85 protein-coding genes (2 of these 85 only partly in view) are annotated in these 115,343 nt (G+C 66.6%); 59 read left to right on the plus strand and 26 right to left on the minus strand.

Annotated elements, in window-relative coordinates; translation table 11 throughout:
- From dnaN to ACTT2I_RS18105, 15 genes are all read left to right on the plus strand, one after another.
- Positions 1-568, plus strand: the 3' portion of a protein-coding gene (gene dnaN, locus ACTT2I_RS18035) for a DNA polymerase III subunit beta (RefSeq protein ID WP_421100023.1). It extends 533 nt beyond the left edge of the window; 568 of the gene's 1,101 nt are visible here — the last part of the coding sequence; its start codon lies off the left edge, out of view; its stop codon occupies positions 566-568.
- Between the two features lie 1,156 nt (positions 569-1,724).
- Positions 1,725-2,822, plus strand: coding sequence for a DNA replication/repair protein RecF (recF, locus tag ACTT2I_RS18040; RefSeq protein ID WP_088435264.1), 1,098 nt, complete (start codon positions 1,725-1,727; stop codon positions 2,820-2,822).
- Positions 2,823-2,935: 113 nt separating this feature from the next.
- Positions 2,936-5,395, plus strand: a complete 2,460-nt coding sequence (gene gyrB, locus ACTT2I_RS18045; RefSeq protein ID WP_088435265.1) for a DNA topoisomerase (ATP-hydrolyzing) subunit B — start codon at positions 2,936-2,938, stop codon at positions 5,393-5,395.
- Between the two features lie 73 nt (positions 5,396-5,468).
- Positions 5,469-6,320, plus strand: coding sequence for a CPBP family intramembrane glutamic endopeptidase (locus tag ACTT2I_RS18050; RefSeq protein ID WP_286916984.1), 852 nt, complete (start codon positions 5,469-5,471; stop codon positions 6,318-6,320).
- A 72-nt stretch (positions 6,321-6,392) separates the two neighbouring features.
- Positions 6,393-7,199, plus strand: coding sequence for a M48 family metallopeptidase (locus ACTT2I_RS18055; RefSeq protein ID WP_088435267.1), 807 nt, complete (start codon positions 6,393-6,395; stop codon positions 7,197-7,199).
- A gap of 142 nt (positions 7,200-7,341) precedes the next feature.
- The gene (locus ACTT2I_RS18060) at positions 7,342-8,538 is read left to right on the plus strand and encodes a tetratricopeptide repeat protein (RefSeq protein WP_088435268.1); all 1,197 of its coding nucleotides are present in this window, start codon (positions 7,342-7,344) and stop codon (positions 8,536-8,538) included.
- Positions 8,539-8,684: 146 nt separating this feature from the next.
- Entirely contained in the window at positions 8,685-9,353 is a 669-nt protein-coding gene (locus ACTT2I_RS18065) for an energy transducer TonB (protein WP_088435269.1), read from the plus strand.
- Between the two features lie 86 nt (positions 9,354-9,439).
- Positions 9,440-10,198 carry a TonB-system energizer ExbB gene (exbB, locus tag ACTT2I_RS18070; protein ID WP_019184055.1) on the plus strand — a complete coding sequence of 253 codons (759 nt, stop codon included), beginning with the start codon at positions 9,440-9,442 and terminating at the stop codon, positions 10,196-10,198.
- Between the two features lie 57 nt (positions 10,199-10,255).
- A complete protein-coding gene (locus ACTT2I_RS18075; RefSeq protein ID WP_046272259.1) occupies positions 10,256-10,681 on the plus strand; it encodes an ExbD/TolR family protein in 426 nt (141 codons plus the stop codon).
- A 3-nt stretch (positions 10,682-10,684) separates the two neighbouring features.
- Entirely contained in the window at positions 10,685-11,098 is a 414-nt protein-coding gene (locus ACTT2I_RS18080) for an ExbD/TolR family protein (protein WP_088435270.1), read from the plus strand.
- 115 nt (positions 11,099-11,213) lie between these two features.
- Positions 11,214-12,674 (plus strand): cardiolipin synthase, encoded by a 1,461-nt coding sequence (gene cls / locus ACTT2I_RS18085; RefSeq protein WP_421100024.1) that lies wholly within the window; start codon positions 11,214-11,216, stop codon positions 12,672-12,674.
- Positions 12,675-12,742: 68 nt separating this feature from the next.
- A complete protein-coding gene (locus ACTT2I_RS18090; RefSeq protein WP_421100025.1) occupies positions 12,743-13,003 on the plus strand; it encodes a hypothetical protein in 261 nt (86 codons plus the stop codon).
- A gap of 4 nt (positions 13,004-13,007) precedes the next feature.
- Positions 13,008-13,751, plus strand: coding sequence for a pyridoxine 5'-phosphate synthase (locus ACTT2I_RS18095; RefSeq protein ID WP_421100026.1), 744 nt, complete (start codon positions 13,008-13,010; stop codon positions 13,749-13,751).
- A gap of 261 nt (positions 13,752-14,012) precedes the next feature.
- Positions 14,013-15,104 carry a PA0069 family radical SAM protein gene (locus ACTT2I_RS18100; protein ID WP_088435273.1) on the plus strand — a complete coding sequence of 364 codons (1,092 nt, stop codon included), beginning with the start codon at positions 14,013-14,015 and terminating at the stop codon, positions 15,102-15,104.
- Positions 15,105-15,205: 101 nt separating this feature from the next.
- Positions 15,206-15,568, plus strand: coding sequence for a hypothetical protein (locus ACTT2I_RS18105; protein WP_088435274.1), 363 nt, complete (start codon positions 15,206-15,208; stop codon positions 15,566-15,568).
- 353 nt (positions 15,569-15,921) lie between these two features.
- On the opposite strand, the gene ACTT2I_RS18110 is transcribed toward ACTT2I_RS18105, so the two are convergent.
- The 3 genes from ACTT2I_RS18110 to ACTT2I_RS18120 all read right to left on the minus strand — a co-directional run bounded on the left by ACTT2I_RS18110 (position 15,922) and on the right by ACTT2I_RS18120 (position 19,128).
- Complete coding sequence (locus tag ACTT2I_RS18110) at positions 15,922-16,632, minus strand: 2OG-Fe(II) oxygenase (RefSeq protein WP_293978701.1); 711 nt, start codon at positions 16,630-16,632, stop codon at positions 15,922-15,924.
- Positions 16,633-16,741: 109 nt separating this feature from the next.
- Positions 16,742-17,758, minus strand: a complete 1,017-nt coding sequence (locus tag ACTT2I_RS18115) for a class 1 fructose-bisphosphatase (RefSeq protein WP_088435276.1) — start codon at positions 17,756-17,758, stop codon at positions 16,742-16,744.
- A 167-nt stretch (positions 17,759-17,925) separates the two neighbouring features.
- Positions 17,926-19,128: an amino acid aminotransferase gene (locus ACTT2I_RS18120; protein WP_421100027.1), complete on the minus strand. Its 1,203-nt coding sequence runs from the start codon at positions 19,126-19,128 to the stop codon at positions 17,926-17,928.
- Positions 19,129-19,304: 176 nt separating this feature from the next.
- Between ACTT2I_RS18120 and ACTT2I_RS18125 the strand changes: the two genes are divergently transcribed.
- On the plus strand, positions 19,305-21,431 hold the full coding sequence (locus ACTT2I_RS18125; protein ID WP_443096735.1) for a TonB-dependent receptor family protein: 2,127 nt from the start codon (positions 19,305-19,307) through the stop codon (positions 21,429-21,431).
- Positions 21,432-21,441: 10 nt separating this feature from the next.
- Here ACTT2I_RS18125 and ACTT2I_RS18130 read toward each other — a convergent pair whose 3' ends face one another.
- A complete protein-coding gene (locus ACTT2I_RS18130; protein ID WP_293978693.1) occupies positions 21,442-21,783 on the minus strand; it encodes a hypothetical protein in 342 nt (113 codons plus the stop codon).
- A 144-nt stretch (positions 21,784-21,927) separates the two neighbouring features.
- On the opposite strand from ACTT2I_RS18130, the gene ACTT2I_RS18135 reads away from it, so the two are divergent.
- From ACTT2I_RS18135 to ligD, 3 genes are all read left to right on the plus strand, one after another.
- A complete protein-coding gene (locus tag ACTT2I_RS18135) occupies positions 21,928-22,323 on the plus strand; it encodes a hypothetical protein (RefSeq protein WP_019184068.1) in 396 nt (131 codons plus the stop codon).
- A gap of 99 nt (positions 22,324-22,422) precedes the next feature.
- The gene (gene ku, locus ACTT2I_RS18140) at positions 22,423-23,364 is read left to right on the plus strand and encodes a non-homologous end joining protein Ku (RefSeq protein WP_088435281.1); all 942 of its coding nucleotides are present in this window, start codon (positions 22,423-22,425) and stop codon (positions 23,362-23,364) included.
- A gap of 6 nt (positions 23,365-23,370) precedes the next feature.
- Positions 23,371-25,941 (plus strand): DNA ligase D, encoded by a 2,571-nt coding sequence (gene ligD, locus ACTT2I_RS18145; RefSeq protein WP_421100029.1) that lies wholly within the window; start codon positions 23,371-23,373, stop codon positions 25,939-25,941.
- Here ligD and ACTT2I_RS18150 read toward each other — a convergent pair whose 3' ends face one another.
- The 4 genes from ACTT2I_RS18150 to adh all read right to left on the minus strand — a co-directional run bounded on the left by ACTT2I_RS18150 (position 25,942) and on the right by adh (position 29,525).
- Positions 25,942-26,337 (minus strand): hypothetical protein, encoded by a 396-nt coding sequence (locus ACTT2I_RS18150; RefSeq protein ID WP_421100030.1) that lies wholly within the window; start codon positions 26,335-26,337, stop codon positions 25,942-25,944.
- A gap of 56 nt (positions 26,338-26,393) precedes the next feature.
- On the minus strand, positions 26,394-26,771 hold the full coding sequence (locus tag ACTT2I_RS18155; RefSeq protein ID WP_046272246.1) for a DUF779 domain-containing protein: 378 nt from the start codon (positions 26,769-26,771) through the stop codon (positions 26,394-26,396).
- A gap of 110 nt (positions 26,772-26,881) precedes the next feature.
- The gene (gene adhP, locus ACTT2I_RS18160; RefSeq protein WP_421100031.1) at positions 26,882-27,910 is read right to left on the minus strand and encodes an alcohol dehydrogenase AdhP; all 1,029 of its coding nucleotides are present in this window, start codon (positions 27,908-27,910) and stop codon (positions 26,882-26,884) included.
- 85 nt (positions 27,911-27,995) lie between these two features.
- Positions 27,996-29,525 (minus strand): aldehyde dehydrogenase, encoded by a 1,530-nt coding sequence (gene adh, locus ACTT2I_RS18165; protein WP_293978681.1) that lies wholly within the window; start codon positions 29,523-29,525, stop codon positions 27,996-27,998.
- Positions 29,526-29,763: 238 nt separating this feature from the next.
- Between adh and ACTT2I_RS18170 the strand changes: the two genes are divergently transcribed.
- Complete coding sequence (locus ACTT2I_RS18170) at positions 29,764-31,647, plus strand: sigma-54-dependent Fis family transcriptional regulator (RefSeq protein ID WP_421100032.1); 1,884 nt, start codon at positions 29,764-29,766, stop codon at positions 31,645-31,647.
- A gap of 19 nt (positions 31,648-31,666) precedes the next feature.
- Here ACTT2I_RS18170 and eda read toward each other — a convergent pair whose 3' ends face one another.
- Both eda and ACTT2I_RS18180 read right to left on the minus strand, forming a co-directional pair.
- Complete coding sequence (eda, locus tag ACTT2I_RS18175) at positions 31,667-32,305, minus strand: bifunctional 4-hydroxy-2-oxoglutarate aldolase/2-dehydro-3-deoxy-phosphogluconate aldolase (protein ID WP_421100033.1); 639 nt, start codon at positions 32,303-32,305, stop codon at positions 31,667-31,669.
- Positions 32,292-33,308, minus strand: a complete 1,017-nt coding sequence (locus ACTT2I_RS18180; RefSeq protein WP_421100034.1) for a sugar kinase — start codon at positions 33,306-33,308, stop codon at positions 32,292-32,294. Before ACTT2I_RS18180 ends, eda begins: the two co-directional genes overlap by 14 nt.
- Before the next feature lie 271 nt (positions 33,309-33,579).
- On the opposite strand from ACTT2I_RS18180, the gene ACTT2I_RS18185 reads away from it, so the two are divergent.
- The 3 genes from ACTT2I_RS18185 to ACTT2I_RS18195 all read left to right on the plus strand — a co-directional run bounded on the left by ACTT2I_RS18185 (position 33,580) and on the right by ACTT2I_RS18195 (position 43,771).
- On the plus strand, positions 33,580-36,357 hold the full coding sequence (locus ACTT2I_RS18185) for a TonB-dependent receptor (RefSeq protein WP_088435289.1): 2,778 nt from the start codon (positions 33,580-33,582) through the stop codon (positions 36,355-36,357).
- A gap of 264 nt (positions 36,358-36,621) precedes the next feature.
- Positions 36,622-39,801: a TonB-dependent receptor gene (locus tag ACTT2I_RS18190; RefSeq protein WP_421100035.1), complete on the plus strand. Its 3,180-nt coding sequence runs from the start codon at positions 36,622-36,624 to the stop codon at positions 39,799-39,801.
- A 151-nt stretch (positions 39,802-39,952) separates the two neighbouring features.
- Positions 39,953-43,771 (plus strand): LamG-like jellyroll fold domain-containing protein, encoded by a 3,819-nt coding sequence (locus ACTT2I_RS18195; protein ID WP_421100036.1) that lies wholly within the window; start codon positions 39,953-39,955, stop codon positions 43,769-43,771.
- Between the two features lie 33 nt (positions 43,772-43,804).
- Here ACTT2I_RS18195 and ACTT2I_RS18200 read toward each other — a convergent pair whose 3' ends face one another.
- The 5 genes from ACTT2I_RS18200 to ACTT2I_RS18220 all read right to left on the minus strand — a co-directional run bounded on the left by ACTT2I_RS18200 (position 43,805) and on the right by ACTT2I_RS18220 (position 48,903).
- A complete protein-coding gene (locus ACTT2I_RS18200) occupies positions 43,805-44,644 on the minus strand; it encodes a PhzF family phenazine biosynthesis protein (RefSeq protein ID WP_088435291.1) in 840 nt (279 codons plus the stop codon).
- Positions 44,645-44,725: 81 nt separating this feature from the next.
- A complete protein-coding gene (locus tag ACTT2I_RS18205; protein WP_088435292.1) occupies positions 44,726-45,316 on the minus strand; it encodes a cysteine dioxygenase family protein in 591 nt (196 codons plus the stop codon).
- A gap of 116 nt (positions 45,317-45,432) precedes the next feature.
- Positions 45,433-46,296 (minus strand): rhamnogalacturonan acetylesterase, encoded by an 864-nt coding sequence (locus ACTT2I_RS18210; RefSeq protein ID WP_293983782.1) that lies wholly within the window; start codon positions 46,294-46,296, stop codon positions 45,433-45,435.
- Positions 46,296-47,918: a carboxylesterase/lipase family protein gene (locus tag ACTT2I_RS18215; RefSeq protein WP_293983779.1), complete on the minus strand. Its 1,623-nt coding sequence runs from the start codon at positions 47,916-47,918 to the stop codon at positions 46,296-46,298. The genes ACTT2I_RS18210 and ACTT2I_RS18215 overlap by 1 nt, the downstream gene beginning before the upstream one ends.
- Positions 47,911-48,903 carry an alpha/beta hydrolase gene (locus tag ACTT2I_RS18220; protein WP_443096736.1) on the minus strand — a complete coding sequence of 331 codons (993 nt, stop codon included), beginning with the start codon at positions 48,901-48,903 and terminating at the stop codon, positions 47,911-47,913. Before ACTT2I_RS18220 ends, ACTT2I_RS18215 begins: the two co-directional genes overlap by 8 nt.
- A 152-nt stretch (positions 48,904-49,055) precedes the next feature.
- Here ACTT2I_RS18220 and ACTT2I_RS18225 point away from each other — a divergent pair, with 152 nt between their 5' ends.
- From ACTT2I_RS18225 to ACTT2I_RS18270, 10 genes are all read left to right on the plus strand, one after another.
- Positions 49,056-49,877 carry a 2-keto-4-pentenoate hydratase gene (locus ACTT2I_RS18225; RefSeq protein ID WP_293983773.1) on the plus strand — a complete coding sequence of 274 codons (822 nt, stop codon included), beginning with the start codon at positions 49,056-49,058 and terminating at the stop codon, positions 49,875-49,877.
- A 37-nt stretch (positions 49,878-49,914) separates the two neighbouring features.
- Entirely contained in the window at positions 49,915-50,919 is a 1,005-nt protein-coding gene (locus ACTT2I_RS18230) for a TRAP transporter substrate-binding protein (RefSeq protein ID WP_088435296.1), read from the plus strand.
- A gap of 12 nt (positions 50,920-50,931) precedes the next feature.
- Positions 50,932-51,462 carry a TRAP transporter small permease gene (locus tag ACTT2I_RS18235; protein WP_293983770.1) on the plus strand — a complete coding sequence of 177 codons (531 nt, stop codon included), beginning with the start codon at positions 50,932-50,934 and terminating at the stop codon, positions 51,460-51,462.
- A gap of 3 nt (positions 51,463-51,465) precedes the next feature.
- Positions 51,466-52,749: a TRAP transporter large permease gene (locus tag ACTT2I_RS18240; protein WP_293983767.1), complete on the plus strand. Its 1,284-nt coding sequence runs from the start codon at positions 51,466-51,468 to the stop codon at positions 52,747-52,749.
- Positions 52,722-53,879, plus strand: coding sequence for a pectate lyase (pelA, locus tag ACTT2I_RS18245; RefSeq protein ID WP_293983764.1), 1,158 nt, complete (start codon positions 52,722-52,724; stop codon positions 53,877-53,879). The genes ACTT2I_RS18240 and pelA overlap by 28 nt, the downstream gene beginning before the upstream one ends.
- 38 nt (positions 53,880-53,917) lie before the next feature.
- On the plus strand, positions 53,918-55,498 hold the full coding sequence (locus ACTT2I_RS18250) for a family 43 glycosylhydrolase (protein ID WP_421100038.1): 1,581 nt from the start codon (positions 53,918-53,920) through the stop codon (positions 55,496-55,498).
- Between the two features lie 43 nt (positions 55,499-55,541).
- A complete protein-coding gene (locus ACTT2I_RS18255) occupies positions 55,542-56,600 on the plus strand; it encodes a LacI family DNA-binding transcriptional regulator (RefSeq protein WP_046274231.1) in 1,059 nt (352 codons plus the stop codon).
- Between the two features lie 220 nt (positions 56,601-56,820).
- Positions 56,821-57,669 carry a 5-dehydro-4-deoxy-D-glucuronate isomerase gene (gene kduI, locus ACTT2I_RS18260; protein WP_088435301.1) on the plus strand — a complete coding sequence of 283 codons (849 nt, stop codon included), beginning with the start codon at positions 56,821-56,823 and terminating at the stop codon, positions 57,667-57,669.
- A gap of 66 nt (positions 57,670-57,735) precedes the next feature.
- On the plus strand, positions 57,736-58,491 hold the full coding sequence (gene kduD, locus ACTT2I_RS18265) for a 2-dehydro-3-deoxy-D-gluconate 5-dehydrogenase KduD (RefSeq protein WP_088435302.1): 756 nt from the start codon (positions 57,736-57,738) through the stop codon (positions 58,489-58,491).
- A gap of 177 nt (positions 58,492-58,668) precedes the next feature.
- Positions 58,669-59,772, plus strand: coding sequence for a GDSL-type esterase/lipase family protein (locus tag ACTT2I_RS18270; protein ID WP_443096737.1), 1,104 nt, complete (start codon positions 58,669-58,671; stop codon positions 59,770-59,772).
- Between the two features lie 111 nt (positions 59,773-59,883).
- Here ACTT2I_RS18270 and phhA read toward each other — a convergent pair whose 3' ends face one another.
- The gene (gene phhA, locus ACTT2I_RS18275; RefSeq protein WP_070472727.1) at positions 59,884-60,780 is read right to left on the minus strand and encodes a phenylalanine 4-monooxygenase; all 897 of its coding nucleotides are present in this window, start codon (positions 60,778-60,780) and stop codon (positions 59,884-59,886) included.
- 127 nt (positions 60,781-60,907) lie between these two features.
- Here phhA and ACTT2I_RS18280 point away from each other — a divergent pair, with 127 nt between their 5' ends.
- Positions 60,908-61,390, plus strand: a complete 483-nt coding sequence (locus ACTT2I_RS18280) for an Lrp/AsnC family transcriptional regulator (RefSeq protein WP_019184100.1) — start codon at positions 60,908-60,910, stop codon at positions 61,388-61,390.
- 107 nt (positions 61,391-61,497) lie between these two features.
- On the opposite strand, the gene ACTT2I_RS18285 is transcribed toward ACTT2I_RS18280, so the two are convergent.
- Positions 61,498-62,496, minus strand: coding sequence for a patatin-like phospholipase family protein (locus ACTT2I_RS18285; protein ID WP_293978914.1), 999 nt, complete (start codon positions 62,494-62,496; stop codon positions 61,498-61,500).
- A gap of 241 nt (positions 62,497-62,737) precedes the next feature.
- On the opposite strand from ACTT2I_RS18285, the gene ACTT2I_RS18290 reads away from it, so the two are divergent.
- Positions 62,738-65,005: a TonB-dependent receptor gene (locus ACTT2I_RS18290; RefSeq protein WP_088435311.1), complete on the plus strand. Its 2,268-nt coding sequence runs from the start codon at positions 62,738-62,740 to the stop codon at positions 65,003-65,005.
- A gap of 145 nt (positions 65,006-65,150) precedes the next feature.
- On the opposite strand, the gene ACTT2I_RS18295 is transcribed toward ACTT2I_RS18290, so the two are convergent.
- Positions 65,151-65,999, minus strand: coding sequence for an acid phosphatase (locus tag ACTT2I_RS18295; RefSeq protein WP_293979403.1), 849 nt, complete (start codon positions 65,997-65,999; stop codon positions 65,151-65,153).
- Positions 66,000-66,255: 256 nt separating this feature from the next.
- Here ACTT2I_RS18295 and ACTT2I_RS18300 point away from each other — a divergent pair, with 256 nt between their 5' ends.
- Together ACTT2I_RS18300 and ACTT2I_RS18305 are read left to right on the plus strand one after the other, a co-directional pair.
- Positions 66,256-67,137, plus strand: a complete 882-nt coding sequence (locus tag ACTT2I_RS18300) for a hypothetical protein (protein ID WP_421100040.1) — start codon at positions 66,256-66,258, stop codon at positions 67,135-67,137.
- A gap of 11 nt (positions 67,138-67,148) precedes the next feature.
- Positions 67,149-68,357 carry a DUF4785 domain-containing protein gene (locus tag ACTT2I_RS18305; RefSeq protein ID WP_421588918.1) on the plus strand — a complete coding sequence of 403 codons (1,209 nt, stop codon included), beginning with the start codon at positions 67,149-67,151 and terminating at the stop codon, positions 68,355-68,357.
- A 2-nt stretch (positions 68,358-68,359) separates the two neighbouring features.
- On the opposite strand, the gene ACTT2I_RS18310 is transcribed toward ACTT2I_RS18305, so the two are convergent.
- Entirely contained in the window at positions 68,360-69,190 is an 831-nt protein-coding gene (locus ACTT2I_RS18310; RefSeq protein WP_421100042.1) for an ABC transporter ATP-binding protein, read from the minus strand.
- Between the two features lie 150 nt (positions 69,191-69,340).
- On the opposite strand from ACTT2I_RS18310, the gene ACTT2I_RS18315 reads away from it, so the two are divergent.
- The 12 genes from ACTT2I_RS18315 (at position 69,341) to ACTT2I_RS18370 (ending at position 95,863) form a co-directional block, all read left to right on the plus strand.
- Positions 69,341-70,543, plus strand: coding sequence for a DesA family fatty acid desaturase (locus tag ACTT2I_RS18315; RefSeq protein WP_019184105.1), 1,203 nt, complete (start codon positions 69,341-69,343; stop codon positions 70,541-70,543).
- A gap of 3 nt (positions 70,544-70,546) precedes the next feature.
- Positions 70,547-70,924 carry an EF-hand domain-containing protein gene (locus ACTT2I_RS18320; RefSeq protein ID WP_293979398.1) on the plus strand — a complete coding sequence of 126 codons (378 nt, stop codon included), beginning with the start codon at positions 70,547-70,549 and terminating at the stop codon, positions 70,922-70,924.
- A gap of 609 nt (positions 70,925-71,533) precedes the next feature.
- A complete protein-coding gene (locus ACTT2I_RS18325) occupies positions 71,534-73,237 on the plus strand; it encodes a ShlB/FhaC/HecB family hemolysin secretion/activation protein (RefSeq protein ID WP_421100043.1) in 1,704 nt (567 codons plus the stop codon).
- 37 nt (positions 73,238-73,274) lie between these two features.
- A complete protein-coding gene (locus ACTT2I_RS18330) occupies positions 73,275-85,109 on the plus strand; it encodes a hemagglutinin repeat-containing protein (RefSeq protein ID WP_421100044.1) in 11,835 nt (3,944 codons plus the stop codon).
- A gap of 3 nt (positions 85,110-85,112) precedes the next feature.
- Complete coding sequence (locus ACTT2I_RS18335) at positions 85,113-85,949, plus strand: Imm49 family immunity protein (RefSeq protein WP_293979392.1); 837 nt, start codon at positions 85,113-85,115, stop codon at positions 85,947-85,949.
- A 45-nt stretch (positions 85,950-85,994) separates the two neighbouring features.
- The gene (locus ACTT2I_RS18340; RefSeq protein WP_293979390.1) at positions 85,995-86,285 is read left to right on the plus strand and encodes a hypothetical protein; all 291 of its coding nucleotides are present in this window, start codon (positions 85,995-85,997) and stop codon (positions 86,283-86,285) included.
- Positions 86,286-86,704: 419 nt separating this feature from the next.
- Entirely contained in the window at positions 86,705-87,127 is a 423-nt protein-coding gene (locus ACTT2I_RS18345) for a hypothetical protein (protein ID WP_421100045.1), read from the plus strand.
- Positions 87,128-87,437: 310 nt separating this feature from the next.
- Positions 87,438-88,283 (plus strand): hypothetical protein, encoded by an 846-nt coding sequence (locus ACTT2I_RS18350; protein ID WP_421100046.1) that lies wholly within the window; start codon positions 87,438-87,440, stop codon positions 88,281-88,283.
- Between the two features lie 1,583 nt (positions 88,284-89,866).
- Positions 89,867-90,679, plus strand: coding sequence for a bifunctional DNA-formamidopyrimidine glycosylase/DNA-(apurinic or apyrimidinic site) lyase (gene mutM / locus ACTT2I_RS18355; protein WP_421100047.1), 813 nt, complete (start codon positions 89,867-89,869; stop codon positions 90,677-90,679).
- 65 nt (positions 90,680-90,744) lie between these two features.
- Positions 90,745-91,308 (plus strand): ECF-type sigma factor, encoded by a 564-nt coding sequence (locus tag ACTT2I_RS18360; protein ID WP_088435324.1) that lies wholly within the window; start codon positions 90,745-90,747, stop codon positions 91,306-91,308.
- A 30-nt stretch (positions 91,309-91,338) separates the two neighbouring features.
- A complete protein-coding gene (locus ACTT2I_RS18365) occupies positions 91,339-94,170 on the plus strand; it encodes a serine/threonine-protein kinase (RefSeq protein ID WP_293979380.1) in 2,832 nt (943 codons plus the stop codon).
- 91 nt (positions 94,171-94,261) lie between these two features.
- Complete coding sequence (locus ACTT2I_RS18370; protein WP_421100048.1) at positions 94,262-95,863, plus strand: glucan biosynthesis protein; 1,602 nt, start codon at positions 94,262-94,264, stop codon at positions 95,861-95,863.
- On the opposite strand, the gene ACTT2I_RS18375 is transcribed toward ACTT2I_RS18370, so the two are convergent.
- Positions 95,864-96,484 (minus strand): thymidine kinase, encoded by a 621-nt coding sequence (locus ACTT2I_RS18375; protein WP_088435327.1) that lies wholly within the window; start codon positions 96,482-96,484, stop codon positions 95,864-95,866. It abuts the gene before it with no gap.
- Positions 96,485-96,522: 38 nt separating this feature from the next.
- Positions 96,523-97,248 carry a hypothetical protein gene (locus tag ACTT2I_RS18380; RefSeq protein WP_421100049.1) on the minus strand — a complete coding sequence of 242 codons (726 nt, stop codon included), beginning with the start codon at positions 97,246-97,248 and terminating at the stop codon, positions 96,523-96,525.
- 126 nt (positions 97,249-97,374) lie between these two features.
- Here ACTT2I_RS18380 and ACTT2I_RS18385 point away from each other — a divergent pair, with 126 nt between their 5' ends.
- Together ACTT2I_RS18385 and ACTT2I_RS18390 are read left to right on the plus strand one after the other, a co-directional pair.
- Positions 97,375-99,351, plus strand: coding sequence for a UvrD-helicase domain-containing protein (locus tag ACTT2I_RS18385; RefSeq protein WP_088435328.1), 1,977 nt, complete (start codon positions 97,375-97,377; stop codon positions 99,349-99,351).
- Positions 99,352-99,485: 134 nt separating this feature from the next.
- Positions 99,486-100,022, plus strand: coding sequence for a GNAT family N-acetyltransferase (locus ACTT2I_RS18390; RefSeq protein ID WP_293984987.1), 537 nt, complete (start codon positions 99,486-99,488; stop codon positions 100,020-100,022).
- A 79-nt stretch (positions 100,023-100,101) separates the two neighbouring features.
- Here the strand turns inward: ACTT2I_RS18390 and ACTT2I_RS18395 are convergent, their stop codons facing one another.
- Positions 100,102-100,767, minus strand: coding sequence for a YceH family protein (locus tag ACTT2I_RS18395; RefSeq protein ID WP_088435330.1), 666 nt, complete (start codon positions 100,765-100,767; stop codon positions 100,102-100,104).
- Positions 100,768-100,878: 111 nt separating this feature from the next.
- On the opposite strand from ACTT2I_RS18395, the gene ACTT2I_RS18400 reads away from it, so the two are divergent.
- From ACTT2I_RS18400 to plsB, 4 genes are all read left to right on the plus strand, one after another.
- On the plus strand, positions 100,879-101,802 hold the full coding sequence (locus tag ACTT2I_RS18400; RefSeq protein ID WP_172407614.1) for a 5'-nucleotidase, lipoprotein e(P4) family: 924 nt from the start codon (positions 100,879-100,881) through the stop codon (positions 101,800-101,802).
- Positions 101,799-102,524 carry an orotidine-5'-phosphate decarboxylase gene (gene pyrF / locus ACTT2I_RS18405; RefSeq protein ID WP_421100050.1) on the plus strand — a complete coding sequence of 242 codons (726 nt, stop codon included), beginning with the start codon at positions 101,799-101,801 and terminating at the stop codon, positions 102,522-102,524. Before ACTT2I_RS18400 ends, pyrF begins: the two co-directional genes overlap by 4 nt.
- Positions 102,525-102,674: 150 nt before the next feature.
- Positions 102,675-103,643 (plus strand): hypothetical protein, encoded by a 969-nt coding sequence (locus ACTT2I_RS18410; RefSeq protein ID WP_421100051.1) that lies wholly within the window; start codon positions 102,675-102,677, stop codon positions 103,641-103,643.
- Positions 103,643-106,357, plus strand: a complete 2,715-nt coding sequence (gene plsB / locus ACTT2I_RS18415; protein ID WP_421100052.1) for a glycerol-3-phosphate 1-O-acyltransferase PlsB — start codon at positions 103,643-103,645, stop codon at positions 106,355-106,357. Before ACTT2I_RS18410 ends, plsB begins: the two co-directional genes overlap by 1 nt.
- 285 nt (positions 106,358-106,642) lie before the next feature.
- Here the strand turns inward: plsB and ACTT2I_RS18420 are convergent, their stop codons facing one another.
- Positions 106,643-106,837 carry a YdcH family protein gene (locus ACTT2I_RS18420; protein WP_088435334.1) on the minus strand — a complete coding sequence of 65 codons (195 nt, stop codon included), beginning with the start codon at positions 106,835-106,837 and terminating at the stop codon, positions 106,643-106,645.
- 105 nt (positions 106,838-106,942) lie between these two features.
- Between ACTT2I_RS18420 and ttcA the strand changes: the two genes are divergently transcribed.
- From ttcA to ACTT2I_RS18435, 3 genes are read left to right on the plus strand one after another with little or no spacing between them, the layout of a single operon-like run.
- Positions 106,943-107,854: a tRNA 2-thiocytidine(32) synthetase TtcA gene (gene ttcA, locus ACTT2I_RS18425; protein WP_421100053.1), complete on the plus strand. Its 912-nt coding sequence runs from the start codon at positions 106,943-106,945 to the stop codon at positions 107,852-107,854.
- 50 nt (positions 107,855-107,904) lie between these two features.
- Positions 107,905-108,810, plus strand: a complete 906-nt coding sequence (locus ACTT2I_RS18430; RefSeq protein ID WP_019184123.1) for a recombination-associated protein RdgC — start codon at positions 107,905-107,907, stop codon at positions 108,808-108,810.
- A gap of 57 nt (positions 108,811-108,867) precedes the next feature.
- Entirely contained in the window at positions 108,868-109,656 is a 789-nt protein-coding gene (locus ACTT2I_RS18435; protein WP_088435336.1) for a M48 family metallopeptidase, read from the plus strand.
- A 21-nt stretch (positions 109,657-109,677) separates the two neighbouring features.
- Here ACTT2I_RS18435 and ACTT2I_RS18440 read toward each other — a convergent pair whose 3' ends face one another.
- Entirely contained in the window at positions 109,678-110,550 is an 873-nt protein-coding gene (locus ACTT2I_RS18440; RefSeq protein ID WP_088435337.1) for a methylglyoxal synthase, read from the minus strand.
- A gap of 173 nt (positions 110,551-110,723) precedes the next feature.
- Here ACTT2I_RS18440 and ACTT2I_RS18445 point away from each other — a divergent pair, with 173 nt between their 5' ends.
- Positions 110,724-111,020, plus strand: coding sequence for a hypothetical protein (locus tag ACTT2I_RS18445; protein WP_088435338.1), 297 nt, complete (start codon positions 110,724-110,726; stop codon positions 111,018-111,020).
- Positions 111,021-111,053: 33 nt separating this feature from the next.
- Here the strand turns inward: ACTT2I_RS18445 and ACTT2I_RS18450 are convergent, their stop codons facing one another.
- Both ACTT2I_RS18450 and gltB read right to left on the minus strand, forming a co-directional pair.
- Positions 111,054-112,499 (minus strand): FAD-dependent oxidoreductase, encoded by a 1,446-nt coding sequence (locus ACTT2I_RS18450; protein ID WP_088435339.1) that lies wholly within the window; start codon positions 112,497-112,499, stop codon positions 111,054-111,056.
- Positions 112,500-112,589: 90 nt separating this feature from the next.
- Positions 112,590-115,343 carry the 3' portion of a glutamate synthase large subunit gene (gene gltB / locus ACTT2I_RS18455; protein WP_088435340.1) on the minus strand. It continues 1,701 nt past the right edge of the window, so the window shows 2,754 of its 4,455 coding nt (coding positions 1,702-4,455); its start codon lies beyond the right edge, outside the window — the gene reads right to left on this strand; its stop codon occupies positions 112,590-112,592.

Genomic DNA, 115,343 nt, shown 5'->3' on the forward strand with positions numbered 1-115,343 from the left:
GTGCGAAACCGAGCTCGAAAAGGCCAGTGGCGCCAAGCGCCAGATCATTGTCCCGCGCAAGGGCGTGACCGAACTGCAGCGCCTGCTGGAAAGCGGCGATCGCGAGATCGAACTGGAAGTCGGCCGCAGCCACGTGCGCGTCAAGCGCGACGATGTGACCTTCACCTCCAAGCTGATCGACGGTCGCTTCCCGGATTACGAGGCCGTGATCCCGATCGGTGCCGACCGCGAAGTGAAGGTCGATCGCGAAGCCCTGCGTGCCTCGCTGCAGCGTGCTGCGATTCTGTCCAACGAGAAGTACCGCGGTATCCGCGTGGAAGTCTCGCCGGGCAACCTGAAGATCAGCGCACACAACCCGGAGCAGGAAGAAGCCCAGGAAGAGATCGAGGCCGATACCACGGTCAGCGATCTGGCCATCGGCTTCAACGTGAACTACCTGCTGGACGCGCTGTCGGCTCTGCGCGATGAGCATGTCGTGATCCAGCTGCGCGATTCCAACTCCTCTGCCTTGGTGCGTGAGGCCAACAGCGAGAAATCCCGCCACGTGGTCATGCCGCTTCGTCTCTGACCTGAAGCGAGTAGGTTCCACGTGGAACCGAGTGGTTCCAGAAGCCCGGCATTGCCGGGTTTCTTTTTGGGCAAAAGAGGCGATGTTCCACGTGGAGCATTCCACGTCCTTGCGCCAACGTTTGACTGCAGAGCCCTGCCCGGCTGAGCTTCCGCTGCCTGCTGGCTGCTCTCTGTTCCAAGCCCAAGACCGTGACCTTCGGCAAAGCACAGCGGAACTTCGCTGGACGCGGCGCCCTGCTCGTCAACATCGCGTTGCCACGCCGGCAGCCAGGGGAAAGGCGAACCTGTAAGCCGCGTTGAGCGGAGCCTGATCCTGAGCCCTCGCCCACCACCTGCCGTTGAATCTTTCTGACGGTTGAGTATCCAGACGGCGCGAACAGACGAGATTTCTCTGCTGCTCTGGAGCGCAGCGGCAAGCGGCTTTTGCACGGCTGGATCACAGCTCTATGCTTTTAAAAACTGTATATAAATCTAAAGCTAGGTGGTGGTGGTAGGGCCAGATTTGGTTGAAAAGTAGGTTAAGTGCTTGGTTTGAAAGGAAAATATAGGCTCGAAACCCCCGGTAAAACAGGGCCTGAGCCTGGGGGTGATCCTGTGGATATCTTTAAGGGGTGTCCAAGGGCCCTTTTTTATCCACAGATTGCCCATGGGTTGTGCATAAGTCATACAGAGGGGATGTGGACAGTCTCGTTTGGATCTGCGTGAGCGATCGCCGTTTCTGGAGGGATCCGCTTTGTCCGCCTCCGCAGAATTCAAAGAAAACGCGCGAGCGGACCGGATCGGCCCGCCCGTGTGCCGGAAAATCAGAGCGAATTTCTTGAAATCTGCAGCACCAGGGTGCTGCGCGGGCGCCAGATTTGAAGAAATTCGCGCCGTTTCTGCCTGACGATGGCGAGTGGGCGAAGGTGTTTCACGTGGCACGGCGGACGATGTCCCAAGCCCAACGGCGGCGTGCCTGCCCTGCCCCTCAGGGTTCACGCCGGGTCCATCGCACGTGGGGTGCCGGGTAGCCAGCGGTCCTCCCGATGGAGATCGCTCGGCTGCACCCTCGCCCAATGCACGGCTGGCCGGGGACCGCGTGCCACCAGCGCAATGCAGTAAGCTGATCGATTCCCCCGACCCGTCTGCCGCCCCGTGCGGCGTTGATCGTCCGCATGCATATCCGCCGTCTGTCCCTGCACCAGGTTCGCCGCTTCGATACCGTCGAGCTGGCACCGCAACCGGGCATCAATCTGATCACCGGCGACAATGGCGCCGGCAAGACCAGTGTCCTGGAGGCGCTGCATGTCATGGCATACGGGCGCAGCTTCCGCGGGCGGGTTCGGGATGGCTTGGTACGCCAGGGCCGGGAGGCCTTGGATGTCTTCGTGGAGTGGGACGAGCAGCGCGAAGGCGCCGATGCACCCACCCGCCGCAAGGCTGGGCTTCGACACAGCGGCCAGGAATGGAAGGGCCGGCTTGATGGAGAAGATGTCGCCCAGCTGGGAACCCTCTGCGCCGCATTGGCGGTAGTGACCTTCGAACCGGGCAGCCATGCCCTGGTCAGTGGGGGGGGCGAACCCCGCCGCCGGTTCCTGGATTGGGGTTTGTTCCACGTGGAACCAGACTTCATGGGATTGTGGCGGCGCTATTCCCGGGCGCTGAAGCAGCGCAACGCCCTGCTCAAGCAGGGCGGACATCCGCACGCCCTGGATGCGTGGGATAGGGAGCTCGCCGAGGCCGGTGAGCCCCTGACCACACGACGCCAGCACTACCTGGAGCGGCTCCAGGAACGGACCGTGGAACTGGCCGCCGTCCTGGCCCCCAAGCTGGGCATCCAGTCACTGAGCTTGAGCCCAGGCTGGCGCAAACAGGAGGTTTCACTCTCCGATGCCCTGCTTCTGGCCCGGGAACGTGACCGGATGGCTGGCTACACCTCGGTCGGTCCACACCGGGCCGACTGGAGCGTCGGATTCGAGACCATTCCAGGCCGGGATGCGCTCTCACGCGGGCAGGCGAAACTGACGGCCCTCACCTGCCTGCTGGCACAGGCCGAAGACTATGCCGAGCAGCGCGGCGAATGGCCGGTCATCGCCTTGGACGATCTGGCTTCGGAGCTGGATCGGCACCACCAGGCACGGGTGCTGGAGCGCCTGAAGGCCGGCCCGGCACAGATCTTCATCACTGCCACCGAAGTGCCGGCGGCGCTGGCGGACGCGACAGATATCACCCGGTTCCACGTGGAACATGGACAGGTCCTGCCTGTGCCATAGTGGTCCCCCAGGGGCCACGGTGCCCGGCTGGTATAATTGCTGTTGCAACCCCTTATTACTCGGCGCCCCGCCTCACCGCGGCGGACCGACCTGCGGAGCCTACGGCAAGCGCAATGACTGAAGAACAGAACATCCCCGCAAACAGCGGCAACTACGACGCCAACAGCATCACCGCCCTGGAAGGCCTCGAGGCTGTCCGCAAGCGTCCTGGTATGTACATCGGCGACGTCCATGACGGCACCGGTCTGCACCACATGGTGTTCGAGGTCGTCGACAACTCCATCGACGAAGCCTTGGCTGGCCACGCCGACCACGTGTCGGTGATGATCCACGCCGACGGCTCGGTCTCGGTGTCGGACAACGGGCGTGGTATCCCGACCGGCAAGCACGAGCAGATGAGCAAGAAGCTCGATCGCGAGGTCTCCGCAGCCGAAGTCGTGATGACGGTCCTGCACGCCGGCGGCAAGTTCGACGACAACAGCTACAAGGTTTCCGGCGGCCTGCACGGCGTGGGCGTCAGCGTGGTCAATGCGCTGTCGCAGAAGCTGCTGCTGGATATCTACCAGGGCGGCTTCCACTACCAACAGGAATTCGCTGACGGTGCTGCGGTCAACTCGCTGAAGCAGGTCGAAGCCAGCACCAAGCGCGGCACCACGCTGCGCTTCTGGCCATCGGTGAAGGCCTTCCACGACAACGTCGAGTTCCACTACGACATCCTGGCCCGCCGACTGCGCGAGCTGTCCTTCCTCAATTCCGGCGTCAAGATCGTGCTGGTCGATGAGCGCGGCGATGGCCGCCGCGACGACTTCCATTACGAAGGCGGCATCCGCAGCTTCGTGGAGCATCTGGCGCAGTTGAAGACGCCGCTGCACCCGAACGTGATCTCGGTCACCGGCGAATCCAACGGCATCGTGGTGGACGTGGCGCTGCAGTGGACCGATTCCTACCAGGAAACGATGTACTGCTTCACCAACAACATTCCGCAGAAGGACGGCGGTACGCATCTGGCCGGCTTCCGCGGTGCGCTGACCCGTGTGCTCAACAACTACATCGAGCAGAACGGCATCGCCAAGCAGGCCAAGATCAACCTGACCGGCGACGACATGCGCGAAGGCATGATCGCGGTGCTGTCGGTGAAGGTCCCCGATCCCAGCTTCTCCAGCCAGACCAAGGAAAAGCTGGTCAGCTCGGATGTGCGCCCGGCCGTGGAAAGCGCCTTCGGTGCGCGCCTGGAAGAATTCCTGCAGGAAAACCCGAACGAAGCCAAGGCGATCGCCGGCAAGATCGTGGACGCCGCGCGTGCACGTGAGGCGGCCCGCAAGGCCCGCGATCTGACCCGCCGCAAGGGCGCGCTGGATATCGCCGGCCTGCCGGGCAAGCTGGCCGACTGCCAGGAGAAGGATCCGGCACTGTCCGAACTGTTCATCGTCGAGGGTGACTCGGCAGGTGGTTCGGCCAAGCAGGGCCGCAACCGCAAGAACCAGGCGGTGCTGCCGCTGCGCGGCAAGATCCTCAACGTGGAACGTGCCCGCTTCGATCGCATGCTCGCCTCGGACCAGGTCGGAACGCTGATCACGGCGCTGGGTACCGGCATCGGGCGCGATGAGTACAACCCGGACAAGCTGCGTTACCACCGCATCATCATCATGACCGACGCCGACGTCGACGGCGCGCACATCCGGACGCTGCTGTTGACCTTCTTCTACCGTCAGATGCCCGAGCTGATCGAGCGCGGCCACATCTACATCGGCCTGCCGCCGCTGTACAAGATCAAGCAGGGCAAGCAGGAGCTGTACCTGAAGGACGACCCGGCGCTGGATGCGTACCTGGCCAGCAGCGCGGTGGAAAACGCCTCGCTGATTCCGGCCGAGAGCGAGCCGGGCATCGAAGGTGTCGCGCTGGAGAAGCTGCTGCTGTCCTACGCCTCGGCGCAGGAAACCATCGCGCGCAACAGCCATCGCTATGATCGCCAGGTGCTGGAAGCGCTGATCGATTTCACCCCGATGGATCTGGAACACCTGCGCAAGGCCGGCGCCGACGAAGGTCTGGCCGCGCTGGCGACCCGCCTCAACCAGGGCAGCCTCGGCTCGCCGCGTTACACGCTGGAACTGCAGGAACCCACCGACGAGCGTCCGGCCGCCGTGCTGGTCACGCGTCGCCACATGGGTGAACAGCTGATCCAGGTGCTGCCGCTGGCCGCCTTCGAAACCGGCGAACTGCGTGCCCTGCACCAGTCTTCGCTGCTGCTGCATGGCCTGGTTCGCGACGGCGCCAAGATCAGCCGTGGTGCGAAGTCGGCCGAGGTGGCCAGCTTCGCTGAAGCGCGCAACTGGCTGCTGGATGAAGCCAAGAAGGGCCGCCAGATCCAGCGATTCAAGGGTCTGGGTGAAATGAATCCGGAGCAGCTCTGGGACACCACGGTCAATCCCGACACCCGTCGCCTGCTCCAGGTGCGGATCGAGGATGCCGTGGCCGCCGACCAGATCTTCAGCACGCTGATGGGCGACGTGGTCGAGCCGCGCCGCGACTTCATCGAAGACAATGCGCTGAAGGTCGCCAACCTGGATATCTGACACAATCGGGAACGGGCCGGCCGGGTGCGACCTGCACCCTGGCCGGCCATCGCTCCCCGATGCCAGGAATCCGATGTCTGCTACCACCCCGGCGTCCCTGACGCCTCCGCTGCCCCCTGCCGTTCCATCGTCGCCGCGCAAGCCGGGTTCCCCGCTCGCGGGGTTCTTCATCGATCTGGGCATCGGCATTGTGGTGCTGCTGTCGCTGAGTCTGATCAGCGGCTTGATCTGGGGCCTGTACCGCGGCGCGATCGTCGGTTACCAGGCCGCCCGCGACGGCGCGGATGCCTCGGCTGTGGCCGGTCTCACCCAGCAGTTGGGCCAACCCGGTGCCCTCGCCCAGATCCTGATGGCGCTGGTCGCCACCGGCGGCGCTGCACTGGTGCTGTATTTCTTCCGTCGCCGGGCCACGCCCGCCGAACGGGCGCTGTCGTTCCAGGCCGCGCGTCGCCCTTCCACGTGGGGCTGGACCCTGCTGGTCGCCACCGCGGTGATCATCGGCAGCAACCTGATCGCGTGGCTGGCCAAGCAGGCCGGCATCGAGCCGGTGCCGACCAACCTGGCGCTGATGGAACAGGCCGTCGCGCGCTTCCCGTGGTTCCTCGCCCTGTTTGCCGTGCTGCTCGCGCCGGCGTATGAAGAACTGTTGTTCCGCCGCGTCCTGTTCGGTCGTCTGTGGCAGGCCGGTCGCCCGGTGTTGGGCATCCTCCTGAGCAGCGTGGCGTTCGCCCTCGTCCATGAAATCCCCGGGACCAGTGCCAACGGGCCGTGGGAAATCGCCCAGCTATGGCTCGTCTACGGCAGCATGGGCGCGGCCTTTGCCTGGCTGTACCAACGGACCGGGACCCTGTGGGCGCCGATCGCCGCGCACGCCTTGAACAACGGCATCGCCTTGGTCGCGCTGATGTTCCTGGGCATCCATTGATCGATCACGCGGCTTGACGAAAATTTACGTCGCCGCGTTCCACACTGCGCACATGAACACGGGGGATCGCACATGAAACCGGTGCTGTTGGGAATTGCCATCGCCATGCTGGTGAGCGCGTGCGCCACCACGACCTCACCCACCGGCCGTCGCCAGATGGTCGGTGGCGTTTCGCAGGCCGAGCTCGACCAGCTGGGCGCGCAGGCGTTCACTGAGACCAAGTCCAAGGGCACGCTCAGCCACGACCCGAAGCAGACCGCCTACGTGCAGTGCGTGGTCAACGCGCTGGTTGCCCAGCTGCCGCCACAGTACCGTGGCGTACGGTGGGAGACGGCCTTGATGGTCGACAAGGAACCGAACGCGTTCGCCCTGCCCGGCGGCAAGGTCGGGGTCAATACCGGCATCTTCACCGTCGCCAAGAACCAGGATCAGCTGGCGGCGGTGATCGGGCACGAGATCGGGCACGTCATCTCGCGCCACCATGAAGAACGGATCACCCGTCAGATGGGCGCCCAGACCGGCCTGTCGGTGCTCGGCGCGCTCGCCGGTGCCGCCTATGGCGAGGGCGCGGCCAGTACCGTCAGCCAGCTCGGTGGCGCAGGCGCCCAGGCAGCCTTCCTGCTGCCCGGGTCGCGAACCCAGGAAAGCGAGGCCGATATCGTCGGCCAGCGGCTGATGGCCGAGGCCGGTTTCAACCCTGCCCAGGCGGTCGATCTGTGGCAGAACATGATGGCCGCCAGCGGCGGTCGTTCGCCCCAGTGGCTGTCCACCCACCCCGATCCGGCGAACCGGATCCGCGAACTGCAGCGAGACGCGCCCTCCCTGAGTGGTGTATACCAACAGGCCCAGGCGGCCGGGCGCAGGCCGAAGTGCGGTTGACGCGTCCGGATACGACTAAAAGATGCTGTATTGCAGCATCGGAAACGATTTCTCACGCCATCAGTTTCTGATACGTTTGGCGGCTCAGATTTTTCTGACAGTCCGTTTTGATGCCGCTGCGGCGGTTCGATCGAGGTGAAAGATGATTTTCAGCAACCACAAGCAAGCCGTCCTTTCCGTCCTCATCGCGACCGCTGTAAGTGGCGCCATGATCACCGATGCCTTCGCCCAGGCCCGCTCGTCGGAGCGTGGCGCCCGTGGTGGGAAGAAGCAGGCCAAGGCCGAAGTGCTCTACCCGCAGGCGACCCGCCAGGAGCCGGATCAGAAGTCCTCGGCCAAGGTCGGCCCGAAGCTGCAGAAAATGATTGACAGCTACAACGACCAGAAGTTCCCGGAGACGCGCGCGCAGGCCGACGAAATCCTGGCCAATCCCGCCGCCAACACCTACGACAAGTCGCTGGCCGCGCAGCTCGCCTCGCAGGCCGCCTACCAGCTGGACGACGTTGCCTCGGCCAAGAAGTACCTGGAGCAGGTGCTGCAGCTCGGCGGCCTGGACAACAACGGCCACTACCAGTCGATGCTGATGCTCGGCCAGCTGCAGCTGCAGGACGACCAGATCAACGAAGGCCTGGCGACCCTGGACAAGTACTTCGCCGAGACCAAGTCGAACAAGCCCGAAGAGCTGATCGCCAAGGGCCAGGCGCTGTACCAGGCCGAGCGCTACGCCGAGGCCATCCCGGTGCTGCAGCAGGCCATCGCCGCCTCGCCCGAGCCCAAGGACAACTGGAACCAGCTGCTGATGGCCGCCATGGCCGAGGCCGGCCAGACCGGTGAAGCGGTCAAGCAGGCCGAAGCACTGGCCGCCAAGAACCCGAACGACAAGAAGGCCCAGCTGAACCTGGCCAGCATGTACATGCAGGCCGACCAGATGGACAAGGCCGGCGCGGTCATGGGCAAGCTGTACGCCGCCGGCCAGCTGACCGACGAGCGCGAGTACAAGCAGCTGTACTCGATCTACGCCAACAGCGAGAACAAAGAAAAGGACGTCATTGCCGTTATCAATGATGGCCTGCAGAAAAACATACTGAAGCCGGATTATCAGGTATACCTGGCACTGGCCCAGGCGTACTACTACTCCGACCCGCAGCAGGCGGACAAGGCGATCGAGGCGTGGCAGAAGGCTGCCCCGCTTTCCAAGGACGGCGAGACCTACCTGAATCTGGCACGCGTGCTGCATTCGGAAGGTCGCATTCCGGAGGCCAAGCAGGCCGCCCAGCAAGCGCTGGCGAAGGGTGTGAAGAACCAGGCGGATGCCAAGAAAATCATCAACCTGAAGTAAGTAGGAATAACGCCTGAACGCCTGCATAAGTGATGCGCAGGCGCTCAGGATTGGTATAAGCTTGGAGGTTCCTGCGGTGTCATGCACCGCTGATCATGGGCTACCTGTCCCCGGGTATCCCGGCCCCACTAATGAGCTCTTGGCGCATGACGGAACAACTAGTCGTTCACAGGTACGAACAACGCGATGACACCGGCCTCTCCTGGCCGCGTATCGTGGGTATCGCTTTTGTAATCGCACTGCATCTCGCCGCCTTCATGATGCTTCTGATCCCGGCTGTGGCTCCCAAGGCCGTGGCGGAGAAAGAACGCAACATCATGGTGACCCTGGTCGACGCTCCGCCGCCGCCACCACCGCCGCCGCCGCCGCCGCCGCCGGATGACACCCCGCCGCCGCCGGTCAAGAACCTGTCGCCGCCGAAGCCGTCCCCGGTTCCGCCGCCGCCGCAGGCTCCTGTGGTCGATATCCCGGACCCGCGTCCGACCGACATCGTCACGCCGCCTTCGCCGCCGTCGCCGCCGCAGCCGCCGAGCACCATTGAGGCAAGCGTCGACATCTCGTCGAAGAACATGAACCCCCCGCGTTACCCGCCGGCCGCGTTCCGTGCTGGTATCCAGGGTGAAGTCATCCTGATCATTGACGTCGATGCCAATGGCAACGTCACCAATGTGTCGGTCGAGAAGTCCAGCCGTAACCGTGACCTCGATCGCGCCGCCATGGACGCAGCTCGCAAGTGGAGCTTCCGTTCCGCGGAATCGGGCGGGAAGAAGGTCGCAGGTCGCGTTCGCGTCCCGGTCAACTTTGCGCTGAACTGATAGTGGCCGGTGGCCCGCCGGCCACCGCCCCTAGCGGTTATTTCTAGCAATACCCTTTATCACCACACACAACAAAGGTAAGCGTCATGCTGCAGGAACTTTTCATCGCCGCTGCTGCCGGGGGCAACTCCAACGCCCTGTCGCAGATGGGCTTCGAGCACCTGATCCACGAGATGACCACCCAGCCGGGTGACTTCGCCGTCTCCTGGGTCGTGCTGCTGACCCTGATCATCATGTCGGCCATGTCCTGGTACTGGACCGTCATCAACATCTTCCGCGCCACCCGCCTGAAGGCTGCTGCCGACAAGGTCGTGAGCCTGTTCTGGGATACCCCGAACGCTCAGGACGCCATCCGTGCGATGGAAGAACAGCCGGCTTCGGAGCCCTTCTCCAAGATCGCTCTGGACGCTGCACAGGCTGCTGCGCACCACCAGCGTTCGGAAGGCGGCACCTCGGGTGGCCTGGGTGAAAACCTGAGCCGTTCGGAGTTCGTCGATCGCGCCCTGCGTCAGGCCGTGACCCGCGAAAGCAACAACCTGCAGTCGGGCATGACCCTGCTGGCCACCGTCGGCGCGACCGCTCCGTTCGTGGGTCTGCTGGGTACCGTGTGGGGCATCTACGGCGCGCTGATCAAGATCGGTGCCACCGGTTCCGCCTCGATCGACGCCGTTGCCGGCCCGGTGGGTGAAGCACTGATCATGACCGCCATCGGTCTGTTCGTGGCTATCCCGGCCGTGTTCGCCTTCAACTTCTTCAGCAAGATCAACAGCGCCACGATCAGCAAGTTCGATACGTTCGCTCACGACCTGCACGACTTCTTCGCCACCGGTTCGCGCGTTCGCTAATAGCGACGCGCGTCACCCAGCGAGAACGTAGTCAACACGATCTAGACGGAGCCCGTTATGGCTTTCAGTAGTGGTAACAGCGGCGGCCCCATGGCCGACATCAACGTTACGCCCCTCGTGGACGTGATGCTGGTGCTGCTGATCATCTTCATCATCACGGCGCCCCTGATGTCCCACAAGGTCAAGGTGGATCTGCCTGAGGCCAACCTGGTGCAGAATCCGGAAGACGCTGAAAAGCGGGCGAGCCCGATCACCTTGGCAGTCAAGGAAGACGGCTCGATCTACTGGAACGACGAGGAAATCGACAAGCAGACGCTCGAGTCGCGCTTGGCGACCGCCGCCCAGCAGACCCCGCAGCCGCCCCTCAACCTGCGTGGTGATCGCACCACCAAGATGCGCGTCATCAATGAGATGACGAAGGTCGCGCAGGAACAGGGCATGCTCGACGTGGGCTTCGTCGCCACCAAAGTAAAGGGGCAGTAAGCCATGGCGTTCAGTTCTGGTGGTAATAAAGGCCCCATGGCCGACATCAACGTCACGCCCCTGGTGGACGTGATGCTGGTGCTGCTGATCATCTTCATCGTCACCGCGCCGATCATGACGTACCCGATCGCCGTTGACCTGCCGCAGCGCGTGCTCAACCCACCGCCGGTGACTGTCGAACCGCCGCCGCCGATCGAGCTGAAGGTGGACGCCAGCAACCAGGTGTCGTGGAACAACAGCCCCGTGGCTGTGAGCGAACTGCAGCAGCGTATGGAGCAGGAAGTGCAGCGCGATCCGACCAACCAGCCGGAGCTGCGCATCGATGCCAGCCCGGACTCCGAGTACGACGTGATGGCCAAGGTGTTGGCTGCCGCGAAGAATGCTCAGATGAAGAAGATCGGCTTCGTACAGCAGTAATACGCAAGACGCAGTCATGACGCGACTGGAAAACGCCCCTGGAAACAGGGGCGTTTTTTTTGTGCCGCCGGCCGTGGATACGCGCCAGCGGCACGCCGCCCGCTATCATCCGGCCATGCTCGCAACCTTCGACGTCTTCGGGGACTGGCTCGACGCCATCCCGCACCTGCGCCCCCTGATGGTGGCGGCCTACATTCTCTACCTGCTGTGGCTGACCGGCTGGATCATGCTGCAGAAGCGCGAGCCGGTCGCCACGTTGAGCTGGATCCTGTCGCTGGCCGCCCTGCCCTACCTCGGGCTCTTCATCTACTACCTGCTCGGCCCGCAGAAGGTGAAGCGGCAGCGCCTGCGCCGTGGCCGTTCGCGCTCGGGCATGGAGCACTACAGCAGCGTCTGCCCACCGGACGCGGACTGCACCGAGCTGGCCAAGATCGCGCAGGCCACCACCGGCCTGTCGCCAAGCTCGGCCACCGAGGTGGAGTGGCTGGTCGATGGTGCGGCCACCTACAGTGCACTGCTCGCCGCCGTAGCCAAGGCGCAGGATCACCTGCACCTGGAGTACTACATCTTCAATCCGGACCACGCCGGCACCGCGCTGCGCGATGCGCTGACCGAGCGTGCCGCCGCAGGTGTGCGGGTACGCCTGCTGCTGGATGCGGTGGGCTCCTCCTCCCTCCGCAAGCGCTTCCTGCAGCCGCTGCTGGATGCCGGTGCCGAGGTGGTCTGGTTCCATCCGCGGCAGCTGCTCAAGCCGTTCAAGCGGCCGTGGTTGAACCTGCGTACGCATCGCAAGCTGGTGATCATCGATGGCCTGCAGGCCTTCACCGGCGGCATCAACATCACCGATGAGGAGGACGAGAGCGTCCTCCCGGATGCGTATCGCGACCTGCACATGCGCCTGCGTGGTCACGTGGTGCGCAGCCTGCAGCTGGTCTTCATCGAGGACTGGATCTACGCCACCGGCCAGGAGCCGGCGCGCTTCAACATCGCCCAGCTGTGGCCGGAAGCGATGCCCAGCCGCAGCGAGGGCAGCATCAACGCGCAGGTGCTGGTCTCCGGCCCGGACTCCTCGTGGGAAACCATCCATCGCCTGCACGTGGCGGCGATCCACGAAGCGAAGGAACGGGTCTGGCTGGTCACGCCTTACTTCGTACCCGGCGAAGCCGCGCGCATGGCACTGACCTCCGCCGCCCTCGGTGGCCTGGATGTGCGCCTGCTGGTGCCCAAGATGAGCGACTCCTGGTTCGTCACCCAGGCCGCGCGCTCCTACTTCGACGAGCTGCTGCAGGCCGGGGTCAAGATCTACGAATACGGCCCGCGCATGCTGCATACCAAGGCCTTCATCGCCGATGACGACGTGTGCATCGTCGGCAGCGCCAACTTCGATCACCGCAGCTTCCGGCTCAACTTCGAGCTGTCGATGATGATCAGCGACACCGGCCGCGTGGCGGCGCTGGCCGAGATCCTGCTGGCCGAGTACAGCAGCGCCTCGCCGGTCTACAACGATCGCCAGCGTTCGCTGTGGCGGCACCGTGTGCCGGAGGCGTTCGCGCGCCTGGCCTCGCCGCTGCTGTAGCCAGCACTCCCCGTGGAACCCCACCCGGCGCCGGCGCTACACTGGCCCGGTCAATCGGGGAGAACGACATGTACTGGCTGTTTCTGCTGTTCGCGCTGGCCTGTTTCGGCATGGCGCTCAAGACCCCCCACATGGGGCTGATGGCGCTGTCGCTGCTGGGTACCCTGGTGTTCCTGCTGGCGTGGGTCCGCGGCCTCTATGTGGCCCGCTTCGGCGATGTGCAGCCTACCCGCGCGGCCATCACCGATCCCAACGAACTCCGTCGGCTGCGGGAGCTCGCCCTCCAGGCGCGTACCCGCACCGCTCAGGGTGAATCCGACCCCTCGTAGTGCCATGACCCAACTCAGCGTCAACGTGAACAAGATCGCCGTCCTGCGCAACTCGCGCGGCGGCACCGACCCGGACGTGCTGCAGGCTGCCCGTGCGTGCCTGGATGCCGGTGCGCACGGCATCACCGTGCACCCGCGCCCGGACCGCCGCCACATCCACGCCGAGGACGTGCTGGCGCTGTCCGCGCTGACGGCCGAGCGCGGCGTGGAGTTCAACATCGAGGGCAACCCGTTCGCGCCACCGCGCGAGGGCTACCCGGGGCTGCTGCCGCTGTGCGCGCAGACCCGCCCCGCCCAGGCCACCCTGGTGCCGGACGGCGACGGTCAGCTCACGTCCGACCACGGCTTCGATTTCGGCCGTGACGCGCAGCGCCTGCGCCCGCTGATCGCCGAGTTGAAGACGTACGGCTGCCGGGTCAGCCTGTTCGTGGACGCAGGCAACCCGGACATCGCACAGGCCGCGACCATCGGGGCCGACCGCGTGGAGCTCTACACCGGCCCCTACGCCGAGGCGCATGCCGCCGGCGACGCCACGGCCATGCTGGCGGTGTTTGCCGATGCAGCCCGCCGCGCCCAGGCGGCCGGGCTGGGGGTCAACGCCGGGCACGACCTGTCGCAGGACAACCTGGCGGCGTTTCTGCAGGCGGTGCCCGACGTGCTGGAGGTCTCCATCGGCCACGCCCTGATCAGCGAGGCGCTGTACGACGGGCTGGATGCTACGGTGAAGGGGTATATGCGGCTGCTCTGATGCGGCGCATCTCCCTGCCGCGTAACGTGCCCGAGATCCGGTAGAGCCGACCGTTGGTCGGCTCTGGCACGCGCTCCCTCCCTGTGGATAATTTTGGGGATCAATCCGATTCCCTCCCCCGGCAGACCTTTGCTGCCAAGGGTTTCACTTCCAATTACGCCTGTGGTTAGTAATACTACTAACCATGGATATCCCCCATCCCAGCCGTTCCGACGCCACGACGTCTCATTTCCTGAGACATCCTGGCGATAGCCTTTGACCATGGGTATTGCGATCAAAGGCCGGGGTTCCCGCACGCATCTGGCGGGCCGCTTCGAGGTCACCGTCAGCGAAGCGATGGACGACGGCTGGGCGCCGGACGAAAGCGAGGAGTTCGCCGCGCCGCGCCTGCGCACCGAAGTGCGCGCCGAGACTGCGCGCAGCATCATCAGCCGCAACAAATCGCCGGACGTCGGCTTCAGCCAGTCGGTCAATCCCTATCGGGGCTGCGAACATGGTTGCTCGTACTGCTTCGCCCGGCCCTCGCACGCCTATCTCAATCTATCGCCCGGTCTGGACTTCGAGACCAAGCTGTTCGCCAAGACCAATGCACCGCAGCTGCTGCGCAAGGAGTTCTCGCGCCCCGGCTACGTGCCGCAGCCCATCGCGCTGGGCATCAACACCGACGCCTACCAACCGATCGAGCGCAAGCTCAAACTCACCCGCCAGCTGATCGAGGTGATGCTCGAAACGCAGCACCCGTTCTCGCTGATCACCAAAAATGCGCTGGTCGAGCGCGACATCGACCTGCTCGCGCCGCTGGCCGAAAAGCACCTGGTCAGTGTGCACTTCTCGGTGACCTCGCTGGACCCGCATCTGTCGGCCAAGCTGGAACCGCGCGCCTCGGCTCCGCATGCGCGGCTGCGCGCGATGCGTCGCCTGAGCGATGCCGGCATCCCGGTCGGGGTGATGGTCGCGCCGGTGATCCCGTGGATCAACGATGCCGAACTGGAAGCCGTGCTCGAGGCCGCCCACGATGCCGGGGCCTCCACCGCCGGCTACGTGCTGCTGCGCCTGCCGCTGGAAGTGGCGCCGCTGTTCCGCGATTGGCTCGACACCCACCATCCAGACCGCGCCACGCACGTGATGAGCACCATCAACCAGCTGCGCGGCGGCAAGGACTACAACAGCCAGTTCGGCACGCGCATGCGCGGCGAAGGCGTCTACGCCGACCTGCTGTCCAACCGCTTCAAGCTGGCCCGCAAGCGCCTGGGCTTCGATGCCCAGCACAGCCACTGGCCGAAGCTGGACTGCACCCGCTTCCTGCGGCCGCTGCCCCCGCGGGTGGACTCACCCCAGGGCTCGTTGTTCTGATCAGCCCCCGATGGACTTTAGGGCGCGCCCGCCCAACAATCGGGCCCAGGCACCGCGCCGCGGTGGTCTGACGTCCACATCGGATATCCAGGGGGAACCACATGTCATCGGCAGCCACCTCGGCCGCGTCGAACGCGGCCAACATCGCGATCAATGCCGCCATCGCCGCAGCGGTGCAGCAGCAGCGCGACGCGGTGATCGCACACTTCACCGGCCATCAGGCGCTGTCTCCGCAGAGTGCGATCGCGGCCGACACCATCGACCCTGCATTGCAGGTAGCGCTGAAGTACTACCGCGACAACGGCGTCATCCGCGACGCGGGCGCTGATCGTCTCTATCTGGATCTGGACGTGTTGGCCGGGTTGAAGGCGAAGGCAAAGCGCACCGGGCGCAATGTGCTGATCACCGTGATGGTGTTGGCGGTGCTGGTTGCAGCCGTAGTGGTGGTGCTGGCGACTTGGTAACGTATGGGTTGCCCGTGTCACCCGGTGCCTGTGACTGCAAGGAGACCGCGTTGGGATGAAATGGATTCATCGACTTGGGATCGCCTTCCTGTGGATGCTCCCAGTGAACTTCGTGGTACTTACGGGGCTGAAAGTTGCCTACCGTGTTCCTCTAGGCGAGCAAGAGCTCGTGGGGTTGTCGTTGGCGATCCTTGGAACCGTGGGAGCGACGGTTTCGACTCGCCGACGGCACCGTCATGACGATGCTGCGTAAAAGCGAGCACCACCGAAAGTAATCCATGTTTCGGAATGCTTCGCATCGCCGATGAGAACAGGCGATGCCTGCTCACGTGCTGATTGAAAGCGCGCGCTGATCAATTCCCACCAAACAATTTCTGCGCACTCTGAAAAAGAATCCAGCTCGTCGCAATGAACTTGTCCCCACCCTGCGGCCGGTTACCCCGGTGCGTGTGGGTGAACGCCGTCGGTGCGATCAACAGGCTGCCCGTGCGCGGCGCGACCTTGCGGCCCTGGAACAGGAACTCGGTTTCGCCGGCCTCGAAATCGTCATTGAGGTAGAGCGTCCACAGCAGGTGGCGGTGCAGCGTTTCGCCGGCCGGATCGCGTGGGTACAGCTCGCAGTGCCAGTACGGATAGCCGCCCTCGCCCGCCGCATACCATTGCAGATTGATGGCACCGGGCCGCAGGCAGGTGCGGGCCAGGTCGGACAGCGTGGCGTCGTCCATGTCGGGGAAATCCTCGGCCGCCAACCGGCGCGGTTGGCCGTGGCTGTCTTGGATCTGCAACATCAACGGCGAGATCAGGGCCTGTGGATAACGGCGTAGATAAGTCAGCAAACCCTTGAAAACCGCCTGCTGCAGCACCGCTTCGGCCTGCCGCCACTCGGGCCGCCCGCTGATGCGCAGATCCTTGCTGTGCTTGAGTTCCGGGAATACACCGCTGCCCACTTCGCCCGGCTGCAACTGTGCACTGGATCGCATCTGGGCCTGCAGGGCCGCGCAGACCTCGTTGGGGACGGCGTTGTGGATTACTTCGATGAAATCGAGCGGCGCGTCGGCAGTCATGGGATCGTCCGTGGGCACGAGTGGCCGATGGTGACCGCTGCCGTGGCCGATGTCACGCCGTTGCCACGTAACAACAGGGCTGACCGATCGGCCAGCCCTGTGTAGGAAATCAACCTGCCGCGCTGTCGTGTTCGCGGTGGTAACGGGTGGCTTCTTCGACTTCATTGCGCGAGCCGAGGAACACCGGCACGCGCTGGTGCAGCTGATCGGGCTGGATGTCGAGAATGCGCACCCGGCCGGTGGTGGCGGCGCCGCCGGCCTGTTCGACCAGCAGGCCCATCGGGTTGGCTTCGTACATCAGGCGCAGCTTGCCGGCCTTGGACGGATCCTTCGTGTCCCACGGGTAGATGAAGATGCCGCCGCGGGTCAGGATGCGGTGCACGTCGGCGACCATGCTGGCGATCCAGCGCATATTGAAGTTCTTGCCGCGCGCGCCTTCCTTGCCGGCCAGCAGGTCCTGCACGTAGCCCTGCATCGGGGTTTCCCAATGCCGCTGGTTGGACATGTTGATCGCGAATTCCTGGGTGTCCGCCGGGATCTGCATGTCCGGCGTGGTCAGCACGAACTCGCCCTTCTCGCGGTCCAGGGTGAACGCGTGCGTGCCGTGACCGACGGTGAGCACCATCTGCGTGCTCGGCCCGTAGATGCAGTAGCCGGCCGCGACCTGCGCGGTGCCCGGCTGCAGGAAGCTGGCATCGTTGGGCTGCTCGGTGCCCGGCGGGCAGCGCAGCACCGAGAAGATGGTGCCGACGGAGACGTTGACGTCGATGTTGGAGCTGCCATCGAGGGGATCGAACAGCAGCAGGAAGTCACCGCGCGGGTAGGTGTCCGGCACGGGCTGGCAGTGATCCATTTCTTCCGAGGCGCAGGCCGCGAGGTGGCCGCCCCAGGCATTGGCTTCCAGCAGAATCTCGTTGCTGATCACGTCCAGCTTCTTCTGCGCTTCGCCCTGCACGTTGCCGGTACCGGCTTCGCCGAGTACGCCGCCCAGCGCGCCCTTGCTGACCGCGATGGAGATGCTGGTGCAGGCGCGGGCCACGACAGCGATCAGCTGGCGCAGATCGGCGTTGATGCGGCCGGCATGTTGCTCTTCGATCAGATAGCGGGTCAGCGACGTCTGGGACATGGAATCAGGCGGCCTTCAAAGGGGAAGCGCCTATTGTCGCCCTTCGCCGGAGCCATTACGAGGCGCGGGCAGCCGTAACCGTTCCCACGCCATGCAGCGCGCTGCGGACGCCGTAACGCAGAACGGCCGCGCATGGCGGCCGTTCTGCGTCACAGAGGCAATACTGCTCAGCCCTTGCTGACGGTCGCCACGGCCTTGGCCACGTATGCCAGGTTCCCCTGGTTGAGCGCGGCCACGCAGATGCGGCCGGTGCCCACGGCGTAGATCGCGAACTCGTCGCGCAGGCGGTCCACCTGGGCGCGGCTCAGGCCCGAGTACGAGAACATGCCGGCCTGGTCGTTGATGAAGGCGTACTCCGGTGCGCCGGCGGCGACCAGGTTCTCCACCAGGCCATGGCGCAGGGCGTGGATGCGCTCACGCATCTCGGTCAGTTCCGCTTCCCACACCTGGCGCAGCTCGACGCTGTTGAGCACGCCGGCCACCAGTGCCGCACCGTGGTTGGACGGGCTGGAATAGATCGTGCGGATGATGCGCTTGACCTGCGACTGCACCGCCTTGGCCGCGTTCGCATCCGGGGCGACCACCGACAGCGCGCCAATGCGCTCGCCATACAGCGAGAACGACTTGGAGTACGAGTTGGCGACCACGAAGCTGTCGATGCCGGCCTCGGCGATGATGCGCACGGCGGCGCCATCTTCGCTGATGCCCTTGTCGAAGCCCTGGTAGGCCATGTCGATGAACGGGAACAGCTGGCGGTCCTTCAGCAGCTCGGCCACCTGCTTCCACTGCGCGACGGTGAGGTCGGCACCGGTCGGGTTGTGGCAGCACGCGTGCAGCAGCACCACGGTGCCCGGCTGCAGCTTGGCCAGGTCGGCCAGCATGCCGTCGAAGTCCACGCCATGGGTGGCGGCATCGAAGTAGGTGTAATCGACCACGTCGAAGCCGGCCGCGCCGAACACCGCGCGATGGTTTTCCCAGCTCGGGTTGCTGATGGCGATGGTGGCGTGCGGCAGCAGCTTGTGCAGCAGGTCCGCGCCGACGCGCAGCGCCCCGCTGCCGCCGATGGTCTGCGAGGTGGCCACGCGGCCGGCGGCCAGCAGCGGCGAATCCTTGCCGAAGACCAGCTCGCGGGTGGCCTGGGTGTAGGCCGGCAGGCCGTCGATCGGCAGGTAGCCGCGCGGTTTGGCGTCATTGGCCAGCTGCTGTTCGATCCTGTTCACGGCGCGGAGCAGCGGGATGCGGCCGCTCTCGTCGTAATAGATGCCCACGCCCAGGTTGACCTTGATCGGACGGCTGTCGGCGTTGTAAGCCTCGGTCAGGCCCAGGATCGGGTCGCCTGGGACCAGTTCCACATTTGCAAAGAAGGACACGGCGGTACTCATTCGGATGACGGAAGGGGGAGGGTGGCGCGACGCAGGATTGGCGGCAGAATCAGCCAAAACCGACCCATCGTAACAAAGCCCCGCCGAGGGCGCCGAGGCGGTCGTCACGTCGCCTTCCGTACCATGGCGTGCGGCACGCCCATTTACCGAGGATCCCGCCCCGCATGCTCCGTCTTACCCCGCTGGCCCGCCACTGTGCGCTGGCCTCGGCCGTGTTGCTGCCATCGCTGGCGCAGGCCCAGAACACCCCCGCCCCCGCCGCGCCGATCGAGCGGTTGCCCACCGTCCAGGTCCAGGCCGCGCGCGTGGCGCAGGTGGCCGATATCGACCTGCCCGCCTCGCTGACCACGGTCTGGGTGGACGGGGACCGTACCGGCCCACTGGCCCAGCTCTCCGAGGCGCTCAACGGCATTCCCGGGGTGGTTGCCCGCGATCGGCAGAACTACGCGCAGGACACCCAGCTCTCGATCCGCGGTTTCGGCGCGCGCTCGACCTTCGGCGTGCGCGGCGTGCGGGTGCTGGTGGACGGTGTGCCGGCCACCATGCCCGATGGCCAGGGCCAGCTCTCCCACGCCAGCCTGCTCTCGGCGCAGCGCGTGGAGGTGCTGCGCGGGCCGTTCTCGGCGCTGTACGGCAACTCTTCCGGCGGCGTGGTCCAGGTGTGGAGCGCGGACGGCGCCGAAGGCGACCCGTGGCGCCTGCGGCTGGATACCGGCAGCGACAACACGGTCAGCGCCGGTGCCCAGCTGCGGGGTGTCCAGGGACCGATCCGCTACAACGTGGCCGCCAACCACTTCCGCACCGATGGCTGGCGCGACCATAGCCAGGCCCGGCGCGAATCGGTCAACGCCCGCTTGGGGACGGAGGTCGGCGGCGGCCAGCTGGATCTGGTGCTGAACTACTTCGATGCGCCCGACGCACAGGATCCGCTCGGTCTCACCCGCGCCCAGGTGCGCGAGAACCCGCGCCAAGCCACCGCGGTGGCCACCCAGTACAACACCCGCAAATCCGTGCGTCAGGCCCAGGCCGGACTGGTCTTCACCCGCACCGAGGGCGCGCAGACCTGGCGTGCGATGGGCTATGCCGGCCAGCGCAGCGTTGAGCAGTACCTGGCGATTCCGCCGGGGCCGCAGGCCAACCCGCTGCATGCCGGCGGGGTGATCGATCTGGACGGCGATTACGGTGGACTCGACGCGCGCTGGGCCTGGCACGGCGACTGGGCCGGACGCCCGCTGGGCGTGGTGATCGGCGCCAATGCCGACCGTCAGCAGCAGGATCGCCGCGGTTACGAGAACTTCGTCGGCGATCAGGTCGGCATCAAGGGCCGCCTGCGCCGCGACCAGAGCGATCGGGTCGAGAACGTGGACCAGTTCGCGCAGGCGTGGTGGCAGTGGGCGCCGCGCTGGTCGTTGCTGCTGGGGGTGCGCCACAGCACGGTCCGCTTCCGGTCCAACGACCACTACATCACCACCGGCAATCCGGACGACAGCGGCTCGCGTCGCTACGAAGCGACGACCCCGGTGGCCGGCGTGGTGTTCCGTGCCAGCGATGCCTGGCGCCTGTACGCCTCGGCCGGGCGTGGCTTCGAAACCCCGACCTTCAACGAGCTGGGCTACCGCGCCGATGGCCAGGCCGGGCTGGCGCTGGATCTCTCGGCGGCCCGCAGCCGCAACCTGGAAGTGGGCAGCAAGTGGCACGGCCAGAGTGGCGTGCAGGTCGAGGCTGCGCTGTTCCGCGCCGATACCGATGACGAGCTGGCGGTGGCGAGCAACAGCGGCGGCCGCAGCACCTATCGCAACATCGGCCGCACCCGCCGCCAGGGCGCGGAGGCCAGCGTCGTGCAGCCGCTCGGCGCGCAGGCGGATCTCACGTTGGCCTACACCTGGATCGAGGCCACCGTGCGCGACCCGTATGCGCTGTGCGCGGCCACCGGCTGCAACACGGTGGCCGCCGGCTCACGCCTGCCCGGCGTGCCCGGTCAGCAGTGGAACGCGCGGGTGAAGTACCGCCCGGGCGCGTGGCAGTGGGCGGCCGAGGTGGTGGCCTCCAGCGACACCGTGGTGAACGATCTGGCGACGGAACGCGCGCCGGGCTACGCGCTGCTCAACCTGGAAATGTCGCGGCGCTGGACCACCGCGCAGGGCACGTTGCGTGCCTTCGCGCGGATCGACAACGCGCTGGACCAGCGCTACATCGGCTCGGTGATCGTCAACGATGGCAACCAACGCTTCTTCGAGCCCGGGCCGGACCGCCGCTACAACGTGGGCCTGCAGTGGCAGTGGGCGCCCTGATCGCAGTGGCTTACCGGGGCGGTTTGGCCGGCACGAACGGTGAGGTGGGGTCGCTGGCCGGGAAGGTCTCTTCCAGCGCCTCGTCCTGGTTGTCGCTTGCGTGTTCCTTGCGCTGGCGGCGCTGGTATTCATCTTCGCGGCGATGATGTCCGGCGGGGCCTTTCTCGCCGGCCGCCGAATCCTTGCGGTCGCGCGGGACGGGATCGGGCGTGACCGCCACCGGCAGGTGATCGGGTTCGTCGTTGGGCACGGACATACCGGCGCCGCGGTCTTCGGCGTCCTGGTTGTCATGTTTGGCGCGCTGCTCGCCGGGGACCGGGGCGGTGGCGTCGCGCAGGGGATCGCGGGGCATGGGAGTTCTCCAGTTGCTGTGCAGCCCACTACAGCGCGCGGCGGGTGAAGTCGCTGCGAATCCCGGTGCGTCAACGAATCTGTCACGGCTGGATAACGGCGGCGGGTCTATTCCTGCCTGCCCCACCGCTGTCGGAGTCGTGTCATGCCCCGCCTGGACCGCCGTGCCGCACCTGCGTTGTTCAACGCCTACCTGCAGCCGGAACGGAGCGGGCGCCGCGCGCGCCGCGACCGCGCCGAAGATGCGCAGGCGGTCGCCCAGGACTACCTGCAGTACATGCGCAGTGACTACGAGCAGCGCCGCAGCCAGGGCCGCCGCAGCTGGCGCGACCTGTACCCGGCCTATGCCTTCGCCCTGACCACGCATTACGCCGACTGGCCGCGCGGCGCGGATGACACCGACGGCGAGCTGGCCGAGCACTGGGAACAGATGCGCGGCCAATCGCGGCTGGGCTGGCACCAGGCACGGGCGGTGGTCGAGGATGCCTGGCTGGCGCTGGATCACATGCCGGCGGCGGCGGTGCACGGCCTGCTGCAGTAACAGTGGGCATGCAGCCACGACCTGCACAGGCCGGACACAGGCGTTTCACGTGCGCCGCGGTACAGCTGCCCTCCCTAGTAGTGTTGGAGTGGCGCCACCATGGCCCGACCGATCTGGACCGGCACGCTGTCATTCGGGCTGCTCAATGTCCCGGTGTCGCTGATGTCCGGCGAACGCAATGTCGACCTGCACTTCCGCATGCTGGATTCGCGCGACCGCAAGCCGATCCGCTTCGAACGGGTCAACGCTGATACCGGCGAGGAAGTGCCGTGGAAAGAGATCGTCAAAGCCTACGAGTACGACAAGGGCAGCTATGTCGTGCTGGAGGAAGACGACATCCGCTCGGCCGCGCCGCAAAGCCATGAAGCGGTCGAGGTGGAGACCTTCGTCGACGCCGCCACCATCGACCCGCGGTACTACGAGAAGCCCTACCTGCTGGTGCCCGCCAAGAAAGCCGAGAAAGGCTATGTGCTGCTGCGCGAAACGCTGCGCAGTACCGGCAAGGTCGGCATCGCGCGGGTGGTGGTGCGCACGCGCGAATACCTCTGCGCGGTGATGCCGCACGGCGATGCGCTGGTGCTGATGATCCTGCGTTATCCACAGGAGCTGGTCGACCCGGACGAGTACAAGCTGCCCAGCGGCAGCCTTTCCGAGTACCGCATCACCAGCAAGGAAACGGCGATGGCCGAGCAGCTGATCGCCTCGATGTCCGGCGAGTGGAAGCCGGATGAGTACCACGATGAATTCCGCGAGCGCCTGCACACGCTGCTGAAAAAGCGGATCAAGGCCAAGGGCGGCACCACCAAGGTGGAGGAAGAGCCGACCCCGCGCGAGGACGATGCGACCAACGTGGTCGACTTCATGTCGCTGCTGCAGAAGAGCCTGGATGCCAAGAAGCGCACGCCTGCCGCCAAAAAGTCAGCGGCGAAGAAGGCCACGGCCAAGGTCGCCAAACCCACTGCCGCCAAAAAGGCGACCAAGACAGCGGGCAAAGCGGCCAAGAAGACCACCAAGCGCGCACCCACGCGCAAAGCCGGGTAAGCCGACGTGTCCCTGCAGGAATACCGCCGCAAACGCCGCTTCGACGGCACCCCCGAGCCGGACGCCGAGCGGCGCGGTGCGCCGGCGCGGCGCCCGATCTTCGTCGTGCAGCTGCACCACGCCAGCTCGCGCCATTACGATTTTCGGCTGGAAGCCGATGGCGTGCTCAAGAGCTGGGCGGTGCCTAAAGGCCCCTCGCTGCGCGTCGGTGAAAAACGCCTCGCGGTGGAGGTCGAGGATCACCCGCTGTCCTACGCGACCTTTGCCGGCGACATCCCCAGCGGCCACTACGGCGCCGGGCATGTGGACGTCTACGACCATGGCACCTGGGCCTGCGATGGCGATCCGCTGGAGGCGATCGCGGCCGGCAAGGTGGATTTCGTCCTGCACGGCGAGCGCCTCAAGGGGGGCTGGAAACTGGTGCGCACCGCGATGAAGGGCAAGCAGCACCAGTGGTTGCTGATCAAACGCGATGACGATGAGGCGAGGGATATGGAGGCCGATGATCTGTTGGAGGCACCCCCCAGGGCAGGCAAGCGCGCAAGCACGAAGATCGCCGCTGCCAACGCCAGCACCGCTGCCCCGGCACGGAAGACCGCGCCTGCCAAGGCCACGAAAGGTAGCCCCGCACGCACCGCCGCACGCAAGGCCGACGCGCGCTGGTCCAAGCGCGCGCTGGCCCTGCAGGGCGCTCGAACAACGCCCTACCCGCACGACTTCAAGCCGCAGCTGACCGATCATCGCGCCACCGCGCCGGATGGCGAGCAGTGGCTGCACGAGATCAAATGGGACGGCTATCGCCTGCTGGCCGAAGTGCGCGATGGCGTGGTCGCGCTGCGCTCGCGCGGCGGGTTGAACTGGACCGACGATTTTCCCGAGGTGGTGCAGGCGATCGAGCGGCTGCCGGTGCGCGATCTGCGCCTGGACGGCGAACTGGTGGTGCTGGATGCGCAGGGCCGCAGTGACTTCACCGCATTGCAGAAGGTCATCGACGGCACCGCGAAACAGCCGCTGCGCTATGTGGTGTTCGATATGCCGGGCATCGCCGGGGTGGATGTCAGCCGTGTCCCGCTGCTGGAGCGCAAGGCCCTGCTCAAGGAGCTGCTGGGCAGCAAGCCGGGCACCCTGGCCTACAGCGACCACGTGCGCGACCATGGCCCGGCGGTGTTCGCCGCCAGTGGCGAGGCCGGCTTCGAAGGCATCATCAGCAAGCGGATCGACGCGCCCTACGTCAACGCGCGTTCGCGCGACTGGATCAAGATCAAGCATGAGAACACCGACGAATTCCTGATCGTCGGCTATACCGAGCCCAAGGGATCGCGCAGTGGCTTCGGCTCGCTGCTGATGGCCACGCCGGACAAAGGAGGACTGCGCTATGTCGGCCGCGTCGGCACCGGATTCGACGATGCCGCGCTGCGCGCGCTGACGAAGCAACTAGCGCCGCTGACTGTGAAGGACGCGGTGGTCGAGCTGCCCGCGCACGTGCCCTTTACCGCGCGCAGCGTGCACTGGGTGACGCCGGTGCTGGTGGCGGAAGTCGCCTTCCGCGGCTGGGCCAAGGAAGGGTTGCTGCGCCAGGCGAGCTTCAAGCGGCTGCGCGAAGACAAACAGCCGAAGGATCTGGGCGCGGCAGCCAACGTCGCTACCGCCGCTGCGTCCGCCTCCGGCCCGGCGGCGAAAACCGGCGGCCGGAAGAAGGCCGCGGCTGCGCAGGACGAGAGCACGGTGACGATCAGCCATCCCGAGCGCGTGGTGTTCGCCAAGGCGAAGATCACCAAGGGCGAGGTGGCCGACTACTACCGGCGCATGGCGCGCTGGATCCTGCCCGAGGTGGCGCATCGCCCGCTGTCGGTGCTGCGCTGCCCGGACGGCGTGGACAAGCCCTGCTTCTTCCAGAAGCACCATGGCACCGGCTTGGGCGGTGCGGTGAAGGCGATTCCGCTGGAGCAGAAGAGCGGGCGCGAAGACTACCTCTACATCGAGGATGTGGAGGGCCTGCTGCAGCTGGTACAGATGAACACCCTGGAGCTGCATCCCTGGGGGGCCACCGTCGATGATCCCGAACATCCGGACCGGCTGGTGTTCGATCTGGATCCCGGCGAAGGCGTCAACTGGACGCAGATCAAGGCCGCCGCACGCGATGTGCGCGCGCGCCTGCAGGAAGCCGGGCTGGAGAGCTTCGTCCGGCTCTCCGGCGGCAAGGGCGTGCACGTGGTGGTGCCGCTGCAGCCCAAGGCCGACTGGGCGCACGCCAAGGACTTCTGCGAGGCCTTCGCGCAGGCCATGGCCACCCAGGCACCGGACCGCTATGTGGCGACGATGAGCAAGGCCAAACGCGACGGGGTGATCTTCATCGATTGGCTGCGCAATGCGCGCGGCGCCACCAGCGTGAGCTCGTGGTCGCTGCGGGCGCGGCCGGGTGCCGGCGTCGCGGTGCCGTTGCGCTGGGAAGAGCTGGGCCGCATCGCGGCGCCGGACGCTTTCCCGATGGCGAAGGCGCTGCAGCGCGCGGAGCGCTTGAAGCAGGACCCGTGGGACGGCATCGCGCAGGTGAAGCAGGTACTGCCCGGCAGCTGATCAGGGCCGGCCTGGCCTGAAGCGGGTGCCCAGCCACAGCCCCACCAACGCCTGCACCGGCAGCGACACCAGCAGGATCACCACGAACCAGAACGGGAAATCGCTGCCGAACTCCCACGCGGTGTAGATCGATGCGGCCGCGATCACCGCCCACACCACGCCGCCGTGGCTGCGGGGCCAGGTCGGTGCGTAGCGGCTGGCGAAGGCGATCGCGGCGATACCGCTGAGGATCGTCCAGGCCAGGTCCCAGGCCAGCTGGGGCTCGCCGCCGGGCGGAATGCGCAGCAGCGGCACCAGCCAGGAGCCAAGGCTGTTGACCAGCACCATCAGCGCGAACGCGAACACGACGGCCAGCACCGACAGCACGGGATTCTTCAGGGCGGACCACACAGGCATGGCAGGGACGTCACGGCGGGAGAGCCGCCATTATGGACGGGTTGCCGCAGGGAATTTCAGACCCGGCCGGCGGCCTTGAGCTGGGCGAACTCCTCATCGCTGAACAAGCGCGAGCGGACCAGGAAGCGCACACCCTCGCCGTTTTCCAGCGAAAACATCCCGCCCCGGCCGGGCACCACGTCGATGATCAGCTGGGTGTGCTTCCAGTATTCGAACTGCGCGGGGCTGATGTAGAACGGCGCCCCACCGATCTCGCCCATGCGCACGTCACGATCGCCGACGATGAAATCGCCTTGGGCGAAACACATCGGCGAAGAGCCGTCACAGCAGCCGCCGGACTGGTGGAACAGCAGGTCGCCGTGGCGTGCCTGCAGGGTCTGGATCAGCTGCAGCGCCGGGAGAGTGGCCATTACCTGGAGCGGGAGGTCGGTCATGATCGGTGCCAAGGGCGCCGGCCGGTGGCCGGCAGGACGGAAGAACCGGCGCTGCCGTCCTGCTGCCACCGGGAGAGGGGAAGCGGCGCAGGACGGCAACGCGCAGCCGGTTACGCGCTCATGTCCAGCACCACGCGGCCTTCGATCTTGCCGGCCTGCATGCGCGCGAAGATGTCGTTGATGTTCTCCAGCGAATCGCTGGTGACCGTCGCGGCGACCTTGCCCTGCTCGGCGAATTCCAGCGATTCCTGCAGGTCCAGCCGGGTGCCGACGATCGAGCCACGCACGGTGATGCCGTTGAGCACCATGCCGAAGATATCCAGCGGGAAGTTGCCCGGCGGCAGGCCGTTCAACGAGACGGTGCCGCCGCGGCGGACCATGCCCAGTGCCTGCTCGAAGGCCTTCGGCGAGACCGCGGTGACCAGTGCGCCGTGCGCCCCGCCGATCTCCTTCTTCAGGAACGCGGCCGGATCGGTGTTGCGCGCGTTGACGGTGATCGTCGCGCCCAGCCGCTCGGCCAGCGCGAGCTTGCCGTCGTCGATATCCACCGCGGCCACGTTCAGGCCCATCGCCTTGGCGTACTGCACGGCCATGTGGCCGAGCCCGCCGATGCCGGAGATCACTACCCACTGGCCGGGCTTGGTATCGGTGACCTTCAGGCCTTTGTAGACGGTGACGCCGGCACACAGGATCGGCGCGACCTCGATGAAGCCGACGCCCTTGGGCAGCAGGCCGACATACGCTGCATTGGCCAGGGCGTATTCGGCGAAACCACCGTTTACCGAGTAACCGGTGTTCTGCTGGACTTCGCACAGGGTTTCCCAGCCGCCCAGGCAGTGCTCGCAGTAGCCGCACGCCGAATACAGCCACGGGATGCCGACACGGTCGCCTTCGCGGATATGGCTGACCCCGGCGCCGACCGCCACCACATGGCCCACGCCCTCGTGGCCGGGAATGAAGGGCGGGTTGGGCTTGACCGGCCAGTCGCCGTCCACCGCGTGCAGGTCGGTGTGGCACACGCCGCAGGCTTCGATCTTCACCAGGATGTCGCCCGGGCCGGGGCGCGGCACCTCGACTTCCTCGATGCGCAACGGCTTTCCGAATTCGCGGACGACAGCGGCCTTCATGGTCTTGTTCATGCGTGGATCTCCGTGGATTGCCAATGACAGCACTGTGGCGCCGGCCGCATGCCGGCGCCCTGATCGGGATCAAGCCCGGGCAGGCTCAGAAGAAGCCCAGCTTCTTGGGCGAGTAGCTGACCAGCAGGTTCTTGGTCTGCTGGTAGTGGTCGAGCATCATCTTGTGGTTCTCGCGGCCGATGCCCGACTGCTTGTAGCCACCGAAGGCGGCATGCGCCGGATAGGCGTGGTAGCAGTTGGTCCACACCCGCCCGGCCTGGATGCCGCGGCCCATGCGGTACAGGCGCGAGGCATCCCGGCTCCACACGCCGGCGCCGAGGCCGTACAGGGTGTCGTTGGCGAGCTCCAGCGCTTCCTCCTCGGTTTTGAACGTGGTCACCGAAACCACCGGCCCGAAGATCTCTTCCTGGAACACGCGCATCTTGTTGTGGCCCTTGAACACGGTCGGCTTCACGTAGAAGCCGCCGGCCAGGTCGCCGTCCAGCTTGGCCTGCTCGCCGCCGATCAGCACCTGCGCGCCTTCCTGCTTGCCGATGTCGAAGTAGGAGAGGATCTTTTCCAGCTGCTCGGAGGAGGCCTGTGCGCCGACCATGGTGTTGGGATCGAGCGGATTGCCCTGTTTGATCGCGGCCACGCGCTTGAGCGCACGCTCCATGAATTTTTCGTAGATCGATTCCTGGATCAGCGCGCGCGAGGGGCAGGTGCACACCTCGCCCTGGTTGAAGGCGAACAGCACGAAGCCTTCCACCGCCTTGTCGAGGAAGTCATCGTCTTCGGCCATGACATCGGCGAAGAAGATGTTCGGCGATTTGCCGCCCAGCTCCAGCGTCACCGGGATCAGGTTCTGGCTGGCGTACTGCATGATCAGGCGGCCGGTGGTGGTCTCGCCGGTGAAGGCGATCTTGGCGATGCGCGGGTTGGAGGCCAGCGGCTTGCCCGCCTCCACGCCGAAGCCGTTGACCACGTTGAGCACGCCCTTGGGCAGCAGATCGCCGATCACTTCCATCAGCACCAGGATCGAGGCCGGGGTCTGCTCGGCCGGCTTGAGCACCACGCAGTTGCCGGCGGCCAGTGCCGGGGCCAGCTTCCAGGCGGCCATGAGCATCGGGAAGTTCCACGGAATGATCTGCCCGACCACGCCGAGCGGCTCGTGGAAGTGGTAGGCGATGGTGTCTTTGTCGATCTCCGACAGGCTGCCTTCCTGCGCCCGCACCGCACCGGCGAAGTAGCGGAAGTGATCGGCCATCAGCGGTACGTCGGCGTTGAGCGTTTCGCGGATCGGCTTGCCGTTGTCCCAGGTTTCGGCATGGGCGAGCAGCTCGAGGTTCTCCTCGATGCGGTCGGCGATCCTGTTGAGGATGTTGGCGCGTTCGGTGGTCGAGGTCTGGCCCCAGGCGGTCTTGGCCGCGTGCGCCGCGTCCAGCGCCGCTTCGATGTCTTCGGCGTTGGAACGGGCGACCTCGGTGAACACCTTGCCGGTCACCGGGGTGGTGTTTTCGAAATACTGGCCGCTGCGCGGCGCCACCCACTCCCCGCCGATGTAGTTGCCGTAGCGCGGCTTGAAGATGGACTGCGGGTCGGTGGCGTGCGGCTTGGCGGACGTGACGGCATTCATGGTGCATCTCCGGATGGCGGTGGACAGGCCCGGTAAGGGTCTGTTCCATGGCGCAAGGACGATGCCAGGTTCGGTGTGGTGCGGTGCGGCATGGCCTCACCCGGCGTACCGGTTGGAGAACACCCCGGAAACTGATGCGGTGCACCACGGCCGGTCATTGCACGGTAACGCCGGGTGTGGTGTTTATCGGAACAGGCCCCGCTACAACTGTCGCAGATTGCGACACTGGAGAGACCAGGTGTCCCAGCTTCCGCTCCAGCACCGTGTCGGCAATGCGCGGCGCTCGTTCTTCGAGCGCGGTGCGGCGCCGGTCGGCATCGTGCCCGACACCATCCTGCAGTCGTGGCAGCGTTGCCAGCGCGGCGGGCTCTCGGTGGATGCGCAGCCGGAGGTCGAGCCGCTGCCGGACGCACGCCTGCGCGAGCTGCGCCAGCGCCAGGAAACGCTATGGCGGCTGGCGCGCCCGGAGCTGGATGGCCTGGCCGCGGACATCGCCGCCACCGGCAGCATCGCGCTGCTCACCGACGAAGCCGGCTGGATCCTGGATGCCGAGGGCAACCCGGCGTTTCTGGACAAGGCCGGGCGGGTGGCATTGATGCCCGGCGTGCGTTGGGATGAAACCACGGTGGGCACCAACGCGATCGGTACCGCGATCGTCGAAGGCCGCTCGGTGGAGGTGCGCGGTGGCGAGCACTACTTTGCGCCGCACGGGATACTGACCTGTTCGGCGACCCCGATCTTCGATCCGTACGGGCAGCGCGTCGGCGTGCTCGATATCTCCGGCGATGCGCGCCAGCAGCACCTGCATGCGCGCGTGCTCGCGCGGCAGGCGGTGGCGCATATCGAGCACCGCTACTTCGAGGCGGGGCTGGGCGACTGCGAGGTGGTTCGCCTGCACCACGACGCCGGGCTGCTCGGCACCGCACGCGAAGGCGTCCTGGGCTTCCGCAATGGCCGCCTGGTGGCCGCCAACCGTGCCGGGCTGGCCCTGTTCGGGCTGGACCACGGCGACATCGGCAGAGCGCCCTACGAGGCGTTGTTCGATGGCCCGCTCTCGCGTCTGCACGATGACGGCGCGCTGGTGGATCGCCAGGGCCGCGCGCTGTATGGCCACGTGAGCCCGGCCGGGGGCGCCACGGGCCGCTCGCCGCTGCCCGCGCGCCCGACCCCCGCGGCACCCGCGCGTGCCGCCGCGGCTGCGGTGCGGGTGGATGCCACGCCCCTGTTCGACGCGGCCCAGCAGCAGGTGCTCGAGCGCGCCTGCCGGGTGCTGGATGCGCAGCTGCCCGTGCTGCTGCAGGGCGAGACCGGGACCGGCAAGGAAGTCTTCGCGCGTGAGCTGCATCGGCGCAGCTCACGCGCCGACAAGCCCTTCGTGGCGGTCAACTGCGCGGCCCTGCCGGAGGGCCTGATCGAAGCCGAACTGTTCGGCTATGAAGAAGGGGCCTTCACCGGCGCGCGCAAGAGCGGCAATACCGGCCTGCTGCGCCAGGCCCAGGGCGGTGTGCTGTTCCTCGATGAAATCGGCGACATGCCGCTGGCGCTGCAGCCGCGCCTGTTGCGCGTCCTGCAGGAGCGCACGCTGTCACCGCTGGGGGGCGGCAAGCCGGTACAGCTGGATTTCGCCTTGATCTGCGCCACCCACCGCGATCTGGATCAGGCCATGGGCGCCGGTGACTTCCGCAGCGATCTCTACTACCGCATCGCCGATCACAGCGTGCGCCTGCCGGCCCTGCGCGAGCATGCCGACCGTGCAGCGCTGGTGCAGGGGCTGTGGCAACGCCTCGGCCAAGGCCGGCAACTGGACAGCGCGGCCTTGGAGGCGCTGGCCGGATACCCCTGGCCGGGCAATGTGCGGCAGCTGTGTTCCTGCCTGCGCACGCTGGTGGCGCTGAGCGATCCGGGGGAGCTGATCCGGCACGCGATGCTGCCGGCCTATCTGCAGGCAACGCCCGCCGCGGTGATGCCGTCCGCGGCCGAGGGGCTGGACGCGATGACCGAAACCGCCATGCGCGAGGCACTGCGCGCCAGCCATGGCAATGTCGCCCAGGCGGCGCGCGCGCTGGGCATCAGCCGCAGCACCCTGTATCGCCGCGTCGGCGCAACGGCCCGCCGCCACTGAGGCGGCAGGCCGTGGGACCTCAGCCGACCAGGGCGGCTGAATCGCGCGCGAGCTGCTCGATGCCGGCCCAGTCCCTGGCCTGCAGCAGCGCACGCGTGGTCAGCCAGGAACCGCCCACGCACAGCACGTTGGGCAGGTGCAGGAAATCGCGCGCGGTCTGCGCGCTGATCCCGCCGGTCGGGCAGAAGCGCACATCGCCGAACGGGCCGTTCCATGCCGACAGCATGGCCGCACCGCCAGCCTGCACTGCCGGGAAGAACTTGAAGGTATCCAGGCCGTGTTCCAGGCCGAGCATCAGCTCGGACGAGGTCGCCACGCCCGGCAGGAACGGCAGGTCGGTATCGCGGGCGGCGGCATACAACCGCGGGGTCGCGCCCGGGGAGACCGCGAAGCGCCCGCCCACCTGCTTGACCTTCTCCATCTGCGCGGCCGTCAACACGGTTCCGGCGCCGACCACGGCATCGGGCACGGCCTCGACCATCGCCTGGATCGCGTCCATCGCCATCGGCGTGCGCAGCGTCACTTCGATCACCGGCAGGCCGCCGTTGAACAGCGCCCGCGCAACCTCGACGGCGTCGTCGACGTTGCGCGGGGTGAACACCGGAATCACCGGGGCCAGTTTCAGGACTGCGCGTACGCGCGGATCAGCGCCGGACATCGAATCGCTCCTCGCCCGTCAGGGCCATGATGTCAGCCTCGCTGACAGGGTTGAAGTCGCCGGAGATGGAATGCTTCAGGCAGCCTGCGGCCAGGCCGAAGCGCACGATCGCGTCCGGCGCGAAGCCGCGCATCATGCCATGCAGGATGCCGGCGGCGAAGGCATCACCGCCGCCGATGCGGTCCACGATACCGAGCATCTCGCGGGTCGGCGCCACCGCGCGGGTGCCATCGCGGCCAACCAGCATCGCCCCGAGCGCATGGTTGTCCACGCTGTGCGGCGTGCGCTGGGTGCAGGCCATCCACTGCAGCCGCGGGAACGCGGCGAAGGCCTGCGCGGCGGCCGCATCGACACGCTCACGCACATCGCCCTGCTTGAAGTCACCGCCAAGCACCACGCCGATGTCGCGGTAGTCAGCGAAGACCAGGTCAGCGCAGGCAAACAGCTCGCGCAGGATGCCGGGTGCATCGCCCTGCCAGCGCGCCCACAGCGACGGGCGGAAGTTGCCGTCGAAGGACACCTTTACGCCCCGCGCGCACGCCGCACGCGCAGCGGCCAGCGTGGCCTGGGCCATGGCCGGGTTGAGCGCCGGGCTGACGCCGGACAGGTGCAGCCAGTGGGCACCGGCCAACAGCGTGTCCCAGTCGTAGTCGGCGGCACTGCTGTTGGCGAAGGCCGAATCGGCGCGGTCGTAGACCACTTCGCTGGCGCGCTGCACGGCGCCGGTGGTCAGGAAGTACAGGCCCATGCGGCCCTCGGTGCGGCGCACCGCCGTGGTATCCACGCCATGCCGGCGCAGTTCGCCCACGGCATACTCACCCAGCGGGTTGGCCGGCACGGTGCTGACCACCGCCACCGCATGCCCCAGGTGGGCCAGCGAGACACCCACATTGGCTTCCGCGCCACCGGCATGCACGGCCAGCTGCGGGTGCTGCAACAACAGCTCGCGGCCGGGGGCGCTCATGCGCAGCAACAACTCTCCGAAACAGACAACACGACTCATGGTCCTGGATCCTTGTGAGGGCCGCGGCCGCCACGAAGGCGCCCGACAGCAATGGCTAGCGGTGTCATTCTAGCGATGGACGCCGCCCCGTCCACCTGTCCCGAATGTCGGAACCATTGTCCTGCAAGCGTCTACGGGACATTCAACGTCTGCTGCGGTGCAAGATGCCGGATCAGTAACGGGCTGTTAACGTCCGCCCTGACCAGCGGTGTCATTGCACTGACATGTCGTTGGATAGCTGTTTCATGTAGCACCTTGGGAGAGGGAAAACATGCAAGTCCAGAACACGCAGAAAAAGACACCGGTTACCTTGCTCGCATTGTCGATCGGCCTGGCGCTGAGTGGTACCGCGCTGGCCCAGGATGCGGGCACCACCAACCCGACTGATCTGGATACCGTCACCGTCACCGGCTACCGCGCCAGTGTCGAGAAGGCGCTGGACATCAAGCGTGGCGAAGCCGGCGTGGTCGATGCCATCGTCGCCGAGGATATCGGCAAGTTCCCGGATCTGAACCTGGCCGAGTCGCTGCAGCGCATTCCCGGCGTGGTCATCACCCGTGAAGCCGGCGAAGGCCGCAACATCTCGGTGCGTGGCCTGGGCCCGGACTTCACCCGCGTGCGCATCAACGGGATGGAAGCGCTGACCACGGTCGGCGCCGGCGACCAGAGCGGCGGCACCAACCGTGGCCGCGGCTTCGATTTCAACGTGTTCGCCTCCGACCTGTTCTCGCAGTTGCTGGTGCGCAAGACCGCCTCGGCCGATGTCGAGGAAGGCTCGCTGGGTGCCACGGTGGATCTGCGCACGGCACGCCCGTTCGACTATGACGGCTTCACCTTCGCCGCCAGCGGCCAGGCCGGCTACAACGCGATGGCCGAAAAGGCCGACCCGCGCATGGCCGCGCTGATCTCCAACACCTTTGCCGATGGCACCTTCGGGGCGTTGTTGTCGGTGGCGTATTCCGAGCGCCAGGCGCTGGAAGAAGGCTCCAACACCGGCCGCTGGGCCAATGGTCCGAGCAATGGCGGCTTCAGCGCCACCTCCCCGTTCGCCGCGGCGCGTTCGGCCGACGTCTACCACCCGCGCTTCCCGCGCTACGTGCAGATGGAGCATGAGCAGAAGCGCCTGGGCGTGACCGGTACCCTGCAGTGGAAGCCGAGCGACGCCACCGAGTTCTCGCTGGATGCGCTCTACTCCAAGATCGACGCCACCCGCGATGAGCATTACATCGAGGCGATTTCCTTCAGCCGCAACCGCGATTCGGCGACCGGCGCGCTGCGTCGCCCCGACCGCGACGGCAAGCCGTCGATGATCGTCAAGAACGGCGTGATCGAAAACAACGCACTGGTCTATGGCGAGTTCGACAACGTCGACATCCGCTCGGAGAACCGTCACGACGAGTGGAGCACCGAGTTCAAGCAGCTCAGCCTCAACGGCCAGCACCGCTTCGGTGATGACTTCACCCTGTCCGGCAAGATCGGCATCTCACGCTCCAAGCACGAGAACCCGGTGCAGACCACGGTCATCATGGACAAGTACGACGTCGACAACTACAGCTACGATTACCGGGGCAACAGCCGGTTCCCGACGCTGAACTACGGCATCGACCCGACCAACCCGGCGGGCTGGGAGCTGGCTGAAATCCGTCTGCGCCCGCAGTACGTGGACAACGACTTCGATACCGGCCAGCTCGACTTCAACTGGAACATCAGCCCCGGCTTCCGCCTGAAGGGTGGCGTCCTGGCCAAGGACTACACCTTCAAGACCACCGAACTGCGCCGCGCCAGCGAGCTGGCCGTGCCCAACTTCGCCGATGGCACCAAGATCGTGCCGGTGGACATGACCACGCAGGCCGGCCTGAAGGGCATCAACGGCAGCCCGTCCAACTGGGTGGTGCCGGATCTGAACGCGATTGCCGATCAGTTCGACATCTACAGCAACAGCGGCATCTTCGCCGTCGCCCCGCGCGCCAACAACGTGCGCAGCGTGGAAGAGAAGGACCGTGGTGCGTACCTGATGGGTGAGTTCTCCACCGAACTGGGCAGCCTGCCGCTGTCGGGCAATGTCGGTGTGCGTTACGTGCGCACCAAGCAGAGCTCCACCGGCCTGTCCACGCTGGCCAGCGGTACCGTATCCACCACGGAAAACCGCACCTACAACGACACCCTGCCCTCGTTCAACCTGGTGGCCGAAGTCAGCCCGGACTTCCTGATCCGCCTTGGCGCGGCCAAGGTGATGAGCCGCCCGGGCCTGGGCAGCCTGACCCCCGGCGCAACAGTGGCCGTGGCCGGTGGTGCGCGCACCATCTCCAGCGGCAACCCGGACCTGGAGCCGATCCGCGCGACCAACGTCGATCTCGGCTTCGAGTGGTACTTCTCCGAAGGCGCGATGGCCGGCATCGGTCTGTTCTACAAGGACATCGAGAGCTTCGTGCAGACCACCCGCGAAGTGCGCCCGTACGCCGACAGTGGCCTGCCGGCAGCGCTGCTGATCGGCACCGGCGCCTCGCCGACCGATGATTTCACCTACAGCCGGCCGGTCAACACCCCGGGTGGCGAACTGCACGGCGTGGAAGCCAACTACACCCAGCCCTTCACCTTCCTGCCCGGCAAGTGGTCCAACCTGGGCGTGCAGTTGAACTACACCTGGGTGGAGTCGCAGATCCAGTACCTCAACGCCGCCGGCCAGCCGGTGATGAAGACCGACCTGACCGGTCTGTCCAAGTCGTCCTGGAATGCCACGCTGTTCTACGAAGGCAAGACCTTCTCCGGCCGTGTCTCGGCGACCAACCGCGATGACTACCTGACCCAAGCGCCGGGTACGGAAACCGGCTTCAACCTCGACGGCTACCACGGCATGACCGGCACCACCGTCATCGATGCCTCGATCCGCTACACGATCAGCGACCAGCTGGAACTGAGCCTGGAAGGCATCAACCTGACCAACGAAGCGTCCGACGAGTGGGTCTACTCGCCGGCCACCGGTCGCCTGCCGCTGCAGTACACCGAAACCGGCCGCCAGTTCCTGCTCGGCGTGCGCTACAAGTTCTGATTCAACGGCGGCACCCACCGGCGGCGTGAGCGATCACGCCGCCGGGCTGCGCGCGCCCGCCGCCATCGTTGCCATCCCCGACCCTCGCCAGCACACGCACGCTGCTGCGGCGCAAGATGCCGCCCCGTGAAGGGTTTGTTACGTTTCGGATGACCAGCGGTGTCACGCGGCAATGCGCGACAGACGCTCCGGGGGAGGCCGGACGTCATGACTCATCAACATCACGGTCGCATGGCGGCGCACCCTGGGAGGGGGTTACACACGATGGAACGACTCGACACCCGTAAAAAGACACCGGTTACCTTGCTCGCGGTTTCGATCGCCTTCGCGCTGCAGAGCGTGGCCGGCATCGCCGCGGCACAGCAGACCCCCGAACAGGCGGCGGCGCTGAACGCCGTGGACCTGGACAAGGTCGAGGTCAAAGCGACCTACCGCGAAAGCCTGCAGCAGTCGCTGGATGAAAAGCGCTACAGCGTCGAGCAGGTCGACGCGATCTATGCCGAAGACATTGGCAAATTCCCCGATCTGAACCTGGCCGAATCGATGCAGCGCATCGCCGGCGTCTCGATCGACCGCGAAGGCGGCGAAGGCCAGCAGATCTCCGTGCGCGGCCTGGGCTCGGACTTCACCCGCGTGCGCATCAACGGTCTGGAAGCGCTGTCCACGGCGGGCAGCGGCACCACCGGCGTCAACCGCAGCCGCGGCTTCGACTTCAACACCTTCGCCTCCGAGCTGTTCAGCCGGGTCAAGATCAACAAGACCCAGTCGGCACAGACCGACGAGGGCTCGCTCGGCGCCACGGTGGACCTGCGTGGTTCGCGCCCGTTCGATTTCGAGGGCTTCCAGGCCTCGCTCGGCGGCCAGTACGGCTACAACGAACTGTCCAGGAACAAGGACCCGCGCATCTCCGGCCTGATCAGCAACACCTGGGCCGATGGCCGGGTGGGCGCGCTGATGTCGGTGGCTTACAGCAAGCGCACCATCTTCGAGGAAGGCTACAACCCGGTCCGCTGGGAGCACGGCAACTACCGCAACTCCAACCAGAGCACCGCGGCCAACAACGGCACCTACGGCTTCTGCAGCCCGGCCGGCTACGACCCGCAGACCCCCCGCAATCCGCTGGCCAATGAAACCGCCGCCGGTGTCGGCAGCGCCGCCAACCAAGCGCGCAGCAACGGCTGGGGCAGCTACGGCATCGACGCCACCCACTGCGGCACCGGCCTGGATCGCCCCGCGGCGACAGCGGAGAACATTGCCGCATACGAGACCGCGACCAACGCGTGGATTCCGCGTTACCCGCGCTACATCCGTACCGAGCACGAAATCGAGCGCCTGGGCGTCACCGGTGCGCTGCAGTTCAAGGTCAGCGACGACACACAGTTGAACCTGGATATGCTGTATTCCAAGCTCGACAAGAACGTGCGCGAAGATTCCATCGGTGCCAACCTGCACCGCACCGCGCAGTACGGCGGCAAGACCCAGATCGTGGTGCGCGAAGCGCAGGCCGATGAGCAGAACCGCCTGACCTACGGGGTGTTCGACAACGTCGATTTCCGCACCGAATCCACCGCCATCGAAGAGAGCACCGAGTTCAAGCAGTTCAGCCTGAACCTGGAGCATCGCTTCAACGATGCGGTGCGCCTGGATGCGGTGGTCGGCCACTCCGAGTCGAACTATGAGCGGCCGATCTTCTCGATGGTCAGCTTCGACAACAGCAACCTGGACGGCTTCGTGCTGGACATGCGCAACGGCAAGGTGCCGGCGATGTCCTTCCCGTTCGATCTCAACGCCGTGGACAACTGGAAGTGGCTGGGCTACGGCAGCACGCCGGTCAATGCCAACGGCACCGCGCGCGGCGGCAACATCAGCGAAGTGCGCTTGAACCCGCAGTACGTCGACAACGCCTTCGACACGGCCAAGGTCGACCTGACCTTCGACATCAGCCCCACTTTCACCCTGCGCGGCGGTCTGGCCTACAAGGACTACGACATGAGCACGCAGGAGTACCGCAACATCAGTTACGGACGCCTGTCGCAGGCACTGCCGGCCGGGGTCACCGTGGGTGACCTGAGCGATACGCTGAGCGGCTTCGGCAAGGGCATGGACGGCAATCTGCCCAACGCCTGGCTGGTGCCGGACTTCAACCAGATCGCCAAGCTGCTGGATATCTACTGCAACTGCAACACCGGAGCACTCGGCGGCGATTACCGCCTGGCCAGCGTCGGTCATTTCGGTGCGTCCAACAACAACTTCGACGTCAACGAGAAGAGCTACGGCAGCTACCTGCAGCTCGACTTCAATACCGACCTGCTGGGCCGCGCCTTCCGCGGCAACCTGGGCGTGCGCTATGTGCAGACGCGGATCACCGCCGATGGCTATGCGCCGTGCACCGCGGCCAACGCCAGCGATCTGTCCTCGGCATGCGAACCGTTCTTCGGCGTGGCCAGCGCCACCGCCGATCCCGGCGAGCGCCTGCAGGTCGCCACCCGGGTCGGCCACAAGTACGACGACTGGCTGCCCTCGTTGAACCTGGCCTGGGACCTGAGCGATACCTTCGTGCTGCGCTTCGGCGCGGCCAAGACCATGGCCCGCCCGACCCTGTCCAACCTGTCGCCGAGCGTCAGTGGCGGCCCCACCGCCTACTTCGATGACGATCGTGCGTACTCGATCAACCTGGGCAACCCCAAGCTGGACCCGTTCCGCTCCACCAACTACGACCTGAGTGCGGAGTGGTACTTCGACGAGGGCGCGCTGCTGTCGGCGGCGGTGTTCTACAAGGACATCGAAAGCTACGTGCAGCGCACCCGCCTGCTCACCACCTGGGCGGACATGGGCTACTCGCTGGACCTGCTGCCGACCGGCTTCAGCCCGGACACCGTGTTCAACGTGCAGAGCTACTTCAACACCCCGGGCGGCCCGCTCAAGGGCTATGAAGTCTCCTACCAGCAGCCTTTCAGCTTCCTGCCCGGCTTCTGGAGGAACTTCGGCGTGCAGCTGAACTACACGCATGTCGAGTCGAAGATCAAGTACATGTTCAGCTCGGGCACCGGCAGCACGATCGTCACCACCTACACCGAGAACGACCTGCTGAACCTCTCGCCGAACTCGTACAACGCCACCCTGTACTACGACGACGGCCGCTTCAGCGCCCGCGTGTCCACCAGCTACCGCGACGCGTACATCAGCACGATCCTCTCGCAGGAGAACGTGTGGGATCTGGACGGCAACGCGTTCGCCACCGCCGATGTGCAGGGCAAGTACAGCGTGGAGAACGTGGACTTCAACATGTCCTACAAGGTCAACAAGAACCTCTCGCTGACCTTCGAAGCGATCAACCTGCTGGACACCGCCGACGAGCGCTACGTCGATTCGGCCCTGTCGCTGCCGGACCGCTACACCCACACCGGCCGCCAGTACTACCTCGGCCTGCGCTACAAGTTCTGACCGTGCTGCGTCTTCCGCCACCGGTATCGCGCCCGTCGCCGTCCTTCTCTCCGGGATGGCGGGCGCGGTGCGGCGGCGGGAGGCCACCGTGAGCGGCTGACCCCCGCTGCTGGTTCCGCTGTACTGTTTCTGCTGTCGAAAGGAAGGTCTCATGCATCGCGTTGTCGCCGCCTCGATCCGCCCCTCCCGCCTATCCGCCAGCCTGCTGGCGCTGCTGCTCGCGGGCAGTGGCACCGCCTGGGCGCAGACCGCGCCGCAGCTGCTGTTTCACGTCTCGGCCGAGCAGGGCCTGCAGGCCGATACCGCCGCGGGCGACCCGGTCCCGAACTTCGTGGACAAGGTCAAGCGGGTGCCCGACGGGGCGCACGGCAGTGCGATCGAATGGGCCGACGATGGCGTGCTGTCGTGGAATGCGCCGGGCAACATCCAGGCACAGCGCGGCACGCTGGGCTTCTTCTGGCGCTCGCGCTACGCGGTGGGCGAAGCGCCGTTCGTCATCTTCCGGGTCGGCTATGCCGACCACAGCAGCTGGGACATGGCCTGGCTGCGCATCGACTGGAACGGCCACGGCTTCGATGCCTTCGTCACCGATGCCAACCTGGCACGCACCCGCGTCTCGTTCAAACTCGACCAGAATCCTTCGCCGCAGCAGTGGCAGCACATCGCCTTCGGCTGGGATGAAGACCACGGCGTGCGCCTGTACGTGGACGGCAAAGAGGTCGCCCGCCAGGAGACCACCGCCGACTACGACGCCGCACTCGATCAGCTGGGCCTGGCCGCGCGCGTCATGGCGCCCTACCAGGTGCAGAGCCGCTACAACTTCCTGCGTGGCAGCGACTTCGATGAGATCCGCGTCTATGACCGTCTGCTCGATGCGGCCGGCATGGCGGCGCTGGCCCGGAATGCGGCGCCCACCAGCGTTGTGGCCGCGGCGGACCCGATGCGCGCCTGGCGCCATCGCCATGGTTGGGATGCCACGCCGCCGCCGGCGCTGACCGCGCCGACCACCACGATCCGCAAGATCGAGTTCGCCGATACCAAGGACCACAAGCAGTGGATGTGGAAGGCGACCGACGGCATCGCCGAAACTACTTGGCCGGGTGTCTACAACCGTTCACGGCTGCCGGGCCGCAACGATTACTTCCAGCTGCCGGACTGGAATACCTATGTCGAGGGTGGCCAGCAGCTCGACCTGACCCTGCCGGCCGGTGAAACCGTCAACCGCATCGAAGTGCGCGGTGCAGCGTTCGGCGGGCTCAGCCACAGTGTGGACGGCCAGCCAGCGCAGGCGCTGTTCGAGCGCCCGCAGGGGGTGGTCCGCAGCGTCAACCCGATTCCCGCGCAGGAAGGCGGCGTGCTGCACTTCCGCAATACCGCGCAGGAAACCCCGATCCAGGAAATCTGGGCGTACCAGGTCAGCGACGCCGCCGAGCCGGAGGGCACGGTCAAGCAGCGGTACCTGATCGACAGCCAGGCGCTGCCGGATTACACCAACATCGCCGCGCTGCGCGAGTACATCGACGGCCGCTACCCGGCGGCCGAACGCAGCACGGTGATGGCGCTGCCCAAGGGCGCCGGTTCGCGCAAGCGCACGGCCGATACGCTGCCTGCGCAGCCGATGCCGATCGTGCACGTGCTGATCCCCTCCGGCGTGAGCGATGCCCCGGCCGCACAGCCGCTGATCCGGAGCTGGGCACACAGCTGGGAGAACATGCATGATGGCCTGGACGGCATCGCGATCGATCTGCCGAAGCTGGATCTACCCGCCACGCAGGACGGCCTGATCCCGCTCAACATCCGCGTCAAGGACCCGATCTGGCCGGCGCGCGACATGATCGACGTGTCGGTCTCGGTCAAGCCGGGCCAGAAGCGCACCCTGTGGCTGGACCTGCGCGATCGCATCCTGACCGCCGACAGCCTGTGGATCTCCATCGCTTCGGCCGCGCCGGGCTTCAACGCGTCCTCGCTGGACGGCGCGGAAATCCGCATGGTCTACAAGGACCGCGAGGAAGCGAAGAAGGAGCACATCGCCGACCGCTTCAACCAGGTCCGCGACAACTGGGGCTTCCTGGTCGAAGAGCACACCACGTCCAAACGCCAGCGCCTGTATGCGCGCGTCTATGCCGACCTGAGCGACCTGCTGCGCGTCGATCCGGACCACGCGCTGGGCCGGCTGTACTGGAACTACATCAGCTACAACAGCCAGGGCAAACCGCCGTTCACCCAGCCCGAAGCGCCCAAGGGCGTGCCGCTGTGGGCCTTCCGCCAGACCGAAGACCTCACTTATGTGCGCCGCTTCATCGAGTGGTGGATCGACCACCGCCAGATCGCCTACGGTGATTTCGGCGGCGGCATTTCCGACGATTCCGACCTCACCCAGCAGTGGCCGGGCCTGGCCCTGATGGGCGTGCAGCCGGACAAGCTCAACGCCTCGCTGACCGCGCTGTCCGATGCGGTGTATCGCAATGGCATGTTCAGCCATGGCCTGAGCACCATCGAGACCGACGAGCTGCATGCCTACGAAGAAGGCATCAACACCAACAGCGCGATGCTCTACCTCAACTGGGGCGATCCGCTCACCGTCGAGCGCCTGATGGAAACGGTGAAGGCCTTCGACGAACGCATCATCCTGCCCAACCCGCAGGGGCATCTGCTGTTCTCCAGCAACTGGTTCGGCGGCAACAAGGTCTACCGCGAACCGAACTGGCAATGGCAGAAGCCGTATTCCTTCCCGGTGCTGCACCCGGCGTTCCTGATCGGCCAGTACAACGCCGATCCGACCGGCCGCAAGCTGGTCACCGGCCTGGCCGATGGCTACCTGGCCCACGCCTACACCGACGACAAGGGCCGCTGGGCACTGCCGAACGAGATCAACTGGGCAACCGGCAAGACCCGTGGCGGCGAGCTCAACAACGGCTCGGGCAGCGGCGACATCATGCATACCTTCTGGGCGGCATGGCGCTGGACCGGCGATGACAAGTACCTCAAGGCGCTGGACTACCGCGTGGAGCGCGGTGGGCCGGGGGCGTTGTCCAACCTGGGCGAGAACTACGTCGAGGCCCTGGGGCGCAGCGCCGAATGGAACCCGCGCTTCATCAGCGACGCCGACGGCGGCAACACCGGTTTCTCCAGTCTGATGGCGTGGCAGGCGACCGGCGACAAGAAGTACCTGGAGGCATTGCACGCGGACGGTATCCAGGCCAAGGCCCAGCGCGAGTACATGAACACCGAAGGCCACTGGTGGTCCGACCGTGTCGAGGCGCCGAGCGAGTTCCTGCAGCGTGCGCGGCTGGGCGGCATCGCGCTCAAGCGCAACCAGAGCTGGCCCGGCCACACCGTGAGCTGGCGCTTCGCCCAGCCGGACGCGGCCGAGCAGGTCGCGCTGCTGGTGCATGCGCCCTCCCCCGACCGCTTCAAGGTGATCGCCTACAACCTGGGCAAGCACGCGGTGGATGCCGAGATGAGCACCTGGAACGTCACCGCCGGGCAATGGCGGATGACCAGCGGGGTGGACCGCGACGGCGATGACATCATCGACGGCAAGGCGACGACGCGTGATCTGACGCTGGAACGCAGTGCCTCGACCACGCTGCGCTTCGCGCCGGGGCAGAGCCAGGTGTTCGAGTTCGAGTTGGTGCAGGCCGGCACGCCGGTCGAGCAGCGCCCCGACCTCGGGATCGGGCGGGGCGATGTACGTGTGGACGGGCGTCAGGTGCAGGTGACCGTGCACAGCCTGGGCCACGTCGCCACCGGCGTGGGCGTGGTGGTGCTGGAAGATGCCAAGGGCCGTGAGCTTGCCCGGGTGGAGATTCCGAGCCTGGCCGCGCCGAGCGACCTGGTGCCGAAAACCACGACGGTCAGCCTGCCGCTGCCGGCCGGGGATCACCGTGGCCTGCGCGTGCGGGTCATGCAGGCCGATGGTGCGGCGGAAGTGACCCAGCGCAACAACGTGGTGACGCTGGACCGGTAGCGCCCTGCCGCGCAGGGCGGCCCCGGCGGCCGATCACAGCGTGACCTGCCCCTCGATGCAGGTCACGCAGTCCCCGCCGATCCACAGTGCATCGCCCACGCGCTCTACCCGCAGGCGTCCGGCACGGCCCATCGCGGTGCCCTGGCTGATCACATAGCGCTCCGGCGCCTCGCCGGTGCTCAGCAGCCAGCGCGCGATGCCGGCATTGAGGCTGCCGGTGGCCGGGTCCTCCGGTGCGCCGTCGCCGGCGATGAAGGCGCGGCTCTCGTACTGCGCCTCGTCGCCATCGCTGGCCTGCCACGGCCCGAACACGCCGACCTTCAAGCCGTGCAGCTGCGCGTAGTCCGGCTGGATCGCCAGCACCGCGGCGCGGTCACGCAGGCGCAGGGCCAGCCAGCCGGTGCCGTTGTCCGCCCAGCGGGCGTCCACCACGTCCTCCGCCGCCACGCCGAGCCCGCGCCGCACCTGTTCGCGCAGGTCCGGTGCCAATGCCTCGCCCCGCAGCAGCGGCGGCGCCAGGAATGCCAGGCCCGCCTCGCTGCGGCGGATCCGCACCAGGCCGATTCCGCACTCCTGCACGATCTCTTCGCCCTTTGGCACGCCGCCATGCGCCAGCCAGGCATGACAGCTGCCCAGGGTGGGATGCCCGGCGAACGGGAGTTCTTCCAGGGTGGTGAAGATGCGCACGCGGTAGTCCGCCTGCGGATCGGTCGGCGGCAGCAGGAAGGTGGTTTCGCTCAGGTTGGTCCACTGTGCGAACGCGGCCATGCGCGTGTCGTCGATGCCCTCGGCATCGAGTACCACCGCCAGCGGATTACCGCGCAGCGGATCCCGGCTGAAAACATTGACCTGTTGGAACGGCAGCGTAGGCATGGGGAACGTCGGGAACCGGGTGGAGTGCGCATGATGCGCGCCATCACAGCATCGGGTCGAGCACTGCGCCCGTTCGCGGCGCTAGGCCGCGTCGGTTTCCATCACCTGCACGCGACGCTCGTACCAGCCGCCGGCGTCGGGTTCGAAAATGGCGCTGCGGGTCATCTCACCCTGGTAGACGTGCACCGAGATGGCCAGATCCTCATCGCTGGTGTTGCGGATGGTGTGGTACTCGTGCGGCGGGATCAGGCTGCCGGCACTGCCACAATCGCCCAGCACGGGGGGCTCCGGGCGGAAACGGAAGCGCTCGCCGTCGCGCTCCAGCAGCTGGTACTGGGTGATCTCCAGCTGGCCCAGCCACACCCCCTCCACGCACCACAGCCCGCTGTGGTCGTGCAGCGGCGTGCCCTGCCCCGGGCCCCAGCTCATCGCGACGATGCTGTAGCCGTGCACCGGGCTGCGGTACAGCTCGCGGCGAGCGTAGTGATCTTCGATCGGGTGGTGCACGCAGGCCGGCAGCTGGATGCGGCTGTCGGCGATGGCCTCGCGCAGCGCCGAGCGCAGCGTGGCGGCGATCTGGTGCGCGTGCTCGTGCTGGACGGCATGGTCGACGGCGGCGATCAATCGATCACGGCCATGGAACGGCGGAAACGGGTTGCATTGGTCTTGCATACCCCGAGTCTAGGCGATCCCGGTGAACAGCGTGTTTGACCGGAATCACATCCAATCGACCCACAATCCCCGACGTAGCGATCCATTCGAAAGATTTCGAATGATCTTCCTATCGATCAGGGAATCAGCAACGGTCGCAGCGACGGGACCTGCCGGGCCAGTTCCTCGGTGACCAGCGTGGCAAACAGCGCCGCGCCGTCCGGGCCCAGATGGGTGTAATCGAAGGCGACCTTGGCCTGACCCATCGGCTCGGTGGCGGCGTTGTTCTGCGCGGCCGGTGCGCCCGCTACAGGCGCCGCGCCCACGGTAGTACCGCCCAGCGCCGCACTGACCTGTGCGGGTGTGGCCGCGGCCTGGGCCAGCGGCATGGCGGCGACCGGCCCCAGCGCCTGCACGACCACGCGGCTGCGTGCGTGCAGGTCCACCAGTGGCACCTGCATCTCGATCGCCACGGTGCGGACCGCCTCGGCCCAGGGCGCCAGGTCATCGATCAGCACGCCGTCGGCGAACTGGCGTCGGGTCAACGGGGTCAGCAGCACCGGCTGCGCACCGGCGGCGCGGATCTCGTGCACGTAGCGGCGCAGGTTGTCCGGGAACTCGCGCTGCAGCTCGGTGGAGCGGCCCGGCTTGCCGGGCTGGTCGTTGTGGCCGAACTGGACCAGCACCCACGTGCGTGCGTAGCCCGGCGTGCGCATCTCCGCCTCGGCCAGCGCCCACGAGCCCTCGGCGCGGTAGTTGTAGGTACTGCGGCCGCCACGGGCCAGGTTGGTGCACGTCAGGAAAGAGGTCACGTGCCGCGCGCAGAAGGCCGGCCCCCAGCCGCCCTGCACGGCCGTGGTGGAATCCCCGACCAGCACGATCTTGCTGGCCCGGATCGGGGTCGGTGCCGGGCGATCGAGCAGTGCCGGATCCACGGCGGCCTGCGCCGCGCCGATCAGGCCGAACAGCGCGCTGCCCAGCAGCCAGGATGTACACCGCATCAGAACGTACCTCGTTGAATGAAGGGGGCCTGCTGATACAGACGACGCTCGCCACCGCGCGGGTCGTCGGCCTGCTGTGAGGTGGCATCGAACAGCATCGTTTCGCGGCGTGCGAGCGAATAGGGCTGCCAACGTGGCAGTCCGCCATGATTCGGATCGCCATGGCGGGCGAAGGCGATCAATGCCTCGCTCATCGTGGCCGCCACGCGGCTGGCTTCCTCGCCGTTGCCGGTGCGCGAACCGGGGCGGTCGATGTTGTCGAACACCAGCGGGATATCCAGGGTGTGGAACGCGCCGAACCTGCCGCCGTCCAGCGGTGAGCCCCAATCGAGTTGATAGGCCCAGGTCGGCGCGCCCTGGCGCGCACGCGCCTCCAGCTCCTCCACCGCACCGCGCCACGAACGACCGGCAGTGGTGGCCGCGAAGAACACCTCCGAGGGGGTGTAGTGCGGATACAGGCGGCGGTACTCGGCGATCACCACCGAAGGCAGCAGGTCCACGTACTGCTCTTTCTCCAGCTTGGCCGGCAGCGTCTCCCAGGTCAGGGCGAAGTTGGCCGGATCGTTGCCGAGGAAGGCGCGGGTTTCATCGTGGGTGTTGCCGATCACCAGCGGGATTCCAGCGGACTGCGCCGGTGCGTCCGGCCAGAACGGATGCACCGGCAACGAACGACCGTCCAGCACGGGGCCCACGTACAGGCTGCTGTTCTCCACGCGCGAGGGGTCGCGTGCCCGGGTGGCGGCCAGCAGCGCCTCCATCGGCATCGTGCGCAGCGCCTCGGCATCGGCCGCCCCCACCGCCTGCATCGCGATCTGCGCGCGCTGGGTGGCCGCACGCGGGCCGGCCGCGGTGACCTGCTGCCCACTCATGGTCCAGGCGCGCTGGAACAGCCCGCGCGCGGCGGGCATGGCCATCAGCGTGGCGATCTTCGCGCCGCCGCCGGATTGCCCCACCACGGTGATGTTGTGCGCATCGCCACCGAACTCGTGCGCATGCTGGCGTACCCACTGCAATGCCTGGACCAGATCGAGCTGGCCGACATTGCCCGAATCGGCGAAGCGCGCATCGCCCAGCTGCGCCAGGTACAGGTAGCCGAACACATTGAGCCGATGGTTCACGGTCACCACCACCACGTCGCCACGTCGGCACAACGCGCTGCCGTCGTACAGCGGATCGCTGCCGGAACCGTTGTTGTAGGCACCGCCGTGGATGTAGAACACGATCGGGCGCTTGCCGCCATCGCGCAGCGCCGGCGTCCACACGTTGAGGTAGAGGCAGTCTTCACTGCCCGGGCCTTCCTTGCCGCCCTGCGGCGCGGCATTGCCGTAGGCCAGCGCATCGCGCACCCCGCGCCAGGCCAATTCCTGCACGGCCGGCTGGAAGCGACGGGGCGCGGTATCGGCACCATAGGGAATGCCGCGGAACACGTGGATGCCCTGCTCGAGCTGGCCACGCACGCGGCCACTGCGCACGCGCGCCAGCGGCGCGGCATCGTGGCGCGGCCCGGGCACCCCGGCAAAGGCAGGCAGCAGCGGCAGGCTGGTGGCACCGAGCATCAGGGCGTAGCGCGCGCTGTCGCGCAGGAAACGACGCCGCTGCAGATCGGCGGGAGAATCAGTCATGGCGCGCAGGCTCCGTGTGGCGCGAGGGAATCCAGCGCAGGGCCAGTTCGGGCCACTGCGCAACCGTCAGACCGGCCGGAATGCGCACGCCAAAGCCGTGGCCGCCGAACGGGAACAGATGCATCTCGGTGGAGACACCGGCGCGCAGCAGCGCCTGGTAATAGACCAGGCTGTTGTGCACCGAGACGACGGTGTCGTCCTGCGCATGCACCAGGAGCGTCGGCGGCGTGTCCGTGCGGACCTGGTCCTGCATCGAGAACCGGGCCTGCAGCGCGGCATCCGGGTGCGGGCCGAACAGGCGCGCACGCGAGCCGGTATGCGCATGCGCGCCCATGTCGATCACCGGGTAGATAAGCAGCGCCACATCCGGGCGCGCGCTGAGCGCATCGATGGCATCGCGGTGGGGATAGACCGGCGCATCGAAGCCGTTGCTCAGCCGCGCCGCGATGTGCCCGCCGGCCGAGAACCCCATGACCCCGATACGCTGCGGATCGATCCGCCAGCGCGTGGCATCGGCGCGGATCACGCGCATCGCACGCTGCGCATCGGCCAGTGCGGCCTGGCGATCACTGCGGCCTGCAGGCAGCCGGTAACGCAGCACGAACAGGGTCACGCCCCCCTGGTCGACGAAGGCCGGCACCAGCGCGGTGCCTTCCTTGTCGAGCACGATGCGCTGGTAGCCACCACCGGGCACCACCAGCAGGGCGCTGCCGTTCGGGCGCGCCGGCCGGTAGACGACCAGGTAGGGCGCGCTGACGTTGTCGATGTAGCGGTCCGGCAGCGCCGGATCGTGGCTGCGCTCGATCACATCGGGCACGGTGGCCGGTCCGGATTCCCCTGGCACCTGGCCATCCGGCCACAACGCGATCCGGTCCGGGGCACCGACGGCCGGCTCGGTATCCGGTACCGCACGCTCGGCCGCGTGGGCCAGACCGCTGGCCAGCAGCAGGAGGGTCAACAGGGGCAACACGAGGCGGCGGCGCATCCGGGTACGTCCTTCGGGCAGAGGGAACAGGCATCGTGCCTGACCCGCAGCCGTTCTGATGCGCTGCACATTGCCAATGACACCGGTTTACCATATACAGCACATCCAACCGCTGTCGATTGGCAGTGCAACAATTTTTCCGGGAGACCCGCTTGAGCAACGACCACGGCAAACAGGACCTGCCCGACCAGGGGTTGGGCGAGATCGCCCGGCACTTCGTCAGCGCCCGCCAACACGGCCAATCCCTGCCGGATTTCCCGGGAACCATCCCGGACGACCTCGTCACCGCCTACCGGGTACAGGACCAGGCCATCGCGCTGTGGGACGATCAGGTGGTGGGCTGGAAGGTCGGTTACATCGCCGCCGAGCGCCGCGATGCGTCGGGGGATGACCGCCTGCTGGGCCCGATTTTTTCGCGTCAGCTCTGGAATGCCACCGGTGGAACAGTCGAGATTCCGGTGTTCGTCGGCGGCTTCGGCGCGGTCGAGGCCGAGTACGTGATCCAGCTGCAGGAAGACGCCCCGGCGGACAAGCTGCACTGGACCCCGGAAGAAGCCGAGGCGCTGGCCGCCAAGCTCTTCATCGGCGTTGAAGTGGCCAGCAGCCCGCTGGCCACGATCAACAAGCTCGGCCCGCGCGTGGTGGTGTCGGATTTCGGCAACAACAACGGCCTGGTGCTCGGCACCGAGATCGCGGACTGGACCCGCCTGGATGATGCCGACCTGCGTGCGGAAACCCGCATCGAGGGCGAAGTGGTCGGCACCGGCGGCGCAACCCTGCTGCCCGGTGGCCTGCGCACTGCCTATGCGTTCGCGCTGGGCCGTTCGGCGCAGCGTGGGCGGCCGATGAAGGCGGGCGATCTGATCGCCAGTGGCAACGCCACCGGCATCCACGACATCGCCGTGGGCCAGCAAGCATTGATCCGTTTCGTCGGCTACGGCGACATTACCTGCAAGGCCATCGCCGCCGGATAACCGCGCGGACATGGCGAGCACGCTTGGGAGGGCGCAGATGTTCACTCGCAGAAGTTTCCTGGCCACCAGTCTGGGCGCGCTTGCCGCGCCCGCGCTGACGGCTTGTTCGCGGTCATCCAATGCCGCACCGGCCGGTGCGCAGCTGTTGACCGCCACCGACGTCCACGTCGCCGACTACCCCACCGTCACCGCGGTGAAATGGATCGGGCAGACGCTGGAAGAAAAAACCGGCGGCCGGCTGCGGCTGCGCCAGTACCACTCCGGCCAACTGGGCCGCGAGTCCGAGGCGATCGACATGGCCCGCTTCGGCGCCATCGACATCACCCGCGTCTACTCCGGCGCGCTCAACAACGCGTTTCCGCTGACCCAGGGCCTGTGCCTGCCGTACGTGTTCGAGTCGGTGGCGCACATGCGCCGTGCACTGGATGGCGGGGTCGCCGACACGGTCCTGCAGGGCTTCGAAACCCGCGATCTGGTCGGCTTGGCCATCTACGACTCCGGCGCGCGCTGCTTCTACAACACCAAGCACCCGATCGTGGAACCCAAGGACCTGCATGGCCTCAAGCTGCGCGTGGCGTCCTCGGACATCTTCATCCAGCTGATGCGCCTGCTCGGTGCCAACCCGACCCCGATGTCGCTGGGCGACACCTTCTCGGGCATGGAAACGCACATGATCGATGGTGCAGAGAACAACATGCGAAGCTTCCACTCCAGCCGTCACTTCGAGGCCGCGCACTACTGGTCGCAGAGCGATCACTCCTACGCGCCGGACGTGCTGCTGATGTCGCGCCAGAGCTTCGATGCGCTGAGCCCGGCCGATCGCACCCTGGTGATCGAGACCGCGCGCGAGTCGGTGCAGGTGATGCGCGAGCAGTGGGATGCCTCGGAAAACACCGCCCGCCAGGCCGTGGCCGACTTCGGCATTAAATTCAACGAGGTCGACATGCCGGCCTTCCGCAAGGCCGCCGACCCGCTGCTGCAGCGTTACCTGCAGCAGCCGGCGCTGGCCGCCCTCACCCGTCGCATCCGCGACTTCGCCTGAGGCCCCGACGCGATGTCCGACTCGACTTCCGACACCCTCATCACCCCGACCGCGCCGCAGCGCGTGCTCAACGTCATCGCCGATGTGGCGATCCATATTGCCGTCGTCGCCCTGCTGGGCCTGGTGGTGGTGCAGGGCTGGCAGGTGTTCGCCCGCTACGTGATCAATGATTCGCCCAGCTGGACCGAGCCGGTCACGCTGCTGCTGCTCGCCACCGCGATGAGCCTGGGCGCAGCCACCGGCGTGCATACCCGCCGCCACTTCGGCTTCTTCCTGCTGGCCGCGCACATGGGCCCGGGCCTGCGCCGCGCGGTCGATGTATTCGCCGCGCTGGTGGTGGCTGTGCTGGGCGTGGTCATTGCCTGGTGGGCCGCGGTGCTGCTGCTGGACGGCCTGGACATCAAGGCCGCCGGTGCCAGCCTGCCGCAGAGCATCAACTATCTGCCCCTGTCGATCGGTGGCGCCTTGATGGCGATCTTCGCCGTGAACCAGATGGCGCTGGCTGTACGGCCGGCCGATGCCGTTGCCGAGGGAGATCGCTGAGTCATGGGTATCACCATTCTTTTCACCGTGTTCGCGGTGCTGTTGCTGCTCGGCGTGCCGGTCGCGTTCGCACTCGCCGCTGCTGCCCTGGCCACCCTGTGGTATCTGGATCTGCCGACGCTGGTACTGGTCCAGCAGATCTCGGCCGGCACCGGCTCGGCCTCGCTGATCGCCATTCCATTGTTCATCTTCGCCGGCGAAATCATGATGCGCGGTGGCATCTCCGAGCGCCTGATCTCGCTGGCGTCCTCGCTGGTCGGGCGCATGCGTGGTGGCCTGGGCCAGGTCTCGATCCTGTCCTCGCTGTTCTTCGGCGGTGTGTCCGGTTCGGCCATCGCCGATGTCTCGGCGGTCGGCGGCACGATGATTCCGCAGATGGTCAAGCGCGGTTACGACCGAGACTTCGCGGTCAACGTCAGCATCACCGCGGCGCTGGTCGCACTGCTGGTGCCGCCCTCGCACAACCTGATCCTGTTCTCTGCCGCGGCCGGTGGTGGCCTGTCGATCGCCGATCTGTTCGCCGCGGGCATCGTGCCGGCATTGCTGATGACCGTCGCGCTGATGGTCACCGGCTACGTGGTGGCACGCCGCCGCGGTTACGGTGTGGAGATCTTCCCGGGCTGGCGCGCCGTGCTGCTGCGGCTGGTCTCGGCCCTGCCCGGCCTGGGCCTGGTCGCGCTGATCTTCATCGGCATCCGTGCGGGCATCTTCACCGCGGTGGAGAGTGCTGCGATCGCCGTGGTCTACGCGCTGCTGGTGACCACCGTGCTGTATCGCCAGCTGGACTGGCGCGAGTTCCTCGGCACGGTCACCCATGCCGCGCGCAGCACCGGCGTGATCCTGTTCGTGATCGCGACCGCGGCGGTGTTCGGCTGGCTGCTGGCGTATCTGGAAGTGCCCTCGGCGGCGGTCAACTTCCTGCAGTCGTTCGCGCACAGCCAGTTCATGGTGCTGTTGATGATCGTGGTCATGCTGTTGCTGCTGGGCACCTTCATGGACCTGGCGCCGATGATCCTGATCTGCACGCCGATCTTCCTGCCGGTGGCCAAGGCCTACGGCATCGATCCGATCCACTTCGGCCTGGTGCTGGTGCTGACCGGTGGCCTGGGCCTGGTGACGCCGCCGGTGGGCTCGGTGCTGTTCATCGGTACCGCGATCGGCAAGATCAGCGTCGGTGAGAGCATGCGCTCGATCTGGCCGTTCTGGTTCGCCGCGCTGGGCGTGCTGCTGATCGTCACCTTCTTCCCGGAAATGTCGCTGTGGCTGCCCGCCCTGCTGCGCGCGTAAGCGTGCGGCGGCTGGCAGCCCTGCTGTGGATCGCCCTACCCTGCGCCGTCATGGCGCAGGGCCAGGACATCGCGCTGCGCGGCTTCCAGGACGGCATCAACCACTGGCAGAGTGGGCACGGCACGGACTACCCGCGCTGGTCGCCCGATCAGTACCGGCAGATCGCCGACAACCTTGTCGCGCTGCAGCGTCGTGGGGGTGGCTGGGCGGTCAACCAGGATCCACAGCGGATCCTCGACCAGGCCGCCCAGGCCCAGGCACTGGCCGACCAGGCCACGCCCGGCGGCAGCTTCGACAACCGCAACATCTACACCCAGGTCAGCTACCTGGCCGAGGCCTTCGCGCGCAGCGGGGATAGCCGCTATCGCGACGCGGCCGTGCGCGGCCTGGACTTCATCCTCGCCGAGCAGATTCCAACGTGTGGCGGCTGGCCGCACTCGGTGCCCTCGCGCACCTCGTATCACGGCCACATCACCTTCGCCGACGATGTCACCAGCGGCGTGCTGACCACGTTGCGGCGCATCCAGCGTGAGCCGGTGTTCGGTTTCATCACCTCCGATCAACGCGCGCGCGTGGACGCCGCCGTCACCGCAGGCGATGCGTGCCTGCTGCGCCTGCAGGTGCGCCAGGGTGGCGTGCCGACGATCTGGGCCGGGCAGTACGACCGCACCACCTTGCTGCCCGCGCAGGGTCGGAAATTCGAACTGCCGGCGCTGGTCACCGACGAGAGTGTCGGCGTGGTCCGCTACCTGATGTCGATTCCGGATCCATCGCCGGAAGTGGTCGCCGCGGTCAACGCCGCCATGGCGTGGTTCCAGGCGCACGCGCTGACCGGCTGGCGGCTGGAGACGTTCCAGACCACACCGGAACAGTTCCAGTTCCATCGCACCACGGTGGATCGCCGCCTGGTCGCCGATCCGGGCGCCCCGCTGCTGTGGGGGCGCTTCCATGACCTGCGCGACAGCTCGGTGCTGCTGGCCAACCGGGAGGGCGAACGCGTGGCCACCTTCGATCAGATTCCGCGCGAGCGCCGCACCGGTTATCACTGGTACGGCACTTGGCCGCAGGCCCTGATCACCACCGAGTACCCACGCTGGCGACAGCGTCCTGCCGGGACCGGGGCGCGCTGAGCGCGGCCGGCCCACGATACGTTCAAGGGAGAGAGACGATGCACCTGAGGAAGACCCTGGCGAGCTTTGCCACCGCCTGCCTGCTGCTGGCCGGTGCCGGCCACGCCGCCGAGCCGTCCACCGCCTGGAAGCGCGGGATCGAGAACCAGCGCCAGGCCGATCTGGGCAACGGCACTTTCCTCAATCCGGTGTTCGCAGGCGACCGTCCGGACCCTTCCGTGCTCAAGGATGGCGACGACTACTACCTCACCCTGTCTTCGTTCGATGCCTACCCCGGCCTGCCGATCTGGCACTCGCGCGACCTGGTCAACTGGCAGCCGCTGGGCCATGCCATCACCAGGAACGTGGGGGCGATCTGGGCACCGGACATCGTCAAGCACGGCAGCCGCTACTACATCTACTTCCCCGCCCGCACCGGTGAGACCCGCAGCAACTTCGTGGTCTGGGCCGACAGCATCAAGGGTCCGTGGAGCGAGCCGATCGACATCGGCCTGGGCAGCTACATCGATCCCGGCCATGCGGTGGGCGAAGACGGCAAGCGCTACCTGTTCCTCAGCGGCGGCGACTACGTGCAGCTGGCCGACGACGGCCTGAGCGTGGTCGGTACCCCCAAGCACGTCTACGACGGCTGGAAATACCCGGAAAGCTGGGACGTGGAGGCCTATGCGCAGGAGGGTCCGAAGATCAATGTCCGCGATGGCTGGTACTACATGACCACCGCCGTGGGCGGCACCGCTGGCCCGCCCACCGGGCACATGGTGATCACCGCGCGCTCGCGCTCGATCCATGGCCCCTGGGTGAACGCACCGAACAACCCGATCATGCGCACCCGGTCGGCCGCCGAGCCGTGGTGGTCGCGCGGCCATGCCACGGTGATCGAAGGCACCGACGGGCGCTGGTGGATGATGTATCACGGCTACGAGAACGGGTACTGGACGCTGGGCCGCCAGGCCCTGCTGGAGCCGATCGAATGGACCGCCGATGGCTGGTTCGTGGCCAAGGGCGGCGACCTCGGCCAGCCGCTGGCCATGCCTTCGGGCACATCGGTAGGCCAGCACGGCATGGCGTTGTCCGATGACTTCCGCGGCAAGACCCTCGGCGCGCAGTGGTCCTTCTTCAACCCGGCCCAGGACGAGTACAAGCGCCTGGCGTTCACCGGCAAGGGCCTGGTGGTGCAGGGCAAGGGCAGCACCCCGCGCGACAGCTCGCCGCTGACCGCCATCGCCGGCGACAAGGCCTACCAGTTCGAGGTCGAGATGGAGATCGCCCCGGGTGCGGTGGGCGGCGCCCTGCTCTACTACAGCGACCGCCTCTACGTGGGCGTGGGCAGCAACGGTGAGAAGTTCATCATGCACCGCTACGGCGAGGAGCGCCCCACCCGGCTGGCCCCCAGCACCAAGGGCGGCAAGCTGTGGCTGCGGGTGACCAACAACCGTCACATCGTGACCCTCCACTCCAGCACGGACGGTAAAACCTGGCAGAAGTACCCGGTTCAGATGGAAGTCTCCGGCTACCATCACAATGTGGCGGGCAAGTTCCTGGCCCTGAAGCCGGCGATCTATGCTGCCGGTGACGGCAAGGTCGAGTTCCGGAATTTCCGCCACCGCGCCCTCGATTGAGCTCCCCGCTAGAATCCCCTGACTCATCCCCGGTTTGAACGACATGTCATTGCGCAGCAAAACCGATCCGTCGCCGCACGGATTGACCAAAGGCAAGGCCGCCACGATCAACGACATCGCGCGTCTGTCCGGGGTATCGAAGAAGACCGTTTCGCGGATCATCAACAACTCGCCCCTGGTGCGCAAGGACACGCGTGAGAAGGTCGAAGCGCTGATGCGCGAGGTCGGTTACACGCCGGACCCGCTGGCCCGCGGGCTGGCCTTCCGGCGCTCGTTCCTGATCGGCATGGTGTACGACAACCCGACCGCCCAGTACATCGTGGACATGCAGTACGGCGCGCTGGATGCGCTGCGCGGCTCGAGTTTCGAACTGGTCGTGCACCCCTGCGATTCGCGCAGCCCCGGCTACATTGAAGGCGTGCGCCGCTTCGTGCAGCAGCAGAAGCTGCACGGCGTGATCCTGGTGCCCCGTGCCTCCGAAGACCAGGCGCTGGTGGACATGCTCGATGAGATCGGCTGCCGCTTCACCCGGATCGCCTCGCTGCCGCTGGATGACACCTCGCAGATGGTGGTCACCCACGATCGCGACGGTGCCGCTGAAGCGGCCGATTACCTGCTGTCGCTCGGCCACCGCGACATCGCCCTGGTGACCGGCCCGAGTGCGTACCGTTCTGCGCACGAGCGCACCGCCGGCTTCATCGATGCGCTGGCCAAGCGCGGCATCGAGCTGCCCCCGGCGCGCATCGTCGAAGCCGGCTACACCTTCGAATCCGGTGTGGCCGCGGCCGAGAAACTGCTGCTGGGCAAGCAGCGCCCGACCGCCATCTTCACCGGCAACGATGAAATGGCCGCCGGTATCTACAAGGTCGCCCTGCGCGCCGGCATCAACATCCCGCGCCAGCTCTCGATCATCGGCTACGACGACAGCCCACTGGCGTCGCGCCTGTGGCCGTCGCTGACCTCGGTGCGCCGCCACACGCGAGACACCGGCCGGACCGCCGCGGCCATGCTGATCCAGCCCGATGGCCAGGCCGTGATGCAGCACGCCAGCGTGCGCCCGCACCTGATCGTGCGCGACTCCTGCCAGCCACCCGAGGATTGACCGCGCCGCGATGGCAATGACGCGCCTTCATCATCAACGCGTCGCCACGCACCCGCGCAAACGGTTGCCGATACCCCCGCTTTTCTGACATGGACACCGTGCCGAGGCCCGCCCCCGGCCTATCGTGCGCTGCAAAATGACACCGGTTTACCAAATGGCTACAATCACTTGAAATCGCGCCGGGGCCGACGCATCGCCCCACCCCTGCTCTGGAGACGCCATGTACTGCAAGACCCATTACGCCACCCATCCCGACGCCATCAAGGGCGCCAGCAATGACGACCTGCGCGATCTGTATCTGCTCGATGGTCTGTTCAACGCCGATGCGGTGACCCTGAAGTACACCCACTACGAGCGCTTCGTGCTCGGCGGTGCGGCCCCGGTCAACGGCCCGGTTTCGCTGCCCAAGCAGACCGAACCGGCCTCGGCTGCCGGCCACGCTTTCCTGGAGCGCCGCGAGCTGGGCGTGATCAATGTCGGCGCCGGCAGCGGCACCGTCACCGTTGACGGCACCGTGTTCACGCTCGGTCCGAAGGACGGCCTGTACGTGGCCATGGGCAGCGAAGACGTCGTGTTCGCCTCCGATGACGCGGCCAACCCGGCGCAGTTCTACCTGGCCTCGACCCCGGCGCATGCGCGCTTCGAGACCAAGGCACTGTCGATCAAGGACGCCGTGGCGCTGGACCGTGGCGCGCTGGAAACCAGCAACGAGCGCACCATCTACCAGTACATCGTGCCGGCCACCTGCCAGTCTTCGCAGCTGCTGCTGGGCCTGACCGTGCTCAAGCCGGGCAGCGTCTGGAACACGATGCCGCCGCACCTGCACGACCGCCGCAGCGAAGTCTATTTCTACTTCGACCTGGGCCAGAACGACCGCGTGTACCACTTCATGGGCGAGCCGGACGCGCAGCGCCACATCGTCATCCAGAACAACGAAGCCGTGGTGTCGCCGCCGTGGTCCATCCACATGGGCGCCGGTACCAGCAACTACGCCTTCATCTGGGCGATGGGCGGCGAGAACCTGGATTACACCGACATGCACGTGCTGGACATCTGCCAGCTCAAGTGACCCCGACGCGCCGCCGGCATCGCGTCGGCGGCGTCTGTTACGCATTGGACAAGGACCACATACGCAATGGCTAATCCGTTCAGTCTGGAAGGCAAGGTCGCCCTCGTCACCGGTGGCAACACCGGCCTGGGCCAGGGCATCGCGGTCGCATTGGCGCAGGCCGGTGCCGACGTCGCCGTGGCCGGCATCGCGCCGCCCACCGAAACCATCGAGAAGATCACCGCACTGGGTCGCCGCTGCCTGGCGATCGAAGCGAACCTGATCAGCATCGAGCCGGTCGAGCGCGTCATCCGCGAAACCATCGACGGCCTGGGCGGCCTGGATATCCTGGTCAACAACGCCGGCCTGATCCGCCGCGCCGATGCCGTGGAGTTCAGCGAAAAGGACTGGGACGACGTAATGAACGTCAACATCAAGTCCGCGTTCTTCATCTCGCAGGCCGCCGGCAAGCATTTCATCGCCCAGGGCCGCGGCAAGATCATCAACATCGCCTCGATGCTGTCCTTCCAGGGCGGTATCCGCGTGCCGTCCTACACCGCCAGCAAGAGCGGCATCGCCGGCATCACCCGCCTGCTGGCCAACGAGTGGGCCAGCAAGGGCATCAACGTCAACGCGATCGCCCCGGGCTACATGGCCACCGACAACACCGCTGCGCTGCGCGCCGATGAGGACCGCAACAAGTCCATCCTCGACCGCATCCCGGCCGCGCGCTGGGGCACTCCGGAAGACCTCGGCGGCACTGCGGTGTTCCTGGCCTCCAGCGCCTCGGACTACGTCAACGGTGCGGTCCTGCCGGTCGACGGTGGTTGGCTCGCCCGGTAACCCCATCGCGGCGCACTGGTGCGCCCACGATCTGCGCTGCAGATCGTGGGCCCCGAGCCATCGTTGGATCCAGACCTCACCGCTTCGCGGTCGCCCCCTGACGCAGGGGGCTTTCCACCAGATGCACGCCGGTAGCGCCGGCCGCTGGCCGGCAGCTCTCCACCCAGGAGCATGACCATGTTGCGTTTGCTGCTGTCTTTGTCGCTGCTGATGGCGGCCCCCAGCGCGCTCTGCGCCTCGCACCGCATCTTCATTGCCGGGGATTCCACCGCCGCCGAGTACGGCCCGGAGCGCGCGCCACAGGCCGGCTGGGGCCAGGCCTTGCAGAGCTATCTCGATCCCGCCGTGTGGGAGGTCCGCAACCACGCCAAGGGCGGCCGCAGCACGCGCAGCTTCATCGATGAGAAGCGCCTGGATGCGATCGCCGCCGAGCTCCAGCGCGGTGACGTGCTGCTGATCCAGTTCGGTCACAACGATGCCAAGTTCGAAGACCCCACCCGCTATACCGATCCTGCCGTTGCCTACCCGCAGTTCCTGATGCGTTACGTGCAGCTGGCCCGCGACAAGGGCGCCACGCCCGTGTTGATCACCCCGGTAGCGCGGCTGCTGTACGACTTCGGGTCGCTGCTGGATACACATGGCGCGTACACCCAGGCGGTGAAAGCGCTGGCCAGCCGTGCACAGGTCGCGCTGATCGATCTCAACGAAAGCTCCACGCGCTGGATCCGCGCGCTGGGCGAGCAGGGCGCGCGGCCGTATTTCCTGTTCGTGCCCGAGCAGAACAAGGCCGACGGCACGCACTTCAGTGTGGCCGGTGCGACGGCGGTGGCGTGCCTGGTGATGCGCGACTGGGTGGCATTACAGCCCGGACTCACCTCGGCGCTGAAGCGCGATATCGATTGCGACGTGCGCGGTGCGGGGCAGGGCGCGGATGCCTCGAAGCCTTCGCGCGTGGTGCACGAGCGCGACATCGCCGTGAGTCAGCCGGGTCCGCATGGAGGGGCGGGGCCGACCACGGCGTATCCGTTCTTCGCCGAGGACACCGACCTCCCGTTCGTGCTGCGCAAGCGCGTGCTGCACAAAGGGGCAGGCATCGGCCTGCACCCCCAGCACAAGGACGAGATCTACTACATCGTCAGCGGGCGCGGCAGCTACGTGCTGGACGGCAAGCAGTACGACGTGGCGGCCGGCGATGCGCTGCTGACCCGAACCGGGAGCTCGCACGCCCTGCAGCAGGTGGGCGAATCGGATCTGGTGGTGCTGTTGGCGTATCCGCGGTAGAGCCGACCGTGGGTCGGCTGCTCCCGCTCAACGGCGTCCGCCGCAACGTCGCTCGAACGGCAGCCGACCCACGGCCGGCTCTACCGATCGCACAACGATCGGCTCTACCGCTCACACGTCGCCGCCGTCTTCCCAGCCTTCCCCCGTGCCCTTCTGGAACACGCGGTCACCGTCCTGCACCTCACCGGCCGGCAGGTGCTCCTTGGCCTCCAGGGCGGCATAGATCGGGGTGAAGTCCGGCGCGGTGGCCTGCATCAACTGCTCGAAGCTGTCGATGACGAAGTAGGTCTTCTGGAAGGTGTCGATCCGGTAGCGGGTGCGCATGATCCGCTCCAGATCGAAACCGATCCGGTTCGGCGCGGCCGATTCCAGCGAGTACAGCGACTCGCCCTTGGACGACACAATGCCGGCGCCGTAGATGCGCAGGCCCTCGTCGGTGTTGATCAGCCCGAATTCCACCGTGTACCAGTACAGGCGGGTGAGGTGCTGCAGTGCCTCCGGGCCGATTGCATGCGCCTTGACGCCACCGCGGCCGTAAGCGGCCATGTAATCGGCGAAGACCGGGTTCATCAGCAGCGGCACGTGCCCGAACAGGTCATGGAACATGTCCGGCTCGGCGATGTAGTCGATCTGGTCCGGGCGGCGGATCCACCAGGTCACCGGAAAGCGGCGGTTGGCCAGGTGATCGAAGAAATCGAGCTCCGGCAGCAGGCCTTCCACCCCGACCAGGGTCCAGCCGGTGGCGGCGCCCAGCACTTCGTTGAGCTGGTCGAAGCGCGGGATCATGTGCGCGCTCATGCCCATCTCGTCCTGCGCGTGCAGGAACTCCTTGCTGGCCCGGCCGACCAGCAGCTCGCGCTGGCGCTGGAAGAGGGTGCTCCAGGTGGCGTGGTCGTCAGCGGTGTAGCTGTCCCAGGGCTGTTCCACGATGGCAGTGGTATAGACCGGCACGTATCCCTTGTCGGTCTGCTGGTGTTCGACGCGGCGGGGGGCGGTGGCGGTTTCCATCGTGGTGGTCTCCTGGGAAGTCATCTGTGGATGCTAGGGCAGGGCGCGCGCAAGAGGTTTGCAAAGTTGCGCGGATATGGCCTGTTGGCGCAATATCATTGCGTCCATCTCATGTTGCGGGGCAGCAATGACCGGAGACGCCCAGTTCGACCGCACGGATCTGCGCTTGCTGGCTGAAATCCAGCAACACGGGCGTGCCACCAACGCCGAGCTCGCCGCCCGGGTGAATCTGTCCCCGTCGGCCTGCCTGCGGCGGGTCCAGCGGCTGGAAAGCGAGGGCGTGATCGCCGGGTATGGGGCCCGCCTTGAACCGCGTCAGATCGGCTTGGGCCTGCAGGCCTTCGTCCGCGTGCAGCTGGAGAAACACGACCAGCACGCCATCGGCGTGTTCGCCGACAGCGTGGTGGAGTGGGACGAGGTGGTGGCCTGCCACGCGCTCACCGGCGACATGGACTACCTGCTGCACATCTATGTGCGCGACCTGGAGCACTTCTCCAGCTTCCTGCTCGACAAGCTGCTCAATGCCGCCGGCGTGGCCGACGTCAATTCCAGTTTCGTGCTGCGCACGGTCAAGGAATTCCGGGCGCTGCCGTTGTCGCAGCTCGAATGACGCAGATCGCCGTCGCGATCGCACGGTAGAGCCGACCGTGGGTCGGCTTCGTGGAGACCCGAGCCAGGAACAGCCGACCAACGGTCGGCTCTACCGGTGGCGGGGCTTCAGCCCTCGCACTTTTCCTTGCGCCCCATCAGCCGGCCCACACGCGAGGGCTCATCGCACTTGGGCGCGGCCGGCGGCGGGGCCAGCGCGGCGGCACGCGCCTTCTGCAGTTGCTGGACCTTGGCGCGGATCTGCGGCATCGCCGCCATCGCGGCCTTCTCGCCTTCCAGGATCGCGTTGTTGCGCTGGCCGAAATCGGCCGCACCGATGTCCAGCACCTTGGGCCGGATGATCACGTCTGCGCGCGCCAGTTCCTGCTCGCCCAGGCGCTGGCCCATGATCGAGATCGACTGGTTGACGATGCCGAGCATGCCGGTCGGCGCCTTGCCGCTGGCCTTGCTGGAGATGTCCACGGCGATCACGATGTCCGCGCCGAGCTGGCGCGCCGCGTCGACCGGCACCGGACTGACCACGCCACCGTCGATGTAGTTGTACTTGCCGATCTTCACCGGCTCGAACACGCCGGGGATGCTGCTGGAGGCGCGCACCGCCTGGCCGACGTTGCCGCGCACGAACACGGTGCGCTCGCCGGTTTCCAGTTGGGTGGCGACCGCAGCGAAGGGCTTGCTCAGCTTTTCGGCGGGGCGGTTGTCGACCTGCGCGTTGACGTAGTCCTGCAGCTTCTGGCCCTGTACCAGGCCGCCGGAGAACAGGCGCACGTCGCGGATGCTGGCTTCATCCAGGGCGACCGCCTTGGACTGCATCTGGAACGCGTCCATGCCGCTGGCATACAGCGCGCCGACCACGCTGCCGGCGCTGGTGCCGGACACCACCACCGGTTCGAAGCCGTTGGCCTCCAGCATCTTGATCACCCCGATATGGGCGAAGCCCTTGGCCGCGCCGCCGCCGAGCGCGATGCCGATCTTGACCGGCTTGGCCGGGGTCACCGGCACGGCGGCCGGTGGCGGGGTGGGGCGCACGGGATCACCGCCGCAACCGGCCAGCAGGCCGAGCAGGGCAACGGACAGCGTCAGGCGGGTACGGCGCAGTGAGGTCATCGGCGTGGCAACGTGAATGGGCATCGAGGGGCCGCCAGCATACCGAAGCGCTGGCGGACCCGGCAGGGCCGTCGGGCAGGGCATTCAGGCCATGACCGGGGATGTCAGGCCGCGACCGCCGTCACAACGCGCGGGCCCGGGAGGAGGTAATGAATAGCGGTTGTTTGCGGCTCTGTTGCTGTACTGCAACAATTGTCTGGTAGCGCCGGTCCACCACCCCTCCCAACACAGCCTAAACGCCATGTTCCCGAACCGCACTGCCCACGGCCGTTTCCCGTCCGTGCACCCGCTCGTTGTCGCGCTTGCCGCCCTGCTGCCATTGACGGCCGCAGCCCAGGACGCCCCCGCCACCAAGGATCCGGTCGCCCTCGATACGCTGCAGGTCACGGCGCAACGCCGCGTCGAAAACGCCAAGGACGTGCCGGTCTCGATCTCGGCCATCCAGGGTGAAAAGCTCGACGTGCTCGGTTCGGCCGGCGATGACATCCGCTTCCTGTCGGCGCGTGTGCCCAGCCTGAACATCGAATCGTCCTACGGCCGTGCCTTCCCGCGTTTCTACATCCGCGGCCTGGGCAACACCGATTTCGACCTCAATGCCTCGCAGCCGGTGTCGCTGGTGTATGACGATGTGGTGCAGGAAAGCCCGCTGCTGAAGGGCTTCCCGCTGTTCGACCTGGCCGGTGTGGAAGTGCTGCGCGGCCCGCAGGGCACCCTGTTCGGCCGCAACACCCCGGCCGGCGTGGTCAAGTTCGATTCGGCGCGTCCCTCGCAGGACGCTGACGGCTACATCAAGGTCGCCTACGGCAGCTACAACACCTGGAACACGCAGGGCGCCTACGGTGGCCCGCTGACCGACCGCTGGTCGGCGCGCGTGTCCGCGCTGTACCAGCGCCGCGACGACTGGGTCACCAATACCCGCCAGGGCGCGCCGGCGCAGGGCTTCGAAGGCTATGACGAAGCCGCCGCCCGCGTGCAGTTCCTGTACGAAGGCGACGACGTCGAAGCGCTGTTCAACCTGCACAAGCGCAAGCTCAACGGCACCGCGCGCCTGTTCCGCGCCAACATCATCAAGCCGGGCACCAACCAGCTGGTCGAGAACTTCGACCGCGATGACGTCTCCACCGATGGCCAGAACTTCTCCGACCTGGAAACCTGGGGCGGCAGCGCGCGCCTGAAGTGGGACCTGGGCCGCGTGACCCTGCACTCGATCACCGGTTACGAGACCGCCGAATCGCTCAACCACGGTGACATCGACGGCGGTTACGGTGCCAGCTTCCTGGGCGCTGGCAACTACGGCCCGGGCAACATCCCGTTCGCCTCCGAATCGGCCGATGGCCTGCCGCACCACCGCCAGTGGACCCAGGAATTCCGCGTGGAATCCAATGAGTGGGGCCGCTTCGACTGGCAGGCCGGCGTCTTCTACTTCGATGAAGACGTCACCATCGACAGCTTCAACTACGACTCGCTGACCCCGGGCAATCCGCAGACCGGTCACGCCGTGCAGCAGCAGCGCAACAAGGCGTGGGCGGCCTTCGCCTCCGGCGATTTCGACGTGACCGAGCGCTTCAAGCTGCGCGGTGGCGTGCGCTACACGCAGGACAAGAAGGACTTCAGCGCCAGCGTGCTGCAGGCCGTGCCGTTCGGCACCGCGGTCAGCGGCCCGTACATCGCCAAGACCGACGTCAACGACGTCAGCTGGGACCTCAGCGGCGTCTACCAGATCACCGACAACCTCAACGCGTATGCCCGCGTGGCCAAGGGCTTCCGTGCACCGTCGATCCAGGGTCGCCTGGCCTTCGGTGGCGTTTCGCAGGCGGATTCGGAGAAGGTGATTTCGTATGAAGCCGGCATCAAGGCCGACCTGTTCGACCGCCGCGCACGCCTGGGCTTCAACGTGTTCCGCTACAACGTCGACGGCCAGCAGCTGATCGCCGTGGGTGGCACCAACAACACCGCGACCCTGCTCAACGCCGACAAGACCATCGGCCAGGGCGCCGAGCTCGACTTCGAGGCCTACCTGACCGACCACGTCCTGCTGACCCTGGGCAGCAGCTACAACGACACCGAGATCAAGGACAAGGATCTGGCGGTGGCGATCTGTGGCGGCGGCTGCACCATCACCGACCCGACCACGGTCATCGATGGCGGCACCTACGCGCTGGTCAACGGCAACCCGCTCCCGCAGGCGCCGAAGTGGATCCACAACCTGACGTTGCGCGCCGGCTTCCCGGTCAACGATGCCAGCGAGTTCTACGTCTACACCGATTGGGCCTACCGCAGCCCGGTCAACTTCTTCCTGTACGAGTCGCCGGAGTTCCGCAGCCGCTCCTCGCTGGAAGGGGGCCTGCGGCTGGGCTACAACTGGGATTACGGCCAGTACGACGTGGCCGTGTACGGCCGCAACCTGACCGACCAGGTCCGCGTGGTCGGCGCGATCGACTTCAACAACCTGACCGGCTTCCTCAACGAGCCGCGCACGTTCGGCGTGGAGTTCACCGCGAAGTTCTGATGCACGTCATGCGGTAGGTTCCCACCGTGCGTGGGTATCGCGAAAAACGAAAACGGCGCGGAGAAGTCCGCGCCGTTTTCTGTTGATGGCCTCTGCCATTTCGCCGCTTCGGTAGAGCCGACCGTTGGTCGGCTGCCCCCCCGCCTTACAACGCGCTCGCCGGCCGCACCTTCAACACCGCCTCTTCGGCCGCGCAATCCCGTGCCGAATGCAGCCCCGCCCTGCGCGCCGCCACGATCTCCTTGCGTGCGGCCAGCAGGTCGCTGTTGAACGCGGCGTTGTCATGCAGGCGTGCCACCGCGGCCGCGCCCATGAAGCGGCCTTCGAGGATGTCGCTCTGCCAATGCACGTTGCAGACCAGACGGCTCTCGCCATAGTTGCGGCCGCGTGCCTGGATTGCGTCGGCACGATCCGGGGCGATCTCCGAGAGGATCAGCGCCCAGGCCCAGCCGATCGAGGTGTGGCCGGACGGATAGGAGCCGTTGCCGCGCAGGTCCTGTTCGTCTTCCGGCGAGCAGGTGGGTTCGTTGTTGACCATGAACGGCCGCGCGCGCTGGTAGTGCTTCTTCGCCGTGCGGGTGGCCGCGCTGGCATCGATCCGGCTGCGTTCCAGCAGGCGGTACAGCGCCGGCGTCTTCACCGCATCCACATCGACATCGATCGCGCAGGAGAACTGATTGGCACCGGCCGGGAAGGCGAGCTCGGCGTCACGGTGGGCCTGCTCGAAGCGCGGGCTGCCGCGTAGCGCACGGGCTTCACGGCTGACCTGTTCGTCCAGTGCGAAGCCGGCCGAACCGGCGGCCGGCGGTGCCGGTACCAGTGCCAGGCTGTCCGGCACGGCGCTGCCCTGCAGGTAGCCGACCGCCTTGGTGGTCACCGAGGCTTCCACCGGCGTGGTGCCCGGTGCGGCCGTTGACGCGCAGCCGGCGAGGGCGGCGAGCAGGGCGGTCACCAGCATCGGGCGGATGGCAGCGGAGCGCAGGGACGATGACATCGGGAGGTCTCGAAGAGGGGGAGCCGCATGATCGCAGCTTCCTCCGGCGACGACAGCGGCCGTTCGTCATCCGGCCAGATCCGGCATGGCCGTGTCCCGGATGACGGAAACCCGCGACTGGTTCACGGATTTCATGGGGCGCACGACATAGCGTCATCGAAGGCGCCATCGTTCGTCATCTCTCCATGGAGACATGCACCCCATGGCAACGCGGCAGCGCCGGTCATCAGGGGGATCACCTGCAAGGAGACAGCGGATGCGAAGCGACGCGGGAAGGTGGGGGGGCGGTCTCGCCCTGGCTCTGATGCTGGCGTGCGGCACGGTGCACGCGGCCGATGTAGTGGGGGTGGCGTTCGTGCACGGCACCGGCAAACAGACCGATGCGCGCGCGGACTACTGGCAGCCGGGCATCATCGATACGGTGCGCCTCGGGCTGCCCAACAGCAGCAACTACACCGTCATCAACTGCGATTTCGAGCAGTACATGTGGAAGCCCGAGGCGGCCGGCTGCCTGGCCGGGCAGCTGACCAGCTTCATCAACAACCGCGGCATCACCAGGCTGGTGGTGATCACCCATTCCAACGGCGGCAACGTGGTGCGCTGGATCCTCTCCAACCCCACCTATGACAGCCGTTACCCGAAGATCATCCAGACGGTCAGCAAGGTCACCGCACTGGCGCCGTCCTCGGCCGGTACACCCCTGGCCGACGCGGTGCTCAACGGCAACGTGTTCGAAACCTCGGTGGGCTGGCTGCTGGGCTACAAGAGCGATGCCGTTCGCCAGCAGCAGGTGGGCCACATGGCCACCTACAACGCGCAGAACCTGTACGGCACGGCCGGCCGCCCCGCATTGCCCAGGCCGTTCCGCGCGGTGGTCGGCTCGGATGTGGAATCTGCGGTGTGGGACAGCAACAGTTACTGCGGTGGCTATGCGCAGAACGTGGGCCTGGAGTTCACCCAGAACTGGTTGAGCAGCTGCTCGGACGGCTTCCTGGAGTGCAGCAGCCAGAAGGCGGCCGGCACCACCTGGTTCACCGACAAGCAGCGTACCCAGGGCGCCGAGCCGCTCAGCCACAACCAGAGCCGGCGCGAGTGCTTCGGCTTGGGCACGATCCTGCGCAACGACCTGACCCTGTGAGGAGCCCCCCGATGATGCGAAAGACGACGATCGCGGCGGCCCTGTTCGCCGCGCTGGCAGCGCTGCCACTGCAGGCGGCACAACCGCTGCTGGCCGCCCGCGCCAGCGACCAGGTCCTACGCGCGGTGGAGCGTGCGCCCTTGCCGGCCGGGCCGGTGGAGCAGGCGCCGTTGAGCTTTGCCTGGGCGCTGGATCCAGCCCAGGCACTGACCCCCGCACCGACCTTCATGGCCAGCAGCCGCAGCTACTGGGAGATGGTGGATGCACCGGCGCTGCAACAGGGCCTGGCGTTGCCGCTGACCGCGCCCGATGCGGTGATCCAGGTCAGCCCCGTGCAGGGCGCCCGTGCGTTGGATAGCCGCCAATGGCAGGTGCGTGATCCTTCCGGCGCGCTGGCGGTGAACAAGGTGGTCGATGACCAGCAACTGCGCGCGGCGGGGATGGCGGTCGGCCCGGGCACGGCGATGGTCCGCACGGGCACCACCTCCGCGGCCGGCAGCTATCGGCTGCAGAGCACGCAGGCTCAAGGCCGCTACGTAGTGCAGGTACTCGAGCCCAACAGCCCGATCGCGCTGCAACTGCAGGCGAGCAGCGACCGGGTGCTGGCCGGTGGCACGCTGGCGCTGAGCGCGCGTCTGGTCAACGACGGTGGCTTGGCAGCGGCGCAGGCCGCCCGTGCGCGGCCGCTGCCGCTGCCGGCCGTGGGCGAGGCCCTGCTGGTGGCACCCGATGGCCGCAGCTGGCCGGTACCGCTGGTCGCCGCCAAAGACGGTCTGCGTGCACAGGTGACGGTGCCGCAGGACATCGGCACGGCGCAGGGGTTGTGGGAACTGCAGGCCTTCGTCAGTGCCGACGGTGTGCAGCGCGATGCCAAGGTGGCGTTCGCGGTGGCGCAGGCGACGGCGCGCTTCCAAGGCCAGGTCGAGGCGGATGCCAGCCGCCGCGAGGTCCGCCTGCCGCTGCAGATCGGTGCGCCGGGCCGCTATGAGGCGCGTGGCACGCTGTATGCCACCGGCCCCGACGGGACGCTGCGGCCAGTGGCGCAGGCACACAGTGCGGCGTGGTTCGCGACGGCAGGGGCGGGTGAGCTCCGCCTGCCGTTCGCCAGCGTGGCGTTGCCGAGCGGCTATGCCGCCCCGTTCGAGGTGCGTGATCTGCAGCTGCAGGACCAGAGCCGGATGGCCCCGATCGAATCACGTGCGGTGGCGGTGAGGTTCTGAGTTCACCCCGCGAACGCGCTCAACCGGCCGGCCTGATCCACCACCCGGATCGGGCCGCCAAACAGCTCGGACAACGGTCCATCGCGCAGCAGTTCCGCGCGTGAGCCATCGGCGAGGATCTTGCCACCGCGCAGCATCACCACCCGCTCGATCTCGGGGATGATTTCCTCGATGTGGTGGGTCACCAGCACCAGGGTGATGCCCTGGCGGGCGAGCTCGCGCATGGTGGCGATCAGCTGCTCGCGGGCGATCAGGTCCAGCCCGGTGGAGGGTTCATCCAGCAGCAGGGCCTGTGGCCGGTTCACCAGTGCCCGGGCGATCAGCACGCGCCGGGTCTCGCCGGCCGACAGCTCGGCATAGCCACGCTGCAGCAGGGGCAGGGCGCCGGTCATGGCCAGGGTCTCCCGCGCGCGTTCGCGCATCTCCGGGGTCACTTCGCGGAAGGCCGGCACCACGAAGCTGGCGAAGAAGCCGGTCAGCACCGCCTCTTCCACGGTCAGCCCGGGCATCTCTGAGAGGTTGCTGCTCAGGTCCCCGGTGACGATACCCAGCTGCGAGCGCAGCCGGTCCACCTGCCAGCGGTTCTGGCCGAGCACGCGCACCGCCACCGTGCCATCGCCGTGCGCCAGCGGGTACAGCTCGCGGGTGATGAGCTTGATGAAGGACGACTTGCCGCAGCCATTGGGGCCGAGCAGGGCGGTGTGCTGGCCCTGTTCGATGCGCAGGCTGAGATCGTGCAGGACCCGGACCTGGCCGCGGATGACACAGGCGCGGTCGAGCTCGATCAGGGGGACGGAGGAGGCCGGCACCACCGGCGAGGCTGCGACTGTCATGAATGCGGGGGCATGCTCACGAAGGTAAGGGAAGAACTGAATGACTGCGCAAAAATGGCATCGAAGGGATGAACTTTGCAACGTCAGGCCCCATGATGTCCCAAGGTGTACCCGTTTCCTTGCTGGCCGACTGCGGCCCGGAGTCCTGCGATGCTCGATACGCTCCTCAACTTCCTGACCGGCGGTGTCGTCGGCCTCGGCTGGTGGGGCATGGCGCTGGTGCTGCTGGTGTTCACCCAGCTGACCATCTTCGCCGTCACGCTGTACCTGCACCGCAGCCAGGCGCACCGGGGCGTGGATTTCCACCCGGTCATCGCGCACTTCTTCCGTTTCTGGACCTGGCTGACCACCTCGATGATCACCAAGGAGTGGGTGGCGATCCATCGCAAGCACCACGCCAAGGTGGAAACCGATGAGGACCCGCACAGCCCGGTGACCAAGGGCATTGGCATGGTGTTCTGGCGGGGCGTGGAGCTGTACCGCGAGGCCCGCGCGATGCGCGCGGATATCGAGCAGTACGGCCGCGGCGCGCCGGATGACTGGATCGAGCGTCACCTGTATACCCCGCATGCCAACCTTGGCCCGGTCGCGCTGCTGGTCATCAACAGCGTGCTGTTCGGCCTGCCCGGCGTGGCCCTGTGGGCGATCCAGATGGCCTGGATCCCGTTCTGGGCGGCCGGCGTCATCAATGGCCTGGGCCACTGGTGGGGCTACCGCAACTTCGAATCTGCCGATACCTCCACCAACCTGACGCCGTGGGCGTTCTGGGTGGGCGGTGAAGAACTGCACAACAATCACCATGCCTTTCCGAGCTCGGCGCGCTTCTCGATGCGCCGCTGGGAGTTCGATATCGGCTGGGCCGTGATCCGCGGCCTGCAGGCCCTGCGCCTGGCCAAGGTGCTGCGTGTCGCGCCGAGCATGGACGTGCGCCCGAACATCGCCGTGCCGGATGCTGAAACCCTCAAGGCCCTGTTGTCGCACCGCTTCCAGGCAATGACCGATTACCAGCGCAATGTGTTCGTGCCGGCCCTGCGCGAAGAAGCCGCGATGGCGGGCGCCAAGCTGCGCAAGCTGCTGCCGCGCCGCATGCGCCGTGGCCTGGTCAACGACGGCCGCTGGCTCAAGCCGGATTGCCGCGCCCAGCTCAGCACGTGGGTCGAACAGCGCCCGCGCATCCGCGTGCTGGTGGAGCACCGTGCCCGCCTGGCGGCCCTGCTGGAAGCGCGCGGCAATGACGCCGCCGAGCGCTTGAAGTTGCTGCAGGCCTGGTGCCACGAAGCCGAGGCTAGTGGCATCGCCGCGCTGCAGAACTACGCCGCGCGCCTGAAGGGCTACGCACTGACGGCGCACTGATCGATGTGCTTCCCGACCGGGAACGTCTCCGCGAAACGCCGCCTTGTGCGGCGTTTTGCGTGTCTGGGCCTGGCCGTTGGCGTGCTGGGTGCGACGGCACAGGCGCAGGTCACGGATACGGGCAGTTACCTGCAGCGCATGGACACCGACGGCGACGGCCGGGTCAGCGTGGAGGAATACGTGCAGTGGCTGCTGTACGCCTTCGATCGCATGGACCGCAACGGCGATGGCGTGCTCAGCGCCGATGAGCTGCCCGGTGGCAAAGGTCCGCCGATCACGCGGGAGCAGCAGCGGCAGACGCTGATCCAGCGGTTCCACAAACAGGATGCCAATGGCGACGGGTATTTGAGTGCGCGCGAGTTGGCTGCGCCGCCGCGGTGAGCTGAACTGAATTGCCGCCGTGACGTTGTAAATACGGTCCAGAATGTGACACCGATCTCATTTCTGCCACTCCGCTGAACGAACCTGTGCTTTACATTTCATTAACTTTTGGTAGGTTGCGCCCATTGGCAGACGAACGCGAAGCGTTCCCCATCGCCTCCAACCTGGTGCTTCAGCACGCTGTTGGGAAAGGATATGTGTTCCGGGGCTATGCCAAGGTACATGGAGATGCACGCAGGCAATGGAAGGCAACACAGGCAAGGCAAGAGCGGGTTGCAGTTTGACTTCGTAGTTCTCGCACATTGACAGGCAACGCTCAGGCATGGGGCTACACCTTCATGCTTGCCGACGTCCAGTGGCTTGAATGGCGATGGCAGCCTGGTACAGGGGGCAGCACTGAAACGGCGGTCCATCGATGGCACCGCGTGCGCAGACTGCTGAAACATCACAGTCCCGTTGACATGGTAGTTGAGCGAGGTGCGTTGCACGCTTGACCTGTAGGCCGTGGAAAAGACGGCGGAAAGGACATGGATGTCGTGCAGTACACCCGCGAAGGTGCCCATGAACGGGGCTTCGGTTGGATGGTCTGATTGAATGGATGCAATTACAGTGTCATCGCCACGGCGCCTGGGTGCGTTGTTCTTCATTTTGGTTGTGGGTCTGACGGCTCCCGTTGCGGCGTTGGCGCAGGCGGGACAGCCCACGCTGGCCGATCAGCAGGAACTGCGCGACCGTGCCGAGCGCGAAGCGCGTGAGCGCGCCGAACGGCAAGCGATTCCTGAAGTTGCAGGCCCTGCCGCACCAGCCGCCAACTACCGTTCCACGGACCTGCCCGACGAATCGCCCTGCTTCCGCATCGATGCCATCGTGCTCGATGGAGCGCATCGCGACCGGTTTGCCTTTGTCCAACGCTATCTGGACAAGTACCAGGGACGCTGCATTGGCCAGGAGGGCATCGCGCTGATGGTGCGCAGAGCATCGGACCTGATCCTGGCCAAGGGCTATGTCACCACCCGCATCGGCCTGCCCGAGCAGAATCTGGGCGTAGGCACCCTGCGCCTGCAACTGGTAGCGGGCACCATCCGTCAGATCCGTTTCGCCGATGGCCCTCCTCGCGATGCCATGTGGAAAAGTGCCTTCCCGGTGCGCGCTGGCGATGTGCTTAACCTGCGCGCGCTGGAGCAGGGCCTTGAGCAGCTCAAGCGGGTGCCATCGCAGGATGTGGAGATGGAACTGGTGCCAGGCGCGCAGCCTGGCGAGTCGGACGTGGTGATTACTCTGAAGGCCGCGCGGCGCTGGCGCAGTGCATTGTCGCTGGACGATGGTGGTAGTGAAGGTACCGGCAAGCAACAGGCCGGTACCACCGTATGGGCCGACAACCTGCTGGGCATCAACGACCTGTTGAGCATGGGCATCAACAGCGATGGCAGCGCCGAGCACGGCAAGGGCACGCATGGTTACAACGCATCCTGGAGCGCGCCGCTGGGCAACTGGCGTTTCTCGACCAGCACGTACGGCTCGCGTTATGCGCAGATCATTCGCGGCAACAACGACGACTTCAGCAGCACCGGCCGTTCGCGCAGCCTGGATCTCACGGTGGAACGCCTGCTCACGCGCGGCCAGAGTTATCGCACCGCCATGGAGCTGCGCCTTGCCCAGCGCCACTCGCGTAGCTTCGTCGAAGGCGTTGAACTGCGAGGCCAGCGCCGCAGGACCACCTCGGCGGAACTGGCCCTGCTGCATCGTCAGTACGTGGGCAGCCTGCAGGCAGATCTGCGCCTGGCCCACCGACGTGGCCTGCCGTGGCTGGGCGGCGATGACGATGGCCCAGGACGCGATGACGAAGCCCCCACCTTCCGTTACCGCATCACCACGCTGGATATCGGTGTCGGCGCTCCGGTGCTGCAGGGCCCCCGCCCAATCTATTGGAACAGCGCGCTGCGCTATCAGTGGACCTCCGACCCGCTGTACGGCGCTGAGTTCATCAGCATTGGTGGCCGCTACACCGTCAACGGCTTCGACGGCGAAGTGATGCTGGGCGGTGCGACCGGTGGCTACTGGCGCAACAGTCTCAACTTCAGCCTGCACCGCCGCTTCTCGCCTTACGTCGGCGTGGATGTGGGCCATATCGCCAGCAATGCGGTGCAGGGAATCGCCGGTGGCGACATGGTCGGTGCCCACGTAGGCGCCCGAGGCCAGGCGCTCAGCCTGGACTGGGATGTCTTTGTTGGTTTTCCGCTGGAAGCGCCCCGTGCGATCCGCGCGCAGAGCGATGCGCGGGTAGTCGGGTTCCGGCTCGCAACACAGTTCTGAAAACGAAGTACCTCGCCTTACACATGGATGACCTGTCATGAAGACCCGCCTCGTTGACGTCCGTCGCACTGTTGCCCGTCCCATCTCCAGCTCCCGCTGGCGGATCGGCCTGCTGGCCGCCGTAGTGACCGTTGTTTTCGGCGGGCCCTTCAGCTCGTTCGCACAGGTGCAGCCGCAGGCCGGCAGCCAGGCACGGCAGGAGCAGGCGGCCAACGGCGTCCCGGTGGTCCAGATCGCCGCGCCGAACGCCGCCGGTGTCTCGCACAACCAGTACGAGCAGTACAACGTGGGGCGGCAGGGACAGGTACTCAACAACAGCGCGACCACCACACAGACCCAGCTGGCCGGCTATATCCAGGGCAACGCCAACCTGCAGCCTGGGCAAGCGGCGCGGCTGATCCTCAACGAAGTCACTTCCAGCAATCGTTCGTTGCTGCAGGGCCACGTGGAAGTGGCCGGCGCGGCCGCGCAGGTGATCATCGCCAATCCGAACGGCATCACCTGCGACGGCTGCGGCTTCATCAACACCACCCGTGGCGTGCTTACCACCGGCACGCCGCTGTTCGGCGGCGACGGGAGCCTGTCGGCGTTCCAGGTTGGCCGCGGCAGCATCCGCATCGAAGGCGCGGGGCTGGATGCAGACAACCTGCAGCGTATCGACCTGCTTGCGCGCGCCGTGGAAATCAACGCCGGCCTGTGGGCCAAGGACGCCAACGTGGTGGTGGGTGCCAACCACATCGACTACGACAGCCTTGCCACGCGCGCGATCCAGGGCGACGGAGCGGCACAGGGCTTCGGCCTGGACGTTGCCGCGCTGGGCGGCATGTATGCCGGCAAGATCCGCCTGGTGGGAACCGAGGCCGGCGTCGGCGTGCGCAGTGCGGGCGCACTGGTCGCCACGGGCGGCGACTTCGTCCTCACCAGCGCGGGTGACGTGCAGCTGACCGGTCGCACGGCGGCGGCAGGCAACATCATCGTCGACAGCGCTGGCACCCTCGCCGCCACGGGCGCGACGCAGGCCGGTGCGGACATGCGGCTGAGCGGTCGCGACGTACAGCTTGCGGGGACCGCAAACGCGGCAGGCGTGCTCGATGCCCGCGCATCGCAGACCCTGGACGCCTCGGGCAACCTCCTTGCCGGGCGCCTGCAACTGGCTGCCGATGGCAACCTGCGACTGGCCGGGCAGGCCGAAAGTCGCGGCGACATCGACCTGCGCGCGGGTCAGCAGCTGCAAAATACCGGGCAGGTGATTGCCGCAAACCAGTTGCAGGCGCGTGCCGCCAGCATCGTGCAGCAGCAGGGCGCGCGACTGGCGGCGCAGGGCGCGCTGCAGTTGCAGGCGAACGGCCACATCGACAACGCCGGCGTGGTGATTGGCAGCACCGGCACCCGCATCGAGGCCGGCAGCCTGGCCAACCGGGGACAGCTCTACGGCCAACGGGACGCCACGCTGGCGGTCAGTGGTCGGATCGACAACAGCGGGCTGATCGGCGCCGCGCAGACCTTGACCGTCACCGCCGGGGAGCTGCAGCAGGCCGCATCGGCCGAGCTTTCCGCCGGCACCGACGTCACCCTGGATGTTACCGGTGAGCTCGCCAACGCCGGCCAGCTCATCGCAGAGCGCGCATTGACCGCCCGGGCAGACCGCCTGACCAACACCGGCACCACGGCCGCCAGTGACACCCGCCTGACCGTGGGTGCACTCGACAACCGCGGCCTCGTGCTGGCCTCCGGCACGCTGGACATCGACGCCTCGCGCCGCATCGACAACGCGGCCGCCGCGCGTCTGCGCGCCGGCCAGACGATCAACCTGCGTGCCGCGCAGCTGGACAACGCTGGCGAGATCATCAGCGACGGCGACCTGCGCATCCGTGCGGACACCATCGCCAACCGGCAGCGGCTGGAAGCAGCGCAGCAGCTCCAACTCGATGCGCGCACCCTCACCCAGACTCGGGATGGCCTGGCGCTGGGTCGCCAGCTGACGGCCACCACCACCGGTCAGCTGGATAACGCCGGGCGTCTGCACGCCACCGAGCGCATGACGCTCAGCGCGGGCACCCTGGACAACACCGGTACCGTCTACAGCACCCGTGACCTGCGCCTGGACAGCAGCGGCACGCTGCGCAATGCCGGCATCATTGCCAGCGACGCAGCGGTCACGCTGCGTGCGCAGGCGCTGGAAAATCTCGCCAACGGCGACATTTCCAGCGCGGACCTGCTCGACATCGACGTGCTGCAGGCCGCCAGCAACGCTGGCAACCTTTACGCACGGCGCGCGCTGGAACTGCGTGCCGCACGCATCGACAACAGCGGCGCTGTCTACAGTGCAGGACGTGCCGACTTGGTGGCCAACGACGTGCTGACCAACCAGGGCAGTCTGGTGTCCGTGCAGACGCTGGACGTGCAGGCTGCCTCGCTGGACAGCAGCGGCGATCTCGGCAGCGAGCAGTCCGACGTGCGCCTGACCACCACCGGTGATCTGGCCCTGACCGGCAAGACCATTGCCGCTGGCCAGCTCAGCGCCGAGGCGGGCGGCACGTTGCGCCAGCGTGGCAAAGCCTACGCTGCCACCGGCGTGACCCTGCGCGCCCAGCGTGACCTGCAGTTGGCGGGCAACCTGGACAGCAGCGCGGACATCACCCTGCATGCCGGCCAAGCACTTACCAGCGACGGCGATGTATACGCTACCGGTGGGATCAGCGCGGATGCGGGCACCGTCCTGCGCAACACCGGCAGCATGCAGGCCGCCGCTGTCACCCTGCAGTCCGCTGCGGTTGAGAACCGTGGCCGACTGCTGGCCAGCGGCAACGTCACCGTCAGTGGCGACACCGTCGAAAACAGCGGCCAGATCGTGGGCGGCCTTGCGGCAAATGGCGTCTTGGGCAGCACCGGCCAGGTCAGCCTGACCGCGAACACCCTGCTGTTGCAATCTGGCAAAGTGCACGCCGGCCAGCGCGTGGCGCTGCAAGGCAGTGGCTTGGACCTGCGCAATGGCCTGGTGTGGTCCGGTGGCGAGCTGGTGGCACGCGCCACCGGCGGCACGCTGGACAACAGCAACGGCACCCTGGTCGCTACCGGCACGCTGCAGTTGGAAACCACCGGCGAACTGATCAACCAGGGCGGCTCGTTGCAGGCAGCGCGCCTTGGCATCCTGGCCGCAGCGCTGGACAACCGCGCCGGCGAGCTGATCCAGACCGGCAACGACGCATTGACGCTCGCCTTCAGCGGTGCGCTGCGCAATGACGGTGGCCGCATTGCCGCCAACGCAACTGACCTGACCTTGGAGGTGGCGACCCTCCTCAACAACGGCGGGCGCATCGAGCACGCCGGCACCGGCACCGCGACCGTGCGCGCTGGCGCGCTGGGCAACACCAACGGCGGCCTGATTGTCGGCAACGGCGCCGTGTTGGTCGATGTCTCCGGCGACTTGACCAATACCACCGGCAGCCAGATCAGTGCCGGCCGCGGCGCCGACATCCGCGCGCGCCAGATCGACAACAGCGGCGGCCGCATCGATGCCGTCGGCAACCTGCAGCTGCGCGCCACCGAAGCCCTCCAGAACGTGGCCGGCACGCTGGCCCAGCGTCAGGCAGGCACCCTGCAGATCCAGGCGGCCAGCGTGGACAACCGCACCGGCCTGATCGGTGCCGAGGGCAATGCAAGCGTCATCACGGCCAGCCTGGGCAACCAGGGCGGCAACCTGTATGCCAAGCAGAATCTGACGCTGGACATCAACGGCGACCTGCGCAATGGCGGCGGTCTGCTGTATGCCGGCGGTCAACTGCGGCTGGACGCCGAGGGCGTGCTCGACAACCAGAGCGGCAGCATCGAAGCCTATGCAGCGGCCGGCATCACGGCGGGTGCGGTGGACAACCGCAGCGGTCGCCTGGTGGTGGATGGCAGCAACACGCTGACCGTCACCACCGGCGGTGCGCTCGACAATAGCGATGGTGTGCTCGGCAGCACCCAAGGCAACATCGCGCTCAGCGCCGCCACCGTCAACAACCAGCACGGCAAGCTGGTCGCGGGCCAGAGCGCCACCCTGCAGACCACCCAGCTGGACAACCGCAGCGGGCGCGTCCACGCCGGCGCCGACCTGACCTTGGACAACGCATCGGCCACCGTCCTCAACGGTGCGGGCGAGCTCTCCGCAGGCAATCTGTTGACCCTGCGCGCCGCCAGCCTGGACAACATCGGGGGCCGCCTGATTACCCGCAGCAGCAACCTGTACCTTGGGGCGCTGAACAACGGCAATGGCGAAATCAGTGCCTACCAGCAGTTGTGGGCACAGCTGCAGACCTTCCAGGGCAACAATGGCCGCCTGTTCGGCGGCGCCGACCTGGAACTGCACCTGGCCGGGGACTACCTGCACCAGAACGCACAGCAGCTGCAGAGCAACGGGCGCCTGGCGCTGAACGTTGCGGGCACGCTGACCAACCAGGGCCGCATCGAGACCAGCGGCACCCTGGAGCTCAATGCCGCGCAGATCGACAACACCGCGGGGGGCACCATCAGCGCCGGCAACAGTGCCGGTACCGCAAGCGCGTCGCTGACCGCCAGCCAGGGCATCAACAATGCCGGCCGCATCGACGGGGACCGTGTGCAGACCAGCAGCAGCTGGTTCACCAACACCGGCACGGTGATGGGTGACCAGGTCACGCTGAGCGCCGGCACTGTCACCAACGGTCGCGAACTGGGCAGCACCGTGCCCGTGCGCGACTACAACGAGGGCCTGCTTGCCACCACCGGTACGTTGGCCATCAACGCCGACGTCTTCAACAACCTCGACGGCGAGTTGTACAGCATCGGCGACATCCGCATCGGTGGCCGCTGGGGTGGCAACGCGCAGCAGATCGTGAACCGCTCGGGCCGCATCCAGGCCGAACGCGACCTCGTGCTGCTGGCGCTGGGCGTGCGAAATGAGCGGCGTGTGCTGCAGTACGAGCAGAAGACGTATACCGCGGCGGATCAGGCAGGGGATCCGGATGCCGGCCGGTTCGACGGTGGTGGCACGCCGTATGAAATCTACCAGCGGTACTGTGGCAATTCACAATCGCCCTGTTTCATCTGGCGTGACCACGGCGTCACCAACACAGATACCGTACTGCAGGGCACGCGCATCACTGCCTTCACTGCGGCCGGCCAGTTCCTGTCCGGCCGCGACATGCTGATCAGCGGCGGCAGCGTGGACAACATCTACTCGTCCATTGCCGCCGGCACCAACCTGACCATCAATGGTCGCGGTTCGTCCAACAGCGACAATCCGGCCGATTGGGCGGGCGTGGTCAACAACGTCGCCCTCACCGCCACCAAGACCATCCAGCGCGTCTCCGAATATGAAGTGGAGTACCAGACCTGCCGTGCCGGCCTGACCTGCCACGAAGAGCCACGGTGGGCCAATGGTGTATTGAGCACCACGACCGTCACCAAGGAAGTGGCCGTGCCCGGCGGCAACGCCAGCATCACCGCCGGCCGCAACGTCGTCATTGAAGCCCGCGACGTCAACAACACGGTGGTCAACGCGGGCAGCGGCGGCGGGCCAGCCGACATCGGCGGCTGGAACGGCGTGGGCGCGTATGTTCCGACCCTCGGCAACGGCAGCCAGGCCGGTGCGGCCACCGGCAACGCCGGCGCACCGGACCCGGTGACCGGCATTGCCACCGGCCCGGCCATCGGCACGGTCGGCGGCAACGGCCAGGGCCCGAACGTCGGCGCACCAGCACCGGGCACCAGCGGCGTGGTCAAGCCGCCGCAGGTGGTGGGCACCGCGCAGAATCCGTTGCCGGGCCTGCTGGCGCCGGACAGCGGCCTGTACACCGTGAACCCGGGCAACCAGCGTTGGCTGGTGGAAACCGATCCGCGCTTCGCCAATTACGGCCAGTGGCTGGGCTCGGACTACATGTTCGCCAAGCTCAACCTCAACCCGGACCAGCGCTTGAAGCGCCTCGGCGATGACTTCTACGAACAGCGCCTGGTGCTGGAACAGATCACCGGCCTGACCGGCCGCAAGTACCTCGATGCCGACCTCGATAACGGCATGGACCAGTACCGCGCCATGATGGACGGCGGCGTGTCCGAAGCCGGCCGCCTGCAGCTCACCGTCGGCATCGCACTGTCGGCCGAGCAGATGGCCGCGCTGGACGAAGACATCGTCTGGATGGTGGCCCAGAACGTCGGCGGCCAGCAGGTGCTGGTGCCGGTGGTGTACCTGAGCCAGGCCACCGCCGACCGCCTGCAGCTGGGCGGCGCGGCGATTGCCGGCGAGAGCGTGGACATCCGCGCCAACAACGTGAACAACCAAGGCATGATCACGGCGGATTATCGGCTGTCAGTCGACGCCGGCAGCCTGCTGAACGACCGTGGCGCGATGACCTCCGGCGGCAGCCTACGGGTGTCTGCGGTTGAAGACATCATCAACAAGGATGGCCTGATCCAGGGCGGCAGCATCAGCCTGGTCGCCGGCCGCGACCTGCAGAGCGTGGCCAGCCTCGGCGTGGCACGCATCGAATCCACGGGTGGCCTGGAGCTGGTCGCCGGCCGTGACCTGTCGCTGGTGGGCGCTCAGACCAGCGCCAAGGGCAATGCCGCACTGCAGGCCGGGCGCGATCTCAACCTCACCACTCAGCAGAGCGGCGCCAACGGCGAGCTGTTCAACCGCACCACGCTGGATGTGGGTGGCAGCCTGGGCCTGCAGGCCGGCAACAACCTCACCCTTACCGCGGTGCAAGTGAAGGCCGGCAACGGTCTGAGCGCGGTGGCTGGCAACGACATCAACCTCAACGTGCTCAGCACCGAGCAGACCAGCCGCTACAAGAACACCGAGAGCACACGCCAGACCCTTCAGACCAGCGGTCTGGAAGCGGGCGGCAGCATGGCGCTGCAGGCCGGCCAGGACGTCAACCTCAACGCGGCCAACCTGACCGCCGGCAACGCGCTCGCCGTGGTGGCCGGGCGTGACCTCAACGTGGGCGAGGTCACCACCACCGACACCAGCTCGACCGACATCCGTCGCAAGCGCTATTCCCAGCAGACGCAGACGCTGGACCAGACCGTCCACGGCAGCACGATCAAGGCGGGTGGCGATATCGCGCTGGTCGCAGGCCAGGACGCCACGCTCACCTCTGCGGGTGTGTATAGCGAGGGTGGCACCGTTGCCGTGTCCGCCGGTCGTGACGTGGTGCTGGCTACCGCCGACGAGGAACACACCTTCGAGCAGGACACCTGGAGAAAGAAGAAGAAGACCTTCTCCAGCACCACCACCACCACCCGCGAGACCTCTTCGGATACATACGCGGTGGGGACGACGCTCAGCGGCGACGGCGTGCAGATCGCTGCAGGCCGCGACATCAGCGCCACCGGCGTGCAGATCGGCGCCACTGGCGATGTGTTGCTGGCGGCAAACCGCAACATCACCGTGGAAGCGGCTACCGAGCAGCACAGCGAATCGTTCGACCAGAGCAGGAAGAAGTCGGGCCTGTTCGGCGGCGGCGGTGCCAGCGGCTTCGGTGGCATCGGCATCACCGCCGGCAGCCAGAAGGGCAGCACGTCCACCTCGCTGGAGCAGACCACGCGTTCCGGCAGCATGATTGGCAGCCTGGAAGGCAATGTCAGCATGATCGCGGGTGGCGACCTCACCCTCAGTGGCAGCGACGTGCTGGCCGGCCGTGCGGCCGACGACGTGCTGGGCTTGGGCGGCAACATCGCCATCCAGGGCAAGAACGTCACCATCAATCCAGCCGAGGAAACCGAGCACTACCGGGCAAGCCAGAGCAGCCGCAGCAGTGGCGTGTCCGCCACGCTCACCGGCACACCCATCGACACCATCCGCAACCTGCAGCAGGTCAGCAATGGCTCCGGCAGCACCGCGGACAAGGCCGGTGGCTACATCAAGGAACTGGGCGCGGCCTCGCTGACCCTGCCCGGCATCAACGTCGGCTATGGCAGCAGCAAGAGCCAGGGCAGCGTTGCGGTGGACACTACCACCCAGCGCGGCAGCAGCCTCAACGCCGCTGGCAACGTCAGCATCCGTGCCACCGAAGGCGACATCACCGTGGCCGGCAGCTCCATCGCCGCCGGCGGCACCGCCACCCTCGATGCCCAGCGCCACGTGATGCTGCTCACCAGCATCGACACCCAGAACAGCGAGCAGAGCGGCTCGTCCAGCACCAAGCAGTACGGTGCCAGCTCCATCTCGCTGGGCGACATGTTCCGCCACATCCAGGGCGGGCCGAACAGCAGCGGCGTGCGCATGTCGCCGTACAACAGCGGCAACAGCGACGGCAGCAGCACCCAGCAAGTGATCGGCCAGACCGGCAGCTCCATCAACGCCGACAAGATCAACCTCGTCAGCCGCGAAGGCGACATCACCCTGCAGGGCGCGCAGGTTGCCGCCGAGAACGCACTCAACGTGCTGGCCCAGAAGGGCGGCATCGAACTGCTGCCGGGTGAGATCACCCGGACCTGGCAGGAAACCCAGCGCAGCAAGCAGATTGGTGATCTCGGTGGCGACGGTTACACCGGCAGTACCGGCGTGCGCAATGAATACCATGACGTCAACGGTCGGCAGACTGACCAGAACAGCGTCCGCACCAGCCTGAGCAGCAACAAGGGCGACATCAGCCTGGTCGCCAAGGAAGACCTGGTCGCGCGCGGTGCGGATATCGCCGCAGGCAATGACGTGACCCTGGTCGGCCGCAATGTCATCCTTGACGCTGCTACCGATACCCTCACCCAGGCCGAGCGCCACCGCGTGAACCAGGCCGGCGGCACCATTGCCCTGTCCGGGTATGGCGTGCAGGCCGCGCAGGCGGCCGAGTCGGCGCAGCGCGCCTCTCAAGCCGGCGACGACCGCCTGGCGGCGCTCTATGCGGCGCAGGCCGGCTACGCCGCCAAGGACGCCATGCAGGGCACCGGCGCAGCGGTGAAGGTCACCGCCAGCGTGGGCAGCAGCAGCGCCTCCAGCAGCAGCACCCTGCACCAGTCCATCGAACAGGGCAGCACGGTATCGGCCGGGCGCAACGTCACCGTCGTTGCCACCGGCGACGGCACTACTGGTGCGGATGGCTACGCAGCGAACGGCGACATCACCCTGCGCGGCGCGCAGATCAGCGCCGGCAACAACGCCAGCTTCGATGCCGCCCGCGATATCAACTTCCTGTCCAGCCAGAGCAGCAACCAGCAGGACGGCACCAGCAAGAGCGGCAGCGGCAGCGTTGGCGTGGGCTTCGGCCTGGGCGGCTCGCAGAATGGCTTCACCATCGAACTGGCTGCGTCTGCCGCGCAGGGTCGGATGCAGGGCAACGGCACCACCCACCAGGCCACCCAGGTGGAGGCGGGCAACCAGCTGTCATTGACCAGCGGCCGCGACACCACCCTGCAGGGTGCCCAGGCCATGGGCGACAGCGTGCTGGCCGACATCGGTCGCGACCTCACGCTGACCAGCAGCCAGGACCGCCAGTACTACGACCAGAAGGATCAGAACGGCGGCTTCGGCGTCTCGCTGTGCATTCCGCCGCTGTGCTTCGGCGCCAGCAGCGGCAGCGTCAGCTACGGCCAGACCGACATCCACAACAACTACAACAGCACCACCCAGCAGACCGGTATCGCGGCGGGTGCGGGCGGCTACCAGATCAATGTGGGCAACCACACGCAGCTGGATGGCGCGGTCATTGCCAGCACTGCTGACCCGTCGAAGAACCTACTTTCTACCGAGAGTCTGGGGGTGACGGATCTTTCCAACCAAGCCAACTACAGCGGCGGGAGCTTTGGCGGCTCGGTCGGATTCAGCGGGTCGATTGGTGATCAGAGCAATGGAGGCGCGAATGCGGGCGCACCGAACGAAACGCGTTGGAGTGGTCCGATTCCCGGTCCGAGCCTGGGTGTTCCAACGGGTGACTCGGCTAGCAGTGTGACCCGCAGCGACATTTCTGCCGGTACGGTCGTGGTGCGAAATGGCGATACCTCTGCTCTGACAGGCTTGGATCGCACTGCCACGGATCTGCAGCAGGAAGGTCTTGCGAACAAGTTTGATGCGGAGAAAGTGCAGCGCGACCTGATCGCGGCGCAAATCGCGAAGGAAGTGGCGTTCCGCGCGGCGGGCGATCTTGCAGAAGAAATGACGAGCAAGTATCGCGACGCCCAGGTGAGTGCAGCAGCTGCAGAGCGCGTGCTGAAAAGCGAAGGCGCTACGGAAGCGGACCGTGCCGCCGCGAGCGAGCTGTTGCGGCAGGCAAACGAAGTCATTGCCTCCAACCAGGGCCAGTATGACCTCTGGAAGGATGGTGGAACGGCCAAGTCAATCCTGCATGCAGTGACTGGCCTTGTGGTCGCGGGCGCCGGAAATGGCGACCTGCTCTCCGGAGCCTTGGGGGCAGGTGCAGCCGAGCTGGGACGGCCTCTTACGGACTCGGAATCGGCATGGGTCCGCGAGCTCGTCAGCGCCGCGATCGGGGCGCTTGTTGGCGGCGAAACCGGATCAGCGACTGCACTGGCTGGAGAGCAGTTCAACCGCCAGCTCCATCCGAACGAAGTGCAGTGGATCAAGGACAACGCGATTGCCTATGCGGAGATCTGCGGGTGCTCAGTGCAGGAAGCGGAGAAGCGCCTGTTTGCCGAGGCAGCACGAACGGTGGACAAGGAATGGAGCGATCTGTTCGACAAGGTGGGGGTGAAATCGGATGCGGACGCCTATGTGTTCCTCATCGAGGGCGCGATCCGAACCGGCGCGGGGGTAAATCGGCCAGGTGAGAGCCTGTTTGCGGCATCGCAAACGGCTTTTGAGAACCAGGATATCTACAAAGGCCTGATGACAAAGAATCCGCAGCTGCTCGCGAGCTTCGCGTCGTCCATGCTGTTGGTTGCCAGCGATTCGAAGGATGACAAGGCAGTTGAGTATGCTCTTTCGCAGCTGAGGCGCTACACGAATGATCGAGATTCCTTCCCTTGCGATGGAATGAACGATTGCGAACAGATGCACATGATGCGCCAGATGCTGAACGGCGACATGACCATCGATGAGTACAACGCGCATACAACCCAGCGGGGCGGCATCGGGACGGCTGCCGGTGTTCTGGTTGGCGGCGTGCTTCTGGCACCGGAAGTAATTGCCACGATTCGTGGAATCTGTATGAGATCGCCGGGCGCTTGCCAGAACGCGTACGCATTCGCCGCTGATGTGGCGGCAGGCGATGCACTGGGCGGCGCCTCCATTGGCGCAGGCTTCACGGCTGGGACCTCGGCGGCCGCAAAGGCCGAAGATCTCGCGGAGATTCTGACCAAGAAGTTTGGTGACGATGCTGCTAAGTCCGCAGCGAAAGCAGCAGAAGAGGCTGCTGAAAGTCGCGTCGCGCAGAATACTATTGCAGAAGCTCTCTCGTCCCCAGCGCAGGTGCCCACGGACAAGGGTTTCTTGAGCCGGACAAAAGTCTGCGATAACGGATGCGCCCTCTCTGTTACAGACGCCGCCGAGCAGGCCCTGGTCAAGAAGATCATTGACCATGGGGATCAAAGCGGTGTCCTGACAGAGGAGCTAGTGGAGCTTGTTGCGAAGCGCGAGGGCCTTGTATCGCTTCCTGGCACAAAGGTCGGGAGCAACAATGGGTTCGACCATGTTTTGCAGGATCCGGAGGGCATCACGACTGTCATCATTGACTCGAAGCAGATATACAATGGATCCATTCAACTTGGATCCAGCAACGCAGGCGTTCAGTTGTCAGATGCTTGGATTCTGGACGTTTTGAGTAGAATGGGCCCGGGGGCCACATCGAACGCGGTGCGCACCGCCATGGCGAACGGAACGTTGAAGATCGCAGTAGCTGGCGTAAACAAGACTTCCGGTGAATTGGTTATGGTCACGCTTAGTCGATGGAAATGAATAATGAAAGATGACAACAATATGGCGAGCTTCGAAGCCGGAATCGAGCGTCTAAAGCTGTTTCTTGATCCCAACATTGGCCTCGACGCTGATGCGTACATTGCACACATCGAGAAGGGCACCGGTGATCCCTACATCTGTAAGGCGCTGCTGCACGAATACGCAATGGTGAGAGCCCTGCTGGCATGGTTTGAAGGCGGAGATATCAATGGGCTTAAGCAGTGGGCGTACGTATCGGGCAAGTTGAAGCGCATCACGTACCAACATGACCCGAAGGGCGTGTACTTCACTCCGGTGTACCTGATGCCACTGCTCTCCAACGAGCCATCTCTCATCGATTGGTTCGGCAAATTCGCCTATCCATTCTCGTTGGAGAGTGGCAGCCCTGCTTCTACTCGCCTCAACAATCCCCGGATGGATGAGTACTACCACTACAACACGTGGCTGGCACTTCGCGGCGACTGGAAGCCGCTCGCAGAGCGCTGCCGCGAATTCCTCAGCGACGTCCCGGCAAAACAGGCGGCGTATCAGGCAGATAGCCGTTTCCACCTTTCGCTGACGGAGGGCGATGTGGGTGGGATGGAGTCGGCGCTGGCCGAGCTCGTCGAACCGAAGCTGATGCGGCGTCGTCAACGCGAGGAGAGCGGCTACAGCCAACACTTGATCTGCACGTTTGCCATCGTCTACGCAAAAATCGCTTGGCGGCATGGATTCCAGGTCAACGTTGACTCGCCATTCGTTCCGAAGGAGTGGCTGCCCATCGCGCCGCTACCGAAGTACGAAGATGTGTTTGCGTTCATGGCGAAATCTGACGACTCGATACCCGTAGCACGCACCTGATGAACTTGATCGTGAGGCCAATGCGCCTCTACCAAGGAGCAACAGATGTCAGTCATCCGCTCGGGTCGCAGTCGCAGTGTTCTTGTCATTGCCCTGGTCATCTGTAGTCTCTCCGGCTGCGTGACGCTTTCCGGTACGTACGTCGTATCGGCCACCGATGCAGAGGGGCGTGAGCTGTCTTCCAACCTGCGCATGACCGCCGATGGAAGCCGCATCTACACGGCGCGCAATGCGCTATGTGCGGCCCACCCTGGTGCGGTGGTGCACATCAAGGACCTGCAGACGGGTGAAGAGCTGCGCTCGGAGGGCCCTTACACCTGCAATCCGGCGAAATGACGCGCGAGGTGGCCAAGGGTCACGGCCCCGATCAAGCTCAAGGTCACGGCGGACTACGGGAGCTTTGCCTATTGGGACGACGAGTGCCCGACTGGGCCCATCGATCCTGCACCGCTGCCACTGACGCCCGGGTTGGCCGAGGATGTGCAGCGGCTGGTGGACCTCCTCGAATCCATGCTCAACTGGGACGTTCCGCCTGAAAATCGACCCCAACCTGCTTCCAGCGCTACCCGAAAAGACCTGGATGAACGACCTACTCAATGATTGGCTAATGTTCTCCAAGGGTTTTGCGCGAATTTGACAAGTCGCACTTACTTTGATTATTCAAAAATGAGCTTGATCAAGATCAGCTGCGCTCCATCTTCAGTGACGGCCCAACGGGTACGGAGCTGCACCGTAGGGCGGAGGAAGTGCTCGTTGTGTCAAAATTGGATGGCTACCTCTACTTCCAACCAAAAATCCCCGTTGATCCCGTGCTTCTGCTATCAGCCGCCAGGGCGGGGTTGGAAAAGCCCGCTGCATTCTGCAGCGACCGAGGAAATGCAAGACTTCAAGGCATAGCGGAAGGAGCGCGCATCGTTATACGCGACCGGCGATCTTTTCAGCTTCCAAGAGACCCAGACTCGCCAGCGGGATGGATGCTTGCATTCATAGGCGATGAAGTGGACTTCGCTCTTGGAGATGTCGATCCGTTGATCGATGCGCTGATGGAAGCACTGTATGGGATTGCGGGCGAATACTATCTGTGTTGGTACGTCATCGAGGCGATGATTGAGCTACCCCTGACCTTCGCGCCCTGTCTATACCATCTGGCGCAATGGTGCTCGACCTGTGTTCGCTGAGGATGAGTTAGTACTTCTTGGTGAGGTTGATGGTTGAAAATTATTTCGCGAACATGGTGGCTGGCAATGAGTGAAGTAGTGACTCGGCATGGGGCTCGGCTTCTGACCTTCGTGCCTGCGCCGGAAGATTGAATGCGCCGTAACCGTCGAATAGTACAGATTTTGGGTTCCGGCTGACGTTCATTCCCAGTGCTCCAAACAGCTCGGGTTTGGTGCGAGGCTCGTGGTTTCGAGCAATCGCGAGAGTCAAGTACTCGCCGACGGTAGACAGGACAACTAGAGAGGCGGTCTCGGTTAATGAAAGTCGGTGATGACGAACGTGAAGAGCGCTGACTACCTCAGTGACATAAGAGGCGCGATTGAGCTGCTGCGCCATCGGATGCAGCCGGGCCAGTTCTTTGACTCGGAATCCTGTCTTCGTTTCATCGAGACAAATACCGGTGACCCGTACGCCTGCAAAGAGCGTCTGCACATGTATGCGATCGCTAAGGCGATGCTCTCGTGGTTCGAGGGTCAAGACCTGGAAGGGATGAAGCAGTGGTCGTACGTTGCAGCAAAGATCAGGCACATCCTGTTTCAGGAGCGTCCAGCAAAAGACTGCCGGACGCCCATGTATCTGACGCCTTTGCTTTCCGACAACGTGGACCTCGTCGAGTGGTTCTCGCGTTTCGACTATCCATTTACGTCTGGAAGTGGCTCGCTATCTGGGAAGCGGCGTAACAATCCAAAAATGAATGAGTACTACCACTACAACACCCTGCTGGCGTTGCGTGGTGATTGGGAGACTTTGGTCCCGCGCTGCGAGGTATTTCTGGGGGATGTGCCTGCCAAGCTTGGAAGTTACCAAGCTGACTCTCGCTTTCACATGGCGCTAGCGGAAGGGGACGTCGCCCGCATGGAAGCCTCCCTGGACGAGTTGGTCGAGCCAAAGCTGATGAAGCGTCGGCAGGAAGAGGAAAGCGGTACCACCGGGCCATTTATATGCACGTTCGCTATTGTCTACGCAAAGATTGCATGGCTTCACGGTCACCGGGTGCAGGTGTCATCTCCATACGTGCCGAAGGAGTGGCTGCCCATTGCGCCGCTGCCGAAGTACGAGGATACGTTTGCGTTCATGGCGCAATCTGACGACTCGATGCCGGTAGGACGCACGTGATTGCGGGAGCGCGCTTGGGGCAGATATAGTGCTGCGCAACATGACCGATTAATTTAACGATCTTGAAAAGGCGCTTGGGGGGGGCGGCTGGCGCGAAAAGGGCAGCGCGAAACACCGGGCCTCAATCCCTAGATGAACGATTTGCTAAAAGACGGGATCCTGTTTTCAGAAGGAAAGCGTGACTTTGAAAAGTCGCACTTCCTTGGGCTGTTTAAGAATCAGCTTAATGAAAAACAGCTACTATCTGTCTTTGCTGGAATTCCGTCCGGGCAACGCTGTATCAGAGAACTAAGAATGTTCTCGATTCTTCCAGCCTAGATAGCTATCTCTACTTCCAGCCCAAGAGCGACGCTAATCGTCTACTCATGGTGTCTGCGGCCAAGACATGGCTGGAGGAGCTTTCTAGGTATTGTGTCGAGCGGGGAAATTCAAAACCTCAGGGGATAGTGGCAGGCTCACGTGTTGTCGTCCAGGATCGTAAATCATTCCAGATGCCTATAAGTTCGGACACCCCAGCCGGATGGATGCTCTCATTTGTTGGCGATGAAGTTGATTATGCTCTTGGGGATGTAGGTCCAGTAATTGATGGTCTTATGGAGGCGCTTTGCGGCCTCGGTCGTAGTGCGTCCACGTTGACGCGTGAAACGGCTCGGCAGCATGGATCTGTCTACGCTGCCAGGAAGGCCGCCATCGAGGCAACGGGCGGAAAGGTCTATCGGTACGACCAAAAAACCGGAATTCCCACGGAGTATTGATGAAGAAGTCCGTGCAAATATCCATCAGAACTCGTGTCAACACTACCGAGCTGGAGCGAGGTCGGGCACTGGTCGCGCTCCTCGAAAGTCACGGCATGACTCCGGAACAGGTTTCTTTCAACCCGGACAAGTTCAAGGATGACGTCCTTGGGGATGAATCGTTGGAACGTGGGCAGCGATGGCTACCGTCAAATCGCAGGGCCGGAGCTTTGAAGCACCATTTCGTTCGCCTGGCGGCGGAACAGGGTGGTAAGGTCGAGTGGCTACGTGCGGCACCGAATCTATACCCATGCAGGGAAGGTGGTCCCCGCGAGTGTCAGCATCTCCGCCCCGTGGAACTCCCGAGTCGACTGGGGAATGCTGTTCAGTGAGCTTGTCCGGATCTTTCCGCCCCAGATTGGAATGCTCCATCTGTTCACTCCGCGCGAAACTGGGCGACGGGGCGCATGGTCGTCATTTGAAACAGGGTCGTTCGGAGCTTCGCTTGCTCCTTAGCTGCACAACCTTGCGTGGGCAACTTATTTTGGCGACGAGTTCTCAGAAGAGGGCGACCGGGATGCGATGAAGGCGGAGGGCTTCATTGTCGATGAGTACGAAAATGGATACCTGGTGCAGGTCACCGCGAGTCTGGAGGATCTGGATCGAAGCTTTGACGTGTTCTCAGCGAAAAGGATTAAGCTGAAGACCTTGTATCGTCGGGAACTGTTCAGCATCACAGATGAGCCAGAAGCTCCGGCTCCATCCACACGGAGTTCGTCGTTGAGCTAAGTGGAATCATGTCCTGGTACGTCATGCAGCCCTTGGAGGGCTTGCCTTAGAATCCCTCCCATGCCCGAGCTCCCCGAAGTCGAAACCACCCGTCGCGGCCTGGCCCCCCACCTGGAAGGCCGCAGCATCCACGGCGTGATCCTCCGCCGCCCCGACCTGCGCTGGCCTATTCCCGACGAGATCAGCACGCTGCTCCCCGGGCAGGCCATCCAGGGCGTGCGCCGCCGCGCCAAGTACCTGCTGCTCGATACCGCCATCGGCAGCGCGCTGCTGCACCTGGGCATGTCCGGCAGCCTGCGCGTGCTGCCCGGCGACACCCCGGTGCGCGCGCACGACCACGTCGACATCAGCCTGGACAATGGGCGGTTGCTGCGCTTCAACGACCCGCGCCGCTTCGGCAGCCTGCTCTGGCAGCCGGCCGGGGAAACCCATGAGCTGCTGGCAGCGCTGGGGCCCGAGCCGCTGGATGAGGCGTTCGACGGCGACTATCTGTTCGCCCGCAGCCGCGGTCGCAGCGCGTCGGTGAAGACCTTCCTCATGGACCAGGGCATCGTGGTCGGGGTGGGCAACATCTATGCCGCCGAAAGCCTGTTCATGGCTGGGATCAACCCGCTGCGCGAGGCCGGCAAGATCTCCCGCGCGCGCTACCAGCGCCTGGCCGATGCGGTGAAACAGATCCTGGCCTATGCCATCACCCGCGGCGGCACCACCCTGCGCGATTTCATCAATCCGGACGGGGCGCCGGGCTACTTCGAGCAGGAGTTGCTGGTCTACGGGCGTGAAGGCGAGCCCTGCCGCCAGTGTGGCCGGCTGCTCCGCCACGCCATCATCGGCCAGCGCGCCAGCGTCTGGTGCGGGCATTGCCAGCGCTGAATCGTCGCGCGCCTGTCGCCTGCCCGGCGGTATAGTCCGCCCAACGTCACCGGCGGGGGTGTGCGATGGACGAAGGACCGGATATCACCGTGTGGCTGGATTCGGCCCGGGCGGGCGACCGCGCCGCGCTCGACCGGGTCCTGACCCTGCTCTATCACGAGCTGCACAGCATGGCCCGCCGGCAGCTTGCCGGGCAGCAGGGGCGCACCCTGGATGCCACCTCGCTGGTGCACGAGTCCTACCTGAAGCTGCTCGGCTCCCGGGGCGCGGCCCGCTTCGAAGACCGCGCCCACTTCTTCGCCTACGCCGCCTCGGCGATGCGCAGCGTGGTGGTCGATTACGCGCGCAACCGGCTGGCGCGCAAACGCGGCGGTGATCTCAAGCGGGTGGAGCTGCCCGAGAACAGCAGCAGCGGCGTGCGTCTGGATGAAGATCTGCTGGCGCTGGATGTAGCGCTGGCGCAGTTGCATGCGGTGGATGCGCACCTGGCCAAGGTAGTGGAACTGCGGTACTTCGCCGGCCTGTCCGAGCAGGAGATTGCGGACCTGTGCCAACGCTCGGAGCGCAGCATCCGCCGCGACTGGCAGAAGGCGCGCATGTTCCTGCTGGCTTCGGTCGGGGAGCCCTGAAAGGCCACGCATCGTCCGGGGAGAGGACCGATGGAGGCGTCACGCTGGCGGCAGTTGTCCTGCCTGCTGGATCAATTGCTGGAACTGCCCGAACTGGCGCGTGAGCAGCGGCTGCTGCGCCTGCGTGAGGAAGATGCGGGCCTGGCCGACGATGTGGAGCGCCTGCTCGCGCATGAGCGCGACAGCCACGAGTTCCTGGCCCAGCCGCTGTGGACCGCCGCGCCGGAAGACAGCCGGGTGGGTACGCGGGTCGGCCCGTACCGCTTGCTTCGGCCCCTCGGCGAGGGCGGGATGGGCGAGGTCTGGCTGGCCGAGCGCGCCGATGGCCTGTACGAGCGCCAGGTCGCGCTGAAGCTGCTGCGCAGCGGCTATGCCGATCCCGGCCTGCGCCAGCGCTTCAGCCGCGAACGCGAGATTCTGGCGCGGCTGCAGCACCCGAACCTGGCCCATCTGCTGGATGCCGGCGTGGATCTGCAGGGGCAGCCTTACCTTGCGCTGGCCTACGTGGAAGGCGAGCCGATCACCGAGCACTGCCAGCGCCTGGCGCTGCCGCTGGAGCGGCGCCTGCAGCTGATGCTGCAGGTCTGCGCGGTGGTCAGCCATGCGCATGCCAACCTGATCGTGCACCGCGACCTCAAGCCCTCCAACATCCTGGTCACCGCCGAGGGCGAGGTGAAACTGCTGGACTTCGGCATCGCCAAGCTGCTCGACGATGACGAGGGCAAACCGCCCGTGCATCCCCCCACCGAAGCGCGGGCGTTCACGCTTCACTACGCCGCGCCGGAGCAGGTCCGCGGCGAGCCGGTCTCCACGCTGACCGATGTCTATTCCCTGGGCGTGGTGCTGTTCGAGGTGATCACCGGGCAGAAGCCGTATCGCCTGCGCCGGCACAGCGATGCAGAGTGGGAGCGCTCGATCCTGGACGTGCAGGCACCGCGCGCCTCGGCCGTGATGGCCCGTGTGGCCGCCGCCGGTGGCGACCAGGCCGGGGCGGCCAGGCGTCTTTCGCGGCGGCTGCGCGGCGATCTGGACACCATCCTGCTCAAGGCCCTGCAGAAGGAACCTGCGCAGCGCTACGCCTCGGTGGAAGCCCTGGCCCAGGACCTGCGCCGCTTCCTCGAAGGTCGCCCGATCCACGCCCGCCCGCAGCACGTGGGCTACCGGCTGCGCAAATATCTGGGCCGGCATCGCTGGGGCGTGGCGCTGGGCAGCATGGCGGTGCTGGCGCTGCTCGCACTGGCATTGACTGCGCTGTGGCAGATGCAGCAGGCGCGGCGCGAGATCGCGCGTGCGCAGGCCATGCAGGATTTCACGGTGGGCCTGTTCGACCGTGCCGCGGGCGTGCGCCATGGCAGCTTCGATCTGCGCCAGCTGCTGGCCACCGGTCAGCAACGTGGCGAGGCCGAACTGCGCGATCAGCCGCTGTCACTGGCCGAGTTGGAAGGCGTGATCGGCCGGTTGCGGATCGGCATGGGCGATTACCAGCTGGCGCTGCAGACGCTGGACCGCCAGCGCGCGCTGCTGGAAGAGGCCGGCGAGGTGCCGCCGACCCTGCAGCTGGAAGCGGTGACCCAGCGCGGCCGTGCGCTGCGCATGCTCGGCCGCTCGCGCGAGTGTGTGACCCACCTGACACCGATGCAGTCGCTGGCCGCCGAGTACCGCCTGCGGCTACCGGCAGCGGTGGCCGAGTACCACACCCAGCTTGGTCGCTGCCAGCAACTCCTGGGGTACCGCGACAACGCGCGTGCCGCCTTTGAACAGGCGCTGGTGCTGCGGCGCGATGTGCTGCGCGATACCCCCGGCACCTCCGAGAGCCTGGCCGACCTGGCCGCACTGGACAGCGACGATGGCCGCGCGACCGCGGCACTGGCCGGTTACCGCCAGGCGCTGCAGCTGCTGCAGGCGGGCGCCACACAACGGCATCCCCAGCTGATCGCGCTGCGCCGGCACATGGGCGAGACGTTGGCGGCGCAGGGCGACCTTGACGCCGCCGAGCGGGCCCTGGAGATCGCCGGTGCCGATGCGGTGGGGCTGTATGGGCCGGATCACCCGGAGACCCTGTCGATCCGTCGCCTGCGTGCGTTGCTGGCGCTGCAGCGCGGTGATCTGCAGCAGGCACAAACCCAGTTGCAGCAGGTGCATCGCCTGACCCGCCAGGCGCTGGGCGAGCAGCACCGTGACACCGGCCTGACCTGGCATGCGCTGGGCAGGTTGGCGCTGGAGCGTGGCGACAGCGCCACCGCGATCGACGATCTGGGCCGCGCAGTGACGATCTGGCGTCAGCCCGATTGTGTTGGCCTGTTGCCGCAGGGGCTGTATGACTATGCTGCGGCCCTGACCCAGGCCGGTCGTTGGCAGGCCGCCCTGGCCGCCCTGCATGAAGGGCGGCAGTGGCAGGCCGCGCAGCGCGGCGACGACGACGCATCGGTGCAGCAGGCCGATCGGCAGATGGCCGAACTCATCAGCGCACATGGCGATCCACGCCAGGCCGGCGAGCAGCTGGCGGCGCTGATGCGCAGGGTCGACCGTGCCGGGCCCTCGAGCCCGGCGCTGCAGCGCGCGTTGCAGCTGGCCTGGGGCCGCAACCTGGGCCGGATGGGGCAGACCGTGGAAGCGCGCCGCGCGCTGGCACCGTTGCTGGTGGGCGACGCAGCCGACCTGGACAGCCGTGCCGTGCGCTGGCGCGCGCGTGCGGCCATGGCGCAGCTGGACTGCAGCAGCGCACCGGCCCGCGCGCGTGAGGGCCTGGGCCAGCTTCAGCAGGAGCTGCAGGCACAGTGGCCGCAGGGCGGGCAGTTGCTGCAGGAGGTGAACCGGTTGCGCCAGGACTGCCAGCCCGTGCAGGTCGCGGCCGGCCCTTGAGCGCGCTGGCTGAACGCCGCCCCCATTCACCTCGGCGAATTAACGTCTGCGTGCCTATGATGGCCGGCCCTCCCTTGCCATCGCTGCCTGCATGCAACGACGCGACTTCCTCCGCAATGCCTCCGTGGCCCTGGCCGCCTTCGGCCTGCCTGCACTGCCGGCCTGTGCCGCGCAGGGCAACCAGGTCGGCCTGCGCCGGCTGGGCGAGCCGCAGCCGTTCGATTTCGCCTCGCTGAAGGGGCAGGCCCGCGCGCTGTCCCAGGCCGCCTACCAGAGCCACAAGCGGACCCTGCCGGGTCCGGTCGAAGCGCTGGACTGGGACCAGTACCAGTCCATCCAGTACCGCCAGGATCACGCGCTGTGGGCCGACCAGCCCGGGCGCTACCAGGCCAAGTTCTTCCACCTGGGCCTGTACTTCCATTCGCCGGTGCGGATGTTCGACGTGACCGACGGCAAGGCGCAGGAACTGGCGTATGACGGTGCGGCCTTCGACTACGGCAAGAGCGGCCTGAAGGGCAGCCACCTGCCGGCCGACCTCGGCTTTGCCGGCTTCCGGCTTAATACCCGCAAGGACACCGACCGCGATTTCGCCGCGTTCCTCGGTGCCAGCTATTTCCGCGCGGTCGGCAAGGAGGGCCAGTACGGCCAGTCCGCGCGCGGCCTGGCGATCGATACCGGCATGGGCAAACCCGAGGAATTCCCGGATTTCATCGCCTACTACCTGGAACAGCCGGCGGCCGACTCCAACACCCTGGTGGTGTACGCCCTGCTGGATTCGCCGAGCACCACCGGCGCCTACCGCTTCGCGATCACCAACGGTGACGTGCTGCTGATGGACATCGACTGCGCGCTTTACCCGCGCAAGGCGATCGAGCGGCTGGGCATCGCCCCGTGCACCAGCATGTACCAGGTGGGCGAGAACGACCGCCGCATGGCCTGGGACTGGCGCCCGGAGATCCACGATACCGATGGCCTGTCGATGTGGACCGGGGCCGGGGAATGGATCTGGCGCCCGCTGTGCAACCCGTACCACCTGCGCTTCAACATGTTCGTGGACAACAACCCGCGCGGCTTCGGCCTGCTGCAGCGCGACCGCAATTTCGACCACTACCAGGACGACGGCGTCTTCTACGAGAAGCGCCCCTGCCTGTGGGTGGAACCGAAAGGGCAGTGGGGCAAGGGCTCGGTGCAGCTGGTTGAAATCCCGACCGTGGATGAGACCTTCGACAACATCGTGGCGTTCTGGAATCCCGAGGCCAAGCCGCAGCCGGGCCAGGAGCTGTTGCTCGGCTACCGCCTGTACTGGGGCGCGGAGCCGCCGGCGCGTACCCCGCTGGCGCACTGCGTGGCCAGCCGTACCGGCCTGGGTGGGGTGATCGGCAAGAAGCGCGAGTACTTCTCGTGGCGCTTCGCGGTCGATTTCGAAGGCGGCGAACTGGCCGCGTTGATCGACAAGGGCGAAGTGGAAGCCGTGGTCCAGGTCAGCCGTGGCCGCACCGAGATCGTCTCGGCGCGCCCGCTGCGCGAGATCAAGGGCTACCGCGCGATGTTCGACGTGGTGCCACCGGATGACTCGACCGAGCAGATCGATATCCGCCTGTACCTGCGCAGTGGCGGCAAGACCCTTACCGAGACCTGGCTGTACCAGTACAGCCCGCCGCCGAAGGGTGCGCCGGAACGCACGTTGTACTGATTACAGCGGCAATGGGGCCTGCATCGGGTCGATGCGGCCCTCACCGCGCGTGATCTTCTTGAACTCCGCGCGGCTCACCGACACGTAGCGCTCGTTGCCACCGATCTCCACCTGCGGGCCGTCCTTCACCGCGTGGCCGTGTTCGTCCACGCGCACGGTCATCGTGGCCTTCTTGCCACTGTGGCAGATCGTCTTGATCTCCTGCATCTCGTCGGCCCAGGCCAGCAGGTACTGGCTGCCTTCGAACAGTTCGCCGCGGAAATCGGTGCGCAGGCCGTAGCAGAGCACCGGGATGCGCATCTGGTCGACCACTTCGCTGAGCTGCCAGACCTGGCTGCGGCTCAGGAACTGCGCCTCATCCACCAGCACGCAGCCCAGCGGGCCGTGCGTGCCGATGTCCTCGGCGATCAGCTGCTGCAGGTCGGTGTCCTGCTGGAAGGCAATCCCGTCGGCCTTCAGGCCGATCCGCGAGGCGACCACACCGCGCCCGGCGCGGTCGTCCAGCCGCGGGGTCAGGATGGCCACGCGCATGCCCCGCTCGCGGTAGTTGTGCGCCGACTGCAGCAGGGTCGTGGTCTTGCCGGCGTTCATCGCCGAATAATAGAAATAGAGCTTGGCCATGCCAGGATTTTATCCGTTTGGCGGGCCGGACATGACGTTCAATCCGTCGTCGGTACCGTCACCGGCAGGCCGACAGCGATGGTTCCCTCACTTCGCCCGGCATGCTCCAGCTCGCGCGCCTGCCGTTGCCAGTACGCGGTTGGCCTCCAGAATTCATCCCGGTAGAAGACATCCGGGTCCACTCTGCCGCGCACATTCCCGGCGATGCGGACCTCCATCTCCATCCGGGCGCCGGCACGGCCGGTCCGGCTGCCGGTGATCTGGCGAAGTCCGCTGCGCAGTTCACGCTCCAGCCTTGGCTGGGCCGCCGGATCTCCGTACTCGCTGTAGAGCGCGGCGCCTTCCTGCAGCGCACGGTGCTGTTCGGCCGGGTCCAGGGCGGCCCAGTAGCGCTCGCGCACCGCCAGCAGGAAATCCGTACCGCGCTCGGCGGCCAGGTCCATCCAGGCATAGGCCAACGCCCGGTCCTGCTCTCCCCCCCGGCCCTCCCACCACATCTCGGCCAGCGCCGCCTGGGAGAGCTTGTCGGCGTAGCGGGCACCGTAGCGGAAGTAGGTGCGTGCCGCTTCCAGGCGTCCATCGGCCAGGGCTTCCTGGGCAAGCTTGCGGTAGCGCAGATCCGGGTGGCTGGCCAGGAAGGCCGAGGTATGCACGATCTCCTGCCCACGCGGGTCGGTGAAGGCTGGCGGCTCGGCCCACGCGGGCAGCGCCGTGAGGCCGGTCATCAGCACCCCTGCCCACATCCACTGGCTGAATCCGGTCATCCGTCGCGTCCCCTGCGTTGGCCAACGCACTGGATACCCCACCCCCGCGACGGCGTCAATCCGGGCAATGGGGCGTCGATGCGGGGCGAGCCAGGCCCGGTACAATGCCCCTCCCCTGGAGATGGCATGCACGGTCTCAATCCTCCCCAACACGCGGCAGTGATGCACTGCGAAGGTCCTCTGCTGGTGCTTGCGGGCGCGGGCAGTGGCAAGACGCGCGTGATCGTGGAGAAGATCGGCCAGCTGATCGCCAGCAAGCGCTACCCGGCGCGGCGGATCGCGGCGATCACCTTCACCAACAAGTCGGCCAAGGAAATGCGCGAGCGCGTGGCCAAGCGCCTGCGTGGTGACGACGCCGATGAGGTGACGATCTGTACCTTCCATGCGCTGGGCCTGAAGTTCCTGCAGATCGAGCATGCCGCGGTGGGGCTCAAGCGCGGGTTCTCGATCTTCGATGCCGACGATTCGACCGCGCAGGTCAAGGACCTGATGTACGGGGCCAAGCCGGATGACATCGAGGACGTGAAGAACCTGATCTCGCGCGCCAAGAATGCCGGCCTCTCGCCCGAGCAGGCGATGGCCGCCGCGCGCAGCACGCGCGAGAAAGAAGCGGCCAGCGTCTACGAGCGCTACCAGCTGCGCCTGACCGCGTTCAACGCGGTCGATTTCGATGACCTGATCCGGCTGCCGGTGCAGGTGCTGGAAGAGAATCCGGAAATCGCGCTGGCCTGGCGCGAGCGCATCGGCTACCTGCTGGTCGACGAATGCCAGGACACCAACGATGCGCAGTACCGGCTGCTCAAGCAGCTGGCCGGCAGCAAGGGCAACTTCACCTGCGTGGGCGACGATGACCAGTCGATCTACGCCTGGCGCGGTGCGAACCCGGAAAACCTGCAGCAGATGGCGCGCGATTACCCCGCGCTGGAAATCATCAAACTGGAGCAGAACTACCGCTGCTCCAACCGCGTGCTGCGCGCGGCCAATGCGCTGATCGCCAACAACCCGCACGAGCACCTGAAGAAGCTGTGGAGCGACCAGGCCGACGGCGAGCGCATCCGCGTGTGGGAGTGCCGCAACAGCGAGCACGAAGCAGAAAAGGTCGCGGCGGAGATCTCCTTCCTGGCGACCTCCAAGAAGATACCGTGGAGCGATTTCTGCATCCTGTTCCGCGGCAACTTCCAGTCGCGGCCGCTGGAAAAAGCGCTGCAGCTGGTCCGCGCGCCGTATCACATCACCGGCGGCACCGCGTTCCTGGAACGGCAGGAGGTCAAGGACACGCTGTCCTGGCTGCGTCTGTTGGTGAATCCGGACGACGATACGGCGTTCATGCGCGCGGTGCAGTCGCCCAAGCGGGAAGTGGGCGCCGGGACGCTGGCCAAGCTCGCCGAGCTGGCCTCGGAAAAGGATCTGCCGATGGCGCATGCGGCCGAAGCGATCGGTGCGCTCTCGCAGTTGCCACCGCGCGCGGCCAATGGCCTGAGCCGTTTCACCGACATCCTGCGCGATCTGCGCGCGGAGATGCCCAAGCTCAGCTCCGGTGATCTGGTGCGCAAGCTGGTGAAGGACTCCGGGCTGGTCTCGGACCTGCGCAGTTCGTGCAAGGAAGAGTCCGTCTACCAGCGTCGCCTTGGCAACCTGGAAGAACTGGCGCAGTGGTTCGAAGGCGGCCCGCGCGGGGCGTCCACCGCCGATCTGGCCGCGCAGCTGGCGTTGCTTTCACGCAACGACAAGGACGACGGTGGCAACCAGGTGCGGATGATGACCATGCATGCCTCCAAGGGCCTGGAATTCCCGTACGTGTTCATCATCGGCTGCGAGGACGGCGTGCTGCCGCACCAGGTCAGCCTGGATGAAGGCAACCTGCAGGAAGAGCGGCGCCTGCTGTACGTGGGCATCACCCGCGCCAAGGTGCAGCTGTGGATGAGCTACAGCAAGCTGACCCGCAAATTCGGCGAACACGTGCGGCTCAAGCCCAGCCGCTTCTTCGATGAGATACCGGCCGAGGAAATGCAGCGCGACGGTGCCGATCCGGTTGCCGATGCCGCGCGCAAGAAAGAGCGCGCCAGCGCCGGGCTGGCCGCGATCCAGGCACTGTTCGACTGACCCGACGCCCCGGTAGAGCCGACCGTTGGTCGGCTGCGCTTCGACCGGGCAGGCGGCAGCCGACCAACGGTCGGCTCTACCGTGTTCGAGAGGCGCGTTGCACAATCGAGGCATCGCCCTTCGCAGTGACCCGCATGTCCGCCGTGATCCAGACCGACCGCCTGCACCTGCGCCTGATCGATCCCGATCATGACGCCGCCGACATGCTGGCCCTGCTCAACGAGCCGGGATTCATCCGCAACATCGCCGACCGCGGGGTACGCACCCTGGCACAGGCACGCGACTACACCGCCGAGCGCGTGCTCGGCAGCTACACCCTCAACGGGTTTGGCATGTACGCCATCGTGCGCCGCGACGACGGCGCCTGGCTGGGCAATGCCGGCCTGGTCCGCCGCGCGGGGCTGCCGGCACCGGATATCGGCTATGCATTGCTCTCGCAGTACGAAGGCCATGGCTACGCGTTCGAAGCTGCGCGCGGGGTGATGCACTACGCGCGCGATGTGCTCGGTCACACCGACCTGTACGGCATCGTTTCGCCGGACAACCTGCGCTCGGCCGCGCTGCTGCGCAAGCTGGGCATGGAGGATCGGGGCGACCTGCTGCTGCCGCCGCCGCATGACGAAGTGGTGCTGCTGTTTGCCACGCCGGGCGCGCCGGCCCCCCAACGGTAAAGCCGACCGTCGCTCGGCTGCGCTTCGCAAGCCAGCCAATCAGCACCCCGGGGTAGAGCCGACCGTTGGTCGGCTGCTCTCACCCGCCCAACTGCGCGCGCAACGCCGCCAGCTGTTCCTGCAATTCGGCCACGGTGGTCTCCAGCTGCTGCACACGGGATTCCAGCGCCGGATTGGCACTGCCGCCGCCGCTGGACGGCGCCGACCGGTACTGCTCGGCCAACGCCTGCACATCCACCGGGCCGCCCAGCAGGTGCATGTAGCGGTCTTCGCGCTGGCCACTGGCGCGCGGCAACTGCACCGCCATGCCGCGCTGGATCATGCGCTCCAGGTGGTGGCGCAGTTCCTCCACGTCCTGGAAGCGGACCAGGCGCTCGCTGCGGGTCAGCAGTTCGTTGAGGGTCTGCGGGCCGCGCAGCAGCAACAGGCCCAGGATCGCCAGCTGCTGGCGGGTCAGGTCCAGCGCGGCGCCGGCGCGGTGCTCGTAGCGCTCGGCGCGCGAGGAGTACTGCTGGCGCGCCAGGCCCAGGGTCTCCAGCTGGCGCAGTGCGTGGTGCACGTCACCGGCCGACAGCGCCATCACCGGCTCGCGCGCGGTCTTCTGGTTGGCCGCCACCTGCGCGGCGTTGACCGTCAGCGGGTAGGCGTCCGGGGTGGTCGCCTCCTTCTCGATCAGGCAGCCCAACGCGCGGGCCTGGGCCGCGCTGAGCACGGGCAGGGCAGGGGTCTGGGTGTCGTCGGTCATGAGGCGCTCCGGGGTGTTTCAGGGGCGTGCAGCATAGCCGAGCCCCGCCTTGCGCATGAATGCCGCGGGACAAGCCGGTAAACTGGCGCGAATCTGTTGCCGGTGAATGCCATGCGTCGTAGTGCTGTTTCCCTGTCCGTGCTTGCCTGTGCCGTGCTGGCACTGAGTGCCTGCAAGCGCACCGAAACCCCGGCCGATGCCGCCCCGCCGGCCGCGGCTGCTGCCGCGAGCGCGCCGGCCGCCACCGGCGATGCCGCCGTGGCCGCCAATGACAACCTCAATGCGGTGCTGTGGATGCAGCGCTCGCAGGAGTACCGGGCGATCACCGAGCAGACCTACCGTGCGGCGGCCGATCACCTGGACAAGGCGCTGAAGGAAGCCAACTGGGACGCGCTGGTGCCCGAGGAACGCGGCAATGCCGCCAAGGGCCTGAAGCCGGCCGTGGTGCTGGACGTGGATGAGACCGTGTTGGACAACTCGCCCTACCAGGCGCGCCTGGTGCGCGATGGCAAGGAATACGACGAGCTGAGCTGGGACCAGTGGGTGGCCGAAAAGAAGGCCAAGGCGATTCCGGGCGTGGTCGATTTTGCCAAGGCCGCCAATGCCAAAGGCGTGACCCTGCTGTACATCTCCAACCGCGCCGTACATCTCAAGGACGCCACGCTGGCCAACCTGCGCGAGCAGGGCCTGCCGGTGGCCGACGACAGCGTGTTCCTCGGCCTGGGCACCGTGGTGGACGGCTGCGAGCAGGCTGGCAGCGAGAAGAACTGCCGCCGCCGCCTGGCCGGCCAGAACTACCGCGTGCTGATGCAGTTCGGTGACCAGCTGGGCGACTTCGTGGAAGTCACCGCCAACACCAACGAAGGCCGCGACGCGCTGCTGCAGCAGTACCACGACTGGTTCGGCGAGCGCTGGTGGATGCTGCCCAACCCGACCTACGGCGGCTTCGAGCCGGCCCAGTTCAACAACGATTACAGCCAGTCACGCCAGGCCCGCCACGACGCCAAGCGCGCCGCGCTGGATTACGCACCGTGAGCCGCGCGCCGCTGCCGCTGCGGGACGAGGAGCGCCTGATCTTCGCGCTCGACGTGCCGGGCCGTGACGATGCGCTGGCCTGGGTCGATCGCCTCGGCGATGCCGTGTCGTTCTACAAGATCGGCATGGAACTGCTGGCCTCCGGCGAGTATTTCGAGGTGCTCGATGCGCTGGCCGCGCGCGACAAGCGCGTGTTCGTCGATCTGAAGTTCTTCGACATCCCGGCCACTGCCGCGGCGGTGATCAAGCGGCTGTCGCAGTGGCCGGTGAGCTACGCCACCATCCATGGCTGGCACCCGGCGATGATGGAGGCCTGCGCGGCCGCCAACGGCAGCGACATGCGCCTGCTGGCGGTGACCGTGCTGACCTCGATGGGCCGCAGCGACCTGGCCGGCATGGGCATCGACCGTGAGCCGGTGGAGGTGGTGGTCGAGCGCGCGCTGGCCGCCAAGGCAGCCGGCATCGACGGGGTGATCGCCTCCGGCCAGGAGGCCGGGCCGATCCGCGCGGCCACCGGCGCCGGCTTCTCGATCGTCTGCCCGGGCATCCGCCCCGGTGGCCCGGTCGGCGATGACCAGAAGCGCACCGTGGGCGTGGCCCAGGCCTTTGCCGACGGCGCCGATGCGATCGTGGTCGGCCGTCCGATCCGCCTCGCCAGCGACCCGCAGGCCGCCGCCCGCGCGATCCAGGCCGAGATCGCCCAGGCGCTCGCCGCGCGCTGAGGCAGTGACGGGGCGGAGCTGCCCCGTCACCACCGGTTTTTCTGTACATTCAAGGGCTTGCGCATAGAGCGCAGGGTCGGCAGGTCTGCCGGCTTGCCGCTGTCACCGAACAGGCCGCAAGATGCGGACCGGTCCGGGGAGTCCGAATTCATGTCCATGTCGTTGAAGCCGTGGCAGTACCGAGGGCAGGCGTTGGCGCTGGCCCTGTGCGGGTTGGTGCTGCTCAGTGCCTGCAAGGACAAGCGGATCGATCCGGACGCGCCGGCGTCCGAGCCGGTCGCGGCCCTGCAGCAGCTGGCCCAGCGGGTCGCCGACAACGATCTGGTCGGGTATGCCAAGGCGGCGGTGCCGCCGGCCCAGTACGCACGCCTGCAGGGCGCGTGGAGCCAGGGCCACAGCCGCTGGCCGCTGACCGAGCTGCCGCTGGATGGGCAGTTGCTGCCGATGCTGGCCGCGCTGTCGCGGCCGGATGCGCCGCAGCGGCTGCAGCGTTCGTTCGATACCCAGATCGCCGGCCAGGCCACGCAGGTTCGCCAGGCGGCCCACTCGATGGGCCTGTTCGGCGAGCAGTACCTGCGCAACCAGAGCGAGTACAGCGACAGCGAGCGCGCCCATTACACCCAGGTCGTGAAAGCACTGAGCCGTTGGGCCGCTGCCGCGCCACTGACGGACAAGCAGCGGGCGAAGACGACCATTACCCTGCTGACGGCCACCGCGCGCACCGCCGGGCTGTCCACCGATGCGGAGCTGCAGGCCGCCGGCATGGAAGAAAGCCTGCGCCGGCTTGGCCCGTTCATCAAGGCCTTCAAGACCGCGCTGGCCAGCTATGGGCTGTCCTTGGATGCGGCACTGACCGAACTGCGCGGCGAGCTGACCTCCGAACTGGGCGACGACGCCGTGGTGCGCATCCAGTACACGCTGGCCGGCGAGCAGATCGAAGCGCAGGTGCGGATGACGCGGCGCGACGGGCACTGGTATGTGACCCGCACGCTGGAAGACACCGACGCGCTGCTGCAGGCCGCCGACGCCGCGCAAGCTGAACATGACGCCCGCCAGGCGGCCGAGGCAGAAGCCGCTGCAGCGGTCAAGGACGATGCTTCCGCATCGGCTAAGCCATAATGAAGCCGATGCCGAACCAGAATCCCCTGCCTTTCCCCGGCGAAGAGCCGCCCAAGACGCCGGACGCCACGTCCTCGTCGCCCGCTATCGTGCCGTCCGACGGTGCTGCCGCTCCGGTTCCGCCGGTCGCTGGCGCGCCCGCGGAGGCCGTTGCCGCCGATGCGGAGCCGGCGGCCATCGTGCCGTCGGCGATCGTGCCCGGCACCCGTGCGCCCAGCGGCCGCCCGCCGTGGTGGTCGCGCCTGCTTGGCCGCCTGGTCGAGCCGTGGCTGTCGCTGAAGATCGAACCCGAACATCCCGGCCAGTACAACGATGGCCGGCCGGTGGTCTACGTGCTGGAAGACTACGGTCTGTCCAACGCGCTGATCCTGGACAAGGCCTGCCGCGAGGCCGGCCTGCCGTCCCCGCTGGTGCCCATCGCCGGTGACCCGACCGGGCGCAAGCGCGCCTACCTGGCCCTGTCGCGCCGGAGCAGCAGCAACTCGCTGATCCCCGAGCAGCGCGGGGCCAAGACCCACTCCGACTCGCTGGCCAAGGTCCTGCAGGCGCACCGCGCCCGCGGCGAGCTGGACGTGCACCTGGTGCCGGTGTCGATCTTCGTCGGCCGCGCGCCGGACAAGCAGAGCGGCTGGTTCGCGGTGCTGTTCTCGGAAAACTGGGCCCTGGTGGGGCGTTTCCGTCGCCTGCTCGCGGTGCTGCTCAACGGCCGCAGCACGATCGTGCGCTTCGCCCCGCCGATCTCGCTGCGCACCACGGTCGATGAGGGGCTGGACCCCGAGCGCACCGTGCGCAAGCTGCAGCGCGTGCTGCGGACCCATTTCCGCCGCATCCGCGAATCGGTGATCGGGCCGGATCTGTCCACCCGCCGCCTGCTGGTGGACAAGGTGCTCGACGCGGACACCGTGCGCGAAGCGATCGCCTCGCAGGCCAAGCGCGACAACTCCAAGCCGGCCGATGCCTGGAAGAAAGCCCACGCCTACGCGTGGGAAATCGCCGCGGATTACTCCAGTCCGGTGGTGCGTTCGGCCAGCTTCATGCTCAGCCATGTCTGGAACCGCATCTATGCCGGCGTGCTGGTCCACCACCTGGACAAGTTCAAGGCGGCCGCGCCCGGGCACGAAGTGGTCTATGTGCCCAGCCACCGCAGCCACATGGATTACCTGCTGCTGTCCTACCTGCTGTACGACCGCGGCATCGTGCCGCCGCACATCGTGGCCGGCATCAACCTGAACCTGCCGGTGGTCGGCACGCTGCTGCGCAAGGGCGGTGCGTTCTTCATCCGCCGCTCGATCCGTGGCAACGCGCTGTACTCGGCGGTGCTCAGCGAATACGTGGCCCAGCTGGTCGCCGGCGGTTACTCGATCGAGTACTTCGTCGAAGGCGGCCGCTCGCGCACCGGGCGCCTGCTGCAGCCCAAGGGCGGCATGATCTCGATGACGCTGCGCGCGTTCCTGCGCCAGCCGCGCAAGCCGGTGCTGTTCCAGCCGGTCTACATCGGCTATGAAAAGCTGATGGAAGGCGGCAGCTACCTGGACGAACTGTCGGGCCGGCCGAAGGAGAAGGAATCGATCTGGTCGCTGCTGTGGTCGATCCCGAAGGTGCTCAAACAGAACTACGGTCAGGTGGTGGTGAACTTCGGCGAGCCGATCGCGCTCAACGACGTGCTCGCCCAGCGTGCACCGGAGTGGAACGGCCAGCCGGTCGGCGAAGACGAGAAGCCCTCGTGGCTGTCCGGCACGGTGGATCACCTGGCCGAACGCATCCAGGTGCATATCAACGGCGCCGCCGACGTCAATCCGATCAACCTGCTCGCGCTGGCGCTGCTGTCCACGCCCAAGCATGCGATGGGCGAGGCGGACCTGATCGCGCAGATCGAACTGTGCAAGACCCTGCTGGTGGAGATGCCGTATTCGGACCGGGTGACGGTGACCCCGCACTCGCCGGAGCGGATCATTGCCCATGCCGAGGAGATCAACGTCCTCACCCGCATCAAGCACCCGCTGGGCGACGTGCTCAGCGTCAGCGGCGACACCGCGGTGCTGCTGAGCTACTTCCGCAACAACGTCATCCACCTGTTCACCGCCTCGTCGTGGGTGGCCTGCTGCTTCCAGAACAACCGCCGCATGAGCCGCACCGGGCTGGTCCAGCTGGGCCGCACGGTGTATCCGTTCCTGCAGGCCGAGCTGTTCCTGCCGTGGACCGAAGACGAGTTCGCCCAACGCATCGAGCAGACCATCAATGTGTTCGTGCGCGAAGGGCTGCTGCAGAACATCAACGACGACGACGGCGGCATCCTGGCACGCAACACCGGGCAGACCGATGAAGTCTTCCGCCTGCGCGCGATCGGCCATTCGCTGCAGCAGGCGTTCGAGCGCTATTACATCGCGATCTCGGTGCTGGTGAAGAACGGCCCGGGCACGTTGGGTGCGGCCGAGCTGGAAAGCCTGTGCCAGCAGGCCGCGCAGCGCCTGAGCCTGCTCTATGCACCGGCCGCGCCGGAGTTCTTCGACCGCACCCTGTTCCGCGGCTTCATCCAGAAGCTGCGCGAGCTGCGCCTGGTGTGGCCGGATGAAAACAGCAAGCTGTTGTTCGATGCGCGCCTGGATGCGTGGGCCAAGGATGCGAAATTCATCCTCGGCCGCGAACTGCGCCACACCATCGAGCGCGTCAGCCCGGAAGCGGCGAAGCCAGAGGAACCGGTAGCCCAGGATTGACGACGGCACGTCGTCGATCCGGCGCATCCGGACGTATCCGGATCTTGTTGCGTTCGCCAGCAATCCGTAGGTACCGACCGTTGGTCGGTACCCGCGCGCAAGCGCGGCACAAGCGTCCGGAGACCGGGCAACACGGTGTGCCCGGCTGACCGACGCTGACCACCGTCCGAAGCCTCACGCCAGAGGTTCATGCCGCCGGGAGCAACCGCAGCCGACCAACGGTCGGCGCTACCCTCGGGACATCGGCGGGAATCGGGAGCAACCGCAGCCGACCAACGGTCGGCGCTACGCCGGTTCGTCTGGAATCAGCATGTCTTCCAGCTTGGCGATGCAGTCCTTCAACTGCAGCTTGCGCCGCTTCAGGCGCTTGGCTTCCAGCTCGTCGTCGCCATTGGCGGCCATGCGCAGAATCTGGTCATCCAGCGCACGATGCTCCTGCCGGAGCACGGCAAGGCGGGCACTGATATCGGTGGGTGTCATGGTGTCCACAGGCTCCGAGCATACACATCCGGGATGACCGCCGGGAGTGAACGCAGTCACTTCCTGGCACCTGTGAGGGTGCGCCTCAGCCGGTAGAATGAAGGGATGAGCGCTGCCGTCATCCGCCTGCCCGATCCCGTCTCGCGCGCCCGCGATCCGCGCGCGCCCGGCGGCATGCAGGACCGCCTGGCGCGGCAGCTGCGGCGCCAGGTGGGCCAGGCCATCGCCGACTTCGGCATGATCGAGGCCGGCGACAAAGTGATGGTGTGCCTGTCCGGTGGCAAGGACAGTTACACCCTGCTCGACATCCTGTTGCAGCTGCAGAAAAAAGCGCCGGTACCGTTCGAACTGGTCGCGGTGAACCTGGACCAGAAGCAGCCCGGCTTTCCCGAGCAGGTGCTGCCCACCTACCTGGCCTCGATCGGCGTGCCGTTCCAGATCATCGAGCAGGACACCTATTCGGTGGTCAGCCGGGTGATCCCGGAAGGCCGTACGATGTGTTCGCTGTGCTCGCGTCTGCGCCGTGGTGCGCTGTACCGGCATGCGGCCGAACACGGCTTCACCAAGATCGCGCTGGGCCACCACCGCGACGACAGCGTGGCCACGTTCTTCCTCAACCTGTTCCACCACGCCAAGCTCTCGGCGATGCCGCCCAAGCTGCGCAGTGACGACGGCCAACACATCGTGATCCGCCCGCTTGCCTACGTCAGCGAAGCGGACATCAGCGCCTACGCACAGGCGCGTGCGTTCCCGATCATTCCCTGCACGCTGTGTGGCAGCCAGGACACCCTGCAGCGCCGCCAGGTGGAGCAGATGCTGCAGCAGTGGGAGCGCGACCAGCCCGGCCGCATCGACCAGATCGCACGCGCGCTGGGCAACATCCACCCCTCGCAGCTGGCCGATCCGGCGCTGTTTGATTTCATGGCACTGGGGCGCGCCGCGGCCGCCCCGCTGCCCGACCCGCCGGCCTGGGCCGGCACTGCCCACGACCCCGGGCACGCCCCTGGCCCGGCCTGAGCCACGCCGGTGCGCCCGCCCTCCCTTTCACGCTCTTACTCTGGACGTCCATGTTCTTTCGCAACCTGACGCTGTTCCGCTTCCCGACCGCCACCGATTTCTCCGACGTGGACACCCTGCTGCCGCAGGTGCTGCTCAAGCCGGTCGGTCCGCTTGAAATGAATTCGCGCGGCTTCATCTCGCCGTTCGGCCGTGAAGAAAAAGCCGTGTTCTCGCACCGCGTCGGCGATGCGCTGTGGCTGACCGTCGGCGGTGAGGACAAGATCCTGCCCGGCGCGGTGGTCAATGATCTGCTCGCGCGCAAGCTCGAGGAAATCGAAGAGAAGGAAGGCCGCAAGCCCGGCGGCCGCGAGCGCAAGCGCATGAAGGACGACCTGCTGCACGAACTGATGCCGCGCGCCTTCGTGAAGAGCTCGCGTACCGACGCGCTGATCGACCTGACCCATGGCTACGTGGCGGTGGACTGTTCGAGCAGCAAGAAGGGCGAGAACATGATGTCCGACATCCGCGGCCTGCTCGGCAGCTTCCCGGCGATGCCGTTGAACGCCGAAGTCGCCCCGCGCTCGATCCTGACCGGCTGGATCGCCGGCGAACCCCTGCCGACCGGCCTGAGCCTGGGCGAAGAGTGCGAGATGAAGGATCCGGCCGAGGGCGGCGCGGTGGTCAAGTGCCAGCACCAGGAACTGCGCTGCGACGAGATCGACAAGCACCTGGATGCCGGTAAGCAGGTGACCAAGCTGGCCCTGGTGTTCGAGGACAACCTCTCCTTCGTGCTCGGCGATGACCTGATCGTGCGCAAGCTGAAGTTCCTGGATGGCGCGCTGGACCAGCTCGAGCATGCCGACGATGACGGCCGCCGCGCCGAACTGGATGCCCGCTTCGCCCTGCAGAGCGGTGAAGTGCGTCGCCTGTTCCTGCTGCTGGAAGAGGCCTTCAAGCTGAGCAAGGCGGACTGACCGGTACCGATCAGTCCCCAGTCATGCGCCGGTCACGGCCGGCGCTATGCTGTACCCATGTCCGGATTCCTCCGCCGCCTGATTTCGCCGGCTGTCAGCACGCTGCAGCGCGATACGGTACGGCTGCGCCTGGAGGATGCCGAGATCGATGTACTGCGCGTGCGCGATCCGCGGGCGCGCCGGATCAAGCTCAGCGTCGATGAGCGCGGTGTCCGCCTGACCCTGCCGCCGCGCGCCAGCCTGGTGATGGGTGAGCGCTTCCTGGACCAGCATCGCGGCTGGTTGTCCGAACAGCTGCGCAGCTACCAGGCCACCAATCTGCCGCCACCGCTGGTGATCGGCGAGCCGGGCGTGCTGCCGTTGCGCGGCGAACTGCTGCCACTGCGCTGGGAACCCGGTCGCTACGCACACCTGCGCGTGGACGAGCAGGGCGCCTGCCTGCACTGGCCCACGCGAGGCACCGACGCCACGCTGCGGCGCACCCTGCGCGAGTTCTATGAAGCACAGACCCGTGCCGACGTCGGTCAGTGGCTGCCGCGTTACCTGCCTGGCCTGCCACGTGCACCGGCACGGCTGCGGCTGAAGGTGATGTCCTCGCAATGGGGCTCGCTGGCGCCCGATGGCAGCATGGCGCTGGATCTGGCCCTGGTGCTGGGGAGGCCCTCGGCCTTCGAGTACGTGCTGGTGCACGAGCTCTGCCATCTGATCCAGGCCAATCATTCGCCGGCGTTCTGGGCCGAGGTGGAGAAACGCTTCCCGGCGTGGCACGCCGAGCGCGATTACTTCCAGCTCGAAGGGCGCCGCCTCAAGGCCACGCTGCGGCAGCTGCTGACCCCCACCCCGTAAAGCCGAGCGTTGGTCGGCGGGCTACCGGGTGGCGCGGGCGGCGGCCGCCTGCGCCCAGCGTGCCGCCACGCGCGGCGCGGTGATGCACACCGCCTGGTCGGTCACGGTGGTGACCGCGCGCTCCAGCAGCTGGATGTCGGCCTCGTGCTGGCGGGCCACGTGCGGATCCTCGAAGAAGATCGCGCGCTGGCAATGGCCTTCCAGCACACGGTCGGCGATCTGCGCATCGCCGCCCATCGGGCCGCTCTGATAGCGCGTCACCCACTCCTCGCCCTGTGGCCAGCCGCGGCTCCAGGCCAGTTCGTTCAGGCGCTGGCCGGTGGTGCCGGTGCCGACCCGGCTGCGGAAGCGCGACAGCACCTCGAAGTGCTCATCGGCAAAGGCCAGCATCGCCGGCTTCATCGCGTCATGCGCGATCAACGCCAGCGTGTGCTGCGCGAAGGCGTGCAGATCATCGGCGCCCGGGTCCGGCGCCAGGCCGGCGTGCAGGCGCTCCACTTCCACCCAATCACGCGCAGTGGCGACGGTGGAGATGAAGGGCTTGCCGTGGATCACGCACTGGCGCTTGAGCGCGGTGGCCTCGGGGAAGACCGAGGAAGGGTCGACCGGGTCCATCAAATAGATCGCACCGTCCAGCGTGCGCTCGGGCGTGCCCATGCCGACCACCTCGGCGACCAGCTTCATCAGGCCGCCCTCGCGGCCATTCGGGTAGCGGCGCAGCGGGGCGAAGTCCTGCAGGAAGCCCAGCCGCTGGATCGCATCGAAGGTGCGCCCGACCGCATGCAGCTCGACGCCCAGTTCGCGCAGCCCGGTGTCGCTGGCGCGCAGCCAGCGGAACAGTGCGGCGTGCTTGTCGTGGTGATGCAGGCGGTTCGCGGCCAGGCCGATGCGCATGAGGGCAGTCCAGAGGGTGACCCGGTCAGTGTAAGCCGTTCAGGTTGACGGAAAGCAAGCGTCGAACAGTGATGGCGATCACGCGTCATCACGCATTTTCGTAGTTGTTGCATGGTCTCGCGAGGGGTCATATCCGACAGTGGTGGTCGTCCGTCAATCAGGAAACCCCTGCCATGACTCTCTCCCCTTCCCCCATCGTTGCCTCATCCCCGCCCGCGGCCTCGGAAACGGGCCGCCGCATCCGCGCGCTGGCCACCGTACTGCGCGAGGCACCCGAAGCAGACGCGGAGATGCTGCTGGCCGGGCTGGCACGCATGCTCGATGCGCATATGGGCCGCGGCCATGACGATGTGGTCAGCAACCGCCGCATCCGCGACCAGCTCGACAACATCGAGCTGCTGATGGCGCTGGAAATCGAGCGCGCCGGCGTGCGTCATACGCCGATACCGGCGGTATCGCGCGCCGCCTGAGCGGCAGCCACGCGCGGCATCGCAACGGCGCCGTTACGCCGAGAGCAGCTGCACGATGCTGCCGGCCGCGTCACGGCCTTCGGCCACGGCCGTCACCACCAGGTCCGCGCCGCGCACCGCATCGCCACCGGCGAACAGGCGCGGGTGGGCGGTCTGGAACGGCAGGCGGCCACTGCCACCGGCCACGATGCGGCCGTTGGTGCCGGCCTCCACCCCCTGCCCGGTCAGCCAGGCTGGCGCACTCGGCGAGAAGCCGAAGGCGATGATCACCACATCCGCTTCCAGCAGCGATTCGCTGCCGGCGATCGGCACCGCATTGCGGCGGCCCTGTGCATCCGGTTCGTCCAGATGCGTTTCGACCACCATGACGCCGATCACTTCATCATCCGCACCGGCTTCGATCGACAGCGGCTGACGATTGAACAGGAAGCGCACGCCTTCCTCGCGGGCATTGGCCACTTCGCGCGCAGACCCGGGCATGTTGGCCTCGTCACGGCGGTAGGCGCAGGTCACCTTGGCCGCGCCCAGGCGGATCGCACTGCGCACGCAGTCCATGCCGGTGTCGCCACCGCCGAGCACCACCACGCGCTTGCCTTCCAGGTCCGGCAGGGCGATCTGATCTTCCCAGCCGGCGATCGGCCGGCCGTGCGCGTCGCTGCCGCTGACGATGCGGCTGTTCTGCACCAGGAACGGCAGCGCCGGCAGCACGCCCTTGAGGTCCTGGCCGAGCAGGCCGCCGTCGGTATAGCGGTAGGCGCCGGTCCCGACGAACACCGCGTCGTACTCGGCCAGCAGGTCATCGATGCTCACATCGCGGCCGATCTCCACGCCGAGGCGGAACTGCACGCCCATGCCTTCCAGCACGTTGCGGCGGCGGCTGATCACCGATTTGTCCAGCTTGAAACTGGGGATGCCGAACTGCAGCAGCCCGCCGATCTGTTCGTAACGGTCATACACCACGGCCTGGATGCCGGCATGCGCCAGCTTGTCGGCGCACGCCAGCCCGGCCGGGCCGGCACCGATCACCGCCACGCGCTTGCCGGTGGCCTCCACCGCGCTCATGTCCGGGCGCCAGCCGGTGGCCAGCGCGGTATCCACGATGTACTTCTCGACCGCACCGATGGTCACCGCGCCGAACTCCTCCAGCGTGCAGCTGCCTTCGCACAGGCGGTCCTGCGGGCACACCCGGCCGCACACTTCCGGCAGCGGGTTGGTCGAGTGGCACAGCGTGGCCGCTTCGTGGATGCGGTTTTCCTGCACCAGCTGCAGCCACTGCGGGATCGCGTTGTGCACCGGGCACTTCCAGCTGCAGTACGGGTTGCCACAATCCAGACAGCGCCCGGCCTGGAACTGCGCGTCTTCCTTGCCGAACTTGCCGTACAGCTCGCCCCAGTCGCCGGAAGTGCGCAGTTCGACCGGGATGCGCTGCGGCATCGTCCGGGGCAGATCGAGGAACTGGAAAGCTTGCTTGCGGCTCATGGCTTGCTCTGTGGTGAGGTTGCCGGCCAGCGGCCGGCACTACAACGGTGGGAACACGAGGCGCCGATCGACACCGGCGCTTCTCCGCGCTTACGCAGCGCGGCGCAGTGAGTCGGTCAGCGATTCGATACTGGCGGCCTTGGGTTTGACCAGCCAGAACTTGCCGACGTAATCGCGGAATTCATCGAGGATCTGCTGCGCCCAGATGCTGCCGGTCAGTTCGCGGTGGCGGCTGATCAGCGTGTGCAGGTGCTGGCGATGGTTCTCGAAGCCCTCGGCCGAGATGCGGTGGATGTCGATCAGCTCGTGGTTGTAGCGGTCCACGAAATCGCGGTCGATATCCAGCACGTAGGCCAGCCCGCCGGTGAAGCCGGCACCGAAGTTCAGCCCGACCTTGCCCAGCACCAGCACGATGCCGTCGGTCATGTACTCGCAGCAGTGGTCGCCCGCGCCTTCGATCACCGCCAGCGCGCCGGAGTTGCGCACGCCGAAGCGCTCGCCGGCACGGCCCGCGGCGAACAGCTCGCCACCGGTGGCGCCGTACAGGCAGGTGTTGCCGATGATCGCGGTGTTGCGCGCCTCGAAGCGTGCGCCACGCGGCGGGCGCACCACCAACCGGCCGCCGGCCATGCCCTTGCCGACGTAGTCGTTGGCTTCGCCTTCCACTTCCAGCTGCAGCCCACCGACGTTGAACGCGCCGAAGCTCTGCCCGGCGGTGCCGCGGAAGCGCAGGGTCAGCGGCGCATCACTCATGCCCTGGTTGCCGTGCGTGCGCGCGATCTCGCCGGACAGGCGGGTGCCGATCGAGCGGTCGGTGTTGTGGATCAGGAAGCGGTGTTCGCCGCCGAGCTTGCCGGCGATCGCGGGGGCCAGCAGGCCGTCCATCTGCGTGGCCAGGCTGTCCGGCGATTCGTACAGGCGCTGTGCGGCGCAGTGGCTGCCGGCGTACTCGGCCGGGTTGAGCAGGCGCGACAGGTCCACCTTGACCCCCGGGCGCGGCGAGACATCCAGCTGCTGCAGCAGGTCGGTGCGGCCGACGATCTCGTCCAGCGAGCGCACGCCCAGGTAGGACAGCCAGCCACGCACTTCCTCGGCCAGCAGCCGGAAGAAGTTCTCCACGCGCTCGGGCAGGCCGGTGAAGTACTGCGCGCGCAGGCGCTCGTCCTGGGTGGCCACGCCGGTGGCGCAGTTGTTGAGGTGGCAGATGCGCAGGTACTTGCAGCCCAGCACGATCATCGGCGCGGTGCCGAAGCCGAAACTGTCCGCGCCCAACAGCGCGGCCTTGATCACGTCCAGCCCGGTCTTCAGGCCGCCGTCGGTCTGCAGCAGGGTGCGCCCGCGCAGATCGTTGGCCACCAGCGCCTGGTGCGATTCGGCCACGCCCAGTTCCCACGGCACGCCCGCATAGCGGATCGAGCTGACCGGGCTGGCCCCGGTGCCGCCATCATGGCCGGACACGGTGATCAGGTCGGCACCGGCCTTGACCACGCCCGCGGCGATGGTGCCGACACCGGCGTGGCTGACCAGCTTCACCGAGACCAGCGCGGTCGGGTTGACCTGCTTGAGGTCGTAGATCAGCTGGGCCAGATCTTCGATGGAGTAGATGTCGTGGTGCGGCGGCGGCGAGATCAGCCCGATCCCCGGCTTGGCATAACGCAGCCGTGCGATCAGTTCGTTGACCTTGTGCCCGGGCAGCTGGCCACCTTCGCCGGGCTTGGCGCCCTGGGCGACCTTGATCTGCAGCACTTCGGCGTTGACCAGGTACTCGGCGGTGACGCCGAAGCGGCCCGAGGCGACCTGCTTGATCTTGCTGCGCTTCTCGGTGCCGTAGCGCACCGGGTCTTCGCCGCCTTCGCCGGAGTTGCTGCGCCCGCCGAGCCGGTTCATCGCGATCGCCAGCGCTTCGTGCGCTTCGGGTGACAGCGCCCCGAGGCTGATCGCCGCGGTATCGAAGCGGCGGAACAGATCTTCGGCCGGTGCCACCTGGTCCAGCGGGGTCGGCGTAGGGGCGGCCTTGAGCTGCAGCAGGTCGCGCAGCGCGGACACCGGCCTGCCGTGCACGGCCTCGCAATAACGCTGCCAGTCCGCGGCCTCGCCACTGCGCGCGGCGCGCTGCAGGGTCATGACCACGTCCGGGTTGTACATGTGGTATTCGCCGCCGTGCACGTACTTGAGCACGCCGCCCACGTCGGGGCGCAGCAGGTCGTTCCAGGCGCGCACGGTGAGCTCGCGCGCTTCATCGTCCAAGCGGGCGAAGCCGACGCCGGCCACACGCGAGGCGGTGTCCGGGAAGCACAGGTCGACCACCTCGTCATCCAGCCCGACGATCTCGAACAACTGCGCGCCGCGGTAACTGGCCACGGTACAGATGCCCATCTTGGAGATGATCTTGGACAGGCCCTTGTAGATGCCCTTGCGGTAGCGGCGGCCGATCTGCGACTGCTCGCCACCCTTGCTCAGCTGCAGGATGCCGCGCCGGCCCAGGTCGAACAGGGTCTGGTAGGCCAGGTACGGGTACACCGCGGTGGCACCGAAGCCGAGCAGGCAGGCCATGTGGTGCGGGTCGCGCGCGGTGCCGGTTTCCAGGATCAGGTTGACGTCGCAGCGCAGCCCGGCATTGGAGAGGTGGTGATGCACCGCGCTGGTGGCCAGCAACGCATGCACCATCGGCCGGTCGGCCACCGGGTAACGGTCGCTGAGCAGCAGCATGACGATGCCCTCGCGCGCGGCGGCTTCAGCCTCGGCGCAGATGCGCTCGATGCCGGCCTTCAGGCCTTCGTCCAGGCTGTAGGACAGATCGATCAGCCGGTTCTTGTCGGCGTACTGCTCCATCTTGATCAGCTG

The sequence above is a fragment of the Stenotrophomonas sp. PUT21 genome, assembly GCF_052232875.1.
In the GTDB taxonomy this organism is placed as follows: Bacteria; Pseudomonadota; Gammaproteobacteria; order Xanthomonadales; family Xanthomonadaceae; genus Stenotrophomonas; species Stenotrophomonas maltophilia_N.

Excerpts from the sequence above, each read along its gene's own strand:
- recF (WP_088435264.1), top strand. The coding sequence starts at position 1,725 with ATGCATATCCGCCGTCTGTCCCTGCACCAGGTTCGCCGCTTCGATACC.
- gyrB (WP_088435265.1), top strand. The coding sequence starts at position 2,936 with ATGACTGAAGAACAGAACATCCCCGCAAACAGCGGCAACTACGACGCC.
- ACTT2I_RS18050 (WP_286916984.1), top strand. The coding sequence starts at position 5,469 with ATGTCTGCTACCACCCCGGCGTCCCTGACGCCTCCGCTGCCCCCTGCC.
- ACTT2I_RS18055 (WP_088435267.1), top strand. The coding sequence starts at position 6,393 with ATGAAACCGGTGCTGTTGGGAATTGCCATCGCCATGCTGGTGAGCGCG.
- ACTT2I_RS18060 (WP_088435268.1), top strand. The coding sequence starts at position 7,342 with ATGATTTTCAGCAACCACAAGCAAGCCGTCCTTTCCGTCCTCATCGCG.
- ACTT2I_RS18065 (WP_088435269.1), top strand. The coding sequence starts at position 8,685 with ATGACGGAACAACTAGTCGTTCACAGGTACGAACAACGCGATGACACC.
- exbB (WP_019184055.1), top strand. The coding sequence starts at position 9,440 with ATGCTGCAGGAACTTTTCATCGCCGCTGCTGCCGGGGGCAACTCCAAC.
- ACTT2I_RS18075 (WP_046272259.1), top strand. The coding sequence starts at position 10,256 with ATGGCTTTCAGTAGTGGTAACAGCGGCGGCCCCATGGCCGACATCAAC.
- ACTT2I_RS18080 (WP_088435270.1), top strand. The coding sequence starts at position 10,685 with ATGGCGTTCAGTTCTGGTGGTAATAAAGGCCCCATGGCCGACATCAAC.
- cls (WP_421100024.1), top strand. The coding sequence starts at position 11,214 with ATGCTCGCAACCTTCGACGTCTTCGGGGACTGGCTCGACGCCATCCCG.
- ACTT2I_RS18090 (WP_421100025.1), top strand. The coding sequence starts at position 12,743 with ATGTACTGGCTGTTTCTGCTGTTCGCGCTGGCCTGTTTCGGCATGGCG.
- ACTT2I_RS18095 (WP_421100026.1), top strand. The coding sequence starts at position 13,008 with ATGACCCAACTCAGCGTCAACGTGAACAAGATCGCCGTCCTGCGCAAC.
- ACTT2I_RS18100 (WP_088435273.1), top strand. The coding sequence starts at position 14,013 with ATGGGTATTGCGATCAAAGGCCGGGGTTCCCGCACGCATCTGGCGGGC.
- ACTT2I_RS18105 (WP_088435274.1), top strand. The coding sequence starts at position 15,206 with ATGTCATCGGCAGCCACCTCGGCCGCGTCGAACGCGGCCAACATCGCG.
- ACTT2I_RS18110 (WP_293978701.1), bottom strand. The coding sequence starts at position 16,632 with ATGACTGCCGACGCGCCGCTCGATTTCATCGAAGTAATCCACAACGCC.
- ACTT2I_RS18115 (WP_088435276.1), bottom strand. The coding sequence starts at position 17,758 with ATGTCCCAGACGTCGCTGACCCGCTATCTGATCGAAGAGCAACATGCC.
- ACTT2I_RS18125 (WP_443096735.1), top strand. The coding sequence starts at position 19,305 with ATGCTCCGTCTTACCCCGCTGGCCCGCCACTGTGCGCTGGCCTCGGCC.
- ACTT2I_RS18130 (WP_293978693.1), bottom strand. The coding sequence starts at position 21,783 with ATGCCCCGCGATCCCCTGCGCGACGCCACCGCCCCGGTCCCCGGCGAG.
- ACTT2I_RS18135 (WP_019184068.1), top strand. The coding sequence starts at position 21,928 with ATGCCCCGCCTGGACCGCCGTGCCGCACCTGCGTTGTTCAACGCCTAC.
- ku (WP_088435281.1), top strand. The coding sequence starts at position 22,423 with ATGGCCCGACCGATCTGGACCGGCACGCTGTCATTCGGGCTGCTCAAT.
- ACTT2I_RS18150 (WP_421100030.1), bottom strand. The coding sequence starts at position 26,337 with ATGCCTGTGTGGTCCGCCCTGAAGAATCCCGTGCTGTCGGTGCTGGCC.
- ACTT2I_RS18155 (WP_046272246.1), bottom strand. The coding sequence starts at position 26,771 with ATGACCGACCTCCCGCTCCAGGTAATGGCCACTCTCCCGGCGCTGCAG.
- adhP (WP_421100031.1), bottom strand. The coding sequence starts at position 27,910 with ATGAACAAGACCATGAAGGCCGCTGTCGTCCGCGAATTCGGAAAGCCG.
- adh (WP_293978681.1), bottom strand. The coding sequence starts at position 29,525 with ATGAATGCCGTCACGTCCGCCAAGCCGCACGCCACCGACCCGCAGTCC.
- eda (WP_421100033.1), bottom strand. The coding sequence starts at position 32,305 with ATGTCCGGCGCTGATCCGCGCGTACGCGCAGTCCTGAAACTGGCCCCG.
- ACTT2I_RS18180 (WP_421100034.1), bottom strand. The coding sequence starts at position 33,308 with ATGAGTCGTGTTGTCTGTTTCGGAGAGTTGTTGCTGCGCATGAGCGCC.
- ACTT2I_RS18185 (WP_088435289.1), top strand. The coding sequence starts at position 33,580 with ATGCAAGTCCAGAACACGCAGAAAAAGACACCGGTTACCTTGCTCGCA.
- ACTT2I_RS18190 (WP_421100035.1), top strand. The coding sequence starts at position 36,622 with ATGGAACGACTCGACACCCGTAAAAAGACACCGGTTACCTTGCTCGCG.
- ACTT2I_RS18195 (WP_421100036.1), top strand. The coding sequence starts at position 39,953 with ATGCATCGCGTTGTCGCCGCCTCGATCCGCCCCTCCCGCCTATCCGCC.
- ACTT2I_RS18200 (WP_088435291.1), bottom strand. The coding sequence starts at position 44,644 with ATGCCTACGCTGCCGTTCCAACAGGTCAATGTTTTCAGCCGGGATCCG.
- ACTT2I_RS18205 (WP_088435292.1), bottom strand. The coding sequence starts at position 45,316 with ATGCAAGACCAATGCAACCCGTTTCCGCCGTTCCATGGCCGTGATCGA.
- ACTT2I_RS18210 (WP_293983782.1), bottom strand. The coding sequence starts at position 46,296 with ATGCGGTGTACATCCTGGCTGCTGGGCAGCGCGCTGTTCGGCCTGATC.
- ACTT2I_RS18215 (WP_293983779.1), bottom strand. The coding sequence starts at position 47,918 with ATGACTGATTCTCCCGCCGATCTGCAGCGGCGTCGTTTCCTGCGCGAC.
- ACTT2I_RS18220 (WP_443096736.1), bottom strand. The coding sequence starts at position 48,903 with ATGCGCCGCCGCCTCGTGTTGCCCCTGTTGACCCTCCTGCTGCTGGCC.
- ACTT2I_RS18230 (WP_088435296.1), top strand. The coding sequence starts at position 49,915 with ATGTTCACTCGCAGAAGTTTCCTGGCCACCAGTCTGGGCGCGCTTGCC.
- ACTT2I_RS18235 (WP_293983770.1), top strand. The coding sequence starts at position 50,932 with ATGTCCGACTCGACTTCCGACACCCTCATCACCCCGACCGCGCCGCAG.
- ACTT2I_RS18240 (WP_293983767.1), top strand. The coding sequence starts at position 51,466 with ATGGGTATCACCATTCTTTTCACCGTGTTCGCGGTGCTGTTGCTGCTC.
- ACTT2I_RS18250 (WP_421100038.1), top strand. The coding sequence starts at position 53,918 with ATGCACCTGAGGAAGACCCTGGCGAGCTTTGCCACCGCCTGCCTGCTG.
- ACTT2I_RS18255 (WP_046274231.1), top strand. The coding sequence starts at position 55,542 with ATGTCATTGCGCAGCAAAACCGATCCGTCGCCGCACGGATTGACCAAA.
- kduI (WP_088435301.1), top strand. The coding sequence starts at position 56,821 with ATGTACTGCAAGACCCATTACGCCACCCATCCCGACGCCATCAAGGGC.
- kduD (WP_088435302.1), top strand. The coding sequence starts at position 57,736 with ATGGCTAATCCGTTCAGTCTGGAAGGCAAGGTCGCCCTCGTCACCGGT.
- ACTT2I_RS18270 (WP_443096737.1), top strand. The coding sequence starts at position 58,669 with ATGTTGCGTTTGCTGCTGTCTTTGTCGCTGCTGATGGCGGCCCCCAGC.
- phhA (WP_070472727.1), bottom strand. The coding sequence starts at position 60,780 with ATGGAAACCGCCACCGCCCCCCGCCGCGTCGAACACCAGCAGACCGAC.
- ACTT2I_RS18280 (WP_019184100.1), top strand. The coding sequence starts at position 60,908 with ATGACCGGAGACGCCCAGTTCGACCGCACGGATCTGCGCTTGCTGGCT.
- ACTT2I_RS18285 (WP_293978914.1), bottom strand. The coding sequence starts at position 62,496 with ATGACCTCACTGCGCCGTACCCGCCTGACGCTGTCCGTTGCCCTGCTC.
- ACTT2I_RS18290 (WP_088435311.1), top strand. The coding sequence starts at position 62,738 with ATGTTCCCGAACCGCACTGCCCACGGCCGTTTCCCGTCCGTGCACCCG.
- ACTT2I_RS18295 (WP_293979403.1), bottom strand. The coding sequence starts at position 65,999 with ATGTCATCGTCCCTGCGCTCCGCTGCCATCCGCCCGATGCTGGTGACC.
- ACTT2I_RS18300 (WP_421100040.1), top strand. The coding sequence starts at position 66,256 with ATGCGAAGCGACGCGGGAAGGTGGGGGGGCGGTCTCGCCCTGGCTCTG.
- ACTT2I_RS18305 (WP_421588918.1), top strand. The coding sequence starts at position 67,149 with ATGATGCGAAAGACGACGATCGCGGCGGCCCTGTTCGCCGCGCTGGCA.
- ACTT2I_RS18310 (WP_421100042.1), bottom strand. The coding sequence starts at position 69,190 with ATGACAGTCGCAGCCTCGCCGGTGGTGCCGGCCTCCTCCGTCCCCCTG.
- ACTT2I_RS18315 (WP_019184105.1), top strand. The coding sequence starts at position 69,341 with ATGCTCGATACGCTCCTCAACTTCCTGACCGGCGGTGTCGTCGGCCTC.
- ACTT2I_RS18320 (WP_293979398.1), top strand. The coding sequence starts at position 70,547 with ATGTGCTTCCCGACCGGGAACGTCTCCGCGAAACGCCGCCTTGTGCGG.
- ACTT2I_RS18330 (WP_421100044.1), top strand. The coding sequence starts at position 73,275 with ATGAAGACCCGCCTCGTTGACGTCCGTCGCACTGTTGCCCGTCCCATC.
- ACTT2I_RS18335 (WP_293979392.1), top strand. The coding sequence starts at position 85,113 with ATGAAAGATGACAACAATATGGCGAGCTTCGAAGCCGGAATCGAGCGT.
- ACTT2I_RS18340 (WP_293979390.1), top strand. The coding sequence starts at position 85,995 with ATGTCAGTCATCCGCTCGGGTCGCAGTCGCAGTGTTCTTGTCATTGCC.
- ACTT2I_RS18350 (WP_421100046.1), top strand. The coding sequence starts at position 87,438 with ATGACGAACGTGAAGAGCGCTGACTACCTCAGTGACATAAGAGGCGCG.
- mutM (WP_421100047.1), top strand. The coding sequence starts at position 89,867 with ATGCCCGAGCTCCCCGAAGTCGAAACCACCCGTCGCGGCCTGGCCCCC.
- ACTT2I_RS18360 (WP_088435324.1), top strand. The coding sequence starts at position 90,745 with ATGGACGAAGGACCGGATATCACCGTGTGGCTGGATTCGGCCCGGGCG.
- ACTT2I_RS18365 (WP_293979380.1), top strand. The coding sequence starts at position 91,339 with ATGGAGGCGTCACGCTGGCGGCAGTTGTCCTGCCTGCTGGATCAATTG.
- ACTT2I_RS18370 (WP_421100048.1), top strand. The coding sequence starts at position 94,262 with ATGCAACGACGCGACTTCCTCCGCAATGCCTCCGTGGCCCTGGCCGCC.
- ACTT2I_RS18375 (WP_088435327.1), bottom strand. The coding sequence starts at position 96,484 with ATGGCCAAGCTCTATTTCTATTATTCGGCGATGAACGCCGGCAAGACC.
- ACTT2I_RS18380 (WP_421100049.1), bottom strand. The coding sequence starts at position 97,248 with ATGACCGGATTCAGCCAGTGGATGTGGGCAGGGGTGCTGATGACCGGC.
- ACTT2I_RS18385 (WP_088435328.1), top strand. The coding sequence starts at position 97,375 with ATGCACGGTCTCAATCCTCCCCAACACGCGGCAGTGATGCACTGCGAA.
- ACTT2I_RS18390 (WP_293984987.1), top strand. The coding sequence starts at position 99,486 with ATGTCCGCCGTGATCCAGACCGACCGCCTGCACCTGCGCCTGATCGAT.
- ACTT2I_RS18395 (WP_088435330.1), bottom strand. The coding sequence starts at position 100,767 with ATGACCGACGACACCCAGACCCCTGCCCTGCCCGTGCTCAGCGCGGCC.
- ACTT2I_RS18400 (WP_172407614.1), top strand. The coding sequence starts at position 100,879 with ATGCGTCGTAGTGCTGTTTCCCTGTCCGTGCTTGCCTGTGCCGTGCTG.
- ACTT2I_RS18410 (WP_421100051.1), top strand. The coding sequence starts at position 102,675 with ATGTCCATGTCGTTGAAGCCGTGGCAGTACCGAGGGCAGGCGTTGGCG.
- plsB (WP_421100052.1), top strand. The coding sequence starts at position 103,643 with ATGAAGCCGATGCCGAACCAGAATCCCCTGCCTTTCCCCGGCGAAGAG.
- ACTT2I_RS18420 (WP_088435334.1), bottom strand. The coding sequence starts at position 106,837 with ATGACACCCACCGATATCAGTGCCCGCCTTGCCGTGCTCCGGCAGGAG.
- ttcA (WP_421100053.1), top strand. The coding sequence starts at position 106,943 with ATGAGCGCTGCCGTCATCCGCCTGCCCGATCCCGTCTCGCGCGCCCGC.
- ACTT2I_RS18430 (WP_019184123.1), top strand. The coding sequence starts at position 107,905 with ATGTTCTTTCGCAACCTGACGCTGTTCCGCTTCCCGACCGCCACCGAT.
- ACTT2I_RS18435 (WP_088435336.1), top strand. The coding sequence starts at position 108,868 with ATGTCCGGATTCCTCCGCCGCCTGATTTCGCCGGCTGTCAGCACGCTG.
- ACTT2I_RS18440 (WP_088435337.1), bottom strand. The coding sequence starts at position 110,550 with ATGCGCATCGGCCTGGCCGCGAACCGCCTGCATCACCACGACAAGCAC.
- ACTT2I_RS18445 (WP_088435338.1), top strand. The coding sequence starts at position 110,724 with ATGACTCTCTCCCCTTCCCCCATCGTTGCCTCATCCCCGCCCGCGGCC.
- ACTT2I_RS18450 (WP_088435339.1), bottom strand. The coding sequence starts at position 112,499 with ATGAGCCGCAAGCAAGCTTTCCAGTTCCTCGATCTGCCCCGGACGATG.